Origin of the sequence: Cryobacterium zongtaii, from assembly GCF_002909375.1 — a bacterium.
GTDB lineage: Bacteria > Actinomycetota > Actinomycetes > Actinomycetales > Microbacteriaceae > Cryobacterium > Cryobacterium zongtaii.
In genome coordinates, this window is the sequence record NZ_PPXD01000001.1 from 112867 (window position 1) to 225892 (window position 113026).

109 protein-coding genes, 1 tRNA gene and 1 riboswitch (2 of these 111 running past the window's edge) are annotated in these 113026 nt (G+C 68.6%); of the genes, 76 read left to right on the plus strand and 34 right to left on the minus strand.

The annotated features are described in order from the left end of the window. The 7 genes from C3B61_RS00575 to rplQ all read left to right on the plus strand — a co-directional run. A protein-coding gene (locus tag C3B61_RS00575) for a mannitol-1-phosphate 5-dehydrogenase (RefSeq protein ID WP_103459163.1) crosses the window boundary here: on the plus strand, positions 1-371 show its end. Its footprint begins 778 nt before the window's first position; only the last 371 of its 1149 coding nucleotides appear in the window; the start codon falls outside the window, past its left edge; its stop codon occupies positions 369-371. A 128-nt stretch (positions 372-499) separates the two neighbouring features. Next, a complete protein-coding gene (gene infA / locus C3B61_RS00580; RefSeq protein WP_022883252.1) occupies positions 500-721 on the plus strand; it encodes a translation initiation factor IF-1 in 222 nt (73 codons plus the stop codon). A gap of 67 nt (positions 722-788) precedes the next feature. Beyond that, on the plus strand, positions 789-902 hold the full coding sequence (gene rpmJ / locus C3B61_RS00585; protein ID WP_035834639.1) for a 50S ribosomal protein L36: 114 nt from the start codon (positions 789-791) through the stop codon (positions 900-902). 160 nt (positions 903-1062) lie between these two features. Beyond that, a complete protein-coding gene (gene rpsM, locus C3B61_RS00590) occupies positions 1063-1437 on the plus strand; it encodes a 30S ribosomal protein S13 (RefSeq protein ID WP_066597575.1) in 375 nt (124 codons plus the stop codon). Positions 1438-1479: 42 nt separating this feature from the next. After that, positions 1480-1878: a 30S ribosomal protein S11 gene (rpsK, locus tag C3B61_RS00595; protein WP_055821293.1), complete on the plus strand. Its 399-nt coding sequence runs from the start codon at positions 1480-1482 to the stop codon at positions 1876-1878. Positions 1879-2045: 167 nt separating this feature from the next. Next, complete coding sequence (locus C3B61_RS00600) at positions 2046-3035, plus strand: DNA-directed RNA polymerase subunit alpha (protein WP_066597571.1); 990 nt, start codon at positions 2046-2048, stop codon at positions 3033-3035. A gap of 51 nt (positions 3036-3086) precedes the next feature. Next, entirely contained in the window at positions 3087-3605 is a 519-nt protein-coding gene (rplQ, locus tag C3B61_RS00605; RefSeq protein WP_088457156.1) for a 50S ribosomal protein L17, read from the plus strand. Between the two features lie 404 nt (positions 3606-4009). Here rplQ and C3B61_RS00610 read toward each other — a convergent pair whose 3' ends face one another. Further along, positions 4010-5980, minus strand: coding sequence for an acyltransferase family protein (locus tag C3B61_RS00610; RefSeq protein ID WP_103459164.1), 1971 nt, complete (start codon positions 5978-5980; stop codon positions 4010-4012). A gap of 153 nt (positions 5981-6133) precedes the next feature. Here C3B61_RS00610 and truA point away from each other — a divergent pair, with 153 nt between their 5' ends. From truA to glmM, 4 genes are all read left to right on the plus strand, one after another. Beyond that, a complete protein-coding gene (truA, locus tag C3B61_RS00615; protein WP_103459273.1) occupies positions 6134-7027 on the plus strand; it encodes a tRNA pseudouridine(38-40) synthase TruA in 894 nt (297 codons plus the stop codon). A gap of 190 nt (positions 7028-7217) precedes the next feature. Then, the gene (rplM, locus tag C3B61_RS00620) at positions 7218-7664 is read left to right on the plus strand and encodes a 50S ribosomal protein L13 (RefSeq protein WP_088457154.1); all 447 of its coding nucleotides are present in this window, start codon (positions 7218-7220) and stop codon (positions 7662-7664) included. Between the two features lie 49 nt (positions 7665-7713). Then, positions 7714-8199, plus strand: coding sequence for a 30S ribosomal protein S9 (gene rpsI / locus C3B61_RS00625; RefSeq protein ID WP_088457153.1), 486 nt, complete (start codon positions 7714-7716; stop codon positions 8197-8199). Positions 8200-8223: 24 nt separating this feature from the next. Then, entirely contained in the window at positions 8224-9600 is a 1377-nt protein-coding gene (gene glmM / locus C3B61_RS00630) for a phosphoglucosamine mutase (protein ID WP_088457152.1), read from the plus strand. Positions 9601-10009: 409 nt separating this feature from the next. Here glmM and C3B61_RS00635 read toward each other — a convergent pair whose 3' ends face one another. Further along, entirely contained in the window at positions 10010-10546 is a 537-nt protein-coding gene (locus C3B61_RS00635; protein ID WP_103459165.1) for a GNAT family N-acetyltransferase, read from the minus strand. 461 nt (positions 10547-11007) lie between these two features. Next, entirely contained in the window at positions 11008-11964 is a 957-nt protein-coding gene (gene coaA, locus C3B61_RS00640; protein WP_088457150.1) for a type I pantothenate kinase, read from the minus strand. A gap of 33 nt (positions 11965-11997) precedes the next feature. Here coaA and glmS point away from each other — a divergent pair, with 33 nt between their 5' ends. From glmS to C3B61_RS00690, 10 genes are all read left to right on the plus strand, one after another. After that, a complete protein-coding gene (glmS, locus tag C3B61_RS00645; RefSeq protein WP_103459166.1) occupies positions 11998-13848 on the plus strand; it encodes a glutamine--fructose-6-phosphate transaminase (isomerizing) in 1851 nt (616 codons plus the stop codon). A gap of 122 nt (positions 13849-13970) precedes the next feature. Further along, a complete protein-coding gene (locus C3B61_RS00650) occupies positions 13971-14327 on the plus strand; it encodes a holo-ACP synthase (RefSeq protein WP_088457148.1) in 357 nt (118 codons plus the stop codon). After that, positions 14324-15481, plus strand: coding sequence for an alanine racemase (alr, locus tag C3B61_RS00655; RefSeq protein WP_103459167.1), 1158 nt, complete (start codon positions 14324-14326; stop codon positions 15479-15481). The genes C3B61_RS00650 and alr overlap by 4 nt, the downstream gene beginning before the upstream one ends. A 4-nt stretch (positions 15482-15485) precedes the next feature. Then, complete coding sequence (gene tsaE / locus C3B61_RS00660) at positions 15486-16025, plus strand: tRNA (adenosine(37)-N6)-threonylcarbamoyltransferase complex ATPase subunit type 1 TsaE (RefSeq protein WP_103459168.1); 540 nt, start codon at positions 15486-15488, stop codon at positions 16023-16025. After that, positions 16022-16810 (plus strand): sulfite exporter TauE/SafE family protein, encoded by a 789-nt coding sequence (locus C3B61_RS00665; protein ID WP_088457145.1) that lies wholly within the window; start codon positions 16022-16024, stop codon positions 16808-16810. Before tsaE ends, C3B61_RS00665 begins: the two co-directional genes overlap by 4 nt. A gap of 150 nt (positions 16811-16960) precedes the next feature. Next, the gene (gene tsaB / locus C3B61_RS00670) at positions 16961-17596 is read left to right on the plus strand and encodes a tRNA (adenosine(37)-N6)-threonylcarbamoyltransferase complex dimerization subunit type 1 TsaB (RefSeq protein WP_088457144.1); all 636 of its coding nucleotides are present in this window, start codon (positions 16961-16963) and stop codon (positions 17594-17596) included. Next, positions 17596-19224, plus strand: coding sequence for a tRNA (adenosine(37)-N6)-threonylcarbamoyltransferase complex transferase subunit TsaD (gene tsaD, locus C3B61_RS00675; RefSeq protein WP_103459169.1), 1629 nt, complete (start codon positions 17596-17598; stop codon positions 19222-19224). Before tsaB ends, tsaD begins: the two co-directional genes overlap by 1 nt. Positions 19225-19389: 165 nt before the next feature. Then, positions 19390-19815: a DUF4190 domain-containing protein gene (locus tag C3B61_RS00680; RefSeq protein WP_103459170.1), complete on the plus strand. Its 426-nt coding sequence runs from the start codon at positions 19390-19392 to the stop codon at positions 19813-19815. 100 nt (positions 19816-19915) lie between these two features. After that, complete coding sequence (locus C3B61_RS00685; protein WP_133160203.1) at positions 19916-20584, plus strand: DUF4190 domain-containing protein; 669 nt, start codon at positions 19916-19918, stop codon at positions 20582-20584. 36 nt (positions 20585-20620) lie between these two features. After that, positions 20621-21121, plus strand: coding sequence for a hypothetical protein (locus C3B61_RS00690; protein ID WP_103459172.1), 501 nt, complete (start codon positions 20621-20623; stop codon positions 21119-21121). 28 nt (positions 21122-21149) lie between these two features. Here the strand turns inward: C3B61_RS00690 and C3B61_RS00695 are convergent, their stop codons facing one another. Then, positions 21150-22337: a class I SAM-dependent methyltransferase gene (locus C3B61_RS00695; protein ID WP_103459173.1), complete on the minus strand. Its 1188-nt coding sequence runs from the start codon at positions 22335-22337 to the stop codon at positions 21150-21152. A 144-nt stretch (positions 22338-22481) separates the two neighbouring features. Between C3B61_RS00695 and groES the strand changes: the two genes are divergently transcribed. From groES to C3B61_RS00710, 3 genes are all read left to right on the plus strand, one after another. Next, on the plus strand, positions 22482-22778 hold the full coding sequence (gene groES, locus C3B61_RS00700) for a co-chaperone GroES (protein WP_066597535.1): 297 nt from the start codon (positions 22482-22484) through the stop codon (positions 22776-22778). A gap of 144 nt (positions 22779-22922) precedes the next feature. After that, complete coding sequence (gene rarD, locus C3B61_RS00705) at positions 22923-23843, plus strand: EamA family transporter RarD (RefSeq protein WP_088457138.1); 921 nt, start codon at positions 22923-22925, stop codon at positions 23841-23843. A 170-nt stretch (positions 23844-24013) separates the two neighbouring features. Further along, entirely contained in the window at positions 24014-25309 is a 1296-nt protein-coding gene (locus C3B61_RS00710; protein ID WP_103432171.1) for an ABC transporter substrate-binding protein, read from the plus strand. A 410-nt stretch (positions 25310-25719) separates the two neighbouring features. Here the strand turns inward: C3B61_RS00710 and C3B61_RS00715 are convergent, their stop codons facing one another. From C3B61_RS00715 to C3B61_RS00730, 4 genes are read right to left on the minus strand one after another with little or no spacing between them, the layout of a single operon-like run. Next, positions 25720-26490: an ABC transporter ATP-binding protein gene (locus C3B61_RS00715; protein ID WP_103459174.1), complete on the minus strand. Its 771-nt coding sequence runs from the start codon at positions 26488-26490 to the stop codon at positions 25720-25722. Continuing rightward, a complete protein-coding gene (locus C3B61_RS00720; RefSeq protein ID WP_103459175.1) occupies positions 26477-27352 on the minus strand; it encodes an ABC transporter ATP-binding protein in 876 nt (291 codons plus the stop codon). The genes C3B61_RS00715 and C3B61_RS00720 overlap by 14 nt, the downstream gene beginning before the upstream one ends. 37 nt (positions 27353-27389) lie before the next feature. Continuing rightward, complete coding sequence (locus C3B61_RS00725; RefSeq protein WP_088458110.1) at positions 27390-28370, minus strand: branched-chain amino acid ABC transporter permease; 981 nt, start codon at positions 28368-28370, stop codon at positions 27390-27392. 12 nt (positions 28371-28382) lie between these two features. Next, the gene (locus tag C3B61_RS00730) at positions 28383-29651 is read right to left on the minus strand and encodes a branched-chain amino acid ABC transporter permease (RefSeq protein ID WP_208858751.1); all 1269 of its coding nucleotides are present in this window, start codon (positions 29649-29651) and stop codon (positions 28383-28385) included. Between the two features lie 274 nt (positions 29652-29925). Between C3B61_RS00730 and guaB the strand changes: the two genes are divergently transcribed. From guaB to C3B61_RS00745, 3 genes are all read left to right on the plus strand, one after another. Beyond that, entirely contained in the window at positions 29926-31428 is a 1503-nt protein-coding gene (gene guaB, locus C3B61_RS00735; RefSeq protein WP_103459177.1) for an IMP dehydrogenase, read from the plus strand. A gap of 125 nt (positions 31429-31553) precedes the next feature. Beyond that, a complete protein-coding gene (locus C3B61_RS00740) occupies positions 31554-32663 on the plus strand; it encodes a GuaB3 family IMP dehydrogenase-related protein (RefSeq protein ID WP_088457132.1) in 1110 nt (369 codons plus the stop codon). A gap of 49 nt (positions 32664-32712) precedes the next feature. Then, a complete protein-coding gene (locus C3B61_RS00745) occupies positions 32713-34437 on the plus strand; it encodes a glycerol-3-phosphate dehydrogenase/oxidase (protein ID WP_208858745.1) in 1725 nt (574 codons plus the stop codon). Here C3B61_RS00745 and C3B61_RS00750 read toward each other — a convergent pair. Next, positions 34340-35572: a hypothetical protein gene (locus C3B61_RS00750; RefSeq protein WP_103459178.1), complete on the minus strand. Its 1233-nt coding sequence runs from the start codon at positions 35570-35572 to the stop codon at positions 34340-34342. The two genes, C3B61_RS00745 and C3B61_RS00750, sit on opposite strands and share 98 nt — an antisense overlap. A 360-nt stretch (positions 35573-35932) precedes the next feature. Here C3B61_RS00750 and C3B61_RS00755 point away from each other — a divergent pair, with 360 nt between their 5' ends. Genes C3B61_RS00755 through guaA form a run of 5 tightly spaced genes read left to right on the plus strand, consistent with a single transcriptional unit; the run spans position 35933 to position 40790 of the window. Further along, entirely contained in the window at positions 35933-36460 is a 528-nt protein-coding gene (locus C3B61_RS00755) for a cation:proton antiporter regulatory subunit (protein WP_088457129.1), read from the plus strand. Positions 36461-36463: 3 nt separating this feature from the next. After that, complete coding sequence (locus tag C3B61_RS00760) at positions 36464-37822, plus strand: cation:proton antiporter (protein WP_088457128.1); 1359 nt, start codon at positions 36464-36466, stop codon at positions 37820-37822. 5 nt (positions 37823-37827) lie between these two features. Continuing rightward, positions 37828-38667, plus strand: a complete 840-nt coding sequence (locus tag C3B61_RS00765; protein ID WP_165791105.1) for an SURF1 family cytochrome oxidase biogenesis protein — start codon at positions 37828-37830, stop codon at positions 38665-38667. Between the two features lie 9 nt (positions 38668-38676). After that, entirely contained in the window at positions 38677-39114 is a 438-nt protein-coding gene (locus C3B61_RS00770) for a DUF3817 domain-containing protein (RefSeq protein ID WP_103432178.1), read from the plus strand. After that, on the plus strand, positions 39111-40790 hold the full coding sequence (gene guaA / locus C3B61_RS00775; RefSeq protein ID WP_279628262.1) for a glutamine-hydrolyzing GMP synthase: 1680 nt from the start codon (positions 39111-39113) through the stop codon (positions 40788-40790). The genes C3B61_RS00770 and guaA overlap by 4 nt, the downstream gene beginning before the upstream one ends. Positions 40791-41022: 232 nt before the next feature. On the opposite strand, the gene C3B61_RS00780 is transcribed toward guaA, so the two are convergent. Both C3B61_RS00780 and C3B61_RS00785 read right to left on the minus strand, forming a co-directional pair. Further along, the gene (locus C3B61_RS00780; protein ID WP_103459180.1) at positions 41023-41838 is read right to left on the minus strand and encodes a Bax inhibitor-1/YccA family protein; all 816 of its coding nucleotides are present in this window, start codon (positions 41836-41838) and stop codon (positions 41023-41025) included. A 102-nt stretch (positions 41839-41940) separates the two neighbouring features. Next, a complete protein-coding gene (locus tag C3B61_RS00785; protein WP_103459181.1) occupies positions 41941-42471 on the minus strand; it encodes a hypothetical protein in 531 nt (176 codons plus the stop codon). A gap of 38 nt (positions 42472-42509) precedes the next feature. Here C3B61_RS00785 and C3B61_RS00790 point away from each other — a divergent pair, with 38 nt between their 5' ends. The 4 genes from C3B61_RS00790 to C3B61_RS19375 all read left to right on the plus strand — a co-directional run bounded on the left by C3B61_RS00790 (position 42510) and on the right by C3B61_RS19375 (position 47532). Then, a complete protein-coding gene (locus tag C3B61_RS00790) occupies positions 42510-43547 on the plus strand; it encodes a glycerophosphodiester phosphodiesterase family protein (RefSeq protein WP_103459182.1) in 1038 nt (345 codons plus the stop codon). 54 nt (positions 43548-43601) lie between these two features. Continuing rightward, positions 43602-46067: an ATP-dependent helicase gene (locus C3B61_RS00795; protein ID WP_103459183.1), complete on the plus strand. Its 2466-nt coding sequence runs from the start codon at positions 43602-43604 to the stop codon at positions 46065-46067. Further along, positions 46064-47158, plus strand: coding sequence for an FUSC family protein (locus C3B61_RS00800; protein WP_244285796.1), 1095 nt, complete (start codon positions 46064-46066; stop codon positions 47156-47158). Before C3B61_RS00795 ends, C3B61_RS00800 begins: the two co-directional genes overlap by 4 nt. A gap of 149 nt (positions 47159-47307) precedes the next feature. Beyond that, positions 47308-47532, plus strand: a complete 225-nt coding sequence (locus C3B61_RS19375; protein ID WP_133160204.1) for a hypothetical protein — start codon at positions 47308-47310, stop codon at positions 47530-47532. 131 nt (positions 47533-47663) lie between these two features. Here C3B61_RS19375 and C3B61_RS00810 read toward each other — a convergent pair whose 3' ends face one another. Both C3B61_RS00810 and C3B61_RS00815 read right to left on the minus strand, forming a co-directional pair. Further along, complete coding sequence (locus tag C3B61_RS00810; RefSeq protein ID WP_103459185.1) at positions 47664-48986, minus strand: DUF1254 domain-containing protein; 1323 nt, start codon at positions 48984-48986, stop codon at positions 47664-47666. 180 nt (positions 48987-49166) lie between these two features. Further along, positions 49167-49577 carry a DUF3054 domain-containing protein gene (locus C3B61_RS00815; protein ID WP_103459186.1) on the minus strand — a complete coding sequence of 137 codons (411 nt, stop codon included), beginning with the start codon at positions 49575-49577 and terminating at the stop codon, positions 49167-49169. A gap of 162 nt (positions 49578-49739) precedes the next feature. Between C3B61_RS00815 and sucC the strand changes: the two genes are divergently transcribed. The 7 genes from sucC (at position 49740) to C3B61_RS00850 (ending at position 58498) form a co-directional block, all read left to right on the plus strand. Then, complete coding sequence (sucC, locus tag C3B61_RS00820; RefSeq protein WP_103432187.1) at positions 49740-50909, plus strand: ADP-forming succinate--CoA ligase subunit beta; 1170 nt, start codon at positions 49740-49742, stop codon at positions 50907-50909. A 9-nt stretch (positions 50910-50918) separates the two neighbouring features. Next, the gene (gene sucD, locus C3B61_RS00825) at positions 50919-51806 is read left to right on the plus strand and encodes a succinate--CoA ligase subunit alpha (protein WP_088457117.1); all 888 of its coding nucleotides are present in this window, start codon (positions 50919-50921) and stop codon (positions 51804-51806) included. A gap of 124 nt (positions 51807-51930) precedes the next feature. Next, a complete protein-coding gene (locus C3B61_RS00830; protein ID WP_103459187.1) occupies positions 51931-53490 on the plus strand; it encodes an APC family permease in 1560 nt (519 codons plus the stop codon). Between the two features lie 82 nt (positions 53491-53572). Further along, positions 53573-54832 carry a cell division protein PerM gene (locus tag C3B61_RS00835; RefSeq protein WP_208858746.1) on the plus strand — a complete coding sequence of 420 codons (1260 nt, stop codon included), beginning with the start codon at positions 53573-53575 and terminating at the stop codon, positions 54830-54832. Between the two features lie 9 nt (positions 54833-54841). After that, positions 54842-55435 carry a phosphoribosylglycinamide formyltransferase gene (gene purN / locus C3B61_RS00840; RefSeq protein ID WP_103459277.1) on the plus strand — a complete coding sequence of 198 codons (594 nt, stop codon included), beginning with the start codon at positions 54842-54844 and terminating at the stop codon, positions 55433-55435. After that, the gene (gene purH / locus C3B61_RS00845) at positions 55432-57114 is read left to right on the plus strand and encodes a bifunctional phosphoribosylaminoimidazolecarboxamide formyltransferase/IMP cyclohydrolase (RefSeq protein WP_103459188.1); all 1683 of its coding nucleotides are present in this window, start codon (positions 55432-55434) and stop codon (positions 57112-57114) included. The genes purN and purH overlap by 4 nt, the downstream gene beginning before the upstream one ends. A 163-nt stretch (positions 57115-57277) precedes the next feature. Then, a complete protein-coding gene (locus C3B61_RS00850) occupies positions 57278-58498 on the plus strand; it encodes a mechanosensitive ion channel family protein (RefSeq protein ID WP_241990457.1) in 1221 nt (406 codons plus the stop codon). 207 nt (positions 58499-58705) lie between these two features. Here C3B61_RS00850 and C3B61_RS00855 read toward each other — a convergent pair whose 3' ends face one another. Further along, on the minus strand, positions 58706-59248 hold the full coding sequence (locus tag C3B61_RS00855; RefSeq protein ID WP_103459189.1) for a TetR/AcrR family transcriptional regulator: 543 nt from the start codon (positions 59246-59248) through the stop codon (positions 58706-58708). Between the two features lie 54 nt (positions 59249-59302). On the opposite strand from C3B61_RS00855, the gene C3B61_RS00860 reads away from it, so the two are divergent. The 5 genes from C3B61_RS00860 (at position 59303) to C3B61_RS00880 (ending at position 66797) form a co-directional block, all read left to right on the plus strand. After that, complete coding sequence (locus C3B61_RS00860; RefSeq protein ID WP_208858747.1) at positions 59303-60256, plus strand: alpha/beta fold hydrolase; 954 nt, start codon at positions 59303-59305, stop codon at positions 60254-60256. Positions 60257-60377: 121 nt separating this feature from the next. After that, positions 60378-61190, plus strand: coding sequence for a dimethylargininase (gene ddaH / locus C3B61_RS00865; protein ID WP_103459190.1), 813 nt, complete (start codon positions 60378-60380; stop codon positions 61188-61190). 440 nt (positions 61191-61630) lie between these two features. Beyond that, positions 61631-63481 (plus strand): ABC transporter ATP-binding protein, encoded by a 1851-nt coding sequence (locus C3B61_RS00870; RefSeq protein WP_103459191.1) that lies wholly within the window; start codon positions 61631-61633, stop codon positions 63479-63481. Continuing rightward, complete coding sequence (locus tag C3B61_RS00875) at positions 63478-65283, plus strand: ABC transporter ATP-binding protein (protein ID WP_103459192.1); 1806 nt, start codon at positions 63478-63480, stop codon at positions 65281-65283. The genes C3B61_RS00870 and C3B61_RS00875 overlap by 4 nt, the downstream gene beginning before the upstream one ends. Before the next feature lie 272 nt (positions 65284-65555). Next, complete coding sequence (locus tag C3B61_RS00880) at positions 65556-66797, plus strand: NAD(P)/FAD-dependent oxidoreductase (protein WP_208858748.1); 1242 nt, start codon at positions 65556-65558, stop codon at positions 66795-66797. Here C3B61_RS00880 and C3B61_RS00885 read toward each other — a convergent pair. Further along, complete coding sequence (locus C3B61_RS00885; RefSeq protein ID WP_103459193.1) at positions 66772-67092, minus strand: MGMT family protein; 321 nt, start codon at positions 67090-67092, stop codon at positions 66772-66774. The two genes, C3B61_RS00880 and C3B61_RS00885, sit on opposite strands and share 26 nt — an antisense overlap. 3 nt (positions 67093-67095) lie before the next feature. After that, positions 67096-67548 (minus strand): GNAT family N-acetyltransferase, encoded by a 453-nt coding sequence (locus C3B61_RS00890; RefSeq protein WP_088457109.1) that lies wholly within the window; start codon positions 67546-67548, stop codon positions 67096-67098. 164 nt (positions 67549-67712) lie between these two features. Between C3B61_RS00890 and C3B61_RS00895 the strand changes: the two genes are divergently transcribed. From C3B61_RS00895 to C3B61_RS00915, 5 genes are all read left to right on the plus strand, one after another. Next, complete coding sequence (locus C3B61_RS00895; protein ID WP_103432194.1) at positions 67713-68927, plus strand: NADP-dependent isocitrate dehydrogenase; 1215 nt, start codon at positions 67713-67715, stop codon at positions 68925-68927. 197 nt (positions 68928-69124) lie between these two features. Next, entirely contained in the window at positions 69125-71020 is a 1896-nt protein-coding gene (locus C3B61_RS00900) for a heavy metal translocating P-type ATPase (RefSeq protein WP_103459194.1), read from the plus strand. 44 nt (positions 71021-71064) lie between these two features. Continuing rightward, positions 71065-72324 (plus strand): MFS transporter, encoded by a 1260-nt coding sequence (locus C3B61_RS00905; RefSeq protein ID WP_103459195.1) that lies wholly within the window; start codon positions 71065-71067, stop codon positions 72322-72324. Positions 72325-72393: 69 nt separating this feature from the next. Further along, positions 72394-73269 (plus strand): helix-turn-helix domain-containing protein, encoded by an 876-nt coding sequence (locus C3B61_RS00910; RefSeq protein WP_103459196.1) that lies wholly within the window; start codon positions 72394-72396, stop codon positions 73267-73269. Positions 73270-73324: 55 nt separating this feature from the next. After that, on the plus strand, positions 73325-73717 hold the full coding sequence (locus C3B61_RS00915) for a DUF1761 domain-containing protein (protein WP_088457104.1): 393 nt from the start codon (positions 73325-73327) through the stop codon (positions 73715-73717). A gap of 3 nt (positions 73718-73720) precedes the next feature. Here C3B61_RS00915 and C3B61_RS00920 read toward each other — a convergent pair whose 3' ends face one another. After that, entirely contained in the window at positions 73721-74080 is a 360-nt protein-coding gene (locus tag C3B61_RS00920) for a YrdB family protein (RefSeq protein WP_103432199.1), read from the minus strand. Positions 74081-74101: 21 nt separating this feature from the next. Further along, positions 74102-74974 carry a formyltetrahydrofolate deformylase gene (gene purU, locus C3B61_RS00925; RefSeq protein WP_103459197.1) on the minus strand — a complete coding sequence of 291 codons (873 nt, stop codon included), beginning with the start codon at positions 74972-74974 and terminating at the stop codon, positions 74102-74104. A 235-nt stretch (positions 74975-75209) separates the two neighbouring features. Here purU and C3B61_RS00930 point away from each other — a divergent pair, with 235 nt between their 5' ends. Further along, positions 75210-76481: an MFS transporter gene (locus C3B61_RS00930; RefSeq protein ID WP_103459198.1), complete on the plus strand. Its 1272-nt coding sequence runs from the start codon at positions 75210-75212 to the stop codon at positions 76479-76481. A 92-nt stretch (positions 76482-76573) separates the two neighbouring features. On the opposite strand, the gene C3B61_RS00935 is transcribed toward C3B61_RS00930, so the two are convergent. Continuing rightward, on the minus strand, positions 76574-78010 hold the full coding sequence (locus tag C3B61_RS00935) for an amino acid permease (protein ID WP_240632507.1): 1437 nt from the start codon (positions 78008-78010) through the stop codon (positions 76574-76576). Between the two features lie 243 nt (positions 78011-78253). Here C3B61_RS00935 and C3B61_RS00940 point away from each other — a divergent pair, with 243 nt between their 5' ends. The 8 genes from C3B61_RS00940 to C3B61_RS00975 all read left to right on the plus strand — a co-directional run bounded on the left by C3B61_RS00940 (position 78254) and on the right by C3B61_RS00975 (position 87087). Next, positions 78254-81322, plus strand: a complete 3069-nt coding sequence (locus C3B61_RS00940) for a Na+/H+ antiporter subunit A (RefSeq protein WP_103459199.1) — start codon at positions 78254-78256, stop codon at positions 81320-81322. Next, entirely contained in the window at positions 81319-81819 is a 501-nt protein-coding gene (locus C3B61_RS00945) for a sodium:proton antiporter (protein WP_088457098.1), read from the plus strand. Before C3B61_RS00940 ends, C3B61_RS00945 begins: the two co-directional genes overlap by 4 nt. Continuing rightward, a complete protein-coding gene (locus C3B61_RS00950; RefSeq protein WP_103459200.1) occupies positions 81819-83378 on the plus strand; it encodes a Na+/H+ antiporter subunit D in 1560 nt (519 codons plus the stop codon). Before C3B61_RS00945 ends, C3B61_RS00950 begins: the two co-directional genes overlap by 1 nt. Then, positions 83375-84004 (plus strand): Na+/H+ antiporter subunit E, encoded by a 630-nt coding sequence (locus C3B61_RS00955; RefSeq protein WP_165787891.1) that lies wholly within the window; start codon positions 83375-83377, stop codon positions 84002-84004. Before C3B61_RS00950 ends, C3B61_RS00955 begins: the two co-directional genes overlap by 4 nt. After that, entirely contained in the window at positions 84001-84273 is a 273-nt protein-coding gene (locus tag C3B61_RS00960; RefSeq protein ID WP_088457095.1) for an MrpF/PhaF family protein, read from the plus strand. The genes C3B61_RS00955 and C3B61_RS00960 overlap by 4 nt, the downstream gene beginning before the upstream one ends. Then, positions 84270-84608 (plus strand): monovalent cation/H(+) antiporter subunit G, encoded by a 339-nt coding sequence (gene mnhG, locus C3B61_RS00965; RefSeq protein WP_103432207.1) that lies wholly within the window; start codon positions 84270-84272, stop codon positions 84606-84608. Before C3B61_RS00960 ends, mnhG begins: the two co-directional genes overlap by 4 nt. Positions 84609-84613: 5 nt before the next feature. Then, positions 84614-84703: riboswitch (ZMP/ZTP riboswitch) on the plus strand. A gap of 30 nt (positions 84704-84733) precedes the next feature. Beyond that, on the plus strand, positions 84734-86032 hold the full coding sequence (glyA, locus tag C3B61_RS00970) for a serine hydroxymethyltransferase (protein ID WP_279327050.1): 1299 nt from the start codon (positions 84734-84736) through the stop codon (positions 86030-86032). Between the two features lie 170 nt (positions 86033-86202). Beyond that, on the plus strand, positions 86203-87087 hold the full coding sequence (locus tag C3B61_RS00975) for a bifunctional methylenetetrahydrofolate dehydrogenase/methenyltetrahydrofolate cyclohydrolase (protein ID WP_103459202.1): 885 nt from the start codon (positions 86203-86205) through the stop codon (positions 87085-87087). A 54-nt stretch (positions 87088-87141) separates the two neighbouring features. On the opposite strand, the gene C3B61_RS00980 is transcribed toward C3B61_RS00975, so the two are convergent. Beyond that, positions 87142-87675, minus strand: coding sequence for a gamma carbonic anhydrase family protein (locus tag C3B61_RS00980; RefSeq protein ID WP_103459203.1), 534 nt, complete (start codon positions 87673-87675; stop codon positions 87142-87144). A gap of 151 nt (positions 87676-87826) precedes the next feature. Between C3B61_RS00980 and C3B61_RS00985 the strand changes: the two genes are divergently transcribed. Then, entirely contained in the window at positions 87827-88309 is a 483-nt protein-coding gene (locus C3B61_RS00985; RefSeq protein ID WP_103459204.1) for a YbaK/EbsC family protein, read from the plus strand. A 476-nt stretch (positions 88310-88785) separates the two neighbouring features. Here the strand turns inward: C3B61_RS00985 and galK are convergent, their stop codons facing one another. Continuing rightward, complete coding sequence (gene galK / locus C3B61_RS00990; RefSeq protein WP_103459205.1) at positions 88786-89943, minus strand: galactokinase; 1158 nt, start codon at positions 89941-89943, stop codon at positions 88786-88788. Continuing rightward, entirely contained in the window at positions 89940-91121 is a 1182-nt protein-coding gene (gene galT, locus C3B61_RS00995) for a galactose-1-phosphate uridylyltransferase (protein WP_103459206.1), read from the minus strand. Before galT ends, galK begins: the two co-directional genes overlap by 4 nt. Positions 91122-91206: 85 nt before the next feature. Here galT and C3B61_RS01000 point away from each other — a divergent pair, with 85 nt between their 5' ends. From C3B61_RS01000 to C3B61_RS01020, 5 genes are all read left to right on the plus strand, one after another. Further along, positions 91207-92034: a DeoR/GlpR family DNA-binding transcription regulator gene (locus C3B61_RS01000; protein WP_088457088.1), complete on the plus strand. Its 828-nt coding sequence runs from the start codon at positions 91207-91209 to the stop codon at positions 92032-92034. Between the two features lie 14 nt (positions 92035-92048). Then, on the plus strand, positions 92049-93014 hold the full coding sequence (locus tag C3B61_RS01005) for an aldose 1-epimerase family protein (RefSeq protein WP_103459207.1): 966 nt from the start codon (positions 92049-92051) through the stop codon (positions 93012-93014). A gap of 71 nt (positions 93015-93085) precedes the next feature. Then, a complete protein-coding gene (locus C3B61_RS01010) occupies positions 93086-94402 on the plus strand; it encodes a DUF445 domain-containing protein (protein ID WP_103459208.1) in 1317 nt (438 codons plus the stop codon). Positions 94403-94466: 64 nt separating this feature from the next. After that, positions 94467-95078, plus strand: a complete 612-nt coding sequence (locus C3B61_RS01015) for a hypothetical protein (RefSeq protein WP_133159733.1) — start codon at positions 94467-94469, stop codon at positions 95076-95078. An 84-nt stretch (positions 95079-95162) separates the two neighbouring features. Beyond that, the gene (locus C3B61_RS01020; RefSeq protein ID WP_103459210.1) at positions 95163-96170 is read left to right on the plus strand and encodes a serine hydrolase domain-containing protein; all 1008 of its coding nucleotides are present in this window, start codon (positions 95163-95165) and stop codon (positions 96168-96170) included. Positions 96171-96233: 63 nt separating this feature from the next. Here the strand turns inward: C3B61_RS01020 and C3B61_RS01025 are convergent, their stop codons facing one another. Continuing rightward, positions 96234-96479, minus strand: a complete 246-nt coding sequence (locus tag C3B61_RS01025; protein ID WP_103459211.1) for a hypothetical protein — start codon at positions 96477-96479, stop codon at positions 96234-96236. An 87-nt stretch (positions 96480-96566) separates the two neighbouring features. Here C3B61_RS01025 and C3B61_RS01030 point away from each other — a divergent pair, with 87 nt between their 5' ends. After that, positions 96567-97007 carry a MarR family winged helix-turn-helix transcriptional regulator gene (locus C3B61_RS01030; RefSeq protein ID WP_103459212.1) on the plus strand — a complete coding sequence of 147 codons (441 nt, stop codon included), beginning with the start codon at positions 96567-96569 and terminating at the stop codon, positions 97005-97007. A gap of 33 nt (positions 97008-97040) precedes the next feature. After that, positions 97041-97373 (plus strand): cupin domain-containing protein, encoded by a 333-nt coding sequence (locus C3B61_RS01035; protein WP_088457082.1) that lies wholly within the window; start codon positions 97041-97043, stop codon positions 97371-97373. Positions 97374-97461: 88 nt separating this feature from the next. Here C3B61_RS01035 and C3B61_RS19845 read toward each other — a convergent pair whose 3' ends face one another. Both C3B61_RS19845 and C3B61_RS01045 read right to left on the minus strand, forming a co-directional pair. After that, complete coding sequence (locus C3B61_RS19845; RefSeq protein WP_088457081.1) at positions 97462-97737, minus strand: DUF6457 domain-containing protein; 276 nt, start codon at positions 97735-97737, stop codon at positions 97462-97464. A gap of 4 nt (positions 97738-97741) precedes the next feature. Beyond that, positions 97742-98575: a HesA/MoeB/ThiF family protein gene (locus C3B61_RS01045; RefSeq protein ID WP_165791106.1), complete on the minus strand. Its 834-nt coding sequence runs from the start codon at positions 98573-98575 to the stop codon at positions 97742-97744. Between the two features lie 255 nt (positions 98576-98830). On the opposite strand from C3B61_RS01045, the gene fdhD reads away from it, so the two are divergent. Continuing rightward, the gene (gene fdhD / locus C3B61_RS01050; RefSeq protein WP_103459214.1) at positions 98831-99679 is read left to right on the plus strand and encodes a formate dehydrogenase accessory sulfurtransferase FdhD; all 849 of its coding nucleotides are present in this window, start codon (positions 98831-98833) and stop codon (positions 99677-99679) included. Positions 99680-99716: 37 nt separating this feature from the next. On the opposite strand, the gene C3B61_RS01055 is transcribed toward fdhD, so the two are convergent. Both C3B61_RS01055 and C3B61_RS01060 read right to left on the minus strand, forming a co-directional pair. Further along, positions 99717-102029, minus strand: coding sequence for an FdhF/YdeP family oxidoreductase (locus C3B61_RS01055; RefSeq protein WP_103459215.1), 2313 nt, complete (start codon positions 102027-102029; stop codon positions 99717-99719). Between the two features lie 82 nt (positions 102030-102111). Next, positions 102112-102534: a hypothetical protein gene (locus C3B61_RS01060; RefSeq protein WP_165787893.1), complete on the minus strand. Its 423-nt coding sequence runs from the start codon at positions 102532-102534 to the stop codon at positions 102112-102114. A gap of 196 nt (positions 102535-102730) precedes the next feature. On the opposite strand from C3B61_RS01060, the gene C3B61_RS01065 reads away from it, so the two are divergent. Next, entirely contained in the window at positions 102731-103132 is a 402-nt protein-coding gene (locus tag C3B61_RS01065) for a VOC family protein (protein WP_103459216.1), read from the plus strand. Between the two features lie 68 nt (positions 103133-103200). Here the strand turns inward: C3B61_RS01065 and C3B61_RS01070 are convergent. Next, positions 103201-103273, minus strand: a tRNA-Lys gene (locus tag C3B61_RS01070). A gap of 139 nt (positions 103274-103412) precedes the next feature. Here C3B61_RS01070 and C3B61_RS01075 point away from each other — a divergent pair. The 4 genes from C3B61_RS01075 to C3B61_RS01090 all read left to right on the plus strand — a co-directional run bounded on the left by C3B61_RS01075 (position 103413) and on the right by C3B61_RS01090 (position 107100). Continuing rightward, complete coding sequence (locus C3B61_RS01075; RefSeq protein ID WP_088457075.1) at positions 103413-104042, plus strand: DNA-directed RNA polymerase subunit beta; 630 nt, start codon at positions 103413-103415, stop codon at positions 104040-104042. A 237-nt stretch (positions 104043-104279) separates the two neighbouring features. Further along, positions 104280-104873 carry a sigma-70 family RNA polymerase sigma factor gene (locus tag C3B61_RS01080; RefSeq protein ID WP_103459217.1) on the plus strand — a complete coding sequence of 198 codons (594 nt, stop codon included), beginning with the start codon at positions 104280-104282 and terminating at the stop codon, positions 104871-104873. Next, positions 104870-105820, plus strand: a complete 951-nt coding sequence (locus tag C3B61_RS01085; protein WP_103459218.1) for an anti-sigma factor — start codon at positions 104870-104872, stop codon at positions 105818-105820. The genes C3B61_RS01080 and C3B61_RS01085 overlap by 4 nt, the downstream gene beginning before the upstream one ends. A 389-nt stretch (positions 105821-106209) precedes the next feature. Continuing rightward, the gene (locus C3B61_RS01090; RefSeq protein ID WP_103459219.1) at positions 106210-107100 is read left to right on the plus strand and encodes an aminodeoxychorismate lyase; all 891 of its coding nucleotides are present in this window, start codon (positions 106210-106212) and stop codon (positions 107098-107100) included. Positions 107101-107346: 246 nt separating this feature from the next. Here C3B61_RS01090 and pstB read toward each other — a convergent pair whose 3' ends face one another. From pstB to C3B61_RS01120, 6 genes are all read right to left on the minus strand, one after another. Further along, positions 107347-108126 carry a phosphate ABC transporter ATP-binding protein PstB gene (gene pstB, locus C3B61_RS01095; protein ID WP_088457071.1) on the minus strand — a complete coding sequence of 260 codons (780 nt, stop codon included), beginning with the start codon at positions 108124-108126 and terminating at the stop codon, positions 107347-107349. Between the two features lie 46 nt (positions 108127-108172). Continuing rightward, positions 108173-109264, minus strand: coding sequence for a phosphate ABC transporter permease PstA (gene pstA / locus C3B61_RS01100; protein ID WP_103432227.1), 1092 nt, complete (start codon positions 109262-109264; stop codon positions 108173-108175). Continuing rightward, positions 109264-110208, minus strand: coding sequence for a phosphate ABC transporter permease subunit PstC (pstC, locus tag C3B61_RS01105; protein WP_088457069.1), 945 nt, complete (start codon positions 110206-110208; stop codon positions 109264-109266). Before pstC ends, pstA begins: the two co-directional genes overlap by 1 nt. Before the next feature lie 153 nt (positions 110209-110361). Beyond that, positions 110362-111456 (minus strand): phosphate ABC transporter substrate-binding protein PstS, encoded by a 1095-nt coding sequence (pstS, locus tag C3B61_RS01110; RefSeq protein ID WP_370028165.1) that lies wholly within the window; start codon positions 111454-111456, stop codon positions 110362-110364. A 227-nt stretch (positions 111457-111683) separates the two neighbouring features. Next, positions 111684-112625 carry an NUDIX hydrolase gene (locus C3B61_RS01115; protein ID WP_088457067.1) on the minus strand — a complete coding sequence of 314 codons (942 nt, stop codon included), beginning with the start codon at positions 112623-112625 and terminating at the stop codon, positions 111684-111686. Beyond that, positions 112622-113026 carry the final stretch of an RNA degradosome polyphosphate kinase gene (locus C3B61_RS01120; protein WP_103432229.1) on the minus strand. It continues 1770 nt past the right edge of the window, so the window shows 405 of its 2175 coding nt (coding positions 1771-2175); its start codon lies off the right edge, out of view; the stop codon is at positions 112622-112624. Before C3B61_RS01120 ends, C3B61_RS01115 begins: the two co-directional genes overlap by 4 nt.

Consider the following 113026-nt stretch of genomic DNA (forward strand, 5'->3'; position numbering starts at 1 on the left):
AGCACGGCCTCGACGAGGCCACCCAGCGCGCCTACCGCCAGAAGATCCTCGGCCGGTTCGCGAACCCGTCGCTGCCGGACACCGTCGAACGAGTCGGCCGTCAGCCGCTGCGCAAGCTCAGCCGGCACGAGCGTTTCATCGGCCCGGCCGCCGAGATCGCCGAACGGGGCACCCGTCCCGTGGCGCTGCTGGAGGCGATTGCCGCGGCCCTCCGCTTCGACGTCGCAGACGACGAGCAGAGTGTTGAGCTGCAGCGGATGCTCGCCACCGACTCCGCCGAGACCATCGTGGCGAACGTGTGCGGGCTTGAGGCCACGCATCCGCTCTACGCCGATGTGCTCGCGGTCGTGGCAGCGGCGACCAGATTATAGGGATGAATTGCCAAAGGGCAATCGCATAGCATAGGATAAATCCTTGGTGTCTAGCACTGCCTTTACTGGCGTGTCTGGAGGCCACAATCCCGCAAGACCAGCAACCAATACTTTAGCGATAGTGAGTTATGGCCAAAAAAGACGGTGTCATCGAGATCGAGGGCGCAGTAGTCGAAGCTCTTCCCAACGCGATGTTTCGCGTTGAGTTGACCAACGGCCACAAAGTTCTTGCCCACATTTCGGGCAAGATGCGTCAGCACTACATCCGCATCCTTCCTGAGGACCGTGTGATCGTGGAACTGAGCCCTTACGACCTGACCCGCGGTCGGATCGTATACCGCTACAAGTAAGCGTTGCTGTAAGTAACGGCCTGCGGCATTCCGTGGGTACGAAGACAGCGATTACAAGGACACACCCATGAAGGTCAAGCCCAGCGTCAAGAAGATCTGTGACAAGTGCAAGGTCATCCGCCGTAACGGCAACGTGATGGTCATCTGCGAGAACCCGCGTCACAAGCAGCGTCAGGGCTAGGTCTCGACACGCTCGACCAGCGATGGTCGTTCTCGAGATCCACGCACGACACAACTAAATACATAGCAGTGCCGGGAACCCTTCGGGGGGACACCATCGGTTGGAGGCCGATGCACAGGTGCTGCTACAGACCTCCACTCATCCCACAGGAGAAGCCACAATGGCACGTCTAGCCGGCGTAGACATTCCGCGCGATAAGCGCGTGGAAGTTGCACTTACTTACATTTTCGGTGTTGGCCGTACGAGGGCACTCAAGACCCTCGCCGACGTCGAGATCGATGGAAACATTCGCGTCAAGGACCTGACTGACGAGCAGCTCGTCCAGCTCCGCGACTACATCGAAGGAACCTTCAAGATCGAGGGTGACCTTCGCCGTGAGATCGCCGCTGACATCCGCCGCAAGGTCGAGATCGGTAGCTACGAAGGTATTCGTCACCGCAAGGGCCTGCCCGTTCGCGGCCAGCGCACCAAGACCAACGCTCGTACCCGCAAGGGCCCGAAGCGCACCGTAGCCGGCAAGAAGAAGGCGCGCTAGGCCTCGCCTAGCCCGTCACGCCTCTAGGATTCAGGAGAAATCATGGCAGCACCAAAGTCGGCCGTACGGAAGCCGCGTAAGAAAGAAAAGAAGAACATTGCTGTGGGCCAGGCCCACATCAAGAGCACCTTCAACAACACCATCGTCTCGATCACCGACACCACCGGTGCGGTCATCAGCTGGGCGTCCTCAGGTGGAGTTGGCTTCAAGGGTTCGCGCAAGTCGACCCCGTTCGCCGCTCAGCTGGCTGCAGAGTCTGCAGCTCGCCAGGCCCAGGAGCACGGCATGAAGAAGGTTGACGTCTTCGTCAAGGGACCGGGTTCAGGCCGCGAAACGGCTATCCGTTCGCTGCAGGCCGCTGGCCTCGAAGTTGGCTCGATCAACGACGTGACGCCCCAGGCCCACAACGGTTGCCGTCCCCCGAAGCGCCGCCGCGTTTAATTCCTTTCAGTGACTGGCGATTGGGCTTGTCTGGGTCGAAAGATCCGGGCAGGCTCACTCGCCGTTCACCGCGACAGGGCCGCTTCTCGCGGGCCCGTCGAGACTCACAATTTCACAACTCGCCACTAAGTGTCATATAGCGGACACTTCGCCGAAAGGAATCAATAGTGCTTATTGCACAGCGCCCCACGCTCACCGAAGAGAACATCTCGGAGTTCCGGTCCCGGTTCGTCATCGAACCCCTCGAGCCCGGCTTCGGCTACACCCTCGGTAACTCGATGCGCCGCACCCTGCTTTCCTCGATTCCCGGCGCTGCTGTCACCAGCATCCGTATCGATGGAGTGCTTCACGAATTCAGCACCGTTCCCGGGGTCAAGGAAGATGTCACCGAGATCATCCTGAACATCAAGGGCCTGGTCATCTCCAGCGAGCACGACGAGCCGATCACCGCGTACCTGCGCAAGCAGGGCTCCGGCCAGGTCACGGCCGCCGACATCTCGGCTCCGGCCGGCGTCGAGGTTCACAACCCCGAGCTCGTCATCGCGACCCTGAACGACAAGGCCAAGTTCGAACTCGAACTGACCATCGAGCGTGGCCGTGGTTACGTGTCGGCTACCCAGAACCGCAACGAGTACTCCGAGGCCGGCCAGATTCCGGTCGACTCGATCTACTCGCCGGTTCTCAAGGTGACCTACCGTGTCGAGGCAACTCGTGCCGGTGAGCGCACTGACTTCGACCGCCTCGTCGTTGACGTGGAGACCAAGTCGGCTATCTCGCCCCGCGACGCCATCGCATCCGCCGGTCGCACGCTGACCGAGCTGTTCGGTCTGGCCCGCGAGCTGAACACCGCTGCTGAGGGCATTGAGATCGGCCCCGCGCCGGTCGACGCCGTCCTCTCCACCGAGCTGTCCGTGCCGATCGAAGACCTCGATCTGTCCGTGCGCTCGTACAACTGCCTCAAGCGCGAAGGCATCAACAACGTCAGCGAACTGGTCGCCCTCTCGGAGACCCAGCTGATGAACATCCGCAACTTCGGTCAGAAGTCGGTGGATGAGGTCAAGGACAAGCTCGTAGAGCTCGGCCTGTCGCTGAAGGATTCTGTGCCCGGCTTTGACGGTGCGCACTTCTACAGCGGTTACGACGAAGAAACCATCTAAGGCTCGTCGTTCCTCGACGCCTTTCGACTTTGATACTGGAGATTACCGATAATGCCTAAGCCCACTAAGGGAGCCCGTCTCGGTGGCGGACCGGCGCACGAGCGCCTCATGCTCGCGAACCTGGCTGCCGCCCTGTTCACCCACAAGTCCATCAAGACGACCGAGACGCGCGCCAAGCGCCTGCGTCCGGTTGCCGAGCGCCTGGTGACTTTCGCCAAGCGTGGCGACCTGCACGCTCGTCGTCGCGTTCTCGCGACGATCGGCGACAAGACCGTCGTGCACGAGCTCTTCACCGAGATCGCGCCCCAGGTTGCGCTGCGCGATGGCGGCTACACCCGCATCACGAAGCTCGGCTTCCGCAAGGGCGACAACGCCTCCATGGTGCAGATGGAGCTCGTTCTCGAGCCCGTTTCGCCCAAGGTGAAGTCGAACAAGGCCTCCGCAGCGAAGGCGTCCGCGCCCGTCGCCGAGGAGACCCCGGTTGAGGCTGAGACCGTTGAAGCTGAGACCGTTGAAGCCGAGACCGTTGAGGCCGACGCTGCTGACGCATCCGCTGAGGAAGCCAAGTAACACCAGCTTCACCCGCAGTACCTGAAAGGGCCCGACTTCGGTCGGGCCCTTTTTGTGTGCCCGAGGATGGTGCTGGAGGCGCCCGCTTCGGCTCGATGCACCCCCTGCGGCTGGATGCGCCCGCTATAGCGGGCGCGCTCGGCCACACGAGGTGCAGTGTGGGCGTGCCGGCGGGGCACGCAGAGGTCGATGGCGGTGTGGGTGGCTCCGCCGGCGGTACGCGGGTCAGGCGCCGCTATGCGCCTGGCGCGCCACCCGCATGGCGGCGCCTTGCCCGCATACCTCGAGAGGTCCCGCCCGCATGATTCGAGACCCCGCCCGCATGCCTCGAGGTGCGTCGCCCACATGCCTCGGATACCCGGTCGGCGCATCCGCCGCACGGCCCAACCGCCGCGGCGGGTGGGTCAGCGCACGCGGAAAGCCTGCAGAGTGTCGGCGCCGGGCGCGCGGCTCGGTGCGGCACCGGGCAGCCGTTCGAGGGCGACCGCCACCGAGTCGGCGTAGATCGCCCCGCCGGTGGGGCCGGGGTGGATGCCGTCATCGGCGAGCACGTCGACGTGCGGGGCGATCGCGGCGCTCCAGTCGGCGAGGACCACCTGGCTACGGCGCGCCGAGAACTCCGCCAGCTCCGTGTTGACCCCCGCGGTCCAGTCCCGGTCCGCGAACGCGTTCACCACGATCAGTTCGCGGGAGGGACCGATCACCCGCATGACGGCGGCGAGGTCGGCCTGGTCGACGGGACCGTTCGTGCCCAGGCCCAGCAGAACCACGGGGCGCAGGGTGCCCGCGGCACGTTGTGCGGCCAGGATTTCCGGGGCGGCGTCCATGCCGCGGGACACGGCGGCGTCGATCGTGATGCCGGGGAACTCGGCCTGCAACTCGGCCGCGGAGGCGAGCATCACGGAGTCCCCGACGGCGGTGATGTTGGACCCCCTGGTGGTTTCCGTGACCACACCTGCGGCCTGGGCGGCGGCATCCTTGGCGGCTTGTGCCTGTGCCGCCTGAGCGGCTTGGGCCAGCGCCTGCTGGCCGCGGAGCACCTCCGCCTGGGCCGTCGTGACGGTGGGCGCCGTGACCACGGATGCGCCGGTGCCCACCAGCAACATCAGCACGACGGCCGCGGCGAGAACGAGTGCCGCACGGGAGCGGTAGCGGCGACGGGTGCCCGGCGCAGACACCCGCATGACCTTGGCGCGCAGCTGTCCGACCGCGCCACGGAGGCCCTGGCAGCGGATCGGCATCTCGAGCCACCGGTACGAGGTCGCAGCGGCCGCCACGGCCAGCACCAGGGTGAGCAATCCGGTCGCCGCGACACTCGCCGGGCCGCGGCCGAACGGCGCCACGAGCTGCACCAGCACCAGCAGCGGCCAGTGCCAGAGGTACAGGCCGTACGAGCGTTCACCGAGGTAACGCAGCGGAGCGGTGTCGAGCATCCGCCCGAACCGGTCGCCGGCCACGCCCGCCCAGATCGCCACGGCGGTGAGCGCGCTCACCAGCAGGAGGCCGCCGCGGTAGGCGGCGGCGGCGTCTGCCGGTAGCCAGATCGCGGCGGCGATCAGGCCGGCCACCGCTGCCGCGCCCCACCAGGGCCGCATCATGGTGAGGGTCCGGCGCGCGGCCGGGGCCGCCACCGTGCCGCCCGCAGTCGCGGGCCCGAGCGGACGCAGCAGCAGGGACAGTCCGGCGCCGATCAGCAGGCCGAAACTGTGGGTGTCCGAGCCGTAGTACACCCGGGTGGGGTCGCTGCCCGGGGAGAAGCCGACGCCCATCCATACTGCCGACGCGAGGGCGAGCGCCACGACGAGGGCCAGGCGCAGGCCCGGCCGGCGGACCCTAAGCAGTAGGAGGAGCAGCAGCGGCCAGAGCAGGTAGAACTGTTCCTCCACGGCCAGCGACCAGAGGTTGCGGAGCAGCTCGGGCTGGCCGGAGCCGAAGTAGCTGGTGTTCGTGGCCATCGACACCCAGTTGTAGCTGAACGTCGCGGCGCCCAGCAGCTTCCAGCCCAGGCCAACGAGCACATCGCCGCCGAGCAGCCAGGCCGCCGTGCAGGCCACCAGCACCACCGGCACCAGCGCCGGCACCAGGCGCCGGGCCCGACGCAGCCAGAACCGCCGCGGCGAGAACCGGCCGGTGCGGTCGTGTTCGGCCACGATCAGGCCGGTGATCAGGAAACCGCTGATCACGAAGAAGATGTCGACGCCGATGAAACCGCCCTGCAGCACCGGCGGAAACAGGTGGTAGACAACGACGAGGATGACGGCGATGCCCCGGAGGCCGTCGAGGCCGCTGAGCCGGCGGCCGGCCGGAACGTCCGGGTGGCGAACGGCGACAGCTGTGGCGGGGGAGCGGGGCGCGGTGCGAAGGAGACTGGTCATAACTGTGCGGCCTGAGACGGGCCCGTCCAACGATAACCCGGCCCGGCCTCTACACTGACCTCTGTGAGTTTTCCCGAGCCCGTCGACGGCGCCCTTCCGCTGGTGCTGGCCGAGCTCAACCCGGATGGTGCCCTGGCGGCACCGTCCGATTCGATGCCACCAGCAGGCGCCAAACGCATCCGCCTCGACGTGGGCTACGACGGAACCGACTTCTTCGGCTGGGCCAGCCAGCCCGGGTACCGCACCGTGCAGGGCCAGATCGAGGAGGGCCTCGGCGCCATCCTCAAGCGCCACCAGCCCACCCCCACCCTCGTGGTCGCCGGGCGCACGGACTCCGGTGTGCACGCGCTGGGCCAGGTGGCCCACTTCGATCTCAACCCCGATCAGGTCAACGCCCTCGTGCGGGTCAAACGGGGCAAGGCCGCACCCACGTACCCCAACGAGCTGGCCACGATGGTGCAGCGTCGCCTCGGCGGCATCCTGGTCACCCAGCCCGAAATCGTGATCCACCGCGCCAGCCTGGCCCCGGCCGGTTTCGACGCCCGCTTCTCCGCACTGTGGCGCCGCTACGAGTACCGCATCTCCGACACCGGCGCTCTGCGCGACCCGTTGCAGCGGCTGCGCACCACCTGGCACGGCTTCGCGCTCGACCTCGCCTCGATGCAGGAGGCCGCGGCCACCCTGATCGGGCTGCACGACTTCGCGACCTATTGCAAACCGCGGCCCGGCGCCACCACCATCCGTACCCTGCAGTCCTTCGAGTGGCGGCGGGACCCCGACGGGGTGCTTGTGGCCACCCTGCAGGCGGATGCGTTCTGCCATTCGATGGTGCGCGCCCTGGTGGGCGCCTGCGTGTCGGTGGGGGAGGGCAAGCTGGTGGGAACTCGACTCGTGGACCTGCGCATCGAGCGGGCCCGCACCAGCGAGTTCAAGGTGATGCAGGCGCACGGCCTGACCCTGATGGAGGTGGGCTACCCCGAGGACGCGGGGATGGCCATCCGTGCCGCGCAGACCCGCGCCCGTCGCGAGCTGCCCGAAGACGAGTGAGCTAGCACGCCCGGTTTACCCGCCCGAGTTGTGCCGGGGCGTGTCGTGAACTAGTGTTGTTCCTTGGTGTCTTAGGCGTTGCAGCCAGGCACACGAACGTGAGCCCTCCATCGATCGTGTTCTCTTCGAGAACACACCCGGAGCGGGATTCACGAACACCTCCGTTCGAAAACAAGAAAGCAGCACAACAGTGACGCGCACTTACACCCCCAAGGCAAGCGAACTCCAGCACGACTGGGTCGTTATTGATGCCACCGACATCGTTCTGGGTCGGCTCGCCAGCCACGCCGCGATTCTTCTTCGCGGCAAGCACAAGGCGACCTTCTCCCCCCACATGGATGGTGGCGACTTCGTCATCATCATCAACGCCGAGAAGATTGCCCTGACCGGCAAGAAGCTCGACCTCAAGATGGCGTACCGCCACTCCGGTTACCCGGGCGGCCTCACGGCCACGAACTACTCGGAGATGCTCGAGAAGCACCCCACCCGTGCGGTAGAAAAGGCGATTCGCGGCATGCTGCCGAAGAACTCGCTCGGCCGTGCACAGCTGCTGAAGCTCAAGGTCTACGCAGGCCCCGAGCACCCGCACGCTGCGCAGCAGCCCAAGCCGTACACCCTCAGCCAGGTCGCTCAGTAGCGTCGGCCCCAGACTTCTCGATATCTAAGAAAAAAGGATTCACACCATCGTGGCGAAGATCGCAGACCAGATTGACGCAACTCCCGAGAGCTACTCCACCGAGACTCCCGCTGAAGTTGCAACCAAGGCGCCCCGCGCCGTCCTCAACGTTCCCGGCGCAGCCGTGGGCCGTCGCAAGCAGGCCATCGCCCGCGTGCGCATCGTCCCCGGCGCCGGCAAGATTGTCGTCAACGGGCGCGAGCTCGACGACTACTTCCCGAACAAGCTGCACCAGCAGCTGATCAACGACCCGTTCAAGGTCCTCGACCTCATCGGCAGCTACGACGTCATCGCCCGCATCACCGGTGGTGGCCCGTCCGGCCAGGCCGGCGCGCTGCGCCTCGGCATCGCCCGCTCGCTGAACCAGATCGACGAAGAGAACAACCGCGCCATCCTCAAGAAGGCCGGCTTCCTCAACCGTGACGCTCGCGTCAAGGAGCGCAAGAAGGCCGGACTCAAGAAGGCCCGTAAGGCGCCGCAGTTCTCGAAGCGCTAACCCGTTAGTCGAGTACACACTCATATGGCTCGACTTTTCGGCACGGACGGCGTCCGGGGCCTGGCTAACCGTGATCTCACGGCTGGCCTGGCCCTGGGCCTCGCCCAGGCGAGCGCCGTTGTGCTCACCAGCGGCCGCCGCGCAGAGGAACGACGTGCCCAAGGCCGTCGTCCCGTCGCCGTGGTCGCCCGAGACCCCCGCATTTCCGGTGAATTCATCACCTCCGCCGTTGCAGCAGGCTTGGCCAGCTCCGGCGTAGACGTGTTGGATGCCGGCGTCATCCCGACGCCCGCCGCCGCCTTCCTCATCGCCGACATCGGCGCAGACTTCGGCGTGATGATCTCCGCTTCGCACAACCCGGCGCCCGACAACGGCATCAAATTCTTCAACTTCGGCGGCACCAAGCTTCCCGATGACGTCGAAGACCGCATCGAAGCGGTGCTCGACGCGGGCGATCAGCTCCTCACCCCGATTGCCGGTGACGTCGGACGCATCCGTCGCTTCGCCGACGCCGAGGACCGTTACGTCGTGCACCTGCTCGGCACCCTGCCGCACCGGCTCGACGGCATTCACGTGGTGCTCGACTGCGCCCACGGCGCGGCCGCCGGCGTGTCCCCGCAGGTCTTCACGGATGCCGGTGCCCGGGTCACCGTGATCGGCGCCGACCCCGACGGCCTCAACATCAACGACGGCGTGGGCTCCACCCACCTGGACAACCTCGCCAGAGCGGTGCTCGAGCACGGCGCCGACGTGGGCATCGCCCACGATGGTGACGCCGACCGCTGCCTGGCCGTCGACCGCGACGGCAACATCGTCGACGGCGACCAGATCATGGCGATCCTGGCCGTGTCGATGGCCGAACGCGGCGTGCTCAAGGACCGCACCCTCGTGGCGACGGTCATGAGCAACCTGGGCCTGAAGAAGGCCATGGCCGCCAACGGCATCAACATGATCGAGTCCAAGGTGGGCGACCGGTACGTGCTCGAGGAGCTCGACGCGCACGGGCTGTCGCTCGGCGGCGAGCAGAGCGGTCACGTCATCATGACCAAGTTCGCCACCACCGGCGACGGCATCCTCACCGGTCTGCACATCGTGGCCGAAATGGCCCGCACCGGAAAAACCCTCGCCGAGCTGGCCAGCGTGATGAAGGTGTTCCCGCAGATCCTCGTGAACGTTCGCGGCGTCGACCACCACGCCCTCGCCGGCGACGAGGTCATCGCGCAGGCCGTGCGCGACGCGGAAACCGAACTCGGTGATACCGGCCGGGTGCTCCTGCGCCCCTCCGGCACCGAGCCGATGGTGCGGGTCATGGTGGAAGCCGCCGACCAGCCCACCGCCGACCGTCTGGCGCACGCCCTGGCCGACGTCGTGCAGTCCCGCCTGGCGCTGCAGCCCAGCTAGTACCGCCTGTCCCGACTCTCCCGGTCGGTATCCGCATTTCGCACCCACGGCCATCCGTCGTGGCCCGTCTTGCGTCTCGCGGCACGGGTCGTGTGTCGTGGCACGGGATAAAACACGTGCCGCGAACACTAGTGCGTGCCGTGAGAACTACCGCGTGCCGCGGCGAAGGTTCGAACAGGTACCACGAAGTACAAAGTTCGCCAGGAAGCGAACGAAGCGCGGCCCAGGTAGCCGGCCCTGGGCGGTGCCCGGCCGAGGCCCGGTGGCGCTCACCATGCTCCCGCCGCTCGGATCGGTCGCGTGGCTTCGGTCGTCCGTGCGTGGTCAACTGTTCCCCGTCCAGACAATTGCGTCCGGCACACCGGCCGCAATTGTCCGTTGCGGCAACAGTTCCTGCCGCATTCCGGGCCTAGCCGGGAGCGGCGATCAGGTAGCGCACGTGACGGAGCAGGGGCGAGTCCTCGGGTAGCCGCGGGTGATCGAACTCACCCGCGATGTGCATGCCGAGCCGTTCCATCACCTTGCGCGAACGGATGTTGATGCCCGCCGTGATCGAGTTCACCTCCGCCAGGCCGAGGGTCTCGAAGCCGAACTGCAGGGCGGCAGTCGCCGCCTCGGTCGCGAGACCCTGACCCCAGGCGGATCGGGCCAGCCGCCAGCCCACCTCCACGCCGCCGGAACCCGGGACGCCCTCGAGCATCGGCGCGAGGCCGGTGAAGCCGATGAACTCGCCGGTGTCCAGGCGTTCCAGCGTCCACAGCCCGTAGCCGTGCAGGTCGAACATCGCGTCCGCCCGGCCGGCGAGGGCATCACTTTCGGCACGTCTCAGTGGAGCGGGGAAGTAGCGCATCACCTCCGCATCCGCCGTGAGCCGGGCGAACGGCTCGAGGTCGGTCTCGCGCCAGCGCCGCAGTAGAAGCCGGTCGGTGCGCACGTCGAGGTCCATCGCTCCACCGTAGCCGTGCCGCTGCCGCCCGCCGCATCCCAGCCGCGCCGTAACTGTTGCCCATCCGGACTTCTGCGTCCGGCACGCGGGACGCACCTGTCCGCTGCGGCAACAGTTCGGGCGGATGCGTGCCGACCGGGCCCAACCCGGGCTCAAACCGGGGGAGGCGCGGGCTCGTGGACACCCCCACGGCCGCGCCTACGTCGCCGCCGCCGCGGCGCCCACGCGCCGACGCCGCCGCGAATGAGCGGTCAGCGGCCTCCCGGACACAACTGTTGCCGATGCGGACTTTCGCGCCGGGTGTGCCGGGACCATTTGTCCGGACGGGGCCCAGTTGCCGGTGGGGCCGGCTGCCGAGCGCGACGGGCGCGGGGCTACGGGCAGCCGAGCACAATCTGCGCGACGCTACGGGCGGCCGAGCGCATGGGCGACAACGCCCCATGGCCGCCCACCGCGACGGCTCAGACCTTGCGGAGCAGCACCTTGTCGACGGTGTGGTCGGAGTCCTTGCGCAGCACCAGGGTGGCGCGGGAGCGGGTGGGGCGGATGTTCTGCAACAGGTTGGGTTCGTTGATGCTGCCCCAGATGGTGCGGGCGCGGGCCCGGGCCTCGTCCTCGCTGAGGGAGGCGAACCTGTGGAAGAACGACTTGGGGTTCGTGAACGCGCCGCGCTGGAGCCGCAGGAACCGCTCCTCGTACCACCGGGAGATGTCGGAGGTGCGGGCATCCACGTAGATGGTGAAGTCGAATAGGTCGCTCACCGCGAGCCCGTGGCCCGGGGCGGGCGGCTGCAACACGTTCAAGCCCTCGACGATGAGGATGTCGGGCTGACGCACGACGACCTGCGCGTCGGGCACGATGTCGTAGTTCAGGTGCGAGTAGAACGGGGCGCGCACCTCGGCGGCGCCGCTCTTGATGGCGCTGACGAAACGCAGCAGTGTGCGCCGGTCGTACGACTCCGGGAAGCCCTTGCGTTCCATCAGGCCGCGACGTGCCAGTTCGGCGTTGGGGAAGAGGAACCCGTCAGTGGTGACCAGTTCCACCCGGGGAGTGTCTTCCCAGCGGGCCAGGAGCTCCCGCAGCAGCCGGGCGATGGTGGACTTGCCCACGGCGACGGACCCGGCCACGCCGATCACGAACGGGGTGCGCTGGGCGCGTTCCCCGAGGAAGTCGCTGGTGTCGCGGTGCAGCTTGCGGGCTCCCGCGGCGTAGAGGTTGAGCAGCCGGCTCAACGGCAGGTAGACATCCGACACCTCGTTGATGTCGAGCGGTTCGCCCAGGCCGCGCAGCTGCACGACCTCGGTTTCCCGCAACGGCAACCGGGTCGAGGGTGCGAGGGATGCCCACACAGCACGGTCGAGCTCCACAAAGGGGGTGCTGTGACCGTTATTACTGGGGCTCACCACCGGCTCGGACATCTAGGCAAGCATAGTGCGACTAAAATCAGGGCCATGTGCGGAATCGTAGGATATGTCGGAGACAACAAAAGCGTCGAGGTCCTCATGGGAGGTCTCCGTCGACTCGAGTACCGGGGGTATGACTCCGCGGGGATAGCGGTGATCGACGACGCGGGTGTGCTCAACACCGCGAAGCGCGCCGGCAAGCTCGCCGTGCTCGCCGCCGAGCTCGAGGCGCACCCGATCAACAACGGGCGCACCGGAATCGGGCACACCCGGTGGGCCACCCACGGTGGTCCGACCGACCAGAACGCGCACCCGCACCTGGGTGACGACGGCAAGCTCGCCCTCATCCACAACGGCATCATCGAGAACTTCTCGCCGCTCAAGGACGAACTCCTCGCCGAGGGTTACGTCTTCGAAAGCGAAACCGACACCGAGGTGGCCGCCGTGCTGCTCGGCCGCGAATACCGCCGCCTGGGTGACCTGGGCGAAGCGTTCCGCACCGTCGTCGCGCGCCTGGACGGCGCGTTCACGCTGCTGGCCGTGCACCAGGACCAGCCCGGCGTCGTGGTCGGCGCCCGCCGTAACTCGCCGCTGGTGATCGGCCTGGGCGACGGCGAGAACTTCCTCGGCTCCGACGTCGCGGCGTTCGTGGAGTACACCCGTCGTGCCGTCGCGATCGGCCAGGACCAGATCGTGACCATCACCCCCGACCTCGTCACCGTCACCGACTTCTTCGGCGCCCCCGTCGAGGTCGAAGAATTCGACATCGCCTGGGACGCCTCCGCCAGTGAAAAGGGCGGCTGGTCCAGCTTCATGGCCAAGGAGATCTCCGAGCAGCCGGATGCCGTCACCAACACCCTGCGCGGCCGCATCCACGACGGCCAGGCCGTGGTGCCCGAGCTCGAGGCCTTCGGCGATGACGTGCTCGCCGGCATCCGCCGCATCGTGATTGTGGCCTGCGGCACGGCCGCGTACGCCGGCCAGACCGCCAAGTACGCCATCGAGAAGTGGGCGCAGGTGCCGGTGGATGTCGAACTCAGCCACGAGTTCCGCTACCGCGACCCGGTGCTCACCTCGGACACCCTGGTGATCTCGATCAGCCAGTCCGGCGAGACCATGGACACCCTGATGGCCGTGAAGTACGCCCGCGAGGCCGGCGCCAAGGCCATCTCGATCTGCAACACCCAGGGCGCCACGATTCCCCGCGAATCCGACGCCGTGATCTACACGCACGCCGGACCCGAGGTCGCCGTCGCGTCGACGAAGGGGTTCACCGGCCAGATCGCCGCGCTGTACCTCTTCGCGCTGCACCTGGCCCGGGTGCGCAACACCATGTCCCTGGAGGAGCTGGCCGCGCAGGTCGTCGAGCTGCAGGCCATCCCGGAGAAGATCGCCACCACCCTGTTGCAGGAAGACGCCGTGCGTCAGCTCGCCGTGTGGATGACCGACTCGCGCGCCGTGCTCTTCCTCGGTCGCCACGTGGGCTTCCCGATCGCGCTCGAGGGTGCGCTCAAGCTCAAGGAGCTCGCCTACATCCACGCCGAGGGCTTCGCCGCCGGTGAGCTCAAGCACGGCCCGATCGCGCTGATCGAGCCCGGCCAGCCGGTCTTCGTCGTGGTGCCGAGCCCCCGCGGGTCCGCGCACCTGCACCCCAAGGTGGTCTCCAACATCCAGGAGATCCGCGCTCGCGGCGCCCGGATCATCGCGATCGCCGAGCAGGGTGACGCCGCGGTGCTGCCGTTCGCCGACACCGTGTTCCACATCCCGCTCGCCGGCCCGCTGTTCGAGCCGCTGCTCGCCGTGGTGCCGCTGCAGATGTTCGCCATCGAGCTGGCCACCGCCAAGGGCCTCGACGTCGACCAGCCGCGCAACCTGGCGAAGTCGGTCACGGTCGAATAAGGCCGGTCGAGCAAGCCGGCCGAATAGGCCACGGATGCCCAGGGCTCGCCGCGTCATCGCCTCGCGATGGCACCGGGTCCTGGGCATTTCGCTGAGAACAGCACACGAGGATTGAGCAGAGCATGATCAAGGGCATCGGCGTCGACATCGTCGACCTGGCACGCTTCGACCGGCAGGTGGCCCGCACGCCCGGGCTGGTGCCGAGGCTGTTCGCGCCGGCCGAGCGCACCCTGCCGACACACTCGCTGGCCGCCCGGTTCGCCGCCAAGGAAGCTCTGATCAAGGCCCTCGGCGACAGTGTGGGCGCCAGCTGGCAGGAGATGGAAGTGGTCTCCGACCCGCACGGCAACCCGTCCTTCGCGCTGACCGGAGCGGTGCAGGCCGCCTTCACCGCCCGCGGCATCACGAGCGCGCACCTGAGCCTGACCCACGACGCCGGGGTGGCCTGCGCGTTCGTGGTCCTGGAGGGGAACTCATGACCGACTTCCGTGAGGCCGTCATCGATCTCGGTGCCGTGCAGGCCAACGTGGAACACCTGCGCAGCCTGATCGGCACCCGGCACACCATGGCCGTGGTCAAGGCCAACGGCTACGGTCACGGCGCCGTGCCGGTGGCCCGCGCCGCGCTCGCCGGCGGCGCCGACTGGCTCGGTGTCGCCGATATCGACGAGGCCCTCGCCCTCCGCGCCGCCGGCATCGACGCCCCGCTGCTGGCCTGGCTGCACGGCCCGGATGCCGACTTCGCCGCCGCCATCGCCGCGGACATCGACCTCGGACTGTCGTCGGCGCGGCAGGTGCGCGAGGTCGCGGCGGCCGCCAACGCACTGGGCCGGCCCGCATCCGTGCAGATCAAACTCGAGACCGGCCTCAACCGCAACGGCGTCGACGAATCGGACTGGGCCGAGGTGCTGGGCCTCGCTGCCGCGTTCGAGCGCGTCGACCGGCTGCGGGTGCGCGGCCTGTTCAGCCACCTGGCCAACACCTCACCCGACGACGACCTCGCCGCCATCGCCAGCTTCGGCCGCGGGCTGGAGGCCGCTACCGCCGCCGGACTCACCATCGACCTCGCCCATCTGGCGTCCACGGCCGCCGCCCTGCGCCTGCCCGCCGCCCGCTACTCGATGGTGCGGTTGGGCATCGGTATTTACGGGCAGTCGCCCTTCGCCGACGCGGATGCCGCCGACCTCGGCCTGACCGCGGCCATGACTCTGCGCGGCCGGGTCGCCGCCGTGCGCCGGGTCGCCGCCGGCGCGGGCGTCTCCTACGACTACCTGTGGCGCGCCACCGCCGACACCACCCTCGCCCTGGTGCCGCTGGGTTACGCCGACGGGGTACCCCGGCAGGCCATGAACGCCGCCAGGGTGGCCATCAACGGAACCCAGTACCCCGTGGTGGGCCGCGTCGCGATGGACCAGTTCCTTGTAGACGTGGGCACCGACCCTGTCGCCGTCGGCGACGTGGTGGTGCTGTTCGGCGACGCTGCGGCCGGGGTGCCCACCGCCGCCGAGTGGGGCGCCGCCGCGGGAACCATCAACTACGACATCGTCACCCGGGTGGGTGCCCGGGTGCCGCGTCGGTATGTGGGATCTGGGTCCCTGACCGACGCCGACAGCACCGAAACCACGAGGTCGTAGCCCGATGCGCCGCACGATCGCCGACCCCGAAACCATGCACGCCTTCGGCCTGGAAATGGCCGGGCTGCTGCGCGCCGGTGATCTGATGGTGCTCACCGGCCCGCTCGGCGCCGGTAAGACCACCTTCACCCGCGGCCTCGGCGAGGGCTTGCGCGTGCGCGGCGCGGTCACCAGCCCCACCTTCGTTCTCGCCCGCACGCATCCGAGCACGATCGGCGGACCGCCGCTGGTGCACGTGGATGCCTACAGGTTGAGCAGCGCGATGGAGCTGGACGACCTCGACATCGACTTCGCCCGCTCGATCGTGGTGGTGGAGTGGGGCCGCGGCCTGCTCGAGGGGATCACCGAATCGTGGCTGGACATGGAGATCGAGCGTCCGCTCGGCGCCTCGCAGGCCGACCCGGACGCCGACATCGACGATGCCGTCGCCCTGGACCTGCCCGAACCGCGCACCGTCACGGTGACCGGCCACGGACCGCGCTGGCAGGACGGCCTCGGCTTCCGCTCCGACCCGGCCGGCCCGGATGAGCCGGTGCACGCATGACCGCCGCCCGGCCGACCGGCGCCTGGTACTGGAGCGCCCTCGTCCTCACCGGCGTCATCGGTGGACTGCTCTCCGGACTGTTCGGTGTCGGCGGCGGCATCGTGATGGTGCCCCTGCTCATCTCGCTGGTGCGCATGGACCAGCGCCGGGCGGCCACCACGTCGCTGGCCGCGATCGTGCCCACTTCCATCGTGGGGTCGCTCACCTACCTGGCCAACGGCCACATCGACCTGATCGCCGGCGCGATCATCGCCGCCGGCGCCGTGGTCGGCGCCCTGATCGGCAGCAACCTGCTGCAGCGCATCCCGCTGTTCTGGCTGCGCTGGCTCTTCATCGCGCTGCTCATCGTGGTGGCCGCGCGCATGCTTGTCGTGGAGCCGGAACGCGGAGCCGCCCTCGAGCTGAGCTGGGTCGTGGTGCTGGGCTACCTCGCTCTGGGGCTGACGATGGGCATCGCATCCGGTCTGTTCGGCATCGGCGGGGGAGTGATCGCGGTGCCGGCCCTCGTGGCGGTGTTCGGCGTGAGCGACCTCATCGCCAAGGGCACCTCGTTGCTGGTGTTGGTGCCCACGAGCCTCGTCGGCACCATCGCCAACCTGCGCGCCGGGCTCGTCGATCTGCCCGCCGGCCTCGTGGTCGGCGCCGCTGCCACCGTCGCGGCGGTGCCCGGGGTGGCCCTGGCCGTGCTGATCCCGCCGCGCCTGTCGAGCATCCTGTTCGCCGTGCTGCTGATTCTCGCCGCCGGGCAGCTCACGGTGAAGGCCCTCCGCACCAAGCGCGCCTGACGCCCACCCGCCCCGCACCCAACTGTTACCCGTGCGGACGAATGGTCCCGGTGTGCCGGACGCAAATGTCCGATTCGGCAACAGTTGCCCGGGAACGAGCCGGCGAGGCACCCGGCGGGCGGAGGCGCCCGGGCCGCATAGGCTGGACGGGTGCTCCTCGCCATCGATACCTCCGCCGGCACCAGCGTCGCCGTCGTCGACCTGACCCAAGGCGTGATCGCCGAACGCGGTGTCCCCGACACCATGCGGCACGCCGAGGTGGTCGGCCGCCTCATCCAGGAGTGCCTCACCGAGGCCGCCATCCCCGTCTCGGCGCTCTCCGGCGTCGTCGGCGGCATGGGCCCCGGACCGTTCACCGGCCTCCGCGTCGGCATCGCCGCCGCCCGGGTCTTCGCGCTGGGCATCGGGCGCCCTCTCGTTCCCGTGGTCAGCCACGACGCCATCGCCTACGGCCACTACCGCACCGGCCACACCGGCCCGCTGCTCGTGGTCACCGACGCCCGGCGCCGCGAGGTCTACTGGTCCGCGTACAGCGGGGCGGATGCCGAGCACCTCCCGGTGCGTCTCGGCGCCCCGGCCCTGGCCAAACCGGCCGAGCTGCTCGAGGCCGACTTCGTGCACGCCGGCCTGCCCCGCCTCGACGCCGCCACCATCTCGGCCGGCGACCTCGGGATGGTCGCCGAACTCGCCTTCGCGGCCGGCCGACCGTTTGCCGCCGACGAGGCGCTCTACCTGCGCTCACCCGACGTGACGGTGTCCAAAAACGGTCCCAAGCGGGTGAGCTGATGACCTGGCAGCTGCGCCGCGCCCAGCCCGCCGACGTCGAGGCGATCATGGCCCTGGAGACGCACATCTTCGAAAACGACGCCTGGTCCACCGAGATGATGGCCCGGGATGTCGCCGACCCGGGCTGCTACTACCTGGTCGCCTTCCCGCCGGACTCGCCGGAGCACATCGTCGCGTACGCCGGACTGCAGGCGGCGTTGCGCTCGCCGGAGAGCGACATCCAGACCATCGCCGTGGCCGAAGAGGCCCGCGGCCGCGGGCTCGGCCGGGTTCTCATGCTCAGCCTGATCACCGAGGCCCGCAAGCGCGGAGCCCGCGAGACCTTCCTCGAGGTGCGCGCCGACAACCCCGGCGCCCAGCACCTGTACCGCTCGCTCGGCTTCGAAGACCTCGGCGTTCGCCGGGGCTACTACCAACCAGACAACGTGGATGCGATCGTGATGCGCCTGCCCATTCCGCCCGCCGAGATGCAGTTCACGGATGCCGCCGCCGCGCGGCCCGCCGCCGACCCGGCCGCACCCGCCGCCGCCCCTGCAGCATCAGCCGCCCCGGCCCGCCCGCTCAACCGCACCAACCCGCTGGTGCTCGGCATCGAAACCTCCTGCGACGAGACCGGCATCGGCATTGTGCGCGGCACCACCTTGCTCTCCAACACCATCGCCTCGTCGATGGACGAGCATGCCCGCTACGGCGGCGTCGTGCCGGAGGTTGCCGCTCGCGCCCACCTCGAAGAGATGGTGCCCGCCATCCACGCGGCCGTCGCTGAAGCCGGCATCCGGCTCGACGAGATCGACGCCATCGCCGTCACCAGCGGACCCGGCCTCGCCGGTGCACTCATGGTCGGTGTCGGCGCTGCCAAATCGCTCGCGGTGGCGCTGGACGTGCCGATCTACGCCGTCAACCACCTCGTCGGCCACGTGGGCGCCGACCTGCTGCGCGGCGAGGGCGTCGACACAGATGCGCCGCTGGAGTACCCCACCATCGCCCTGCTGGTCTCCGGGGGGCACACCTCGCTGCTGCTGGTGCGCGACCTGGTTTCCGACGTGGAGCTGCTCGGCGAGACCATCGACGATGCCGCCGGCGAGGCCTTCGACAAGGTCGCCAGGGTGCTCGGCCTGCCCTACCCCGGCGGGCCGCAGATCGACAGGGTCGCGGCCACCGGCGACCCTGCCGCCATCCGTTTCCCGCGCGGCCTCAGCCACCAGAAGGATGTCGCCAAGCATCGCTATGACTTCTCCTTCTCCGGCCTGAAGACCTCGGTGGCCCGGTGGGTGGAACAGAAGCGTGACGCCGGCGAAACCGTGCCGATCAATGACGTTGCGGCGAGCTTCCGCGAGGCCGTCGTCGACGTGCTGCTCACCAAAGCCGTCGCGGCCTGCACCGACCTCGGGGTGCCCAGGCTGCTGCTCGGCGGCGGGGTGATCGCCAATGCGCGGTTGCGCCAGGTGGCCCAGGAGCGCACGGATGCGGCCGGTATCGCGCTGCGCATCCCGCCCCTGTCGCTCTGCACCGACAACGGCGCCATGATCGCGGCGCTCGGCGCGCAGCTGATCATGGCCGGGCACGCGCCCTCCAACCTCGATTTCGGGGCGGACTCCACCCTCCCGGTGGGCCTCATCCAGGCCTGAAACCGCATCTCACCAAGAGTTTCTCGCGCGGACGCGATACTGTCATGGTGGGGGTTTTACGCAGAGCCAGCACGTTGACACCCCCACGGCGCGGGTGCCACTATGGCACCCATCGCACCCAGTGCCCTTGCATTCCCTACGCTGCACCACGTGAAGGAGTCACCCATGACCGACCCGAACCAGCCCCCCGTGAACAAGCCGGACTCGAACGAGCCCACTCCGCCGCCGGCGTACGCCCCGCCCGCGCCGCCGGCCTACGGTGCAACCCCGGCCGCCCCGGCCTACGGCGCCGCACCCGCCGCCCCGCAGGCCTACGCACCGCAGGGCTACGGGCAGCCGGCCGCCGGCGATAAGTGGAACGTTCTCGCGATCATCTCCCTGGTCAGCGCGTTCTTCGTGTCCCTCGCCGCCGTGATCTGCGGCCACATTGCGCTCAGCCAGATCAAGCGCACCGGCGAAAAGGGTCGGGGCCTCGCCATCGCCGGCCTCGTGCTCGGCTACGTCGGCCTGATCAGCGGACTCATCTTCCTCATCGTCACGATCGGCGTGATCATGGCGGGCATCAGCGAAGGCTCGTACACCACCTACTAGAAGGCTCGGCAGACCGCGCTCGCCGGCCACCCCGGCCGCCCGATCGGGCGGCCGGGCGGCCTGGATCAGACCAGGCGTTCACAGGAAAGGAATGACGATCATGACCGATCCGAACACACCACATCCCGAGGTTCCCCAGGTTCCCAGCGTGCCGCAGGTCCCCGACGTGCCGCAGGTGCCCGACTTCCCGCAGGACAGCGCGGCCGGCGACCCGCCGGATCGCCGGAGCGACCCCGCCGGCGATGCCGAATCCACCCCGTCGGGCGCCCAGCAGCCGCCGCCGGTTCCGCCGGTGAGTCCGACCGGCCAGCCGACGCCGCCGCCCGCCTACGGCCCGCCCGCCCCGAGCGAGGGCACCCCGCCGCCGCCCTACGGTTCGCCGCCGCCGGGCTACACCCCGCCGGGCTCCGGTTACGGCACCCCGCCGCCCTCTGGTGGCCCCGCCGCCGGCTACTACGCCGGCCAGCCCGGGATGCCGTCGGCCACCAAGCAGCCGATCCTGAGCATCCTGTCGATGATCGCCGGTGTCATCGGCATCCTCGGGTCCCCGGTCGCGTTCTTCCCGATTTTCGGTGGCATCCTCGCCATCATCTTGCCGGCCGCCGGCGTGGTACTGGGTTTCATCGCCCGCAACAAGGAACCGAACGGCAAGGGCTTCTGGCTGACCGGGATCATCACAGGCTTCGTGGGTATCGCCCTGGCGCTGCTGAGCATTCTGCTCTGGGCGCTGGTGTTCGCGACCGTGCCGATGAACAATTACAACTACTAGCCGCACAGCGAGTAGTCGAGAATCGAGTCCACACGCATGTCGCAGTCCGGGCAGCCCAAAACCCGGGCGGAGCGGGAGCAGTCAGTTCCGCCCGCCGGGACGCCGGCGTTGTCGCGCGCACAGGCGCGGGCTGCCGAGGCCAGGGCCGCTGAGCTGCGGGCACCCGCCGGGCGTTCGCCCGACCTGACCCGGCCGCCGGTCGCCGGCGAGCTCGCCTACGAGTCCACCATCACCGCGCCCACCGAGTGGGTGCCCTACGTGTACACCACCGCCGAGATCCAGACCCATGCGGCCCGCCGTGGTCTCAGCGTCGCTGCCGCGGTCTGCGGGGTGCTCGGGGTACTGGCCGGCATATTCGTGATCTGGGGGGCGCCCCTGAGCATCGCCGCGGTCGTGCTCGCTCTGGTGGCCAGGTACGTGGAGCGCCGCTCCGGCGGCCTCTGGCTCCTCGGCCTGCTCAGCGGTCTGCTGGGCATCCTGATGGCGGTGCTGTGGTTCGTCGTGATCACCCGGATGCTGCCCGCCTACTTCGGCTGAGCCGAACCCGCGAGCCGGCTGACGCCGGTCAGACCCGTTCCACCAGCAGCGCCACCTTGTGCCCGGCCGCGCGGGTCACCACCAGGGTGGCCGACTCCGGACCCTTGAGCTTCAACCGGGTGCGCAGGGTCGCCGGATCCACATCCACGCCGCGCTTCTTGATCTCCAGGGTGCCGATCTTCCGTTCAGCCAGCGCCAGCCGCAGCTTCTTCTCGTCGGTGGGCAGCACCTCGAGCACCCGGAACGCCGTGGCGAACGGGGTGCGGGTCAGCGTCGGGCTGGTCAGGTAGGCCAAGCCCTCGCTGAGCATCGACGCCTCCATCGATCTGGCGAGGTCACCGATCAGCCGGGCGCGGATGATGGCGCCGTCGGGTTCGTACACGTAGTCGCCGAGCTCGCCGACAGCCACATCCTCGCTGTCGGCAGCCGCGGTCAGCTCCGCGACTCCGTCCTTGCTGAGCAGCAGCGCCGACCGGCGGATGCCCGGTCGCGCGAGCGCACCGAACCACAGACCCATCTCCACCAGCTTGCCGTCCACCGACACCCACTGGGCCTCCGCGGTCTCGGGGATCTGGTCGCGGTCGTGGCCGGGACCGAGCTTGACGCCGACGGGCATCCGTTTGCTCAGCGCGTAGACGTCATCGAGGTTGGGGGAGTAGTCCTCTGACCGGGTGAGCCGGCTGGTGTTGCCGTGCCCGGCCGTGCGGCGGGCCGGGTCGAACCAGAGCGCGTCGAACTCGGTGGGGTCGATGTCGGCCGCGTCGGCGCAGCGCACTGAAGAGGTCGGGAAGGGGGCGAGGTTGAAGCTGGCGACCGTGGCGGTGACCTCGTCGACGTCGATCGCGGTCACCGTCAGCTCCATCGCGGCCATCGCCATGGCGTCGCCGCCGATGCCGCAGCCCACGTCGGCGACCCGGGTGAGGCCGGCCTCCACGAACCGGCCGGCGTGCAGGGCGGCGACCCGCAACCGGGTGGCCTGCTCCAGGCCGGCCTCGGTGAACAGCATCCGGCTGGCAAAGTCGCCGAACTTGCCCGTCGCCTTCGCCCGCAGCCGGGACTGGTAGAGCACCGCGTTGACCAGGGCGGGGGAGTGCCCGGCCTTGCGTAGGGCACTGACCGTGCGCACGACGTCGGCACCGGCCTCGTAGACGGGCAGGGAGTCCAGCAGGCGCAGGCCTTCGGGTGAGAGCAGCTCAACGAGCTCGGCGCGTTCCATCCCGCAAACCTATCAAGCCAAACCGGGCCGCACCCCGAGCACTCTGGCACTCACGTTGCGTGAGTGCCAGTTGCGCCCTAAACTCGACTTAGCACTCTCGCTGTGAGTCTGCTAACTACGTCTTAGCTAAGAAAGAGGTCAACCGTGTCGGTCTCCATCAAGCCGCTCGAAGATCGCATCGTCATCAAGCAGGTGGATGCAGAACAGACCACCGCTTCCGGACTTGTGATCCCGGACACCGCCAAAGAGAAGCCCCAGGAAGGCGAAGTTGTCGCCGTCGGCCCCGGCCGCATTGACGACAACGGCAACCGCATCCCGCTCGACGTCGCCGTCGGCGACAAGGTGATCTACTCCAAGTACGGTGGAACCGAAGTCAAGTTCGGTGGCGAGGACCTCCTCGTTCTGTCGGCTCGCGACGTTCTCGCGGTCGTCGTTCGCTAGTCACACCGCATATCGTTGAATCCCGGATGGCCTCGGCCATCCGGGATTTTTCGCGTCCAGAGGGGTAACAACGTGCACGAGAATCCGACAGATCCCACCGGGGCCGCCGAGCCGACCGAGCCGGTGGATGCCGCCCGGAGCGGGATGCGCCCGGTCCGCAGTTCCGCGAGCACGGGCCTGATCTTCGCGATCTGCGCCTACGGCATGTGGGGATTCCTGCCGCTGTATTTCCTTTTCCTGGCCCCGACCGGAGCGTTCGAGATCGTGGCCTGGCGGGTGCTGTTCTCGCTGGTGTTCTGCGCGGTCCTGATCCTGGCCACCCGGGCCTGGCGGCCGCTCGTGGCCGCACTGCGTTCGCCGCGCATCGTGTGGACGATGGGGCTGGCCGGGGTGCTGATCTTCATCAACTGGCAGACCTTCATCCTCGGCACCCTGAGCGGCCGCGTCGTCGAAACGGCGCTGGGCTATTTCATCAACCCGATCATCACGGTGCTGCTGGGCGTCCTGGTGCTGCACGAGAAGCTGCGCAGGGCCCAGTGGGCTGCCGTGGTGATCAGCTTCATCGCCGTGATCGTGCTCAGCGTCGGCTACGGCACCGTGCCCTGGATCTCCCTGATCCTGGCGTTCTCCTTCGGCTTCTACGGCCTGATCAAGAAGCGGGTCGGCGGTCACATCGACGCGCTCTCCGGGCTGACCCTGGAAACTCTCTGGCTCACGCCGATCGCGATCATCCAACTGGTCGTGGTTTCGCTGATCTCCGGCCTCACCTTCGGCACCGTCTCGACGGTGCACACCATCGCGCTGATCGGCACCGGTGTGCTCACCGCGGTGCCGCTGCTCTTCTTCGCGGCCGCGTCCCGGCGCCTGCCGTTGACCACGATGGGACTCGTGCAGTACCTCGCACCGGTGCTGCAATTCATCGCCGGCGTGGTCATCCTGCACGAGCCGATGCCGCCGGAACGGTGGCTCGGATTCGGGTTGGTCTGGCTCGCGCTGATCGTGCTGACCGTCGATATGGTGCGCGCGGGGCGGGCGCAGCGCCGGCCGGTTATCGACCCGATTTAGGGGCTCAGAGCCAAGCATCCTGATCAGGGGGCCGTTCGTAACGATTTGGTCGCGTTACACGGCTGTAACACGACCGCCTTGTTTGATGTCGTTCGGGTGAATACCTTTGCAGCACGGCAACGATCGTTTGCCGTGCTCTAACCTTCGATTCCCCTTACCCTAGGAGCAACATGAGCGTATTCGCGAAGGCCTCGGCCTCCCGCTCGGCCCGCGCCGTCGTCACCGGCGTCGCCATCTTCGGCGTCAGCGCCCTTCTGCTCACCGGATGCAGCACCGACGCAGCCGAGCCGGCCGCTTCGGACGCACCCGCGGCGGAAAGCACTGTCGCTGAGATCACCGCCGGCGACCGCGCCCTGGACCTGAAGGTCGGCACGATCCTCCCCCAGAGTGGTGGACTCGCCTTCCTCGGCCCGCCCGAAGAAGCCGGTGTTCAGCTCGCCGTCGAGGAGATCAACGCTGCCGGCCTGGGCATCGACATCGAAGCCATCCTCCGCGACTCGGGCGACACCACGACCGATACCGCCACCGTCTCCGTGACCGACCTGCTCTCGCAGGATGTCTCGGCGATCGTCGGTGCGGCGTCCTCGGGTGTCTCCAAGACCGTCATCGACCAGATCACCGGCGCCGGCGTCGTGCAGTTCTCGCCGGCCAACACCTCGGCCGACTTCACGGACTACGACGACAAGGGGCTCTTCTGGCGCACCGCTCCGTCCGACATCCTGCAGGGTGAAGTCCTGGGCAACCTGATCGCCGAAGACGGCAACAGCACCCTGGGCCTGATCGTGCTCAACGACGCCTACGGAACCGGCCTGGCCGAGTTCACCACCACGGCCTTCGAGGCTGCCGGCGGAGAGGTCGTCGCCAGCGCGAGCTTCAACGAAGGCGACGCCAACTTCTCGGCCCAGATCGCCGAAGTCACCGCGGCCAACCCCGACGCGATCGCTCTGATCACGTTCGACCAGGCCAAGGTCATCACCCCGGACCTCGTGGCGAGCGGCTTCCCCGGTGACAAGCTGTACTTCGTCGACGGCAACCTGGCCGACTACAGCGAGGACTTCGCTGCCGGCCTGATCGAGGGCTCGAAGGGCACGCTGCCCGGCCTGGACACCGCGACCCTCGGTGACTTCACCGGCCGTCTGCTCGAGATCGACCCGGCCCTGACGGACTTCAGCTACGCGGCTGAATCCTACGACGCCGTCATCCTGATCGCCCTGGCTGCGTTCGCAGCCAACGACGTGTCGGGTGAGTCGATCGCCAAGTACCTCCAGCAGGTATCCGGTGGCTCCGGTGAGGGCGAGAAGGTCACCGACTTCGCGTCGGGCGCCGCGCTCCTCGCCGAGGGCAAGCAGATCGACTACGACGGTTACTCCGGCACGATCACGTTCGACGAGAACGGCGACCCGACCGACGCAACCATCGGCATCTTCGAATTCGGTGCAGACAACAAGTACAGCCGCATCAACTAGTCACCCCCGCTGACTCGCGGTACACCACAGCAGACGTACCGCGACACGCACAGAAGGGCCCCGGCTTCGGCCGGGGCCCTTTCGCGTGCCCGGTGGCCGGTCACCGCCGAGTGACGGGGCGCCGGCTGCCGGCCAGGGGGAGCGGCAGCCGTGGGCGGCGGCAGGGCGGCGGCAGTGGACGGCGGCGAGGAGATGGGCGCAGTGTGGATGGCGGCCGCCACGGGCCCGCTGCTGGTCTTTAGACGGCGGAGGCGCGGAAGCTGCGCGGCTGGGGCGGCCAACGGCGTCAGAACGGCTCCTGGCGCCGCCGGTGAAACGCGAAATGCCCCGCTGCGGACCAGTTGCCCCGGTAGACCGGGGTAACTCGTCCGCAACGGGGCAAGTCGGTGGTGCGGATGCTGCGGGGAGGGCTAGTCGTCCTGACCCAGGGTGCCCAGGTACAGGCCGATCACCTTGGGGTCGTTCAGCAGCTCCCGCCCGGTGCCGGTGTAGGCATCCCGCCCCTGATCGAGCACGTAGCCTCGGTCGCAGATCTGCAGGCAGCGGCGGGCGTTCTGCTCCACCATGATCGTGGTCACGCCGGCCTTGTTGATCTCCTTCACCCGCAGGAACGCCTCGTCCTGACGCACCGGGGACAAACCGGCCGAAGGCTCGTCGAGCAGCAGCACGTGCGGGCCCATCATCAGCGCCCGCGACATCGCCACCATCTGGCGCTCGCCGCCGGATAGCGACCCGGCCCGCTGGCCGAGGCGCTTGCGCAGCTCCGGGAAGATCTCGGTGACGAACTCGAGCCGCTCGGCCAGGCCCTTGGGCCTCTGGTACATGCCCATCTCCAGGTTCTCCTGGATCGTCAGCGTCGGGAAGACGTTGTTGGTCTGCGGCACGAAGCCCACGCCCTTGGCGACCAGCTTGTTGGCCTTGAGGTTCGTGATGTCGTCACCGCGCAACCGGATCTCGCCCTCGCGCACCTTGACCAGGCCGAAAATCGACTTGAGCAGGGTCGACTTGCCGGCCCCGTTCGGGCCGATGATGCCGATCAGTTCGCCGTCGTAGGCGGTGAGCGAGCATTCGTTGAGGATGTTGACGCCGGGCACGTACCCGGCCGTCACGTTCTTGACCTCGACGACCGCCTTCCGCACCGGGGCCGGGGTGGCGTCGATCAGCGGGCTAGAGTTCGTCATCGAGCAGCTCCTTAATGGCTCCGACATGTTCCTTCTCGGCGTCGGGATCCTCGCCGAGGTCCTCGTCGTGGTGCTGGCCCAGGTACGCGTCGATGACAGCCTGGTTGCGCATCACCTCGTGCGGGTCGCCCTCGGCGACCACCTTGCCCTCGGCCATCACGATCACCCAGTCGGCGATGTGCCGCACCATGTGCATGTCGTGCTCAACGAAGAGCACGCTCATGCCTTCGGCCTTGAGGTTGAGGATGTGGTCGAGCAGCGACTGGGTCAACGCCGGGTTGACCCCGGCCATGGGCTCGTCGAGCATCACCAGGGTCGGGTCGCTCATCAGCGCCCGCGCCATTTCGAGGAGCTTGCGCTGCCCGCCGGAGAGGCTGGCCGCGTAGTCGTCCTTCTTGGTGTCGAGCTTGAACCGGGTGAGCAGGTCCAGCGCCTTGACCTTGTTGTCGGCCTCCTGCTGACGCCAGAGGAACGGCAGGATGGCGCGGAACAGGTTCTCGCCGACCTGTGCCTTCGCGCCGAGCAGCATGTTGTCCATCACCGTGAGCAGGCCGAGGGCCTTGGTGAGCTGGAACGTGCGGACCTGTCCCATTCTGGCGACCTTGAAAGCGGCCATGCCGCCGATGGGGGTGCCCTCGAAGGTCCACGAGCCGGTGTCGGGCTTGTCGAACCCGGTGAGCAGGTTGAACAGGGTGGTCTTGCCGGCCCCGTTCGGCCCGATCAGAGCGGTGATGGCGCCGCGGGGAATCTCGAGGTGCTCGACATCCACCGCCTTGAGGCCGCCGAAGGTGCGGCTGACGTCGTCGACCACGAGGATCGGGTCCTTCTTCTTGCAGCCGGGGACGGCCTCGCCGATGTGCATGTCAACTGTCTTGACGGGCTTGCCGGTGGGAACACTGTTACTTGACAAAAGCCAGCTCCTTCTTGTTTCCGAAGATGCCCTGGGGTCTGTAGATCACAATGAGCATGATCGCGACGCCCACCAGGATGAAACGCAGCTGTCCGGCCTGGATGCTCGTCAGGAACGGGATCCAGCCGGCCTCCACGGCCCGGGCGATGAACCCGGAGAAGAACGACAGCAGCACCCAGAAGACCATCGAGCCGATGACCGGACCGAGGATGGTCGCCGCTCCACCGAGCAGCAGGATGGCGTAGACGAAGAACGTCAGCGAGGTCTGGTAGTTCGACGGCACCACGGCACGCGGCAGCACGAAGATCATGCCCGCGATGGTGCCGAAGACGCCACCGAGGATCAGTGACTGCATCTTGTAGAAGTACACGTTCTTGCCTAGGGCGCGAACGGCGTCTTCGTCCTCGCGGATGCCCTTGATCACGCGGCCCCACGGGCTGCGCATGATCTGCCAGGTGAACAGGCAGGCGAGGATCACGATGGTCCAGGCCACGATGCGCAGCCACCAGTCGTAGGCGTTGTACTCGAACGGACCGAACCCGTAGGTGCCGTCGGGGATCGGGTTGAGGGCAGCGAATCCGCCCTTGTACCCGCTGAGCCCGTTGGCCGAACCGGTGATCGGTTCGAAGGTGTTGGTCGTGAACAGCAGGCGCACGATCTCCGCGGCCGCGATGGTGACGATGGCCAGGTAGTCCGCCCGCAACCGCAGGGTCGGGATACCCAGAACCAACGCGAAGATCACGGATGCGCCGATCCCGACGAGCACCGCCGCCCAGACCGGGAAGCCGAAGCTGAGGGTCGAGATGGCGTACCCATAGGCGCCGAGGGCCATGAAGCCGGCCTGGCCGAAGTTGAGCAGGCCGGTATAGCCGAAGTGAATTGCCAGTCCCAACGCCGCGAGGGCGTAGGCGGCGGTGGTCGGGCTGATCAGCTCGACGGCCGCGTTGCTAAAGATTGCTCCCCAGTCGATCATCGTCAGCCCCTAGCCAATTCTCTCTTTGCGACCCAAGATGCCTTGCGGCCGAAGCAGCAGCACCAGGATCAAAACGACAAGTGCACCGACGTATTTCAGGTCGGACGGAATCCACAGCGTCGACAGCTCGACGAACAGGCCCACGATGATCGATCCCACGAGGGCGCCGAACGCCGTTCCGAGACCGCCGAGGGTGGTGGCAGCGAAGACCAGCAGCAGGATCTGGAAGCCCATGTCCCAACTGACCCCCGGCCGGAAGTAGGCCCAGAGCACACCGGAGAGGCCGGCGAGCGACCCGCCGACGATCCAGACGATGCGGATGACACCATCCACGTCGATGCCGCTGGCGGAGGCGAGGCTGGGGTTGTCGGAAACGGCCCTGGTGGCCTTGCCGATCCGGGTGCGCAGCAGGAAGTAGGAGACCGCGAGAAGCACGACGATGCTGATACCCATGCTGGCGAGGTCGATCGGCGACAGCGAGATCGGGCCGAACTTGAGGTCGGTCATGCCGGAGCCGGGCAGCTGGCTGGTGCCGCCGCCGTAGAACAGCTGGAAGGTGTACCGCAGCGCCAGCGAGAGGCCGATGCTGACGATCATCAGCGGGATCAACCCGACGCCCTTCTTCCGCAGGGGTTTCCAGATGGTGGCGTCGAGCCCGAAGCCCAACAGGCCGCTGAGGGCGATCGCCAACAGGATCGCCAGCCAGATCGGCAGCCCGAGCGTCGTGCTGAGGGTGAGGGTGGCCAACGCGCCGAAGGTGATCATCTCCGCGTGCGCGAAGTTGCTCAGGCCCGTGGTGCCGAAGATCAGCGACATGCCGATCGCGGCCAAGGCCAGCAGCAAACCGAAGTTCAGGCCGTTGACGAAGCGGTTCACGAACTGGTCGAAGAAGCTGACCGTCGTGCGTTCGCCCTCGCCGAGGAAGAAGTTCACCGACTTCGACGCGGTGAGGCCGAACTCGGCTTCGATCTCGGCACCGCCCTTGGCGACGACCACACCTTTAGGGAGAGTGTCCTCGTCGAGGGTGACCGTGTAGGTCTCCTTCTCCGGAACGCCGATGCGCCACTTGCCCTCGGCATCCGTGACGACCTCGGCCTCGTAGCCGGAGCCTTCAACGGAGATGAGCACGTCTTCGATGGGTTCGCCACCGAATTGCACATTTCCCGAGAGCACATATTCGTACTGGTCAGTGTTGATCTCGTCGGCATGAGCCGCGCTCGCCGCGAACGTTGAAAACGTCAGGGCGGCCAGGAGTAGGCCGAAAAGCAGCACCATCATCCTGGGCGTGAATCTGCGGACAGCGTGTGTATTGCTCACTGCACCTCCATGGCGGCACCGTCGGTGCGTATTCGAACTGGCACGGACTTGCCTGCCAGCGACCTTGCTGACAGTACGTGCCGATTATGTCGCATATGTTTCGTACGCCGAATTTAGGGCAATCGATTTTGGATCGCGGAATGCGCCAAGCGCATCGTCGCTTAACATTGAGTACCGGTTGCATCCCAGGGATTTCCGGACTTTTTTCCATATCCGCGAATGCAAAAGGGGTTTCATGGATCAGCCAGATCCGTTCGGTTTCACCGGACTCACCTACGACGACGTCCTTCTCCTGCCGGGTCACACCGACGTAATTCCGAGCGAGGCCGAGACAAAGTCCCGGCTAACCCGCAGAATCAGCGTCGCGACCCCGCTGTTGTCCAGCGCGATGGACACCGTCACCGAGACCCGCATGGCCATCGCCATGGCTCGTGAAGGCGGCCTGGGCATCCTGCACCGCAACCTGTCGATCGCCGACCAGGCCGAGCAGGTGGACCTGGTCAAGCGCAGCGAATCCGGCATGATTACCAATCCGGTAACGACTTCGCCCGACGCCACCGTGGCCGAGGTGGATGCCCTCTGCGGGCAGTTCCGCATCAGCGGCCTGCCGGTCGTCGACAACGACGGTGTGCTCGTGGGCATCATCACCAACCGCGACATGCGCTTCGTCTCCGCCGTGGCCAAGCACACCACCCGGGTGCGCGAGGTCATGACCACGTCGCCGCTGATCACCGGCAAGGTGGGCATGGCCCCCATGGACGCCGTGGCCATCTTCGCCACCCACAAGATCGAGAAGCTGCCGCTCGTCGACGACGCCGGCCGGTTGACCGGCCTGATCACCGTCAAGGACTTCGACAAGAGCGAGGAATACCCCAACGCCACCAAGGACGACGCCGGGCGCCTGCGCGTCGGCGCGGCCATCGGCTTCTTCGGTGACGCCTGGCGCCGGGCATCCGCCCTGCTCGAGGCGGGCGTGGACGTTCTCGTGGTCGACACCGCCAACGGCGACAGTGCCGGCGTGCTCGAGATCATCCGCAAGCTGAAGTCCGACTCGGCCTTCGCCGACGTCGACGTCATCGGCGGCAACGTCGCCACCCGCTCCGGCGCGCAGGCGCTCATCGACGCGGGCGCGGATGCCATCAAGGTGGGCGTGGGCCCCGGCTCGATCTGCACCACCCGCATTGTCGCCGGCGTGGGCGTGCCTCAGATCACCGCGGTCTACCAGGCTTCCCTGGCCGCACGGGAGACCGGCGTGCCGGTCATCGCCGACGGCGGACTGCAGTACTCCGGTGACATCGCCAAGGCGCTCGTCGCCGGCGCCGACACAGTGATGCTCGGCTCCCTGCTGGCCGGCTGCGACGAAAGCCCCGGCGAGCTCGTCTTCGTCAACGGCAAGCAGTTCAAGACCTACCGCGGCATGGGATCGCTGGGCGCGCTGCAGACCCGTGGCAACAAGACCTCCTACTCCAAGGACCGTTACTTCCAGTCGGATGTGCCCAGCGACGACAAGCTCATCCCCGAGGGCATCGAGGGCCAGGTGCCCTACCGTGGCCCGGTGTCGAACGTGGCGTACCAGCTCATCGGCGGGCTGCGCCAGTCGATGTTCTACGTGGGTGCGCGCACCATTGACGAGCTCAAGCAGAAGGGCAAGTTCGTGCGCATCACCGCCGCGGGCCTGAAGGAGAGCCACCCCCACGACGTGCAGATCGTGGTTGAGGCGCCCAACTACCGCCGCTAACATCTCGCAACTGTTGCCCTAACGGACATGTGCGCCCGGTACGCCGGGCGCACATGTCCGTTTTGGCAACAGAAGGGTCGGGGGCGGGGCTGAGTGCGGGCTGCGACTAAACTGAGCGGGTGAGTATGGAAATCGAAATCGGCCGGTCCAAGCGCGCACGCCGCGTATACGCCTTCGACGACATCGCGGTGGTGCCCAGTCGGCGCACCCGTGACCCCGAGGATGTGTCGGTCGGCTGGTCCATCGACGCGTACCAGTTCGACATCCCGTTCCTTGCCGCCCCGATGGACTCCGTCGTCTCCCCGACGACGGCGATCATGATGGGCCAGCTGGGCGGCCTCGGTGTCCTGGACCTCGAGGGACTCTGGACCCGGTACGAGAACCCGGAGCCGCTGCTGGCCGAGATCCGTGAGCTGCCCGCCGACAAGACCACGGCGCGCATGCAGGAGATCTACGCCGAGCCGATCAAGCCGGCCCTGGTCACCGAGCGTCTCGCCGAGATCCGCGCCGCCGGCGTCACCGTCGCGGCCGCCCTGTCGCCGCAGCGCACCCAGGAGCTCTATGAGACCGTCGTCGCCGCCGGCGTCGACCTCTTCGTCATCCGCGGCACCACGGTCAGCGCCGAGCACGTCTCGCGCAACCAGGAGCCGCTGAATCTCAAGAAGTTCATCTACGACCTCGACGTGCCCGTCATCGTCGGCGGCGCCGCCACCTACACCGCGGCGCTGCACCTGATGCGCACCGGCGCGGCCGGCGTGCTCGTCGGCTTCGGCGGCGGCGCGGCGTCCACCACCCGCACCAGCCTCGGTATCCACGCCCCCATGGCCACCGCCGTGGCCGACGTCGCCGGCGCCCGACGCGACTACATGGACGAATCCGGCGGCCGCTACGTGCACGTCATCGCCGACGGCGGGCTGAGCACCTCCGGCGACATCGTCAAGGCCATCGCCTGCGGTGCGGATGCCGTGATGCTCGGTACCGCCCTGGCCCGCGCCACCGACGCCCCCGGCGGCGGTTTCCACTGGGGTGCCGAAGCGCACCACTCGCAGCTGCCCCGCGGCAAGCGCGTGGAGGTCGGCACCGTCGCCCCGCTCGAGGCGATCCTCTACGGACCGGCACCGGTCGCCGACGGCACCGCTAACCTGGTCGGCGCCCTGCGCCGCTCGATGGCGACCACCGGCTACAGCGGAATCAAGGAATTTCAGCGGGTTGAGGTAGTTGTCGCGCCGTACTGAGTGAACTAGCGTCGAAGCAAGCACCACCGATGGCGATGGGAGTTTGCAGATGACGCACGATAACTCGGTGACCAGGTCCACGAAGCTCGGACCTGAGGAACGCGCGGCGGCGATCGAACGCCTCAAATCCAAGGAACTCGACATTCTCGTGGTCGGCGGCGGCATCGTCGGCACCGGCAGCGCGCTGGATGCCGTCACCCGCGGGCTGAGCGTGGGCATGCTCGAGGCCAGAGACTGGGCGTCGGGTACCTCCAGCCGCTCGTCGAAGCTCGTGCACGGCGGCATCCGCTACCTGGAACAGCTCGACTTTCGGCTGGTGCGGGAGGCCCTCACCGAACGCGGTCTGCTGCTCAAGCGCATCGCCCCGCACCTGGTCAAGCCGGTGCGCTTTCTCTACCCGTTGCAGAAGCGGGTCGTCGAACGCGGCTATGTGGGCGCCGGGATGCTGCTCTACGACGTGCTCTCCTATATCGGCGGTCGGCCCGGCGTGCCGCACCACCGCCACCTCAGCCGCAGCCAGGTGGCGAAGCTGGTGCCCAGCCTCAGCCACGGCGCCCTCGTCGGCGGCATCACCTACTACGACGCTCAGGTCGATGACGCACTCTACGTGGCGTCGCTGGCGCGCACGGCATCGGCCTACGGCGCCCACGTGGCCAGCCGGGTGCGGGTGGAGGGTTTCCTCAAGGTGGGCGAACGGGTCGTCGGCGTGCAGGCGCACGACCTGCAGACCGGGGAGCGCTTCGAGGTGCGGGCCAAGCAGGTCGTCAACGCCACCGGCGTCTGGACCGACGACACCCAGCGGATGGTCGGCGAACGCGGCACCTTCAAGGTGCGCGCGTCCAAGGGCATCCACCTCGTCGTGCCGCGGGACAGGTTCCAGTCGTCGATGGGCCTGCTGCTGCGCACCGAGAAGAGCGTGCTCTTCGTGATCCCGTGGGGCCGGCACTGGCTGATCGGCACCACCGACACCGACTGGCACCTGGACAAGGCGCATCCGGCCGCCACGGCCGCGGACATCGACTACCTGCTCGAACACGTCAACGCCGTGCTGCAGGTGCCGCTGACCCGGGAAGACGTGGAGGGTGTCTACGCCGGCCTCCGGCCGCTGCTGGCGGGGGAGTCCGAGCAGACCTCCAAGCTCTCCCGCGAGCACCTCGTCGGGCACTCGGTGCCCGGCCTGGTCGTGATCGCCGGCGGCAAGTGGACCACCTACAGGGTGATGGCCAAGGACGCGATCGACGCCGCGGTGGATGCCCTCGACGGGCTGGTTCCGCCGTCCACGACCAAGGAGATCCCGCTGCTCGGCGCCGAGGGCTACCGGGCGGCGTGGAACAAGCGCGGCAAGATCGCCCATGCGTTCAACCTGCACACCGTGCGCATCGAGCACCTGCTCAACCGCTACGGCACCCTCACCGACGAACTACTCGACCTGATCAAGGAGAAGCCGGAGCTGGCCGACCCGTTGCCCGGCGCCGACGACTACATCCAGGCCGAGGTTGTGTACGCCGCCACCCACATGGGCGCGCTGCACCTCGAGGACGTGCTCGCCCGACGCACCCGCATCTCCATCGAGGCCTGGGACCGCGGGGTGTCCGCGGCACCCGTCGCCGCCCGGCTGTTGGCCGAGGTGCTCGGCTGGGACACCGAGCGTGAGGAGCGGGAGGTGTCGATCTACCTCAAGCGGGTCGCCGCCGAGCGGGCCTCGCAGACCCAGCCTGACGACGAATCCGCCGACCGGGTGCGGTTGGAGGCGCCGGACATCGTGACGAGCTGAGCCCGCGGCCGTGGATCGGGCGACGCGGACGCCGCGTTCGCCGCATCCGCTGCGGCGCGCCGCACCTCCTGTGGCCGGGCGCACCCGCTGTAGCGGGGGCGCCGCGCCACACGGGGTGCGGCGACGCCGTATTGGGCGCGCGGCGATGGGCTCGGGGGGCGCGGGGGGCGCGGGGGATCCCGTTGCGGGTGAGGAGGTCGCCCAAGGCCTCGAGGGATGTGGCGATCGGCCAGTCCCACCGGAACACGCCCAGGCCCAACGCGCGCAGTCGGTCTTCCCTGACCTTCTCGGCGATGACGATGTCGGCAGCGGTACGCCCGTGGGTGAACTCGTCGCGCAGATACTTGCCGTGGCCGTCGAATTCGCCGACCCTGCCGATGCCCCGCCAGAAGAAGTCGCTGAACCCGATCAGTCCGTCCCGATCCCAGTGCGGTGTCTGCAGCTCCGGGAGGAGAAAACCGAGCAGGAAGATGCCCGCGCGACTGATCGATTCGCCCGTTGAGCCGGAGAGCGGCGAGGCGAACTCCAGCGCGCGGCCCGCCGCGGCGCGGCCGGGAACACGGCCGAGTTGCGCGAACGCTCGGTCAAGGTCGTGTCTGGTGGCCAACGCGTCACCGTCGCGCGGTTCGTGGATAGCCTTGTCCATCACCGCCACTGCCTGGCCGAAGCGGAGCACCCTGGCCAGCGCGACCGCGGTGGTCGGAACGGAGGTGACACGCAGCCCCGCATGCTCGATGACCTCGAGGTTGTGCTCCTGAGGATGACGGACTATGCCGCGCCGGGACCGTCCGCCGGTCGCTGCCGGAGTGGCCAGGTGAATCTCCGTGGGCCGGGCCCCGACCACAGGCAAGCCCCAGATCGCGGCAGCGGAGTAGTGCGAGTAGACGGCCGGCGTCTCCGCGACGGCGGCGTGGGCATGGATCCGGCGGAGGTAGCGCTCATCCGCACCCAGGGCATCCCACTCTGCGGTGAGCACGTACACCCCTCGGCGGAGACGGATGACGGTGTGTCTGTCGAACTCCTGCCGGAGCTCCCGTTGAAGGCCGACTCGCGACGCGTCGCTCGCGAGGATCAGTCCGCTGTGGCTGGACAGCGCGGCCAGAATGTCCAGGGTGCCCGATGGCGTGGTGGTCATGCAGCCAGGCTCGTGGAGCGTGGTGCCCGCCTGTGTCGGAGGGCGACATCTGTGCACTTTTCCGGGTCATCCCGAGCTGTGCACTAGGCCTCCTCAGTGCGATCCCGCGCGCCATAGACGGTACGGGGTGCGCCGAATGGCCCGTCCCCTGGTCACCGCACCTCCTGTTGCCGCTCGCGCCCGCTACAGCGGGCGCGCCACGCCGCAGGGGGCGCGCTGACCGTGGGGAGGGCATCCGCCGGGCGCGGCGCCGAACCCAGCCACGAGCCGAGCGGATGCGCCGTTGCCGCGGCCCGCCCGACCGGCGAACACGCTCCGGTAGAATGACTAGACCGCCCTCAAGCCTTCAGGAGTCGCACCATGGTTGACGTTCGACGGGTCAAGCTCCCCGGTGTGGGTGTACTGCACACCTTCATCACCGACGACGGCGGCAAGGTCGGTGTCATCGCGCACCGCTCCGGTCACAGCGATCTGATCACCTTCGCCGACGACGAGGGTGGCCCCGACGCCAGCAAGGTGTCGCTGCGCCTGAGCGAGGACGAGGCGCACACCCTCGCCGAACTGCTCGGCGGCACCCAGATCACCGAGTCGCTCACCGCGCTCGACCAGATCCCCGGGCTCAGCATCGACTGGTTCACCGTGGACTACGAAGACCACATCGCCGGCCAGCCGCTGGGCAACCCCGCCGAGCGCGGCATCGCCGGGCTCACGGTGGTGGCCGTGGTGCGCGGCGAATCCGCCAACCCGGCGCCCGCGCCCGACTTCAAGGTCTTCCCCGGCGACACCCTCGTCGTGGCCGGCTCTCCCGAGAAGGTGGCGAAGGCCTTCGCCTTCTTCCGCACCGGTGCGATCACGTCCAAGCCCGTCGACGCGCCGCCAGGAGGGTAGCCGATGCACCTCGGTGAAGATCTCCTCACCCTGGGCATCCTGCTCGTGGTGGCCTACGTGCTCGGCCGGTTGGGCAAACTGATCGGCCTGCCGTCGATCCCGATCTACATGATCGTGGGCCTGCTGGCCAGCCCGTACACCGGATGGTTCCCGCTGGACTTCAATTCGGCCGACATCGAACTGATCGCGGTCTTCGGGCTCATCCTGCTCCTGTTCAGCCTGGGGCTCGAGTTCGACCAGGAGGCCTTCTTCGGCGACGCCGGAAAACTGCTGATCTCCGGCGGCTCGTGGATCCTGATCAACATGGGCGCCGGGTTCGCGTTCGGCCTGATGACAGGCTGGGGGGCCAGGGAAGCCCTGGTCATCGCGGGCATGACCGGCACCTCGTCCAGTGCGATCATCACCAAACTGCTCATCGAACTGCGACGGCTGGCCAACAAGGAAACCCCGATGATCCTCGGGGTGACCGTCGTCGGTGACATCTTCATCGCCGTGTACCTGGCCATCGTGTCCGTGGTGCTCAGCGGCAAGACCGAGATCTGGCCGATCGTGCTGCAACTGGGCATCGCGTTCCTGTTCCTCGTGGTGATGTTCTCCGTCGCCCGGTGGGGCGGCCGGGTCGTGTCCAGACTGATGCGCACCAAGGACGACGAACTCTTCACCATCCTGTTCTTCGGCCTGGCCGTGCTCTTCGCCGGCATCGGCGAGATCATCGGCGTCACCGACGCCATCGGCGCATTCCTCATCGGCGTGGTCCTGGGCGCGAGCACCTACCGGGGCCGCATCGAACGGGTGGCGGTGCCGCTGCGTGACGTCTTCGGGGCGTTCTTCTTCCTCAACTTCGGCCTGGCGCTGAACGTGGCCGAATTCGGCTCGGTCATCGTCCTGGTGGGCATCGCCATCGTGATGACCTTCGCGCTCAGCCTGGCCTCGGGCGCGCTGCTGGCCCGGATGCACCAGATGGGGCTGCGCGAAGGACTGAACACCGCCGCGATCTTCGTCAACCGCGGCGAGTTCACCCTGATCCTGGCAACCCTGTCGGTCAGCGCCGGCCTTGACCCGCGGCTGCAACCCTTCGCGGGCCTCTACGTGCTGACCATGGCGATCCTCGGCCCCCTGTTCACCGCCAACTCGGAGAAGATCGGCGCCGCCCTCAGCCGGCGCTCCCGAGCGGCGCATCCGCCCACCCGCACCCCGGAGCGAGACGCCATGCGCGCCGAAGAGATCGCTCTGGTTGAGGCGGTCACCCACGACCAGAAATCCGGCGACCCGATGGTGGACTTCATCTCCGACACGTACCCGACCCCCAAGAAAAAGACCGACCAGGCCGGCCAGGACGACCAGACGGGTGATTACTCATGATTCGCATGATGGTGCGTCCCCGGTGGATCGCCGCGCTGCTGCTGGCGTTGGCCATCGCCGGCGCCTTCGCTGCCCTCGGCCAGTGGCAGCTGGCCCGCGCCATCTCGTCCGGCGAGGTCATCGAGCGCACCACCGAGACCGTGCAACCTCTCAAAGACACGGTGTCACCGGATGGGCCGCCCGCGAAGGTCGCGGAGGGCCAGATGATCGAGACGATCGGCTCGTTCGTGGCCGGTGACGAGCAGATCATCAGCGGCCGACACAACGGCGGCGAATCCGGTTTCTGGATAGTCAGCCACTTCGTCACCGATGAGGGTGCCAGCATCGCGGTGGCCCGCGGCTGGACCGCCGACGCCGACCAAGCGGCCGCGGTCCGCGAACGGCTCGCCACACAGATGTCGATCCTGTCCCTGCAGCCGCTCACCGGCCGGTTCCTCTCGTCCGAGGCGCCCGCGCTGCCCGACGAAGACGCCGACCCGCACACGATGACCACGGTGTCCACCGCGGCGCTGATCAACCTCTGGGCCAACTGGTCCGACCAGTCCGTCTACCAGGGCTACATCGTCGACACCGTCGCCCCCGACGGTCTGACGGTCATCGATTCCCCGGAGCCCGAAGTGGAGGTTCCGCTGAACTGGCTGAACATCTTCTACGCCCTCGAGTGGGTCGTCTTCGCCGGCTTCGCCGTGTTCCTCTGGTACCGCCTGGTGCGGGATGCCTGGGAGCGCGAAACCGAGGAGGCCGAGGTCGCCGCTGCCGATGCGGCCGAGGACGCCGCCGGTACGCCGGACGAGGCAGCCGGCCCGGCCGCTGGCACCGACCGGTCGCACGCCAACGCCCCGTAGAATTAGCCCATGCCACTTGAACCCAAGCCCGCCGACCTGCCCAGAATCCCCGGTGCGCTTCGGCTGTACCAGGTCTCGTCGATCATCACCGGTGTTCTGCTGCTACTGCTCTGCGCCGAGGTGATCGCCAAGTACCTCTTCGGCACCGAGCTTGAAGCCGGCGGCCCGAACGGTTTCCTGGCCCTGGTGCCGGATGGCACCGTGACGGCCGTCAATCTGAGCACCGGACTGCTGATGGTGCACGGCTGGTTCTACGTTCTGTATCTGTTCGCCGATTTCCGCATCTGGAGCATCATGCGCTGGCCTTTCCCCACCTTCCTACTCATCGCACTCGGAGGCATCATCCCATTCCTGTCCTTCTTCCTCGAAGCTAAGGTCGGCCAGCGGGTCAAGGCATATCTCGCCGCGCACCCCGTCGCCGCCGTCGAAAGCGGGGTCCGCGCATGAGCGCCGTGAACCCGATGGACGTCGTGGGCGCCGACGGCGCCGAGGGCGCTGAGGGCCTGGAGAACCTGATCGGAACCGAGGAAGGCGCCGCTTCCGTTGCCACCTCCGGCATCAGCCGCCCGGTGCTCGTGGTGGACTTCGGCGCGCAGTACGCGCAGTTGATCGCCCGGCGCGTGCGCGAGGCATCCGTGTACTCGGAGATCGTGGCGCACTCGATCACCGCCGCGGAGGTCGCCGAGAAGAACCCGATCGGCATCGTGCTCTCCGGCGGACCGTCCAGCGTCTACGCCGAGGGTGCCCCCGCCTTCGACCCGGCGATCTTCGACCTCGGCATCCCGGTGCTGGGCATCTGCTACGGCTTCCAGGTGATGGCCACCGCCCTCGGCGGCGAGGTCTCGCACACCGGCCAGCGCGAATACGGTTCCACCCCGGTGGTTGTCTCCGACAGCACCAACGCGCTGCTCGCCGACCAGCCCGCCGAGCAGACCGTGTGGATGAGCCACGGCGACTCGGTGTCCAAGGCCCCCGACGGCTTCACGGTGCTCGCCTCCACGGTGTCGACCCCTGTGGCCGCGTTCGCCAATGACGAACGCCAGCTCTACGGCGTGCAGTGGCACCCCGAGGTCAAGCACTCCGCGCACGGCCAGCACGTGCTGGAGAACTTCCTGCACCGCGCCGCCGGCATCCCCGCCGACTGGAACAGCGGCAACGTCATCGCGGAGCAGGTCGCGCTGATTCAGGCTCAGGTGGGCACGGGCAAGGTCATCTGCGGTCTCTCCGGCGGGGTCGATTCCGCCGTCGCCGCCGCCCTGGTGCACAAGGCCATCGGCGACCAGCTGGTTTGTGTGTTCGTGGACCACGGCCTGCTGCGCGAGGATGAGCGCCGCCAGGTCGAAGAAGACTACGTCAAGGCCACCGGCATCCGCCTGGTCACGGTGGATGTGCGCGAGCAGTTCATCAACGCGCTGGCCGGCGTCAGCGACCCGGAGACCAAGCGCAAGATCATCGGCCGCGAGTTCATCCGCACCTTCGAGCAGGCTCAGGCCGAGCTCATCAAGGAGGCCGCGGAGATCGACGGCGACCCGATCCGCTTCCTCGTGCAGGGCACCCTGTACCCCGACGTCGTCGAGTCCGGCGGCGGCAGCGGCACCGCCAACATCAAGAGTCACCACAACGTGGGCGGCCTGCCAGAGGACCTGCAGTTCGAGCTGGTCGAGCCGCTGCGCGCCCTGTTCAAGGACGAGGTGCGGGCCATCGGCGCCGAGCTGGGTCTGCCCGCCGAGATCGTGCAACGCCAGCCGTTCCCCGGACCCGGCCTGGGCATCCGCATCGTCGGCGAGGTAACCCAGGAGCGTCTGGACCTGCTGCGCCAGGCCGATGCGATCGTGCGCGCCGAACTGACCGCCGCGGGCCTTGACCGGGAGATCTGGCAGTGCCCCGTGGTGCTGCTCGCCGACGTGCGTTCGGTGGGCGTGCAGGGCGACGGTCGCACCTACGGTCACCCGATCGTGCTGCGCCCGGTGTCCTCCGAGGACGCCATGACGGCCGACTGGACCCGCCTGCCGTACGACCTGCTCGCGAAGATCTCCAACCGCATCACCAACGAGGTCGACGGGGTCAACCGCGTGGTTCTCGACGTCACGTCGAAGCCGCCGGGGACCATCGAATGGGAGTAGGCGTTCCGCCGCTCCCGTAGTTGTGCCGGAAGCACCCTCGCCTTGCGCGAGGGTGCTTCCGTCGTTAGGGGGCCACGGGCGCGGTATGCGGGTCAGGCGCCGCTCTGCGGGTGGCGCGCCACCCGCATAACGGTGCCTTGCCCGCTTGGCCCAAACTGGGCGCTGGCGCCTGCGAGACGACGAAAGGGCCGGCCCGAGGTGGGCCGGCCCTTTCGGGGTGTGCGGGGGAGTACTACTCGCGGGCGATCATGAAGATGCGCAGCAGCTCGATGTAGAGCCAGACGACCGTGACCATGATGCCGAACGCGCCACTCCAGCCGTACTTGCGGGGAGCGCGGTTGTTGACGCCCTTCTGGATGAAGTCGAAGTCGAGCACGAGGGAGTACGCCGCCATCAGCACGGCCAGCACACCGATGAGCAGGCCCAGCTTGATCTCGAAACCGGCGATCGCGATGGTGCCGCTGCGCATGCCGAACGCACCGTCGACGGCGCCGAACATCATCATGCCGAAGTTGACCAGGGAGAAGACCGCGTAGCCGACCATCGCGACGAGGAACACCTTGGTGGCCCGCTTCGAGGCGCGGATCTTGCCGCTGGAGAACAGCGCCAGGGTGACACCGACAACCACGAGGGTGGCGATGACGGCCTGCACGACGACCCCGGGGGCGATCTGCTCGAAGATGCGGGAGATGCCACCGACGAACAGTCCCTCAAGCGCGGCGTAGGCGAGGATCAGGGGCGGCGACGGCTCTTTCTTGAAGGCGTTGACCAGGCCGAGCACGAGCCCGCCGATCCCACCGAGGATGACCAGGAACGGCATCACCGGGGTGAGCACCCACGCTGTCGCCGCGGCGGCCAGCAGGATCGCGAAGGCCAGGACGGTCTTCCCGATGGTGTCCTCGTAGGTCATCCGGTCGGTGTCCTGCGAACCGGCGGAGGGCGAGTTGTAGAGCGCCTGCAGGTCGTTGTCGGAGAGCACCTTGGACGTAGCAACGGCGCCGGGAGCGCCGAACGCGGCGTTTCTAAATGCGGGGTTGGAGGTAGCCATGGTTTCCTGCCTAACAATCAGCTGGTGAGGGGTGCGCGCCGGTGTCCGACGCGCGAGTCTGTGCCACAAATCTACCGGATCAACCCGTAGTTTGCTGAGAGTCTACTCAGCCTTGACCGGGTCGTGAACGGTGGCTGCGGCGGGCCCGGCGGCCATCTCGCGTTGACGCCAGAGCGCCAGCGCCCAGCCCAACCAGGCGCAGGCCACACTGGCCAGAGAACCGCTCAGCAGCCCGATCCAGTGCTGGCTGTACTCGTTAAGGGCGCCCTTGAGCACGAAGCTCAGGACGATCACCGGGATCAGGGCCAGATAGCTGCGCCCCGGCCGGTGCCGGGCGAACAGCCATCCGGCCAGCAACACCGCGAATGCTCCCGCAAAATCCGGGCCGGCGATGAGCACGAGCGCGGCCAGCAGGCACGGCAGGATCACGACCAGCCGGCGCCAGAGGGCACCGGGCAGGATCAGCCAGCCGAGCAGCTGCGCGCAGGGCCCGACCAGGACGAACCACAGACTGTAGGTGCTGACCATGTTGGTCAGGGCCGCGCCGAGCAGGATCATCAGGAGGCCCACCGCATACCGCCATCGGGGGTCGCCCCAGCGCACGCGGGGTGTCGGGTCGATCCAGGTGGTCACAACACAAGATTCTGGCAGGCCTTGGCTAACCTTGGGACATGCCACCCCTCGTGATCGCTCACCGCGGTGCCAGCGGCTACCGCCCGGAGCACACCGAAGCCGCCTACAGGCTCGCGTTCGCCCTGGGCGCCGACGCCGTCGAGCCCGACATCGTCGCCACCAAGGACGGCGTGCTGGTAGTGCGGCACGAGAACGAGATCTCCGGCACGACGGATGTGGCCTCCCACCCCGAATTCGCCGGCCGCCGCACGGAGAAGGTGATCGACGGTGTCGCCATGACCGGCTGGTTCACCGAGGACTTCACCTGGGCGGAGCTGCGCACCCTGCGCGCCCGCGAGCGGCTGCCCGCCCTGCGCGGCCTGAGCGCCAGCTTCGACGGACTCTTCCCGATCCTGCGGCTGCGCGACGTGTTCCGTCTGGTCGATCGGGTGGAGGCGCCGTTGGATCGGGAGCTCGGCGTTGTCGCCGAGATCAAGCACGCCAGCTACTTCGAGTCCATCGGGCTGCCGCTGGACGAACTGTTCGCCGCCGAGGTCAACGAGGCCGGCTGGAACACCGGGGAGGGCCGGCTCACCATCGAGAGCTTCGAACGCACGGTGCTGGCCCAGGTGCAGGCGCGCGGCGTCTTCGGCCGTCGGGTGTTCCTGCTCGAGGCCAGCGGAGCACCCGCCGATCTCGTTGCCAGGTTCGGCGACCGGGCCACCACCTACGCGGATTACCTCACCGACCTGGCGCTGTACCAGCTCGGCCACCAGCTCGACGGCATCAGCGTGCCCAAATCCCTCATCCTGCACACCGGCGCCGACGGCAACATCGACGGCGCCTCAGACCTGGTGGACGCCGCCCACGCCGCCGGCCTGGCGATCTACACCTGGACGCTGCGACCGGAGAACCGGTTCCTGGCCCCCAGCTTCAGGGTCGGCACCCGCAAGGCCGACTTCGGCAACTGGCAGGCCGAGTTCCGCACCATCATGGACACCGGCATCGACGGGGTCTTCGCCGACCAGCCCGACCTGGCGGTACACGTGCGCGACGGGCTGCCCGCCGGGCTGCCGCATCCGCTCTCACCCGCCTGATCCCCTACCCGCCGCGGGGCGGATGTCGGCGGCTGCGCTTAGAATTGGCTGGCCATGACTTTGTCTCCAGACCTGCCCAACGCCCCCGCGACCAGGTCGTCCGCGACCCCGATCATCCTCGACGGACGAGCGGGCCCCGACGCCGGTTCCGAGCAGCAGAGCCCGCTCTTCGACGGCCTCAACCCGCAGCAGCTCGAGGCCGTCAAGTACCGCGGCCCGGCCCTGCTGATCGTCGCGGGCGCCGGCTCGGGCAAGACCAGCGTGCTCACCCGCCGGGTCGCCGGCCTGATCGAGACCCGCGAGGCGTGGCCCAGCCAGATCCTGGCGATCACGTTCACCAACAAGGCCGCCGCCGAGATGCGCGAACGAGTGAAGGCCCTGCTCGGTCAGGCATCCGACGGCATGTGGATCAGCACCTTCCACTCCTCCTGCGTGCGCATCCTGCGCCGCGAGGCCGAGAGCGCGGGGCTGTCGGCGAACTTCAGCATCTACGATTCGGCCGACTCCAAGGTCACCATCAAGCGCATCATCAAACAGCTCGACGCGGACACCCTCGGCTTCACACCCGGCAACGTGGCGTCCAAGATCTCCAAGCTCAAGAACGAGCTGGCGGATGTCGATTCCTACGCCCGCAACGCGAACATGAGCGACCCGCAGGAGGTCATGTTCGTCGAGATCTTCCGCCAGTACACGCGGCGGCTGCGCGCGGCCAGCGCCCTCGACTTCGACGACCTGATCGGCGAGACCGTGTTCCTGTTCCGGGCCTTCCCCAAGGTCGCGGCACTGTACCGGCGCCGGTTCCGGCACATCCTGGTCGACGAATACCAGGACACCAACCACGCCCAGTACGCGCTGGTGCGTGAGCTCACCCGCCCTGTCGACGCCGAACTGGCCGACGACATGGAGGATGCGGGCCTGCACGTCAAGAACCTGCAGGACGCCTCCGGCCAGATCCCCGGTGCGTCGCTGACCGTCGTCGGCGACTCCGACCAGTCCATCTACGCGTTCCGCGGCGCCTCCAGCCGCAACATCACCGAGTTCGAACGGGACTTTCCCGGCACCAAGGTGATCCTGCTCGAGCAGAACTACCGCTCCACCCAGAACATCCTCTCGGCCGCGAACGCCGTGATCGGCAACAACTTCGACCGCCGCGAGAAGCGGCTCTGGAGCGCCGGCGGCGACGGCGAGAAGATCGTGGGCTACACCGCGTACAACGGGCACGACGAGGCCCAGTTCGTGGCCGACGAGATCGAGGTGCTGCACCGCGCCGGTATGGCCTACCGCGACATGGCGGTGTTCTACCGCACCAACGCGCAGACCCGTGCGCTGGAAGAAATCCTGGTGCGCGCCGCAGTGCCGTACCGCGTCGTCGGCGGCACCAAGTTCTACGAACGCGCCGAGATCAAGGATGCGCTGGCCTACCTCGTCGCCGTCGCCAACCCGCTGGACGAACTGGCGCTCCGCCGCATCCTGAACACCCCCAAGCGCGGCATCGGCCCGGCCACCGAAACCCAGCTGGCCAGCTTCGCCGAGACCAACGGCATCTCCTTCCGCCAGGCCATGCGCGACTCCGGCGGGCTGGGCCTGGGGCCCAAGGTGACCGGCGCGATTCTGCAGCTGGCAACCCTGCTCGATTCGGCCGCCCTCATGATGGACCCGGAGAACCCGGCCGGAGCCGCCAACGTCAGCGACCTGCTCACCTTCCTGCTCGACGGCAGCGGTCTGCTCGCCGTGCTGCGCGCCAGCCGCGATGCGCAGGACGAGGTGCGGGCGGAGAACATCGAGGAGCTCGTCGCCCAGACCAAGGACTTCAACCGGGCGAACCCCGACGCCGGCCTGGTCGACTTCCTCACCCAGGTGTCCCTCGTCGCGGCCGCCGACGACCTCGACGACGCCTCCGGTACCGTGTCGCTGATGACGCTGCACACCGCCAAGGGCCTCGAATACGAGGCCGTGTTCCTCACCGGCGTCGAGGAGGGGCTGCTGCCGCACCAGATGTCGGCCGGTGAACCCGGCGGGCCCGCCGAGGAACGGCGTCTCTTCTACGTGGGCATCACCCGGGCCCGGCAGCGGCTCTACCTGTCGCTGGCGATGACCCGCGCCCAGTTCGGCGAGGTCAACGTGGCCATGCCCAGCCGCTACCTGCAGGAGATCCCGGCCACGCTGATCGACTGGAAACAGTCGCCCGGCATGGCCAATTCCCGCGGCGGCACCCAGCCCCGGGCGCTCAACGCGCGCCGCGACGGCGGCGGCTTCGGCAGCCGCAGCGGCACCCCGGGCCAGCTGCCGCCGGCACCAAAGCCGAAGACCGAGTGGGCCAACCGGGTTACCGCGCAGGTGCGCGACAACGGTGACCTCAGCCTGAACGCGGGAGACCGCATCCGTCACGTCGACTTCGGTGACGGCAAGGTCAACCAGGTCACCGGCGAAGGCACCAAACGCATCGCGCACGTGCAGTTCGACACCAGCGGGGCGAAGAAGCTCTTGATCAAGATCGCCCCGATCGAGAAGATCGAGTGACGGCGCCACACCACGACGATTCAGCGGGTGCCCGCTCCCGGCCCGAGACACTGAGGCAGTGGGCGCGGTCCCTGCGCGCCCTCGACCTGGAGGTCGCCACCCGGGCGACGCTGGCTATGGTGATTCCGCTCATCGTGCTGGTGCTCGCCGGGCGCATCGACTGGGCCGTGTACGCCTCGTTCGGCGGCATGACGGCCCTGTTCGGACGCAGCGAACCGTACCGGCTGCGGGCCAGGTCGGTGAGCGTGGCGGCCGTGGGGATGGTCGGCAGCATCGGTTTCGGGTTGCTGTTGGCGGCGCTCGGGGCGCCGCTCGGCCTGCTGACGCTGGGCCTGATCGTGGTGTTGGTTCTCGGAGTGCTGCTGGTCAACACGATGGGACTGTTCCCCGGCACACCGCTGTTCTTCGTGTTCGCCTACACGGTGTGCGCCCAGGTGCCCACCGAGCCCGACCAGGTGCTGACCCGGCTGCTCGTTGGCGTGGCCGGTGCCGCCTTCGCTTGGCTGGTGACGATGTCGGGCGCTCTGCTGCGCAGGGCCGCGCCGGAGCGGTCGGCCCCGCTGTTCAAGCAGCTGCCGAGGCAGCCCCGCCTCAACCCGACCGCGTACCGTGACGGCCGGGTCTGGCTGTCGATCGGGCAGATGGTGGTGGGCAGCCTGGTCGCCGGTGGCCTGGCCATTCTCGTGGGCGTCGGTCATCCGTACTGGGCCGTGGTGAGCGTGGTCGCAGTCTTGCCGCCGCCCGGCGCCAGGCACTCCACCTCCCGCGCGTTCCACCGTATTTTCGGCACCGCGCTCGGGGTCCTGGTGACGGGGTTGGTGCTGTTGCCGGGTCCGCCCGTCTGGGTGCTGATCCTGGTGATCGCGATCGGCCAGTTCGGCGCCGAGATCCTGGTGGGCAAACACTACGGTGCCGCGCTGCTGTTCATCACCCCGCTGGCGCTGACGGTGGCCCACCTGGGCAGCCCGGTGCCGGTGTCGGACCTTCTGGTCGACAGGGTCGTGGAAACGGTTCTGGGCGGCGCCGTCGCCCTGGTGATCGTGGTCGCCACCCGCGCGGGCCTGGCCCGGCGCGCCGGCGCGCCACTCTGACCCGTGCCGTGTGGGCGGCCACCGACGCCTTGTCGCCGACCACCGACGACGGTACGGTGTCCTGCACCGGGACCCGCGCGCTGCAGCCGTCCCGGTCACCCGATACCCGCAACGTTCAGCGTCGGCGCGCGTCCGAAGGAGGTTCGATCATGACCCAGGATTCCGACGGCCTGTGGCCGCACGACCCCGAGGCGCTCGACGATAACCGCGTCGTCGACGACCTTGAGATCCCCGCGGACGAAGAGCTGCTTCCCGACGCCGAGGACATCGCGCCGACCGACGTGGAGACCACCGACGAGTGGGGCGACGACGCCGACAACCGGCTCGTCGACCTCGGCGACGACATTGACGATGACGAGTCCGTGGACCGCTGACCCTGGTGGGACGGTTCGGCAGCGTCGCGCCTGGGCGACTTGCTCGTGCGGGGCCTCGTGCGGCTGACGGCCGTTTATCAGGACATCCGTCTAAAAAAAGGGATGCTGCGTCCGATCCCGTCCTGGTAAAGTCACCTTTTCCTTACCTCAAGCCGGGTGACCGCCGGGGGCACCCAGGCGCCGTCGAGCACCTCGCGGCGAGGGCCGTACAGGCGCATCGTCACCCCGAGCGGCCCCAGCGGCGCCGGCAGCCAGTTGGCGATCAAGTCATCCGCCGGTCGCTCGTGCTGCAGGATCAGGTCGAGGGACCCGTCGGCGTTGTAGTGCAGCGCATCCCTGTCGCCGATCGCGTACCTGTCGATCGGGTTGGCGGCCGGGAAACCGTCCGCGTCGTACATGGTCAGGGACCAGAACGCGTCGACGGGCGGCAGCTCGTGCCTCTCGAAATGCAGCCGATAGCGGTTCCCGCCGTCGAGGGGCCGGCCGTCGGCATCCGTCATGAGGATCGGGTAGACCGCGTCCTCCGGCGGGTTCGCGCCGAGGCCCACCAGCGCGACCACGGCGCGCTTGAGGTAGTCGTTGCCGTAGTTGCCCATGGTCTCCACGTTGAGCAACCAGCCGTTCACGCGCCGGCCCAGCAGCGGCAGGGTGGCCAGCATGGTCGCCCTGGCCTCGGCCACCCCGTCCTCCAACAACGCGGTGTCCGCCGCATCCAGCCGCGCGCTGTCGAAGGACAGACCCGGCACGATGCCGAGGTGCCGGATCCGGGCCAGGACCGAGAAGTCGGTCCCGTGCACCGGCACGGTCCGCAACGCCGAGGCGGCGCGGCGGAAGAACTCCACGCCGCTCAGCTGGGCCACCGTGCGCAACGGCGGAGTGGTTGAGTCCACCGTCGGGTCGAGCGGAAACTCCACGTATTCCGGCGGCAGGGTGAGCGACAGCTGGTCTTGCAGCGCCCGCACCACCGGGTAGTCGTCGACACCGTTGGTCTGGAACCGGCCCACGACCCAGACGTGCGGGGTGGGCGCCTGGATGAGCGCGTGGCCGTCCGGCGGCTCGCCCGACCAGCCGGGCGGCACCACGAGGATGTCCAGCGCCGCGGTCCCCGTGGTGCGCTTGCCCGGGTTGGCGAAGACCTCGGTCCACATGTCGATCAGGGGCAACAGGTAGTAGCGGTCGGCTGTGTCGGGCAGGTGGATCACGACAGGGCCCGCGCCGAGCTCGAGCCAGGCGATCGAATACAGGGTGTCGAAGTTGGGCCGCACGACGTCGCGGAACTCGGCCGCCGGGAAGCTGCGGGTATGCACGAAGGTGTTCTCGGGACCCCGGCCGAAGATCCGTCCCGGCGCCGTGTTGATGCTCTGCTGCCGGGTGACCTCCATCAACACCAGCGGGTACAGGTAGAGGTAGGCCTCCTCGGCCAGGGTCTTCGGGTCGATCGACAGGGTGCTCATGAGTGATCCTCCTGCGGGGTCGGGCCACCCGGGGATGCCCGGGCGAGCGAACCGTTCGCAGATATTGTGGCCCAGCCCGGCGGCCGGGCACAGGGCATCGGCGGGGTCGGGGCGCGCGAGCGGGCCGGGTATCGCAGGCACGTCACCGGGTTTCGACAAGCTCAACCCGCGAGGGCAGGCTCAACCGGCGACGCGGGAGCCCTCTACGGATGCGCCGCGGCGGCGCTGGCGTTGCACCAGCAGCGCGATGGCGCGCCAACCGAGCAGGAACACCCCGAGGACGAGGAAGGTCACAATCACAAAGCTGAGCTGCACGCCCTGACCGCTGACGACTCGTAGCAGCATCGCCACGACTACGGTGATCAGCCACACGCCCACCCCGGTCCAGACGATCCGCAGCGGTGTGCGCCGGGCCGTCAGAACCAGCCAGGCAACGACCAGACCGGCCAGGAACGGCCACAAGGTGCCCAGCACGCCCCAGAGGCCCTCACCGTGGCTGGCCCGACCGATCACCACGAAGAGCAGCAGCATGGCCGCATCCAGACCTGCCGCAAGCGAAACGAGGGCGAGGCTGGCATTGCGATACGGCATGGGCCCAGAATACCGGCGCTCGACCAGCGGGCACGGCCGCTCATCTGAGAAGGTAGAGTTTGAGATGGTCAGTATCTCTCGACGTCGAGCTAGTTTCGCGCCGGGAGCCAGACCACACCTACCCCATGCACGGAACGCTATGACGCGGATTGGAAGAGCAGCGTGGATCTTTACGAATACCAGGCCAGAGACCTGTTTGAGCAGTATGGAGTCCCGGTTCTGCCGGGCATCATCGCAGACACGCCCGAGGAGGTGCGCGCCGCAGCCGAGAAGCTCGGCGGTGTCGTCGTCGTCAAGGCGCAGGTCAAGGTCGGCGGCCGCGGCAAGGCCGGCGGCGTGAAGGTCGCCAAGACCCCGGATGAAGCCGAAGCCGCCGGGCGCGCCATCCTGGGCCTGGACATCAAGGGGCACACCGTGCACCGGGTGATGGTCGCCGGGGGAGCCCGCATCAAGCAGGAGTTCTACTTCTCCGTGCTGCTGGACCGCTCCAACCGCTCCTACCTCTCGCTCGCCAGCTACGAAGGCGGCGTGGAGATCGAGGTTCTCGCGGTGGAGAAGCCCGAGGCTCTCGCCTACGTGGCCATCGACCCCACCGCCGGCATCGACCTGGCCAAGGCCAAGGAAATCGCCGTCCAGGCGAAGTTCCCGGCCGAGCTGGTTGACAAGGTCGCCCCGGTCTTCGTGCAGCTGTACAGCGTGTTCGCGGGCGAAGACGCCACCCTCGTCGAGGTCAACCCGCTGGTGCTCACCGAAGAGGGCGACATCATCGCCCTGGACGGCAAGGTCACCATCGACGAGAACGCCGGCTTCCGCCACCCGGGCCACGCCGCGCTCGAGGACAAGGCCGCCGCCGACCCGCTCGAGGCCAAGGCCAAGCAGAACGACCTCAACTACGTGAAGCTCGACGGCGAGGTCGGCATCATCGGCAACGGCGCCGGGCTGGTCATGTCCACCCTCGACGTTGTCGCCTACGCCGGCGAGGAGCACGGCGGCGTCAAGCCGGCCAACTTCCTCGACATCGGCGGCGGAGCATCGGCTGCCGTCATGGCCGCCGGCCTCGACGTGATTCTCGGTGACCCGCAGGTCAAGAGCGTCTTCGTCAACGTCTTCGGCGGCATCACCGCCTGCGACGCCGTGGCCCACGGCATCGTCGGCGCGCTCGCCACCCTCGGCGACGCCGCGAACAAGCCCCTCGTGGTGCGCCTCGACGGCAACAACGTCGAAGAAGGCCGCCGCATCCTCAACGAGGCCAACCACCCGCTGGTCACCCTGGCCGCCACCATGGACGAGGGCGCCGCCAAGGCCGCCGAACTCGCCAACGCCGCGAAGTAAGGGAACAGAATGTCAATCTTCCTCAACAAGGACTCCAAGGTCATCGTTCAGGGCATCACCGGCGGCGAGGGCACCAAGCACACCGCCCTGATGCTCAAGGCCGGTACCCAGATCGTCGGCGGCGTCAACGCCCGCAAGGCCGGCACCACCGTCACCCACGGCGACGTCGAACTGCCCGTCTTCGGCACGGTTGCCGAAGCCATGGAGAAGACCGGCGCGGATGTCTCCATCGCGTTCGTGCCGCCGGCCTTCACCAAGGACGCTGTTCTCGAAGCGATCGACGCCGAAATCGGCCTGCTCGTGATCATCACCGAGGGCGTGCCCGTGCAGGACTCCGCCGAGTTCTGGGCCTACGCCCAGGAGAAGGGCAACAAGACCCGGATCATCGGGCCGAACTGCCCCGGCATCATCACGCCCGGTGAGGCGCTCGTGGGCATCACGCCGGCGAACATCACCGGCAAGGGACCGGTCGGCCTGGTCTCCAAGTCGGGCACCCTGACCTACCAGATGATGTACGAGCTGCGCGACCTGGGCTTCTCCACCGCCATCGGCATCGGCGGCGACCCGATCATCGGCACCACCCACATCGACGCGCTCGCCGCGTTCGAGGCCGACCCGGAGACCCTCGCGATCGTCATGATCGGCGAGATCGGCGGCGACGCCGAGGAGAAGGCCGCCGAGTACATCAAGGCACACGTCACCAAGCCCGTCGTGGGCTACGTGGCCGGCTTCACCGCACCGGAGGGCAAGACCATGGGCCACGCCGGCGCCATCGTCTCCGACGGGGCAGGAACCGCGCAGGGAAAGAAGGAGGCCCTCGAGGCCGCCGGGGTCAAGGTCGGCAAGACGCCGAGCGAGACCGCGACCCTGCTGCGCGAGGTCCTCGCCGCGCTGTAGACCGCACCGAACGACAAAGGGCCCGCCGATCCGGCGGGCCCTTTGTCGCGCGCGGGGCGGCGAGTACTATGCACGCACGCGTGTACCCGCACAAGCGGATGCCGCGGCCTTCGATCGGAGGACCATGTCCCGCAACGACGCCACGGCCCCGGTCCGGCCCGAGCCCGCCCCCGCCTCGGGCAAGGGCCTGGCCGCCGGAACACTGGGCCTATTCGGCTCCACGGTCATCGGGCTCGCCTCGACGGCCCCGGTGTACTCCCTGGCCGCCACGCTGGGTTTTGTGGTGCTCGCCGTGGGTGCGCAGGCCCCCGTGGTGTTCGTCATCGCGTTCATCCCGATGCTGCTGGTGGCGTTCGCCTACCGGGAGCTGAACCGGGACATCCCCGACTGCGGCACGACGTTCACCTGGGCGACCAAGGCGTTCGGCCCGTGGGTGGGCTGGATGGGCGGCTGGGGTGTGGCGGTGGCCGGCATCGTGGTGCTCGGCAACCTCGCCCAGATCGGCGGCATCTACTTCTGGTTGCTGGTGGCGCCGGACCTGGCCGAGAACGCGCTTCTCGTGACCCTCACCGGCGTAGTGTTCATCGCGCTGATGGTGTGGGTGAGCTACCGGGGCATCGAGATCGGCGAAAAGCTGCAGAACGTGCTGCTGGGCTTCCAGTACCTGGCGCTGATCCTCTTCACGGTGTTCACCCTGTGGGCGGTGTTCGACGGCTCTGCCCCGGCCGGCTCGACCACCCCGCAGGCGGAGTGGTTCAACCCGTTCGCCCTCACCTCGTTCTCCGGCCTTGTCGAGGGCGTGCTGCTGGCCCTGTTCATCTACTGGGGCTGGGACACCTGCCTGTCGCTGAACGAGGAGACCAAGGATCCCAAACGGATCCCGGGCCAGGCGGCGGTGCTGACCACGATCATCCTGCTGGTCACCTACGTGGGCGTCGCCGTCGCGGCGATGGCCTACGCCGGCCTCGGCACCGAGGGATTCGGCCTCGGCAACGAGGGCAACGCCGATGACGTCTTCTTTGCTCTCAAGGACGCCGTGTTCGGGCCGTGGGCCTGGCTGCTCGTGGCCGCCGTGATGATCTCGGCGATCTCGTCGACCCAGACCACCATCCTGCCCACCGCCCGGGGAACCCTCGCGATGGCCGTCTACAAGGCCCTGCCGAGCCGGTTCACCCAGGTGCACCCGCGCTTCCACACCCCGTCGTTCTCCACCCTGATCATGGGCATCGTGGCGGTGGCCTTCTACGTGGGAATGACCCTGGTCAGCTCCAACATCCTCAACGACATCATCCTCTCCCTGGGCCTGGCGATCGCGTTCTACTACGCCATCACCGGCTACGCCTGCGTCTGGTACTTCCGGCACGACCTGTTCACCAGCTGGCGCAACGCCTGGATGCGCTTCGTTTTCCCGCTGCTCGGGTCGCTGCTGCTCACCGCGGCGTTCGGGTTCTCGGTGTGGGACATGCTCGACCCCGACTACGGTTACACGGTCCTGTTCGGCGTCGGCGGTGTCTTCGTGGTCGGCGTCGGGTCGCTGTTGTTCGGGGTGCTGCTGATGGTCGTCTGGTCGTTCTTCGCCGGCGCCAAGCCGTTCTTCCGCGGCGAGTCGCTCAACCGGGACACCGCGGTGCTGGTGCCCGACGAGGATCTGCCGGTGATCCGGTCGGTGGACGGCGGGATCTAAGGCGGATTCGCCTTGGATTCGGCCCGAGCCCGGCGGGGTACGTCGAACCCGAAGCCGCGCCAGGATAAGCTCCCTCTCGGATATGAACCGTATAACGACTGCCCTGCTCGCCGCGCTCGAGGCGCTCATTATCGTCGCCATCGGAGTGGGCATCGCCCTGGTACCGCTCACGATCCTGTGGGGCACCCACTACGGTCTGGGCATCGACTGGTTCGTCTTCTGGCGTGCCGCCGTGGACGTCTGGCTGCTCGGCAACGGCGTCGACCTCGCGGTGCAGCTGCCCGTCGACGTCTCGGCCTCGCTGGGCCTGGCCGGCGCAGAACTGCCGTTCACCCTGAGCATCGCGCTGCTCGGTTTCGCCCTGCTCGCGGTGCTGTTGGGTGTGCGCACCGGCCGCCGCGCCGCCGGCACCGAGTACAGCCTCACCGCGGCAGGTGTGGCCGTGCTCAGTTATGGGCTGCTCGCCGCGCTGCTCACCTTCTCCGCCGGAACCGCCGTCGTCACACCGGTGCCGGTGCAGGGCATCCTGCTGCCCACCCTGGTCTTCGCCACCGGTGTGCTGATCGGCCTGGCCGGCGCGAACCGCACGGCCGGGACGGTGCTGCCGGACCGGGTGAGACGACCGGTCGCCAACCAGCTGGCCCGGATCCCCGCCGAACTGCGCAGCCAGCTCGGCACCGCGCTCCGCGGTGGCACCGCCGTCGTCGCCGGCATCATGGTCGTCTCCGCCGTGGCCGTGTGCGTGTCGGTGCTGGCCAATTTCGCCACCGTGATCGGGCTCTACGAGACTCTGCAGGCCGGGGTGATGGGCGGCATCACCCTCACGATCGGGCAGCTCGCTTTCATCCCGAACGTCGTCGTCTGGGCGGCCAGCTGGTTCGTCGGCCCCGGGATCGCCCTCGGCACCGGCAACAGCGTCTCCCCGCTCGGCACGACGCTCGGCTCCGTGCCCGGCCTGCCGCTGTTCGGCGCGCTGCCGAACGGCACCCTGGAGTTCGGTTTCCTGGGCCTGCTCGTTCCGGTGCTGATCGGCTTCGTGGTGGCGGTGCTCGTGCGGCAAAGCGTCGACAAGCGCGCCAACGCCCCGCACGGCACGGCGCGGATGCTCGGCACCGGTGCCCTGATGGGCATTGTCGCCGGCATCCTGCTTGGCCTGCTCGCCTGGTGGTCGGCCGGGGCGATGGGACCGGGGCGGCTCGCCGAAGTCGGTCCCAACCCGCTGCTCGTCGGGGCGTTGACCGCCCTGGAGGTGGGCATCGCCGCCGCACTCGGTATGCTCGTCGGTGGCCGACGGGCACGGAGCACGGACTCCGGTGCCGAGGAACTCTCAACGAAACGGTAGGCTCGGATGGTGCTGTCACTGGTCGTATTGATCTCCGGCGGAGGCTCGAACCTGCGCGCGCTTCTCGAGGCGTCCGCCGATGCGGAGTTCCCCGCCCGGGTGATCGCCATCGGTGCAGACCGCGACGCCGAGGGGCTCGCTCTCGGCGAGGAATTCGGCATCCCGACCTTCACGGTGCCGTTCGCCTCCTACGCCGACCGTGACGCGTGGGGCGACGCGCTGCTCGAGCAGATCCAGCAATGGGAGCCCGACCTCACCGTGCTCAGCGGCTTCATGCGGCTGCTGCCGCCGCGGGTCGTCGGCGCACTGTCGCCGCACCTGATCAACACCCATCCCGCCTACCTGCCCGAGTTCCCCGGCGCCCACGGGGTGCGCGACGCGCTCGCCGCCGGGGCGACCCAGACGGGCGCCAGCATCATTGTTGTCGACAACGGCGTGGACGACGGACCGATCGTGAGCCAGGAAAGGGTGCCGGTGTTGACCGACGACACCCAGGACTCGCTGCACGACCGCATCAAACTCGTCGAACGCCGCCTGCTCGTGCAGGCCGTGCTCGACATCGCCAACGGACACGTCGATCTCAAGGAGCATTCCCCCATATGAGCGGTCACACCAACGCCCGGAGCCTCTACCGCGACCGGGACGTCATTCCCGTGCAGCGCGCGCTGATCTCGGTTTCAGACAAGACCGGCCTGGTCGAACTGGCCAACTCCCTGGCCGCCGCCGGGGTCGAGATGGTCTCCACCGGTTCCACCGCCGCCACCATCCGTGACGCCGGCCACGACGTGACGGATGTCGCCGCCGTCACCGGGTTCCCGGAGTCGCTCGACGGCCGGGTGAAGACCCTGCACCCGAGCGTGCACGCCGGCATCCTCGCCGACCTGCGCCTCGAGGCGCACGAGAACCAGCTCGCCGACCTGTCGATCGCCCCGTTCCAGCTCGTGGTGGTGAACCTGTACCCGTTCGTCGAAACCGTCGAGTCCGGTGCGGAACCCGCCGACGTGATCGAGCAGATCGACATCGGCGGACCGGCGCTGGTGCGTGCCTCCGCCAAGAACCACCCCAACGTGGCCATCGTCGTGGACCCGGAGAACTACCCGGAGATCATCACGGCCGTCGGCGCCGGCGGCAGCACCCTTCGGCTGCGGCAGAAGCTGGCCTCGCTCGCGTTCGAACACACCGCCAACTACGACCTGAGTGTGTCGGCCTGGTTCACCGAGAACGTCTACGACCAGTGGCAGGACGACGCGGAGTCGCTCGGCGAGGAGATCCTCGAGGCGTTCGACTCCATCGTCGGCGCCGACAGCGACGACCCCACCGACCTGCTGTTCCCGGAGACCCTCGCGATCGAAGCCAGCCGCGGCGCCGTGCTGCGCTACGGCGAGAACTCACACCAGGCCGCAGCTCTCTACCTCGGCGAGGGCGGCCAGGGCATCGCCCAGGCCGTGCAGCTGCACGGTAAGGAAATGTCCTACAACAACTACGTCGACGCGGATGCCGCCGTGCGCGCCGCGTTCGACTTCAGCGAACCGGCCGTGGCGATCATCAAGCACGCCAACCCGTGCGGCATCGCCGTGGCGAACCCCAAGGCCCCCGACGCCATCGCGTCTGCGCACCACCGTGCGCACGATTGCGACCCGGTCTCCGCGTTCGGCGGGGTCATCGCCGCCAACCGCGTCGTCACGCTGGGCATGGCCGAGACGGTCAGCCAGATTTTCACCGAGGTGCTCGTTGCTCCCGGCTTCGAGCCGGCCGCGTTCGAGCTGCTCAGCGCGAAGAAGAACATCCGTCTGCTCGAGCTGCCGGCCGACTACCGTCGTTCGTCGCTGGAGCTGCGCCAGATCTCCGGCGGCCTGCTCGTGCAGGAGACCGACACCTTCGACACCCTGGACACCTCCGAGTGGCGCCTGGTGTCGGGCCCCGAGGTCGACGACGCCACGCGCGCCGACCTCGAGTTCGCCTGGAAGGCCTGCCGTGCGGTGAAGTCCAACGCGATCCTGCTCGCGCACGCCGGCGCATCCGTGGGTGTGGGCATGGGCCAGGTCAACCGGGTCGATTCGTGCCACCTGGCCGTGAGCCGGGCGGGGGAACGGGCCGAAGGCGCCGTGGCCGCGTCCGACGCGTTCTTCCCGTTCGCCGACGGCCTCGAGGTGCTGCTGGAGGCCGGCGTGACCGCGGTCGTGCAGCCCGGCGGTTCGGTGCGCGACGAGGAGGTCATCGCCGCGGCGACGGCCGCCGGTGTGTCGATGTACTTCACCGGGGAGCGCCACTTCTTCCACTGACCGTGAGGCAGTGACCTGACGCCGGGCGCGGCATCCGTATCTCTCGGATGTCGCCCCGGCCTTCGTCGTTGTGTGGCTCTTCTCAGTCTGGGCTGACATGATGGGAGGTCCACGTGACACCGCCGTTGCAGTCCTCCTCAGACCTGACACGGAAAGGTCCCTTGTGATCGAAGTTTTCGGGCTGTCCCTGCCCGCTTTCCCGGTTGCCGTTGTCGCGGCGATCGTTCTCGCCCTCGCGATCACCGCGATCGCCGCCTTCTCCTTCCGCATGGTCGGCAAGCGCAGGTCCTGGGCGCGGGTGCTCGTGAAGCTGATCCGGGTGCCGTTCCGCATGACCGTGCTGATCGGCGCGCTGTGGCTGGCCGTCGCCGGCTACCTCGATGTGCCCGAAGCTTGGGAGGCCACGGTGGGCTTCGTCTTCCGGGCCCTGTTCATCGGCAGCGCCACCTGGCTGCTGTGCGCGCTGCTGTATTACGCCGAGGAAATCACCGCCAACAAGTACCGCATCGACGTGCGCGACAACCGGGTGGCCCGCCGGGTACGCACCCAGTTGCGGATGCTGCGCCGCATCGGCGTTGTGATCATCATCATCTGCGCCATCGGCACGGTGTTGCTGAGCATTCCCGGCGCCGCGACCGTGGGTGCGAGCCTGTTCGCCTCCGCCGGCCTGCTCAGTGTCGTGGCAGGCCTGGCCGCCCAGTCCACCCTGGCGAACATCTTCGCCGGCATGCAGCTGGCGTTCAACAACGCGCTGCGGGTCGACGATGTCGTGATCGTCGAGAGCGAGTGGGGCAAGATCGAGGAAATCACCCTCACCTACATCGTCGTGCACATCTGGGACGACCGGCGGATGGTGCTGCCGTCCACCTACTTCACCACCACCCCGTTCCAGAACTGGACCCGGCACAACAGCGAACTGCTGGGCCAGATTGACTTCGACCTGGACTGGCGTGTCAACCCCGCCGCGATGCGCGACGAGCTCAACCGGGTCGTCGCCCAGACCGACCTGTGGGACGGCCGGGCTGTCGTTCTTCAGGTGACGGACGCCGTGGGCGGCTTCGTGCGCGTGCGGGTGCTCGTGACGGCGCAGGACGCACCCACCCTGTTCGACCTGCGCTGCTTCGTGCGGGAGAACCTGATCGACTGGGTCAACGCAGAGAACCCCGATGCCCTGCCGCTGAACCGCGTCGAGGTGCGCCAGCAGCCGGAGACCCCGCCGGTGCGCCCGTCGAGCCACTCGCGCAAGCCCGCGCGCCCGGTGATCGAGGCGCCGGGACTGTTCTCCGGCGACGAGGGTGGCAAGGAACGCGCCCAGCACTTCACTGAGTCCATCACCGTGCAGGACTGGGAAGACGCCCCCGAGACCCTGCCCGCGCCGCGCTAGTCTCGCGCCCTCCGTCGGGCGGCCGATGTGCCGCATCCTGCCTCGTCGCGGCGCGTTTAGGCGAGGTTTGCGGCAACTGACAGAGGTGGCGTTCGCCGACTCGCGGCATCCGGCCCCTTCGCGCCGCACGAAAGGGCACTTTGCGGCAACTCGGGAGCGGCCGCGTCGGCGGTGCGGGGCGGCGCCGAGGCTGGGCAAGGGTGCGGGTCAGGCGAGCGCGCCCATCACGACGGTCTCGAAGATCGGCCGGGGATCGGTGCTGTCGTGCCGGGCGATGCGGTGCAGGAGGAGGCCCTCGAAACAGGCGGCAATGGCCTCCGTCGCGGCCTGCGGATCACGGGCGCCCATCTCGGCGAGAGCGGACACGATGCCCTCGCCCAGGGCCGCCCGGCCCCGGGACAGCGCCTCTCGAAGCTCGGCGTTGTGGTTGGCTTCCATGAACAGCACAAGCCTCGCCGTGGTCAGGTCCCTGTTCTCGTGGGTCGTCACCTCGAGCAGGGTGCACATCGCGTCGATGAGCTCGGCCGGCGAACGCGGCGAGAACGCCACTCGCACTGGACGAAGCTCCTGCTCCACGATCCACTCGGAGACGCCGATCAGCAGGGCGGCCCGGGTGCGGAAGTAGTTGGAGGTGGACCCCTTCGGCAGGTCGGCGCGTTCGTCGATACGAACGTGGGTGAGCGCACGCAACCCGCCCGTCGCGAGGAGGTCGATCGCGGCTTCCAGGACGCGCACTCGAATCGGGGTCATCCTTTCACTATAGACATAGTGGACGAGGCACTATGTCCGTAGTATGATGGCGGCATGAGTGCGATGAAGCCCTCGGGCAAATTCAGTCATGGAACAAGCCGCCTCGATGGCACGGGCTCGTGGCCGGAGTTGGCCGGGGTCCGACATCGGTTCCTCGATCTTCCGGGGCTGCGGATGCACGTGGCCGAGGCCGGTAGCGGCCCGCCGCTCGTGCTGCTGCACGGGTTCCCGCAGCACTGGTGGGCCTGGCGCAAGGTCATCCCGGCCCTCGCCGCGAACTACCGGGTGATCTGCCCGGACCTGCGCGGTGCCGGCTGGACCGAGGCCCCGCCCGACGGATACACGAGCGAGCAGCTGGTAGCGGATGTCGTTGCGCTGCTCGACGCGTTGCACCTCGACAAGGTGAATATTCTCGGCTACGACTGGGGCGGCATCGTCGGGTTTCGGGTGTGCCTGGCTCATCCCGAGAGAGTCGAGAGATTCGTCGCACTTGCCACCCCGCACCCGTACCCCGAATTCCACCCCCGGGCGCTGTTGTACGTCTGGCGGATCTGGTCGATGTTCGCCATCGCAATACCGGGTCTGGGACCCTGGCTCCTCCGCACCGGACGACAACGGCTGCCGCGCCGGCTGATGACCGGTGACACGAGCGACCCGTCGGTCTTCGCACCCGAAGACATCGACGCCTTTGTGTCCCGGCTAAAGGACCCGGCGCGAGCGGATGCCGGATCGGCACTGTACCGGCACTTCATTCTGAGCGAGGCCAAACGCAGCAGCACAGGCGCCTACCGCGGCACACGTCTGACCACTCCGACTCTGTCGCTCTACGGGACCGTCCTCTACGGCAACAACGACCCGAACCGGGAGCACCCGGAGATACTCGGCGGCTACGAAGGGGACGCCGACGACTTCACGCTCGAGCACGTTCCGGGCACCGGCTACTACATCGCCGAGGAACAACCCGAGGTCGTCGTCGCGCGTACCCTCGAGTTCCTGTCCGCCCAATAGCTTCGCTCGCCGACTTGCCGCATCCTCCCCTTTCGGGGCGTGTGAGAGGTTGCTTTGCGGCAAGTGGCGGATGTGGCGTTGTCCGCACGGGGAACAATTCGTCTGCGATTAGGCTGTGCGCATGACAATCTCCGGCGACTCGGCCCTCCCTGGCGATGTGACTCTGCCGGGCACCGCTCGGCGCGTGCTGGTCCGCCGGCCCGTCGACATCCTCGCCGAGGGCGAGATCACCCACATCGATCGTGTGCCGATCGACCTCGGGCTGGCCCGGGCGCAGTGGGACGGCTACGTGGCGGCGCTGCAGTCGGAGGGCTGGGCCATCACCGAGGTGGATCCGGCACCCGACCAGCCGGACTCCGTCTTCATCGAGGATGCCGTGATCCTCTTCGGCGACACTGCCGTGCTCGCCAGCCCTGGTGCGCCCAGCCGACGCGGCGAGACGGCCGGTGCCGAGGCGGCCGTGCGCGCCCTGGGACTCACGGTGCGTCGGATCGACCTGCCCGGCACCCTTGACGGCGGTGACGTGCTCAAGGTGGGCGCCACCGTTTACGTGGGGCAGAGCCTGCGCACCAACGCTGAGGGTGCGGCGCAGCTTGCCGCCATCGTCGAACCCCTCGGCTACACCGTGGTCCCGGTTCCGGTGACCCGCGCCCTGCACCTCAAGACCGCTATCACCGCTCTGCCGGACGGCACCATCATCGGCTACCCGCCGCTCGTGGACGACCCGGGACTGTTCGAGAGGTTCGTGCCGGTACCCGAAGCGGAGGGTACCGCCGTGGTTGTGCTCGACGCGCACACCCTGCTGATGTCGGCCGCCGCGCCGCGCACCACCGAGCTGCTCACCGGGCTCGGCTATCGGGCCGTGACCGTGGACATCACCGAGTTCGAGAAGCTCGAGGGCTGTGTCACCTGCCTGAGCGTGCGCGTTCGCTGAGCGAAAATTCTGCTTGCGCCGGAGTCGTCCGTGGCCCTATCCTGAAAGGCTGCCTGAACAAGGGGGGCACAAGACGATGACACGAAACGCTCAGGAGGCCGACATGACCAAGACAGCTCGCACCAGGTACGCATCGATTGCGACCGGCGCTGCCTTCGTCCCGGCGCTCCGACTCGCCTCGGTCTAAGGTCCCGGCCAGAGAACTCCACCCGCCCGCGTCTGCGCGGGCCGCACATTTCAGCGGGCGTCACCGCCCGCTTCCTCTTCCGGACGTGGTCATTCCGCGCCGGCACCGGGCACCACCGCACGCCGCCAGGAGCACCGTCGGTACCGCCGCCAGCACCAACGGCTTCGTCGCGGCTCCCGCACCCACCCAGCCCCGCATCATCCAGCCCACCGGCGCTTCAGCGCCGGAGCCGGCCCAGCCAGGAACCTCTCTCATGACCACCACCGCTCCACAGCATCCGCCGCACACTGCGCCCACGCCCGCTGCGCGCTCCAACACCTTCCGCACCCTGCTGCGGCTCTATCCCTATGCCAAGCCCGCGCTGCCACGGCTGGGCCTGGGCATGCTCGCGGCACTGCTGGCCTCGCTGGTGGCCCTGGCCATCCCGCAGGTGCTGCAGCAACTCGTCGACGGCGCCCTCAGCCAGGGAGACACTGCACCGATCTGGCCCGCCGTACTCATCGTGCTCGGCCTCGGCGTGCTCGAGGCCGGCATGATCGCGCTGCGCCGCTGGTTCGTGCTCGTTCCCGGTACCCACATCGAATCCCGGATGCGCAACGCCCTGTATGCCCGGCTGCAGGACCTGCCCGTGACCTTCCACGACCGCTGGCCGAGCGGGCAGCTGCTCTCGCGCGCCGTCAGTGACCTCAACATGATCCGCCGTTGGATCTCGTTCGGTCTGGTGCTGCTCGTGGTGAACTTCCTCACCATCATCGCCGGCGTGGTGATCCTCCTGTCGATGAACTGGATCCTCGGCGTGATCTTCCTGGTCTGCTCGATCCCGATCTGGATCTACGGCTACGTCTTCGAGGAGAAGTACTCCGTGATCGCGAGGCGCAGCCAGGACCAGTCCGGCGACCTGGCGACCGCCGTCGAGGAGTCGGTGCACGGCATCCGAGTGCTCAAGGCGTTCGGCCGTGGCAGCTTCGCGCTCAAGAGCTTCGCCAGCCAGGCGGAGGAGCTGCGCGGCACCGAGATCGAGAAGGCCCGCGCCATCGCCGGGATCTGGCTCTGGCTGCTGCTGGTGCCCGACGTCGCGTTCGCGCTCTGTCTGGTCTCCGGCGTCTGGCTGACCAGCCAGGGCCAGCTCAGCGTCGGCGAGCTGGTGGCGTTCTTCGCCACCGCCACCGTGCTGCGCTTCCCGGTGGAGTCGATCGGCTTCCTGCTGTCGATGACCTTTGACACCCGCACCGCCACCGACAGGTTCTTCGACATCCTGGACACGCCAAACACCATCACCGACCCGCCCCGCCCGGTCACGATCACCAGCCCGCGCGGCCGGCTCGCGTTCGAGAACGTGCACTTCCGCTACGCGGACTCACCCGAACGGTTTCCCGACCTGCTCGACGGGGTGAACCTGGTGCTCGAACCCGGCGAGACCATGGCGCTGGTCGGTCTCACCGGCTCCGGCAAGTCCACCCTGACGGCGCTCACCACCCGGCTGTACGACGTGACGGATGGCTCGGTGACCCTCGACGGGGTCGATGTGCGGGCCCTCCGCCGCGACGAGCTGCGCCGGCACATCGCCATGGCGTTCGAGGACGCAACCCTGTTCTCGGCATCCGTGCGTGACAACGTGCTGCTGGGCCGCCCGGAGTTCGCCGAGCGCAGCCCGGAGGCCGACGCGGCCCTGGCCGAGGCGCTGCAGATCGCGCAGGCGGCGTTTGTGCACGACCTGCCCAACGGTGTCGACACCCTCGTCGGCGAGGAGGGCATGAGCCTTTCCGGCGGGCAGCGACAGCGCGTGGCACTTGCCCGCGCCGTGGCCGCGGCACCCGCCGTCCTGGTGCTCGACGACCCGCTCTCCGCGCTGGACGTGAACACCGAGTCGCTGGTCGAGGCCGCCCTGCGCCGGGTGCTCGCGTCCACGACCGCGCTGATCGTGGCGCATCGCCCGTCCACGGTGATGCTCGCCGACCGGGTGGCGCTGCTCGAGGCGGGCAAGATCACCGCCGTCGGCACGCACTCCGAGCTGCTGGCCTCGAGCCCGCACTACAAGTTCGTCATCTCCAGCCTGGAGGACGAAGAACGACGAGAGTCCGAGCGAGCGGGAGAAGCACTGTGAGTGTCATCGGTGTCGAAGGCGAAGAACGCCTCGACTACACCAAGGCCGAAAGCGCGCAGATCCGGCGCCGGTCGTTGCGCCTGCTCGGCTCGCTGTTGTTCCCGGTGCGCTGGTCGGTGGTCATGGCGATGCTCGTCGTCGTCGTGTCCACCGCCGCGCAGGTCGCCGGCCCGGCCCTGATCGCGTTCGGCATCGACAAGGGCCTGCCCGCCCTGCTCGAACAGGACTGGGTGCCGCTGGCGGCGACCGGGGCGATCTACCTGATCACCGGCATCACCGGGGCGCTACTGATCGCCTGGTACACCGTGCTCTCCGCCCGGATCAGCCAGGCCGTGCTCATCGACCTGCGGAAGCGCGTGTTCCTGCAGACCCAACGGCTGAGCCTTGAATTCCACGAGTCGTACACCTCCGGACGCATCATTTCCCGGCAGACCAGCGACCTGGATGCGATCAGGGAGCTGCTGGACTCCGGCATCAACCAGCTCGTGCAGGGCCTGCTCTACATGGCCTTCACCGGCATCGCCCTCTTCGCCCTCGACGGGGTCAGCGGGCTGGTGCTGCTCGTTGCACTCGTGCCACTGCTCGCGCTGACCCGCTGGTTCCAGGTGCGCTCGCAGCACCTGTTCCGCCAGTCCCGCACCGCGTCCGCGAGCCTGATCGTGCAGTTCGTCGAGACCATGACCGGCATCCGCGCGGTCAAGGCGTTCCGCACCGAGAAGCGCAACGAGGGTGTCTTCGGCAAGCTCGTCGAGTCGTACCGGCTGGTCAACGCCCGGGTTATCCAACTGTTCGGCGTGTTCGATCCCGGGCTGATCCTGATCGGCAACGTCACCGTCGCCGCGGTGCTGCTGGTCGGCGGCTTCCGCGTGGCCGACGGGCAGCTGGCCATCGGTGCGCTGCTCGCCGCGCTGCTGTACACCCGCCGGTTCTTCGACCCGATGGAGGAGATGGCGATGTTCTACAACTCCTACCAGTCGGCCGCAGCCGCGCTGGAGAAGATCTCCGGGGTGCTCGAGGAGCAGCCCGGTGTGCCCGACCCCGTCACGCCGGTGGACCTGTGGACCTCGAAGGGTGCCGTGCACTTCGACAACGTACAGTTCGAGTACCAGGCCGACCGGGTCATCCTGCCGCACTTCAGCCTCACCCTGGAACCCGGGCAGACCATCGCCCTGGTCGGCTCGACGGGCGCCGGCAAATCGACCCTGGCGAAGCTGATCTCCAGGTTCTATGACCCGTCGCACGGCCGGGTGCTGCTGGACGGCGTCGACCTGCGCGACCTGCACCCCAAGGACCTGCGCCGGGCCATCGTGATGGTGACTCAGGAGGCGTACCTGTTCAGTGGCAGCGTCGCCGACAACATCGCGATCGGCAAACCGGATGCGACGCGGTCGGAGATCGAGGCGGCCGCGCGGGCCGTCGGCGCGCACGACTTCATCGTGGGCCTGCCCGGCGGGTACGACACCGACGTTAACAAGCGCGGCGGCAGGGTCTCCGCCGGCCAGCGCCAGCTGATCTCGTTCGCGCGGGCCTTCCTGGCCGACCCGGCGGTGCTGATTCTCGACGAGGCCACCAGCTCGCTGGACATCCCCAGCGAACGGCTGGTGCAGGAGGCTTTGCAGACGCTGCTCAGCGACCGCACCGCGGTGATCATCGCGCACCGCCTGTCGACCGTGGCGATCGCCGACCGGGTGCTGGTGATGGAGAACGGCGTCATCGTCGAGGACGGCACCCCCGACATGCTCATCTCGGGAACCGGCCGGTTCTCCCGGCTGCACGCCGCCTGGTGCGAGTCCCTCGTCTGACCACTCGCGAACTGTCAGCCAAGCACCCGAAACTTGAGGCTTTCGGTGCTTGGGTCGCGGTTCGCGGGTGGTTTGAGTCGGGGGTGTTTCGGGGATGTTGAGGGTCGGGAACCACTTGCCGGGAACCGGCCCGACGCGCTTGACACTCCCTGGGCTGGCAGCGAATCTGGTGCCAGAGAACACAACCGCCGTGAACGAGCAGCCTCGTTCCCGAGCCGGCGCCGCGCGGTCATCCGTTGGTGTCGGCCTGACTGATCGGGGGATCACCCAGCATGGACTCAGTCACCATCGTGGGTGCGGGAGTGGTGGGCCACGCCAGTGCCGTCGCCCTCCGCGCCCACGGCTACACCGGCCGCATCACCGTGCTCGGCAGCGAACGCCACCGGCCCTACGACCGGCCGCCGCTCGGCCGCGGCTTCCTCACCGGGCAGACCACGATCGATGAACTGGCGCTCGAGGCCCCTCACGACGACCTCGACGCCGACTGGCGCCTGGGGGTCGCGGCCGTCGCGCTCGACGCGGCCACGCACCGGGTGACGCTGGCCAACGGCCGCACCGTCGACTCCGACGCCGTGGTGATCGCCACCGGCTCCGCCGCCCGCCGCATGTCGACCATGCCCCGCGGGGTGCACACGCTGCGCACCGTGGAGGACGCCCTGGCGCTCCGCGAAGAACTGCTGCCCGGCGCCCACCTGGTCGTGGTCGGCTCCGGGGTCGTCGGCCTCGAAGTGGCGTCGACCGCCCGTGACCTGGGTCTGCGGGTGACGGTGCTCGGCAGTAGCACGGATGCGCTCCACACGGCCTTCGGCGCCACCGTCGCCGGCGCCGTGTTCGGGCTGCACGAGCGCCGGGGCATCACCGTGCGCACCGACCTGCGGGTGACCGAGCTGATCGGCCCCGGCTGGGTGTCCGGGGTGCGGCTGAGCAGCGGGGAAGAGATCGGAGCCGACCTGGTGCTGCTGGACATCGGCGCGGTGCCGCTGGTCGGCTGGCTCGGCGGCTCCGCACTCGACCCGGGTGGCCGGGACCTGCACGGCGGGGTGGTCGCCGACTCGGCTGGCGCCACCGGCGTGCCCGGGATCGTCGCGGTCGGCGATTGTGCGGCCTGGCTTGACCCGGCAACCGGGGCGCACCGCCGCATCGCGCACTTCAGCGACACCCGCAACCGACCGTCGATCGCCATGGCCGCGCTGCTCGGGGTCGACCCGGGCGCGGCGGCGGCGCCCGCCACGCTGACCTCGGAGCAGGCCGGCGCCCTGGTGCAGTTCGCCGGCCGGTTACACGGTGGCGAGTCGATGACGATCGAGGCGGGCGGGGTCGACACCGGCGACCTGCTGGCCGTCTACCGCCGTGGCGAGACGCCGGTGGCGGTGCTGGGCATCGACCAGCCCGGGCGGGTCGAGGAGTGGCGGACCCGGTTGCTCGAGCTCAGCCTGAGCCCCACCGACACCGACGCCCACGTTGACACTGCCGGGCCGGCCGGCCCTGTCAGGGACGCCAGCGCGCTCGGCTGAGGTCCACCCTGTAGCCGGACTCCGGCCCGGGACCGGGCAGCAACGGTGTCTGCTCGGCCCGGTAGTGCACCAGCGCCCGGCTCTCGTGGCCGATCGGCGGATGCCCACCGGCGCGGATCACCCGCCACCACGGCGCATCCGACCCGAATTGCGCCATCGTCTGGCCGACCACCCGGGCGGCGCGGGAGCCGAGGGCGGCGGCGACGTCGCCATAGGTCATCACCCGGCCGGGTGGGATCGCATCGACGATGTCGAGCACGGCCTCCACGAACGGGCTGGCCGGGTTGAGGCGCACCGGCTAGAGGGTGAGCGCGCCGATGACCTCACCGAACTCGGTTTCGCCGATGTCGACGAAGCCGATGCGGTGGAAGAAGGCCTCAGGGCCGTCCTCGCCGGGCTCCCAGATCACCGTGATGCGGTCGAAACCGCGGTGACGGGCCTCTTCGGCGAGGGCATCGGCGGCGAACTTGCCCACACCCATGCCCTGGGCCTCGGCGTCGACGTTGATCCGCCAGATGCAGGCGCGGAATTCCTCCTGGGCGGATTCGGGGTCGAAATTACCGTGGATGAACCCGGCGACCTCGCCGTCGAGCAATACGACACGCTGCCAGGCGGTGGCCGGGTTGATCACGGATGCGGCGACCGAATACGAGACCGGCGCGATGAATTGCTCCTGACCAGGCTTGAGGCTCAGGTTATTGGCCGCGACGATGTTGCGCGCGGACAGTTCTTCAAGTCGGAGTTCAGGCATACACCCAAGGCTATCGCCCGGCCACGGCGGCAGGTAGTCGGGTTTGTGGGGGACTCGGCGACCGTCACCGAGACGCCGGCCAACTGTCTCGATGTCGAGACAGTTACCGCCCTCGGCTAGGATTGTTGACGGCCACCACGCCCCGACTCACTGAGGAGAATCCATTGTCGAAGATCAAGGTTGCAGGTACTGTCGTCGAGCTTGACGGGGACGAGATGACCCGCATCATCTGGCAGGCCATCAAGGACTCCCTGATTCACCCGTACCTCGACATCGACCTCGAGTACTACGACCTCTCGATCCAGAAGCGTGACGAGACCGACGACCAGATCACCGTCGACGCGGCTCACGCCATCCAGAAGCACGGCGTCGGCGTCAAGTGCGCCACCATCACCCCGGACGAGGCCCGGGTCGAAGAATTCGGCCTGAAGAAGATGTGGGCGTCGCCCAACGGCACCATCCGCAACATCCTCGGCGGCACCATCTTCCGTGAGCCGATCATCATCTCCAACATCCCGCGCCTGGTGCCGGGCTGGAACAAGCCGATCATCATCGGCCGCCACGCGTTCGGCGACCAGTACCGCGCCACCAACTTCCGTTTCGAGGGCGAAGGCACCCTCACCATGACCTTCACCCCGAAGGACGGCGGCGACCCGCAGCAGTTCGAGGTCTTCCAGGCGCCGGGCAGCGGTGTGGCCATGGGCATGTACAACCTCGACAAGTCGATCATCGACTTCGCCCGCGCCTCGCTCAACTACGGCCTGGAGCGCAACTACCCGGTCTACCTGTCGACCAAGAACACCATCCTCAAGGCGTACGACGGCCGGTTCAAGGACATCTTCCAGGAGATCTTCGACACCGAGTTCAAGGACCGCTTCGAGGCCGCCGGCCTCACCTATGAGCACCGCCTGATCGACGACATGGTCGCATCGGCGATGAAGTGGGAGGGCGGTTACGTCTGGGCCTGCAAGAACTACGACGGCGACGTGCAGTCCGACACCGTCGCGCAGGGCTTCGGCTCGCTCGGCCTGATGACCAGTGTGCTCTCCACCCCCGACGGCAGCGTCGTCGAGGCCGAGGCCGCGCACGGCACCGTGACCCGGCACTACCGCCAGCACCAGCAGGGCAAGCCCACCTCGACCAACCCGATCGCGTCGATCTACGCCTGGACCCGCGGCCTGTCGCACCGCGCCAAGCTCGACGGCAACCCGGCGCTCGCCGAGTTCGCGCACACCCTCGAGGACGTGGTCGTGAAGACCGTCGAGAGCGGCAAGATGACCAAGGACCTTGCGCTGTTGGTCGGCCCGGACCAGGGCTACCTCACCACCGAGGAGTTCCTGGCCGCGATCGCCGAGAACCTGCAGACACGCCTGGCCTAGCCCGCCCGCCCGCACCCGAAAAGGCCCCGTCGATCCGGCGGGGCCTTTTCTGCGCCCAACTGTGGCCGAAACGGACAAATGTGCCCGGTGCGCCGGGCGCAATTGTCCGCACCGGGAACAGTTCGCCCGACGGGTACGGCGACAAGCGGAGGCTCTCTTTGCTGGTGCCTACGGGCATCCGAGGTGACAATGGAGCCATGTCCACGCTCACGGGAGCATTCCGCCGGTATCCGGTTGTGGCGGCAACCATCCTCATCGGCCTGCTCGGACTGCTGCTGTGGGCCGCCGGGCTGACGGTCGCCGTGCAGTGGCTGTTCTCCGCCCTCGGCCTGGTCGTGGTCGGCATCCAGGGCGTCGGCATGATCAAACGGATGCGCCAGGGCTCGTTTGGCGTGGACCTGCTGGCGATCATGGCCATCATCGCGACCATCCTGGTGGGCGAGTACGTGGCCACCCTGCTGATCGTGCTGATGCTCTCCGGCGGCGCCGCGCTCGAGGACTACGCCGCGGGGCGGGCCCAGCGGGAGCTGAACGCCCTGCTCGACCGGGTGCCGCAGATCGCGCACCTGCTGCGGGGCGGTTCCTCCGACGTTGACGACGTGCCCGCCACCCTGGTGCAGATCGGCGACCTGCTGCTGGTGCGGCCCGCCGAGATCGTACCCGTGGACGCCGACCTGGTCTCCGCCTCGGCCGCGTTCGACGAGTCCTCGCTGACCGGCGAGAGCCTGCCCGTTGAGCGGCACGCGGGCGACCCTGTGCTCAGCGGTTCCATCAACGGGCAGGCCGCAGCGACAGTGCGCGCCACCGCCCTGGCCGCCGACAGCCAGTACCAGCAGATCGTGGCGCTGGTGGCGGAGGCCGCCGCGAGCAAGGCCCCGGTCGTGCGCCTCGCCGACAGGTACGCGGTGCCGTTCACCGCGGGGGCGCTGCTGATCGCCGGCCTGGCCTGGTTCGTCTCCGGTGACCCGGTGCGTTTCGCCGAGGTGCTCGTGGTCGCCACCCCGTGCCCGCTGCTGCTCGCCGCCCCGGTGGCGTTCATGGGCGGGATGAGCCGGGCGGCCCGCAACGGCATCATCGTCAAGGGCGGGGGAGTGCTCGAGAAACTCGCCCGCGCCAAGACCGTGGTGTTCGACAAAACCGGCACCCTCACCTACGGCACGCCGGCCATCGCCCGGGTCTGCCCGGAGGACCCGTTCAGCGAGGACGAGCTGCTCAGCCTGGCCGCGTCGGCCGAGCAGTACTCGTCGCACGTGCTCGCCGCATCCGTCATCACCGCCGCCGAAACGCGCGGCCTCGTGATGCAGCGCACCGAGTCGGCCGTGGAGGTGCCCGCGCACGGCGTCACGGCCCGGTTCGGCGACCAGGAGGTGGTCGTAGGAAAGCTGTCGTTTGTGGCCGAGCACGCCCCGGATGCCTACCCGGCCGACCTGTCCGGCGGCGAACTGGCCATCTACCTGGCCGTGGACGGCCGGTACGCGGGCTGCATCGTCGCCAGCGACCAGGTGCGCGACAACGCCCGCGCCACCATCGCGGCGCTCGAACGGCTGGGCGTGCGCGAATCGGTGATGCTCACCGGCGACACCCGGCCGACCGCGAACCACATTGCCCGGCTGGTGGGCATCACCAGGGTACGGGCGGACTGCCTGCCGGCCGACAAGGTCGACGCCGTGCGGGCCATCCGGGAGCGGCCGGTGATCATGGTCGGCGACGGCGTCAACGACGCGCCCGTGCTCGCCGTGGCCGACGTGGGCATCGCGATGGGCGCCAAAGGGTCCACCGCGGCCAGCGAATCGGCGGATGCCGTGATCCTGCTCGACGACCTGTCCCGCGCCGCCCGGGCCGTCGCGATCGGCCGGGACACCGTGCGGATCGCCCTGCAGTGCATCTGGCTCGGCATCGCACTCAGCATCGGCCTGATGATCGCCGCCGCGTTCGGGCTGATCCCCGCCACCGTGGGCGCGTTGCTGCAGGAGCTGGTGGACCTGGCCACCATCCTCAACGCGCTGCGGGCCATCGGCGGGCGCCGCGACGTGCGCGCCCGCGGGGTGGCCGCCCGAATTCCCGCGGCCACACAGCCGGTGCCCACCCGCTGACCCTGGCGATCTTCCAGGGGCCCGCGAGCGCCTAATCTGGAGGGATGCGACGCATCCGTTTGCCGTTCGGGCCCACCACCAGCCGAACGGCTAACGAACCCCGCCTCGGCCGGGATGTCTACGTGCTCGGTGTGATCGCGTTCTTCGTCATGGTGGGCTTCGGCGTCGTGGTGCCGGTACTGCCGGTGTACGTGAAGAGCTTCGGCGTGGGCAACCTCGAGATCGGCGCGGTGGTGTCGGCGTTCGCCCTGATGCGCTTCGTCGCCAGCCCGGTCTGCGGCAAGCTCATCGACTGGGCCGGCGAACGCACCATCCTCGCCGTGGGCATCGGCATCGTGGCGATCTCCAGCGGCCTGGTCGGCATCGCCGGCAGCTACCCGCAACTGCTGCTGCTGCGGGGCGTGGGCGGCATCGGCTCGGCGATGTTCACCGTCGCGGCGATGACCCTGCTGCTGCGCACCACCGCGCCGGGCATCCGCGGCCGCGCCGTGGGTTTCTACCAGGGCGGCTTCCTCATCGGCGGAATGGCCGGGCCGGCGCTCGGCGGCCTGCTCGCCACCATCTCGCTGACCGCGCCGTTCTTCTTCTACGCCGGCACCCTCGCCGTGGCCGGGGTGATCGGGCTGGTTCTGTTGCAGCCGGCCACGCGCGCCGGCGCCGGCTTGACGGGCGCTCCGACACCGATGATGCCGCTCCGCAGCGTGCTCCGCGACCCCCGGTTCCGCGCCGCCTGCCTGGCCAACTTCTCCCAGGGCTGGTCGTCGTTCGGGGTGCGCGGCGCCCTGGTGCCGGTGCTCGTCGTCGAGGTACTCAAAGGACCGAGCGCCTGGACCGGAATCGCGTTCGCCGTCGCCGCGGTCGCGCAGACCCTTGCTCTGGCGCCCGCGTCCAGGTTCGTCGACACCGTCGGACGGAAACCTGCCATCATCGGCGCTTTCCTGGTGGCGGCCGTGACGATCACGGCGATCCCATTCGCCCCGAACATTTGGCTGCTCACCGCGCTGCTCTGTGTCTACGGCGTCGCCGCGGCATTCATGGGCACCGCGCCGGCGGCATCCGTCGGCGACGCGGCCGGCACCGCGGGCGGCCGCCCGGTGGCGATCTTCTCGATGTTCTCCGACTTCGGCGCCATCGTCGGCCCCCTCGTGGCGGGCCTGCTCGCCGACACCGTCTCGTACCCGGCCGCGTTCCTGCTCGGCGGGCTGCTCTTCGTCGCCACCTCCCTCTACGCCCTGCGGATGCCCGCCGGCCTGCCCGCGCACCCCGCCGCCGAGCCGCCGGTCACCGACGCCGTCGACCGCTGAGCCGCACAACTCCTGCAGACCCTGCCCGGTCGAGTAGCCAGCGGCAGCCGTCGGTCCTACGGTGGGGGCATGGCCTACCTCGAGGTGCCCGTGCCGGCCGATCTGGCCCCGGACGTGTTGCGGCTGTGGTACCTCGAGCAGCCCGCGGAGCAACGCTACGAGCGCATCTTCCCGCAGCCCGCCCTGCACCTGATCCTTAACCTGTCCGACCCGTATCGGGTATTCGACCTGGAGACCGGCGCGGCGCGCACGCTCGGGGCGGGCTTCCTGTCCGGGCTGCAGCCACGGTTCCTGATGACCCAGAGCCCGTCGGCGATCCGGCACGTCGCCGCCGAGCTGGCGCCGTTCGCCGCCGCCAGGTTCCTCGACCTGCCCGCCGACGAGCTGACCGGCACCGTGCGGGAGAGCCAGGGGTTGCTCGGTGACACCGACGCGCTGCGGCAGACCGCGCGGCGGGCCCCCGACCCGGCGGCGGCGGTGGCGCTGCTGATCGACCACCTGCGCGCCCGGCGACGGCCAGGCTCGGCGCCGCCGGCGGTGCTGCGGGCCTGGGCCGGCATCCACCAGAACCCGGATGCGCCGGTGCCGGAGATCGCGGCGGCCGCCGGGCTCAGCCACCACCGCCTGATCGACGACTTCAAGTCCTGGTGCGGGGTCACCCCCAAGGCCTACGCGGACATCGTCCGGTTCCGCCAGTTCATCCAGGCACTCCCGTTGCAGGGGCCGATGCCCAGCTGGGCCGATCTGGTGGCCACGTCCGGGTACTACGACCAGCCCCATTTCATCAGGGTCTTCCGGGCGTTCACGGGCTTCTCGCCCAGCCGGTACCTCGACATCGTCACCCGCTTCGGTGTCGACTACGCCGCCTTCGTGCCGCTGGATGAGCCGGAGGGTGTGCCGTCGCCGACGGTGCCGGAATTTTCTACAAGACGCACCGCGCCCTGATGGTTAGCGTGACAGTGTCCCGGAGTGGCCGGGACCAGGTATCCCGGGAGTAGACATGGACGTGTCATTCAACTGGCTGGCGGTCGCGCTGGCCGCACTCTCGTCGTTCGTGATCGGCGGGCTCTGGTACTCGGTGGTGTTCGCCCGCCCGTGGCAGCGCGCGGCGGGCGTCACCGACGAACAGCTGAAGCACGGCACCGCGCGGGTCTTCATCGGTTCGGCGATCCTGGCGATCGTCATGGCGATCAGCTTGGCCGCGTTCATCGGCTCGAACGGGCCGGGCTTCGGCACGTTCGCCGGATTCGCCACCGGCTCGACGTTCGTGGCCGCAGCCTTCGGCGTGAACTATCTGTTCGAACGGAGAAGCCTCGTGCTGTTCGCGATCAACGGGTCGTACAACGTGGTGTCCTTCACCGTGATGGGCGCCATCATCGGTCTGCTGCAGTAATGCTCAGGCGCCGAGCTCCTTGCGGCCGGAGAGCACACCGCTGACGGTGGCCACCACCGCGAAGACGCCGGCAACAATCGGCTGGCCCAGGTCCCACCAGGCCAACGCCGCGGCGCCGAACACGAAGATCTCCACGATCGCCTTGCCGAACGGGTCGAGCCGGAACACGGCCTTGGGCGAGCGGAACAGCGCCCAGACCAGGATCGCGAAGGCCGGCGCGAGGATGCCCACCAGGATGCCCGGCCACGGCAGCGGCCAGGCCAGGAACCCCCAGAGCGCCAGGCTCACGAAGGCGAACAGTTCAAGCACAAAACGCAGGATGTCGTTGGCGCCGATGGTCGGGGTGGGGCGGGTGTCGTTCACCCGCCAATCCTACCGACCGGGCTACTTGAAGATGATGGTGCGTGCTCCGTCGAGCAGCACCCGGTTCTCGGCGAACCACTTCACCGCCTGGGTGAGGGTGCGGCTCTCCTCGTCCTGACCGATCGCGACGAGCTCGGCGGGGGTGCGGGAGTGATCCACGCGCACCACGTTCTGCTCGATGATCGGACCCTCGTCCAGGTCGCTGGTGACGAAGTGCGCCGTGGCGCCGATGAGCTTCACACCGCGGGCGTGGGCCTGCTTGTACGGGTTGGCCCCCTTGAAGCCGGGCAGGAACGAGTGGTGGATGTTGATCGCGCGGCCCTCGAGATACGCGCACAGCTCGGGGGAGAGGATCTGCATATACCGGGCCAGCACCACCAGTTCGATGTCGTTCGCCTCGACGGCGTCGACCACGCGAGCCTCGAACGCGGCCTTGCTGGCCGCATCCGTGATCGGCAGCGATTCGAACGGCACGCCATAGAACCCGACCAGGTCGCGCAGGGTGCCGTGGTTGCTGAGCACCAGCGGCACCTCGACGGCCAGCTGGCCACCGCGCTGGCGGAAGAGCAGGTCGTTGACGCAGTGCCCGGCGGTGGAGGCCAGCACCAGGGTGCGCAGCGGCCGCCCGACAACGTCGATGACGGACGCCATGGCGTACCGCTCGATGATCGGCGCGAGCGCGGCCTGCAGTTCGTCGCGGTTCGCGGGGGACTCCACCTGCAGACGGATGAAGAACCGGCCGGTGTCGGCGCTGGAGAACTGCTGGCTCTCGGTGATGTTGCCACGGGCCTGAACGATCGCGCCGCTGACGGCGTGCACGATACCGGGCTGGTCGGGGCAGACGAGGGTGACGACCAGGTGGTGGTGCACGGGAGCCGGAAGACTGGTGTTCATCGAACCAGATTACCGGGACTGCCGGTGCACACCGGCATCAGCGGCCGGCCGGCCGGTTACGCCGGGCGACCCTGTCGCTTGCGGGCTCACTCGGCTAAGCTAGTCCGTGGTCGGCGGAATCTCACCGGCCCCGGGCGCGCACGTCGGCGCGCACCGCTTGAAGAACCCCGCGCAGCCAGCCGTGACAGCCGCTGGCCTCGGGCAAGCGGCATCCTGTCTGTGAGCCACAGCACCCATGTCATTCACCGCGCCCATCACGCTGCCATCGACCGGCGTTCCCGGTCCGAACGAAAAAGCCCCCACCGGACCGTTCCCCTGGATCGGCCTGATCGCCCTCTCCGCCGCTGTGTTCCTCTCGGTCACCTCGGAGATGCTGCCCACCGGCCTGCTGCCGGAAATGAGCAGCTCGCTGGGCGTGAGCCAGTCCCAGGTCGGGCTGCTCGTGTCCTGGTTCGCCTTCACCGTCGTGATCACCAGCACACCGCTGGCGTTGCTGACCCGCCGGATGCCCAGGCACGGGCTGATCCTGATGGTCCTGGTCGTGTTCGCGCTGAGCAACGTGCTCACCGCGATCGCCCCCGACTACACCTTCGTGGTGATCTCCCGGGTGATCGGCGGGCTGGCGCACGGCCTGTTCTGGGGCGTGGTCGGCGCGTACTCCGCGCACCTCGTGCCCAGGGACCAGATCGCCCGCGCGGTTTCGATCACCATCGCCGGCGGCACACTGGCGTTCGTCTTCGGGGTGCCGCTGGGCACCTTCCTCGGCCACCTGCTCGGCTGGCGGCTCTCGTTCGTGGTGCTCGCCGGGCTGATGCTCGTGGGCGCCGTGGTGATCTGGAGGTTCCTGCCCAAGGTCGACCACTACAACGCCAAGCCGGCACAGCCCGTGACGACGGCCACCGGCACGGTCACGCTGCCCGCGAAGCTGCCGCGGGATGCCACGATCGGCGCCGTCGCGCTGGTCTGCGTGATCACGGCGCTGACCATGATCGGGCACTACACCTTCTACACCTACATCGCCCCGTTCCTCAGCGACACCCTCGGCGTGGGCAGCGACGCCGTGGCACCCCTGCTCTTCGCCTACGGCATCGCCGGGGCGATCGGCCTGTTCATCAGCGGGGTGGTGTTCAGCAAGCGCCCGCAGCTGGGCCTGGTGCTCGGCCTGGCGGTCACCGCCGTCAGCGTGAGCGTGCTGGCACTGTCCACCGAGGTGCTGCCCGTGGCGATCATCGCGTTCCTGGTCTGGGGCCTGGCGTTCGGCTCATTCCCGCCGCTGCTGCAGACCCGGCTGCTGCACACCGCGTCGGTGCGCATCCGCGACACCGCCAGCGCCGTGTACACCACGGCGTTCAACATCGGCATCGGCCTGGGCGCGTTCGTGGGAGCGTTCCTGCTGGACCGGGTGGGGCTCGGCACGGTGCCGTTCGTGTACGTGGCCATCATCCTGCTGTCCCTGGCCCTGGTGCTGTTCAGCGACATCGTCATCCGCCGACGCCGCGCCGTCTGAGCCCAGCCGCAACTGGTGCCGAAACGGACAAGTGCGCCCGGCGTACCGGGTGCACTTGTCCGCACGGGCAACAGTTGGCGGGGCAGACCGGCCTAGCGTTTGGCGGTGGGCAGCGGCGGCCGAGCTGCCGCGATCTCGAGGATCCGGCCACGGCAGGCGAACCAGCCCAGGATCAGCGCCGGGATGATCAGGCCGAGCGAGCTGATGGTGAGGGTGCCGACCGGCCAGTCGAACGCCATCAGCACGAGCACCGTCGCGAGGAAGGCCAGCGTGAGGTACCCGGTGAACGGGGCTCCGGGCATCCGGAACGCCGGCCGGGTGAGGATGCCCGCCTTCGCCCACGCCTGCAACCGCAGCTGGCAGAGCACGATCATGCCCCAGGCGCTGATGATGCCGATCGCGGCCATGTTCAGCACGATCTCGAACGCCTCGTCGGGAACAAGCGCGTTCAGGGCCACGCCGAGCAGGGTGACGACACCGGTGAGCAGGATGCCGCCGAACGGCACCCCATTGCGGCTCACCTTGTCGGCGAACCGGGGGGCCGACCCGGCCAGGGACATCGACCGGAGGATGCGTCCGGTGGAATACAGGCCGGCATTCAGCGAGGACAGCGCTGCGGTGAGGACAACGAGGTTCATGATCACGTCGACGCCCTCGACACCGATCGAACCGAAGAACGTTACGAAGGGGCTCACGCCGGCCTCGTATGCCGTGTACGGCAACAACAGCGAGAGCAACAGGACCGACCCGACGTAGAAGACCGCGATGCGCACGATCACCGTGTTGATGGCCTTGGGCATCACCTTCTCCGGGTTCTCGGTCTCGCCGGCGGCCGTGCCGATCAGTTCGATCGAGGCGTAGGCGAAGACCACGCCCTGCACCACGAGCACCGACGCGAGCAGGCCGTTGGGCAGCCAGCCGCCGTTGTCGGCGATCAGGGAGAAGCCCACCGTCGCGCCCTCCACCGGGGTGCCGAAGATGACCATCCAGGTGCCCACGATCAGGAACACCACGATGGCGACGACCTTGATCAGGGCGAACCAGAACTCCAGCTCACCGAACACCTTCACCGAGAGCAGGTTGAGGCCCAGCACCACGGCGAGGGCCAGCAGCGCGAACAGCCACTGCGGCACGTCGCCGAACGGGGCCCAGTACTTGCCGAAGAAGTTCATGTACAGCGCCACCGCGGTCACGTCCACAATCGCGGTCATCACCCAGTTCAGCCAGTACAGCCAGCCGGTCACGAACGCGGTCTTCTCCCCGAAGAACTCCCGCGCATACGACACGAAGGAGCCGGAGGTCGGCCGGTGCAGCACCAGCTCGCCGAGCGCCCGCAGGATCAGGAACGCAAAAAAGCCGCAGATCGCGTACACGAACACCAGGGCGGGACCGGCGATGGCCAGCCGGCCGCCCGCGCCGAGGAACAGGCCGGTGCCGATGGCGCCACCGATCGCGATCATCTGCACGTGCCTGGCCTTGAGGCCCTTGTGCAGGCCCTGGTCCTCGTGCACGCTCAGGGCGTCATCGATGTGCTCGAGCGGGGTTTCCTCGTGGCCGGAGCGGTGCGGGGTGGCGCTGGTGCGTGCGGGCGAGTTCTCGGGGCGGTCTGGCCCTGTGGTGCGAGTGGTCACGTGGAGCATCCGATCTGGGGTTTGCGGCAACACTAGTCGACGGATGCTCACCGGTCAGGGTCGAAAGACCCCTCCTGTAGACTGGGCAGCGACACTCTGACCGTAGAGACGACACTCTTTTACAGAGAGCCGGGAGGCCCCATGGCGACAATCCTCCTGGTCTTCCTGCTCGTTTCCGTTCTCACTCCCACGCTCACCCGCCTGATCGGGTTGCGCGTTTTTTATGTCGTGGCCATCCTGCCCACTGTGGCGTTCGGCTACACCCTCACCCAGACGGGCGTGATCACCGCCGGCGGCGCCGTCACCCAGAGCCTGCCGTGGATCCCGCAGCTGGGCATCAGTCTGTCCTTCCGGGTGGATGCACTCGCCTGGCTGCTGGCCCTCGTCGTCACCGGTGTCGGTGCGCTGGTGCTCATCTACTGCGCTCGCTACTTCGACGCCGACGAGCCCAGTCTGGGCCGGTTCGCCGCGCTGCTGCTCGCCTTCGCCGGAACCATGTACGGTCTGGTCACCGCTGACGACATCCTGGTGATGTTCATGTTCTGGGAGATCACCAGCGTGCTTTCCTACCTGCTGATCGGGCACTACACGACCAAACGGGAGAGCCGCGGTGCCGCCCTACAGGCCCTGCTGGTGACCACCTTCGGCGGCCTGGTGATGCTCATCGGCGTTGTGATGATCTCCGTCGACGCCGGCACCACCTCGCTGGCCGCGATCGTCGCCGAACCCAGGGGGAGCCCGATCGCGATCTGGGCGGTGCTGCTGATCCTGGTCGGTGCGCTGTCGAAGTCGGCTCTGATCCCGTTCCACTTCTGGCTTCCCGCCGCGATGGCCGCGCCCACCCCGGTGAGCGCCTACCTGCACGCCGCCGCGATGGTTAAGGCCGGCATCTACCTCACCGCCCGGTTCGCGCCCGGCTACGCGGACTCGCCGGGCTGGTTGCCGGTGCTGGTCACCATCGGCATCTGGACCATGCTCGTCGGCGCCTGGCGGTCGCTGCGCCAACACGACATCAAGCTGATGCTCGCCTACGGCACCGTCAGCCAGCTCGGCTTCCTCATGGTCGTCGTCGGCTTCGGCACCCGCGACGCTGCCCTCGCCGGGGCGGCGCTGCTGCTCGCCCACGCGTTGTACAAGGCCACCCTGTTCCTCGTGGTCGGCATCATCGACCACCGCGCCGGTACCCGCGACTGGCGCAAGCTCTCGGGGATCGGCCGCCGCGAACCGGCGCTCGCCGCCATCGCCCTCATCGCCGTCGCGTCGATGGCCGGCCTTCCGCCGCTCCTGGGTTTCGTCGCCAAGGAGTCGGTGTTCACCGCGTTCCTCGAGGCCGGCCTGGCCGGCGACGGCTGGGGCTGGATCGCCCTGGCCGGTACCGCGCTCGGTTCGGTGCTCACCGTCGCCTACAGCGCCAAGTTCTTCTGGGGCGCGTTCGGCACCCGCCCGGTGATCAGCGACACCCCCCTGCACGCCAGTCGGTGGGACTTCGCTCTGGCCCCCGGCATCCTCTCGGTCGCCACCGTGCTGCTGGGCCCATTCGTGATGCTGCTCGACCCGATGCTGGCCGCGTACGCCGACACCGTGCCCGGCGGCGGCGATTACCACCTGGCGCTCTGGCACGGGTTCGAACCGGCCCTGTTGCTCAGCACGATCGTGGTGCTGCTGGGCCTGGTCATTTTCGCCCAGCGCAAGAGGGTGGCCCGCTGGCAGGCCGCCGTGCCCGCCTGGGTGGACGCCGGCCACGGCTATGGCCACACCGTGCGATTCATCGACAGGATCGCCGCCCGGACCACCCACCTCGCCCAGCGAGGCGGTCTGCCGCAGTACCTGTCCACCATCCTCGTGGTGTTCGTGCTCGCGCTGGGCGCGGCGTCCTTCGTCAACCGCACCTGGCCCGACGCCATCGTGCTCTGGGACTACCCGGGGCAGGTGATCATCGGCCTGGTCATGATCATCGCCACCGTGATGGCCGCCAGGGTCGGGCAGCGGATGACCGCGGTGCTGCTGGCCGGCGTCACCGGCTACGGCCTGGTCGCCCTGTTCGCCTTCCACGGCGCCCCCGACCTGGCGCTCACCCAGGCGCTCGTCGAATCGATCACCCTCGTGGTCTTCGTGCTCGTGCTCCGCCGGCTGCCCAGCCGCATCGCCGAGCACAACCGCCCGATGCACCGTCGCCGGCGGGCGATCATCGGCGCCCTCGTTGGCATCGTGATGGGCACCATCGCGGTCATCTCTCTCGGCGCCCGCCAGGCGCAGAGCATCGCCGCGGAACTGCCCAGGCTGGCCGTCGAAGAGGGCCACGGCAACAACATCGTCAACGTGATGCTCGTCGACATCCGGGCCTGGGACACCATGGGCGAGATCTCAGTGCTCATCGTGGTGGCCACCGGCGTCGCCAGCCTGCTGTTCGTGTCCGGTCGCAGCACAGAAATGCCCAGGCTCCGCGAGTCCCGCAAACGCCGCGAGCCGAAGAACCGCCGCCGCGTCGTGGCCGACCCGCACGCCAGCTCCGCCGGCCACGCCGTGACCCGCCAGTCCTGGCTGCTCGGCGGTCGCACCCAGTCGGCCGAGAACCGGTCGATCATCATCGAGGTGCTGGTGCGGCTGCTGTTCCACCCGGCCATCATCGTGTCGATCTACCTGCTCTTCGCCGGCCACAACCTGCCCGGCGGCGGCTTCGCCGGCGGCCTGCTGGCGGGCTTGGCCCTGGTGGCCAGGTACCTGGCCGGCGGCCGGTACGAATTGGGCGAAGCCGCCCCGATCGACCCGGGCAAAATCCTGGGACTCGGCGTGGTGCTCGCCGTCGGCACGGCCGTGGGATCGCTGTTCGTCACCGGGATCCCGCTGGAGTCGGCGTACTTCGAGGCGGACCTGCCGGTGCTCGGCCACCTCTCCTTCGGCACCTCCAGCATCTTCGACATCGGCGTGTACCTCGTGGTCATCGGCCTGGTCCTCGACATCCTCCGCAGCCTCGGCAGCGAGATCGACCGGCAGAGCGAACTCGACGAACCCGGCGACGACGGAGAAGACCACTCCACCGTGCCGCCGATCGGCAACGCCTCCAGCGACGCCGGCGACGCTCTCGGCTTCGACGCGTCGTCGGAGTGGACCCCCGCCGAGGCGCCCGCGCCCGGCACCGGACCTGACACGGCCCCGATCACTCAGCCGGCCGGCGAGAGCCGTAACGCACCGGAAGGAGACCCGCGATGAGCGCCTCCCTGACCCTGGTGATCGTCATGGCGGTGATGTACGCCGCGGGCATCTACATCATGCTCGAGCGCAGCCTCACCCGGGTGCTGATCGGGTTCCTGCTCGTGGGCAACGCCACCAACCTGCTCATCTTCATCATGAGCGGCCGGCCCGGCAGCTCACCGATCGTCACCGGCACGTCCCTGGACGACACCATGGCAGACCCGGTGCCGCAGGTGCTGATGCTCACCGCGATCGTGATCAACTTCGGCATCACCGCACTGCTGCTCGCGTTGATCTACCGGTCCTGGTGGCTGGCCCAGCTCGGGGACGAGGGCGACACCCTCACCGACGAGCACGCCGCGGAGACCTCCGGGGATTCCGAGGTCACCTTCCGCTCCTCCACCGACGACGAGGCCGCCGTGCAGGCGTCGCTCGACGCCAGCGAGGACGGCAGCGACGACGACAGCAGCGGAGCCGACAACACCGGCAACAGCGACCGGGAGGCCGGCACCTGATGAACATACTCGTGCCCCTCGTGGTCGCCATCCCGCTGCTCGGCGCCGCGCTCACCCTTGCCCTCGGCCGCCGCTCGCGCTACCAGGTGGCGGTGAGCGTGCTCTCGCTGGCGGCCGTCGTGGTGATCAGCGCCATCCTGCTGGTGCTCGTCGACCAGCAGGGCCCCGCCGTGGTGCACGTGGGCGACTGGCAGGCGCCGTGGGGCATCGTGCTCGTCGTCGACAGGTTGTCGGCGATCATGCTGATAGTCTCGGCGCTGATGCTGCTGGGCGTGCTGCTCTTCGCCGTCGGCCAGGGCATCGTGGAGGGCGACCAAGAGACCCCGGTGTCGATCTTCCACCCCACCTACCTGGTCCTGGCGGCGGGGCTGTTCAACGCGTTCATCGCCGGTGACCTGTTCAACATGTACGTGGGCTTCGAAATGCTGCTCTCGGCCAGCTACGTGCTGCTCACCCTCGGCGGCACCGGTGCACGCATCCGCGCCGGCGTGACCTACATCGTCGTCAGCCTGGTCTCCTCGATCCTGTTCCTCTCCGCCATCGCCCTGATCTACGGCGCCACCGGCACCGTCACGCTGGCGCTGCTGGCCGAACGCATCCCGGAGCTGCCCGGCGACGTGCAGCTGATCCTCGGGCTGATGCTGCTCATCGCCTTCAGCGTCAAGGCGGCGGTGTTCCCGCTCTCGTTCTGGTTGCCGGACTCCTACCCGACGGCGCCGGCCCCGGTCACGGCGGTGTTCGCCGGACTGCTCACCAAGGTGGGTGTCTACGCGATCCTGCGCACCCAGACTCTGCTCTTCCCCGACAACCGGCTGCAGGTGCCGCTGATGATCGTGGCCCTGCTCACCATGGTCATCGGCATCCTCGGCGCTCTGGCCCAGGCCGATATCAAACGACTGCTCTCGTTCACCCTGGTCAGCCACATCGGCTACATGATCTTCGGCATCGCCATCGGCACCGAGGCGGCGATCGCGGCCACCATCTATTACGTCGTGCACCACATCATGATCCAGACGACACTGTTCCTGTGCGCCGGGCTCGTCGAGCGCATCGGCGGCACCACCTCGCTGGCCAGACTCGGCGGGATGCTCAAGGCCGCCCCGTTCGTCGCCATCCTCTTCTTCATCGGGGCACTGAACCTGGGCGGCATTCCGCCCTTCTCCGGGTTCCTCGGCAAGGTCGCCCTGTTCGACGCCGGCGTGCAGGTCGGCGGGGGACTGAACTACCTGCTGCTGGCCGGCGGTGCGGCCACATCGCTGCTGACCCTGTACGCGCTGGCCCGCGCCTGGAACATGGCGTTCTGGCGGCCGCGTCGCGACGTGGAGAACTACGACTCCGCCATGCTCAACGCCCTGCAGGACGACCCGCACGACGAGGGCACCGTGTTGACCAAGACCACATCACCGCTGATGACCGCGGCCACCGCCACCATGCTGGCGCTCACGGTGTGCCTCACCGTCTTCGCCGGCCCCGCCTTCGACCTCGCCGCCCGCGCCGCCGCGAACATCGAAGAGCCGTCGACCTACATCGACGCCGTCTTCCCCGGCGGTGCCCCGTGAGCGCGCGCCGGGAGCGCCTCGCCGCCGCCCTGAACCAATTGCCGCTGTTCCTCGGCCTGGTGCTGCTCTGGGCGCTGCTATGGGGCAAATTCTCCTGGCTGAACCTGCTCACCGGGGTGATCTTCGCCGCTGTCGTGTCCATCGTCTTCTACCTGCCGGCCGTGCAATTGAGCGGCAGAATCAACCTCTGGCGCAGCGCCTGGCTGTTCGGCAAGCTGCTCTTCGACATCGTGCGCGCCTCCGTCGACGTGTCCTGGCTCGCCCTGGGCCCCAGCTACACCCCGAGCAACGCCATCGTCGCGGTGCACCTGCGCACCCGCAGCGACCTCATCCTCACCTGGACCGCCGTGGCCACCTCCATCGTGCCCGGCTCCATCGTGGTCGACATCGAACGGCTCGACTCCACCCTGTACCTGCACGTGATCAATATGCACGACGTGGCGGCGACCCAGAAGTTCCGGGCGCGGGTGCTGGCCACCGAGCGACGCATCGTGCTGGCGTTCGGCTCCGCCGAGGACGTCGAGCGGGTCTCCAGGGTGCGCGCCGAAGAAGACCTGCGCCACGGCCTCGACCGGTCGGCCGGGCCGCACACCCCCACAGACCCCCAGAACGGAGCCCAGGCATGACCCCCATGGATATCGTCGCGATCGTCGCCGGCCTCATGTTCGGCGCCGGCGCCCTCGCCGCCGTCTACCGCATCATCCGCGGACCATCGGTGCTGGACAGGGTGATCGCCTCCGACGTGCTCGTCGCCACCATCATCTGCGCGCTGGGCGCCGAGATGGCGTTCAACCGGCACACCGACAATCTGCCGGTGCTGCTGGTGCTGGCCCTGTTCGCCGTGCTCGGCTCGCTCAGCGTCGCCCGTTTCCTGCCCGGCCGGAACCGCGCATGAACGCCCTCTGGAGCGACGTGGTCACCGCGGTCCTGGTGCTTCTCGCCGCCCTGATGTGCCTCGCGGCCGGCGTCGGCCTGTTGCGCTTCCCCGATGTGCTCACGCGGCTGCACTCCGCAACCAAGCCGCAGATCCTCGGCCTCATGGCGGTCACCCTGGACATCGCGGTGACCAATTTCAGTGTCGGCACCGTGACCCTGGTGGTCGCGATCGTGCTCTTCCAGGCGCTCACCGCTCCGATGGCCGCGCACCTCGTGGCCCGCGCCTCCTACCAGACCGACCACCTGCGGCCCGATCTGCTCGTGATCGACGAGCTTCGCAACGCACGCGGCTGATAGTATTGCCGGGTCGCGACTGGCGTAGCACGAAAGATGGGTCACCATCGGGGAGCGACTGACACGGTTAGTGACCGCACGCCTGGGCCACGACACATCCATCGATAGTCTCAAGGAGTTTTCCCGTGTCCGACAGTGTGCTTACCAGTTCCGTACCCTCCACCTTCAACGAGCCCCTCGAGGTCGTCGACCCCGAGATCGCCGCGATCCTCGAGCAGGAGCTCGGTCGCCAACGCGACTACCTCGAGATGATCGCCAGCGAGAACTTCGTGCCCCGCGCCATCCTGCAGTCGCAGGGTTCGGTGCTCACCAACAAGTACGCCGAGGGCTACCCCGGCCGTCGCTACTACGGCGGCTGCGAGTACGTCGACGTGGCCGAGCAGCTCGCCATCGACCGGGCCAAGAGCCTGTTCGGCGCCGAATACGCGAACGTGCAGCCGCACTCCGGTGCCACCGCCAACGCCGCGGTGCTCTCCGCGATCGCCACCCCCGGCGACACCATCCTGGGTCTGGAGCTGGCGCACGGCGGCCACCTCACCCACGGCATGAAGCTCAACTTCTCCGGCAAGCTCTACAACCCGGTCGCCTACGGCGTCGACCCGGAGACCTTCCGAGTGGACATGGACGTCGTGCGCGACAAGGCGCTCGAGCACAAGCCGCAGGTCATCATCGCCGGCTGGTCGGCCTACCCCCGCCAGCTCGACTTCGCCGCGTTCCGCGCCATCGCCGACGAGGTGGGCGCCAAGCTCTGGGTCGACATGGCCCACTTCGCCGGACTCGTCGCCGCCGGACTCCACCCGTCGCCGGTGCCGTACGCCGACGTCGTCTCCAGCACCGTGCACAAGACCCTCGCCGGTCCGCGCTCGGGCTTCATCCTCTCCCGCGACACCGCGCTGGCGAAGAAGCTCAACTCCAACGTGTTCCCCGGCCAGCAGGGCGGCCCGCTCATGCACGTGATCGCCGCTAAGGCCACCGCGTTCAAGCTCGCCGCGCTGCCCGAGTTCAAGGAACGCCAGGAGCGCACCCTCCGCGGCGCCCGCATCCTGGCCGACCGGCTCACCGCCGACGACTCCCGCGCGGCGGGCATCGACGTGCTCACCGGCGGCACCGACGTGCACCTGGTGCTCGCCGATCTCCGCAACTCAGAGATCAACGGTCAGCAGGCCGAAGACGCCCTGCACGAGGTGGGCATCACCGTCAACCGCAACTCGGTGCCCTTCGACCCGCGCCCGCCGATGGTGACCTCGGGCCTGCGCATCGGCACGCCGGCCCTGGCCACGCGTGGTTTCGGCGACGCCGAGTTCACGGTCGTGTCCGACGTCATCGCCGAAGCGCTCAAGCCCGGCGCCGACATCCCCGCGCTCCGCGCTCGGGTGAAGGGCCTCACCGACGCGTTCCCGCTCTACCCCGGCCTGTCCCAGTAGGTCCGTCGGGTCGTGACGGATGCGGCCACTAGCGTCAGCGCATCCGTCACCGCCCGCACCCGGCAGCACTTGGCCGCCCCCGCGTCGGGGGCCGGCAGGGCCGCTGCCCGATTGGCGCGTGGCTCCAGGCTGGGGCCGGCGCGCAGTACTACCAACAGATCGGATGTCGCATGACCGCACTCACCCTCGACGGCGTCGCCACCGCGACCCAGGTCAAGCTTGAACTCACAGAGCGCGTACGCGCGTTGGCCGCGCTGGGCATCGTGCCCGGCCTCGGCACCCTGCTCGTCGGCGACGACCCTGGCTCGCGCTCCTACGTGGCCGGCAAGCACCGGGACTGCGCCGAGGTGGGCATCGAGTCGATCCGCGTCGACCTGCCCGGCTCCGCCACGTCGGCGGATGTGCGCGCCGCGATTGCCGACCTCAACGCCGCCCGTGAGGTCACCGGCTACATCATCCAGCTGCCGCTTCCGGTGGGCCACAACGAGAACGCCATGCTCGAGCTGATGGACCCGGCCAAGGACGCCGACGGCCTGCACCCCACCAACCTCGGACGTCTGGTACTCGGCATCGAGGGGGAGCTCAGCTCGCCGCTGCCCTGCACCCCGGCCGGCATCGTGGAGCTGCTGCGCCGCTATGACGTACCGATCGCGGGCAAGAACGTGGTCGTCATCGGCCGCGGCCTCACCGTGGGTCGCCCGCTGGGCCTGCTGTTCACCCGCAAGGGCCTGGACGCCACCGTCACCCTCACCCACTCCCGCACCGTCGATCTGGCCGCCGAGGTGCGCCGCGCCGACATCGTCGTGGCAGCCGTGGGTGTGCCGCACCTGGTGCAGGCCGACTGGATCAAGCCCGGAGCGGCGGTGCTCGACGTGGGCATCACCAGGGTGGAGAACCCGGAGACCGGGAAGGGCATCCTCACCGGAGACGTGCACCCCGACGTCGCGTCAGTCGCCGGTTACCTCTCGCCGAACCCCCGTGGCGTGGGTCCGATGACCCGCGCGATGCTGCTGGCCAACGTGGTCAAGGCGTCCGAGCGCCTGCTCAAGCCCTAGTTTCGTTCCGCGAACCGTGAGGTAGGCCCCAGAATCCCGCCGATTCTGGGGCTCTCAGTTCGCGAGGCGATGCAGCGCAGCGTGGCCCAGGTAGGCCACGGCGTTGTGCCGGATGCCCTCGATTTCCTCTGGCGTGAGGGTGCGGCGCACCTTGGCCGGCACGCCGGCCACGAGGGAGCCCGGCGGGACGATGGTGCCCTCGAGCACCACGGCGCCCGCGGCCACGAGCGAGCCGGCGCCGATCACGGCACCGTTGAGCACCGTGGCGGCCATGCCGATCAGGGCGCCGTCCTCCACAGTGCAGCCGTGCAGCACGGCACCGTGGCCCACCGAGACGTCGCGGCCCACGGTCAGCGGGAACCCGCCGTCGACGTGGCAGGAGACGTTGTCCTGCAGGTTCGAGCGTGCGCCGATGCTGATGGGCTCGGCCTCGGCGCGCAGGACCGCGTTGTACCAGACGCTCGCGTGCTCCGCCAGGCTCACGGTGCCCACCAGCACGGCGCCGGCGGCGACGAATGCGCTCTCGGCCACCCGGGGCCCCGGACGGTCGGGCAGAGTGATGAGGCGGGCGGCACTGTCGGCGGTCATGGCTCCACCCTAGTAATCCGACGCCATGTCGCGCCGAACCTAGGCAAAAGTGAGTTTATGAGGACGGGATTGCCCAGAGCATCCTATTTATCGGCCTATGTCCTTCTACCCGTTCGACCAGGTGGGCGGAGGGGGGCTCTAGGATGCAGGAATGGTGAACACCGCGCATCCCGCCGTCGACAGAGTGCGCCTGGCGCTGAACGCCCAGGGTCTCGACCCCGAGATCCGTTGGTTCGACGACGCCGCCACAACCGCTGTCGCGGCAGCCGCCGCGCTGGGCATCGAAGTGGGCGCCATCGCGAACTCACTGGTCTTCACCCTCGACGGCGCCCCGCTGCTGGTGCTCACCTCCGGCGCGCACCGGGTGGACACGGCCTGGCTGGGGGAGCGGCTTGACGGCACCATCGGCCGGGCGTCGAAAGACCTGGTGAAAGAGGCCACCGGGCAGGTCATCGGCGGGGTCGCGCCCGTCGGGCATCCGTCGCCGATTCGCACCATGGTTGACGAGGACCTGGCCGATTACCCCGTGGTCTGGGCCGCGGCGGGGCACGCGCACACGGTCTTCCCCACCACGTTCGCCGAGCTGCTCCGCCTCACCGGCGGCGAGGCGACCCCCGTCGTTCCGGCGAAATAGGCGTCCGCCACCCGCCTTCGGCACACTGGAACCGTCCGCGGCCGCTCGGGCAGGTCGTCGAGGCGGATCTCCGGAGCCTCACTCACTCGAAGCTGGGGTGGATCGTCGACTGCCTGCCCTCGATCTCGGGGCCGGTCGACGATGGGTGATCCGTGACGCGGCCGATCACGCGCTCCATGTGCTCGCGGTCCTGCACGGACATCTTGGCCAAGACTCTCTCGGCCGCCTGCGCGCGGCGCGCAGGTCCTGTTCGACCTGCTGCACGCGGCGGCGCCTGATGCCCGTGCTCTCGTCGAAGGCGCCGCCAAAGACGGTGTGGATGACGTCGTGGATGGTGGGGGTCGGCTCGTTCATGTGGACAGCGTGAGCCGAGCCACCGACACTCGGGCCGCCCTGAGACTCAATTGCGGACTTCCCGCCTTTCGCTGGTGAAACGGAGGCGGGAAGTCCGCAATTCGATCGCGGACGGTGTCTCGTTAGGCGAGGCGGGCGGCCCCGGCCGCGGCGCGCACCACGAACATGTCGGGCGCGGTGAAGCCCGCGGCGGCGAACGCAGAAGACACGGCCTGCTGCACCGCGGGGATCAGTGCGTGCGGGGTGAGCGCGATGGCCGAGCCGCCGAAGCCGCCGCCGGTCATGCGGGCCCCGAGGGCGCCGGCGGTGCGGGCGGTCTCCACGGCGAGGTCGAGCTCGGCGACCGAGATCTCGAAGTCGTCGCGCATGGAGGCGTGCGACGCATCCAGCAATGCACCGATGGCGCTGGGACCCTCTTCGCGCAGCACCCGCACGGTGTCGAGCACCCGCTGGTTCTCGGTGAGGATGTGCCGCACCCGGCGGTATGTCTCCTCGTCGAGAACCGACGCGGCCCGCGGCAGGTCGTACACGGTGAGGTCGCGCAGCGATCCGACGCCCATCAGAGCCGCGCCCTTTTCGCAGGAGGCACGTCGGTCGGCGTAGCCGCCGGTGGCGTGCGCGTGGCTGACCTTGGTGTCGATCACCAGCAGCTCGAGGCCCGCGGCGTCGAAGCCGAGCGGGATGACCTCGGACTCGAAGCTGCGGCAGTCCAGGAACACGGCGGCATCCGTCTGGCCCAGTAGCGACGCCGACTGATCCAGGATGCCGGTGGGCGCGCCAACGACCCGGTTCTCGGCCAGCTGCCCCACCCGCACGAGCACGCGCTTGTCGAAGCCGAGGTTCCAGACCTCGTCGAGGGCCACGGCGGTGGCGCACTCGATTGCCGCGGAAGACGACAGCCCGGCGCCGATCGGCACGTCGGAGTCGATGTAGGCGTCAAACCCGGTCACCGCTTCGAGGTCCGCGCCGTGTTCGCCGAGGGCCCAGGCCACGCCGAGCGGATACGCCGACCAGCCCGACACCGTCTCGGGGGAGAGATCATCGAGCGAGATCTCGACGACCTCGTCGGTGAAGGAGCTGGCGACCCGCAGCATCCGGTCGTCTCGCACCGCGAGGGCCACGACGGCGCGGCGGTTGATCGCGAACGGAAAGACGAAGCCGTCGTTGTAGTCGGTGTGCTCGCCGATCAGGTTGACCCGGCCGGGGCCGAACCACAGGCCGTCGGCGTCGCGGCCGAACCGGCCCTGGAAGCCGCTGAGAATGCTCTGGTGGTCGCTCACGAGTGGGCCTTTCCGGTGGTGCTGTCGGTGGCTGCGGCATCGGCGGCGTCCGACCGCGCGATCGCTGCACGGATGTTGTCGGCCGCCTGCTCGGGCGTCACGTCGCCGATCCAGGCGCCCATGGCGGCCTCGGAGCCGGCCAGGAACTTCAGTTTGTCCTCGGCGCGGCGCGGGCTGGTGAGCTGCAGCATCAGCCGGATGTCGTCCCGGTGCACGTTCACCGGCGCCTGGTGCCAGGCACCGATGTACGGGGTGGGCGTGGAGTAGAGCTGGTCGATGCCGCGCAGCAGCCGGCGGTACAGCACCGCGAGCTCGTCGCGCTCGGCCAGGGTGGTGCCGGCGAAGTCGGCCACCTGCCGGTGCGGCAGCATGTGCACCTCGACGGGCCAGCGGGCGGCGAACGGCACGAAGGCCGTCCAGTGCTCGCCCTGCAGGATGACCCGCTCGCCGGCTTGTTCGCTTTCCAGGATGTCGGCGAACAGGGTGGGGCCGTAGCTCTCGATCGAGTCGATCAGCCGCTGGGTGCGCGGGGTCACGTACGGGTAGGAGTAGATCTGGCCGTGCGGGTGGTGCAGCGTGACACCGATGGCCTCGCCACGGTTCTCGAACGGGAACACCTGCTCGATGCCGGGCATCTGGGAGAGCGCGTGGGTGCGCTCGGCCCAGGCTTCGATCACCGTGCGGGCGCGGGTGACTGAGAGGCTGCCGAACGAGCCTTCGGTGGCGGGGCTGAAGCAGACGACCTCGCAGCGGCCGACCGAGGTGCGGATGCGCCCCAGCCCGATCGTGCGCAGATCGTCCAGGCCGGTGGGCGCGTCGTCGTCGGTGAGCAGCGGGCCGAACGAGGGCGACTTGTTCTCGAACACGGCCACGTCGTAGTTGCTGGGCACCTCTGAGGGGTTCTCCGGGGTGGACGGCGCGAGCGGGTCCAGGTGCGCCGGCGGCAGGAACACCCGGTTCTGCCGGGCCGCGGCGATGGATACCCATTCGCCGCTGAGCGGGTCCTGGCGCATGCGCGCGTTCGCCGGACGCGGACCGAGGTCGCGCAGGTCGGGCGCCCGGTCGGGCGACAGGGTGGTGTCGGGGTCATCGAAGTAGATGAGCTCGCGGCCGTCGGCCAGGGTGTGCGCCTGGCGTGCGATGGCGGTGTCTGCGACGAATTCTGGGGTGGGAGTCATGATGGCATCAACGCTAGCCGATTTGCGCAATCGAAACCACTACTTGCGTATTGAAAAGCGACACAAAATAAGTGAAGATTGCGGTATGGCCTCAGCGGAACATCCGACCGACCGGGATTTGTTGCCCGCCCACCAGCGCCGGGAACAGATCCAGCGGCTTGTCGACGAACGCGGCTTCGTGCGCGTCAGTGAGCTCAGCGACACCTTCGGCGTCTCCGGCGTCACCGCCCGCGCCGATCTCGACCAGTTGGAGAGCGCCGGCACGCTCACCCGCATCCACGGCGGCGCGGTGCCCGCCGGGATCGCCACCACGAGCCGTCCCGATCGGGAGTTCTCCTTCGAGGAAGCGCTCGTCTCTTCCGTGATCCCCAAGCAGCAGATCGGCGAGCTCGCCGCATCGCTGGTGGCCAGCGGCCAGAGCGTGATCCTCGACGTGGGCACCACGACTCTCGCGATCGCCCGGGCCCTCGTGGCCCGCACCGACCTCACCGACATCGTCGTGATCACCAACGGACTGAGCATCGCCCTGGCCCTGGAAAGCGCCATCCCACGGTTCACCGTGATCGTCACCGGCGGGTCGCTGCGCCCGCTGCAGCACTCGCTGGTCGACCCGCTCGCCGCGACCGTGCTCAGCCAGGTGCACGCCGACCTCGCCTTCATCGGCTGCAACGGCGTCGACGCCGACGGCGGCGTCACCAACATCAACCTGCCGGAGGCCGGCGTGAAGACCCTGATGCTCGCCGCTGCGGCGCGCGCGATCATCGTCGCCGACGGTGCCAAACTAGGGCAGGTGCACCTGGGCCGGATCGGCCCGCTTGCCGCCTTCGACACCCTGGTGACGGATGCGGCCGCCGACCCGCTCACCCTGGCCCCGCTCCGCGAGGCCGGCCTCGCCGTGCTCCAACCGAGCTGATCCGAAAGTCCACCATGTCGTTTGCTGCCGCCACCGGAACCCAATACAGCCTCACCCTGCAGACCCCGCAGGGCCCGGCCACGGCGACCATCACCGAGGTCGCCGCCGGCATCCGTGAATATGCGCTCAACGGCACAGACCTGGTGGAGGGCTTCGCGGCGAGGTCCGTACCGCCGCTCGGCGCCGGGACCGTGCTGGTGCCCTGGCCCAACCGCATCCGCGACGCGATCTGGACCCAGCACGGCGTGCGGCACCTGCTGGCCATCACCGAGCCGACCCAGCTGAACGCCATCCACGGGCTGCTCGCCGTCACGGCTTATCGGCTGGTCGCCCAGAGCGACGCCGAGGTGACCCTTGCCGCCACGGTCTACCCGCAGGCCGGCTACCCGTACCAGCTGGACACCACCGTCAGCTATGCGCTCACGGCCGACGGCCTGGCCGTCACCCACACCATCCGCAACGTCGGCAGCGAGAGTGCCCCGGTCGCCCTGGGCACCCACCCCTACCTCAAGATCGGTGACGTGCCCACCGGCGACCTCGTGTTGCGCCTGAACGCGACCAGCCACATCGACGTTGACCACCGGCTCAACCCCATCGGCGTCAGCCCCGTCGACGGCACCGCGTTCGACCTGCGCGCAGGCGCCCGGGTGGACGACCTCGACCTTGACGACGGGTTCGGCGGTGTGATCGTTCGGGACGGACGCGGGGAGCACTCCCTCACCGCTCCGGACGGCCGCCGGGTCACGCTCTGGGGCGACGAGAACATGGCCTACGTGCAGGCGTTCACACCGCGCAACTTCCCGGTGCGCACCGGCACCGCGGACGGCGGCGACACCACCGAGCTCGGCCAGGCCGTGGCGATCGAGCCGATGACCGCACCGGCGGATGCCTTCAACTCCGGCCACGGCCTCCGCTGGCTGGCTCCCGGCGAGGACTGGGTCGTTCGCTGGGGAATCACCCCGACGGGTTTCGCAGCCTGAGCAACCCGGCCTAGGGTGGCGGGAGCGCTGCGCACACCGCGCTCCCGGACCGACGAGGAACGACCAGACCCATGGCAACACCCTCCCTGAGTACATCCGCCCCCACCGCTCCCGGCGGCCGAGCCCCACTCAGCGCCTCCGACGAGGCCCGCCGGGTCGCACTCGTGGGCATGAAGCGGCTGGCCCTGGGTCTGCTCGTGGCCATGGCCGTGGTCTTCGCGGTGTCGTTCGCGCTGCAGGACCGCTACCCGTGGCTCGAGTACGTGCGTGCCGCCGCCGAGGGCGGCATGGTGGGCGCGATCGCCGACTGGTTCGCCGTCACCGCGCTGTTCCGCTACCCGCTGGGGCTGCGCATCCCGCACACCAACATCATCGCCAACCGCAAGGACGAGATCGGCGAGAGCCTCGGCGAATTCGTGGAGTCGAACTTCCTCTCCGATGCCGTGGTGCGCGGCAAGCTCGAGTCCATCGGCATCTCCCGCCGCCTCGGCGCCTGGCTGGTGCAGCCCGCCAACGCCGAACGGCTCACCGACGAACTCGCGCACGCCGGCACCGGGCTGCTCGACCTGCTCAGCGACGACGACATCAAGGACCTGCTCGAGGGCGTCGCCCGCGAGCACCTGCTCGAACCATCGTGGGCGCCGAGCCTGGGCCGGTTGGGCGAGAACCTGGTGGTCTCCGGCCGGCACCACGCCGCGGTGGACCTGCTGGTGGACAAGGCCCAGAGCTGGCTGCAGACCCACCCCGAGGCCTTCGGCACCTCGGTGTCGACCCGGCTGCCCCGCTGGGTGCCCGGTTTCGTCGGCGAAATGGTCGACGACAAGGCCTATCGCGAGGTGCTCGGTTTTGTGGCAACGGTGCAGGCCGACCCTGAGCATCCGCTGCGCGCAGCCATCGACCGCTACCTGGCCGAGCTGATGGACGACTTGCAGCACGATGACACCATGATCGAGAGGGTCGAGCTGCTCAAGCTCGAGTTGGTCGACAACGCCAAGCTGCGCGAGTTCGCCGGCGACGCGTGGGAGTCCGTCAAGCAGTCGCTGCTGAGCGCCCTGGCCGATCCGGCCAGCGCCGTGCGCACCGGCATCACCTCGACGGTGCTGGATGTGGGCGGCCGGCTGGTGCGCGACGCATCGCTGGGCGCCCGCATCGACCGCTGGCTGGCGGATGCGGCCGGCTACCTGCTGCAGAAGTACCGGCACGAGATCGCCGGCGTGATCACCGAAACCGTGGAGCGTTGGGACCCGGCCGAGACCACCGAGAAGATCGAGTTGCAGGTGGGCAAGGACCTGCAGTTCATCCGCATCAACGGAACCGTCGTCGGTGCGCTGGCCGGCCTCGTGATCTTCTCGCTCGCCCAGGGGGCGGTGCTCGTGTTCGGCCTGTGACCGTCTGGCACCTGGCGGATCCGGCCGATGCGGATACCCGGACACTCTGACGGCGCCCACCGCGGTGAGCCATACTGAAACGGTGGAGAACGGTTCGCACAACACCCAGGGCAGCGCCGCCCCGGGCCCGGCCACGCCCTCCACCGGCAGGATCGTCGACGAGGGCATGCTCATCGCCCTCGCCGCCGTGCGGATGGCCCTGAAGAACCGCATCATCGTCGGCGCCCTCCGCGACCACAGCGACTATGACCCTGCACAGTATGCCGCGCTCGCCAGGCAGGAACTGCTCGAGGTGGCCCGGCAGAACGACGAGGACTCCACCCGCGTCGAACGCCTCGGCGCCCACCTCTCGCGCACCACCGGTGCGGGCAAGAGCCGGGAGTTGGAGAACAAGCGCAGGGACGTCGTGCGGCTGGGTCGGCGACGCACCCTGCACGACCACGTCGCCGAACGGTTGCGGGAGATTGCCGACGACGACGAACAGGTCGCCGCTCTCGTGCAGAAGGCCCGAGCGGATGCGCTCCAGGAGATCAACGACGCGCTCGCGGCCCGTCTCCTGGCCCAGCGCGTCGACCCGAACCAGCCCGGCTACGAGGCCGCCCGCGCCGCCAGTATGCGGGCCGTCGGCAAGATCGACCTCGCCGCCCTGGCCAAGAAGTCCCGGCACCGCGGCTGATCGCCGAGCGCCGGGGCGGGCGGGGCGGCCGGCACCGGCCCAGCCGTCGGCACGAAAGCCGTCGCCGTTCGCTACGCTCGAAGGGTGGATACCCAGGCAATACAGACTTTTCTCGATGACAGCGATTTCTCCGGCGTGGTGTTGGTGCGTGACGGCGACCGCACCATTTTTGAGGCGGCCCGCGGGTTCGCCACCCCGCGTTGGCAGGTGCCCAACACCCTGGACACGCGCTTCGACACGGCGTCGATCACCAAGCTCTTCACCAGTGTGGCCGTGCTGCAGCAAGTGGATGCCGGCCGGCTCGACCTCGAGACGTCGATCCACGAGTACGTGGACCTGGGTGGCAGCGCGATCGGCACCGACGTCACCCTGCTGCACCTGCTCACCCACACCAGCGGCATCGCCGATGACGTCGACGAGGAGGCCGGCGAGGACTACGACGAGTACTGGGCTGTGACCCCCAACTACTCGCTGATCGAAACGATCGACTTCCTGCCGTTGTTCGCCGACAAGCCGCGCTTGGCCCCGCCTGGGGTGCAGGTCGAGGACTGCAACGTCGGCTATATCCTCGCCGGGCTGGCCGTGGAGAGGGCCTCCGGCCTGTCCTACCGCGACTATGTGCGCGAAGAGGTCTTTGCCCGCTCGGGCATGGCCGACTCCGGTTTCTTCGACCGCCGCGACGCTGTGGAGCGGGTCGCCGAGGGCTGGGACCGCCGCGAGGACGGCAGCTGGGTCTCGAACATCTACAGCTCCCCGGCGATCGGCTCGCCCGATAGCGGCGCCCACACCACCGCCGGTGACCTGATGAACTTCCTCAACGCCGTCCGCGGCGGCCAGCTGCTCTCCAAGGAGTACACCGACGAGTTCTTCACCCCGCAGGTGGACTACGACGACGACGTGAAGTACGGCTTCGGCCTCGAGTTCGACCTCGACGACAACGGCAAGGTGCGCTCGTACTACAAGGACGGCGTCAACGCCGGCGCCAGCGGCATCCTGAGGCACTACCCCAAGAGCGGTCTCGACGTGGTCGTGCTCAGCAACGCCGAAGAGGGCGCTTGGGACCTCGTGGTGGAGATCGACGCCCAGTTCTAGGCGGATGGCGGCGTACGCACACCTAACCGCGTGCGCTCCGGCGACGGGTTGCTGCGCAGAGTACTACTCGGCGGCCGTGGGCTGCGGGCAGCGCAGCTGGGTGCGCTCGCCGCTCCGGTCGATGTCGTGCGCGGTCATCGGCTCCCCGCAGAGCGGGCACCGGGCCACCGGGCGCTCTTGCGCGGGCACCTCGTCGTCGTACGGGCCCAGCGGCGGCGGGCCGATGAAGGGCAACAATCGACCGTTCAACCACGCCGTGAAGCCGCCGGCCTCCTTGATGGTCGGTTTGCGTTTCTTGGCAGAGGTCATAATAGTTAGTGTACTAACTAAATGGAGGGGTGGCCACGGGTGCCAGACGACGGATGCCCGGCCCCGGATGCCCGCTCAGGAGACGCGATGACCGAACCGAACGTGCTCGCCCTGGAGAACCAGGTCTGCTTCGCCCTCACCGTGGCGGCACGCACGACTGTGGCCCTGTACAAGCCGATCCTGGAGCCGCTGGGCCTCACCCATCCGCAGTACCTGGTGATGCTGGCGCTGTGGGAGCAGCATCCGCGCACCCTTCGCAGCCTGGCCGAGGTGCTGCGGTTGGAGCCGGCCACCCTGTCACCGTTGCTCAAGCGGCTGGAGGCGACCGGCCACATCCGCCGGGAGCGGTCGGCGACCGATGAGCGTGCGCTGCAGGTGACGTTGACCGAGCACGGCCGCGAGCTGCGCCACATCGCCGAGACCATCCCGGAACGGGTGGCCGGCACCCTGGAGATGTCGCCCGAGACCCTGATCGCCCTGCGGGACACCCTTAACGAGGTCATTCGCGCCACCAGCGCGACCCGGTAACCCGAACCGGCGGCGGAGTCGTACGCTGGCGGCATGCAGAAGATCTCGATCGACGCCCTCGCCCGCCAGCAACTCGCCGCGGCCACCACCGCCAGCAGCGGCCGGGCGGCCGACACCGTGTACGGCGGCCACGAGAAGGTGCTGCGCCAGACCGTCATCGGCATGGTCAAGGGCACCGTCCTGGCCGAGCACGAGAACCCGGGCGACGCGACCGTCTTCGTGGTGAGCGGGCGGGTGCGCCTGATCGTGGGGGAGGACTCCTGGCAGGCGCGCACCGGCGACCTGCTCATCGTGCCCGACGCCAGGCACAGCCTCGAGGCCGAAGAGGATGCGGCGATCCTGCTGACCGTCGCGAAGCGGCCGTAGGGAACGCCGAGGTGCCCTGTTCCGGACGAGATGCCCCGGTGTGCCGGGGCAACTCGTTTGCGCGGGGGCTACTTCGGTGGGAGAGCCGTTACTCGGGCGGGGCGGGCCAGCCCAGAGCGAGCTCGGTCGCAGCGGCGCTCGCCGCGGTGATGTCCTCGGCGCTGCCGCCGTTCTGCGCGGCAGCCAGCCCCACCAGGAACAGGCTCAGCGGCGCCGCCGGCCGGGCCACATTGTGCGCCACGTCCCGGGCCACGTCCAGAAGCAGTCCGGTGGGGACCACGTCGGCGTCGAGGCCGAGCCGGGTCGCGAGGGCGGCCAGCCACTCGTCGAGGGCTTCGGGAGGGAGCGGGATGTTAGTGCTCATGGTGTCACTCCTCGGTGGCGGTGGCGGTGGCGGTAATGGTGGCACCGGGCGCGGATTCCGCGCCGTCGGTCTCGATCCTGGCACCGGAGGCGGCAGGCTGAGCCACCGGCAGCTGAGCGGCGTCGAACCGGCCGGACTCGGCATCGATGGTGAGCACCCGGCCGATCAGCGGCTCGCCGGTGCCGGTGATCAGGCGGACGGCCTCCGCCGCCAGGATCGCGCCGGCCTGGCCGCGCAACGCACCGAGCACGCCGGGGTCGGCGGGGGCAGCGGCCGCGCCGGTCGCATCCGTGCCGAAGAAGTCGCGCAACCGGGTCGAGCGCTGGCCGCTGCGTCGTGGTGGGCTCGACCAGAACACCGACACCTCGGCGTTGCCGCGCGCCACGGAGCCCCACACCAGCGGCAGGCCGAGGCTGGCGCAGGTGTCGCCAACGAGGAACGGCTGCGGGGTGAGGTCGCTGCCGTCGATCACCAGGTCGTAGCCGCCGAGGATGCGGGTAGCCGACTCGGCCGTGAGGTCCTCGTCGTGCGCCGTCACGGCGGTGTCGGGGGAGAGGGTCAGGATGGTGGTGGTGGCGAGCACCAGGGCGTCGACGTCGAGCGGGCCCACGTCGGCCAGCCCAATGGTGCCCACCCCGGCCGCGGCGAGGGAACGCACGGCGGGCGCGCTGAGGCCCGTGGTGCCCAGCACCAGCACGCGGGCGGCCGCGAGGCGGCGGTGCCCGAGGTCATCGATCGGGGGCAGTCGCAGCTGGGGCAGGTTGCGCACCTGCTGCAGACGCGCGGTTTCGGTGGGGCTGAGCGGGCCGGTGGGCTCGACGAGAGGGGGAAGTGCCATGACACCACGGTACGCGGCAATCGTCCCCGGCATGCCCACGCCGCCCCGACCATCGAAGCAGCCACGGTCCCGCTCTCGCGTGTCGTCCCTTCCGCGAGAGCGGCCGGATGGCTACTTCGCGGCGCTCCAAGCAGCCATAAGAACGCTTTCGCGAACGGCCCGGTCCCTCCCACCATTCGAATCCGAGGATTAGGCTCGAAGGAGGTTCCGGTGATCCCGCACGGCACACCTGACGCACTCCCGAGGAGGGCACCCATGAGTAGAGTCACGGCACGGCGCAAGATCACCCGGCTTACGGTGGGCCAGCCGCCGATCCGCCGGGAGGACGTGCTCGCGGTCGAGGAGCCGCTCGAGATGCGGGTCAACGGCCGTTCCCTGGCCGTGACCATGCGCACCCCCGGCCACGACGTTGATCTGGCCGCCGGTTTCCTGGTCTCCGAGGGCATCCTCACCCGGGCGGAGCACCTCGCCACCGCCCGGTACTGCGCCGGCGCCACCGCGGAGGGCGTGAACACCTACAACGTGCTCGACCTGCGCCTGGCGCCCGGCGTCGCCGGGCCCACCCCCGGCATGGAGCGGAACTTCCTCACCACCAGTTCCTGCGGGCTGTGCGGCAAGGAAAGCATCGACGCCGTGCGCACCAAGTCCACCTGGGACGTGCGGGCGGATGCCGTCCGCGTCGACGCCGGATTGCTCACGACGTTCCCCGACACGTTGCGCCAGGCGCAGGCGGTGTTCGAGAAGACCGGGGGCCTGCACGCGGCCGCCCTGTTCGACGGGGCCACGGGCGAGATGCTGGTGCTGCGGGAAGACGTGGGCCGGCACAACGCCGTCGACAAGGTGATCGGCTGGGCGGTCAAAGAGAACCTGCTCCCTTTGCGCGGGACCGTGCTGATGGTCTCCAGCCGGGCCAGCTTCGAACTCGCCCAGAAGGCGCTGATGGCCGGCATCCCGGTGCTCGCCGCGGTGTCGGCGCCGTCGTCGCTCTCCGCCGAGTTCGCGCACGAGGTGGGCCTGACGTTGGTCGGCTTCCTCCGCGGCGACTCGATGGTGATCTACGCCGGCGAGGAGCGCATCGTGCAGGGCGCGCTCGCCGCGGTCTGACCCGGCCGCAACAGCTGCCCGCCTCAGCGGCCCGGCGTCAGCTCAGAACCGGCAGCCCGGCCTCGTGCGGGATGAACCGCACGCACATGGCCTTGTAGCCGGGGGTGTTCGATTCCCGGGCCACCAACTCCCGGTGCATCAGCTGGTTCGCCTCGGGGAAGTACGCCGCCGCGCAGCCGCGCGGGGTGGGGTACACCACGAGCCTGAACTTGTCGGCCCGGCGTTCCTGCCCGCCGAAGGTGCTGATCACGTCGACCAGATCGCGGTCCGCAAAGCCCAGCTCGGTGACGTCGTCAGCGTGGATGAGGATCACCCGGCGGCCGTCCTTGATGCCGCGATAGCGGTCATCCAGCCCGTAGAAGGTGGTGTTGTACTGGTCGTGGCTGCGCATGGTCTGCAGAATCAGGTGCCCGGGCGGTGGGGTGAGGTACTCCAGCGGGCTCACCGTGAACCGGGCACGGCCGATGTCGGTGGCGAAGCTGCGGGTGTCGCGCGGCGGGTTGGGCAGCACAAAGCCGTTCTTGTCGCGCAGCCGCTTATTGAAGTCCTCAAAACCCGGCAGCACCCGGGCGATGTGGTCGCGGATGACGTCGTAGTCCTCCGCCATCGCCTTCCAGTCCACCGGGTGGTCGTCGCCGAGCGTGGCCCTGGCCATCCGCGCCACGATCACCGGTTCGGCCAGCAGGTGCTCGGAGACCGGGGCGAGCCTGCCCTGGGTGGAGTGCACCATCGACATCGAGTCCTCTACCGACAGAACCTGCCGGCCCGACGGATGCTTGTCATCGGTGTCGGTGCGGCCCAGCGTCGGCAGAATGAGCGAGGTGACCCCGTGCATCACATGCGACCGGTTCGGCTTGGTGGAGATGTGCACGGTCAGGCCCACCCGCTGCATCGCGGCCTCGAGCAGGTCGGTGTCGCTGCAGGCGAGCGCGAAGTTGCCGCCCATCGACACGAAAACGTCGACGTCGTCGTTCTCGAACGCCTCGACGGTGTTCACCGAATCGAGGCCGTGCTCGCGGGGTGAGACGATGCCGAACTCGGCGTCGAGCGCGGCGAGCATGGCCTCCTTGGGCTTCTCCCACACCCCCATGGTGCGGTCGCCCTGCACGTTGGAATGCCCGCGTACCGGGCAGGCGCCGGCGCCGGGCTTGCCGAAGTTACCCTGCAGCAACAGCAGGTTGATGATCTCCTTGAGAGTGTTCACCGAGTGCGGCTGCTGGGTCAGGCCCAGCGCCCAGCAGATGATGGTGGCCTTCGACGCGGCGAGCATCTTCGCGACCACGCTGATCTCCAGACGCGACAGGCCGGTGGCCTTCTCGGTTTCGACCCAGTCGATCTCGGTGCGGGCGGCCCGGTAGGCCTCGATGCCGTCGGTGTTCAGGTCGATGAACTCCTGGTCCACCACGGAACCGGGTACCCGGGCCTCCTCCTCGAGCAGCAGGTGGCCGAGCGCCTGGAACAGGGCCAGGTCACCGCCGACCTTGATCTGCAGGTACTCGTCGGCCAACGGCACCCCGTGGCCCACCAGACCGGTGGGGGTCTGCGGGTCCTTGAAGTTGAACAGCCCGGCCTCGGGCAGCGGGTTCACGGCGACGACCTTGCCGCCGTTGGCCTTGCAGTCGGCCAGGGCGGACAGCATCCGTGGGTGGTTGGTGCCCGGGTTCTGGCCCACCACCAGAATCAGTTCGGCCACGTGGATGTCCTCCAGCGAGACGGTGCCCTTGCCGATGCCGATCGTGGGGTTCAGCGCCGACCCGGAGGATTCGTGGCACATGTTCGAGCAGTCCGGCAGGTTGTTGGTGCCGATCGACCGGGCGAACAGTTGGTACAGGAACGCGGTCTCGTTGGCGGTGCGGCCCGAGGTGTAAAACACGGTGCGGTCCGCGGTGGTGGCGCGGATCTTCTCGCCGATCAGCGCGAAGGCGTCTTCCCAGGCGATGGGGGAGTAGTGGGTGTCGCCGGGGCGCACCACCACGGGCTGCGAGATACGGCCCTGGTTGCCCAGCCAGTACTCGGTCTTGTCGGCCAGGTCGGCGAGCGAGTGCTCGGCCCAGAATCCCGGTCCGACGGTGCGGAGGGTGTTCTCCTCGGCCACGGCCTTGGCGCCGTTCTCGCAGAACTCGGCGGTTTTGCGATGCCCGGTCGACTCCGGCCAGGCGCAGCCCGGGCAGTCGGTGCCGTTTCGCTGGTTGAGCCGCAGCAGCGCCCGGGCGGTGCGACCGACCCCGGCCTGCGCGATGCCGCGGTCCAGCGCCACCACCACCGCCTCGAGGCCGGCGGCGGCCTTCTTGGGGGTGCCGATAACGAGGTCGTCTTCGTTGATGTCCTTGACCGGTGCGCGACGTGTCATGACCCCATCCTGCTCCTGTCGGAGCCGGATGCGTGCACCGGGTGCTCGCGGGTTTTGCGCTTTTACCGGGCCAAACGGATGCTCACGCGGCCAGCCCGTGTGAGCGGCGACCGTCCGCGCCCACGTTGCCCGCGGCCACGTCGGTGCCGTCGGGCACCCGGGTGTCCCGGTCCAGGCGTACACCGGCGGCGATCCGCACGTTGCGGCCGATGCGCACATGGCTGCCCAGGTGGGCACCGCCCGAGACGAGGCTGCCCTCGCCGATGTGCACGTTTTGGCCGACGAACACCTTGTCGCCGATGACGACGTCGTGGTCGATCCAGCTGCCCGGCCCGACCCACGACTCCCGGCCCACCTGCGCGCCTGACTCGATGTAGGCGGACTCGGAGATGAACGCGCTCGGTTGCACGGTCGACTTGCCGGACACCCACCCATTGCCGTTGGGGTGTCGGCGGTACTTCTCGATCACGCCGGTCTCCACCTCGACGTCGATGTTCTTGCGCACTGGGCTCCTCTCCTGACGCGCGGTATGTGCGCCGTCCTGCGCCGAAGCGCCGATTACGCGCCCGCGGCCGGACTACAGCACACCAGAATGCGCGTCTACGGAGGGGGAAACACTGAAGACTCGCAGGACATTCCGTGCGCGTGCCCAGTCTCGGCCGGCCGTTGTGGGATTGCGGTGACGATCCTAGGGTGGGGCCATGGCCAGAGGTGAGCTGTTCCCGGTCGTCAATTGTGTCGATCTCGCGACCACCTGGAGATGGTACGCGAGAGTGCTGTCCGGCGTTGTCGACTACCGGTTTCCCGAGCGCGGTGAGCCGGACTACCTCACCCTGCGCATCGGTGCCGGTCAGGTCGCCCTCGGTCGGGGCACGGCGCCGGCCCTCTACGGCGAGACCCCCCGCCCGGCGACCGGGCACGCCGTGGACCTGTGTCTGTACGTGCCCGATCTGGCGGCCGTGGTCGAGGCCGCGGCCGACGCTGTCGTGGTGCCGCCGGCCGACATGCCGTGGGGTGAACGGGTCGCGTACCTGCTCGATCCCGAGGGCATCATGCTCCTGGTGATCCAGGATGCCGACAGCAACGAATCGGGGCCGTCGTGAGCAGCCAGGCGCGGCACGATCGACCGGCCGGGTCCCGGCACCCGAGAACACCCCCGGCGTTAAGAAAGTGGGCCCCGTCGGGCTCGAACCGACGACCCAAGGATTAAAAGTCCTTTGCTCTACCAACTGAGCTAGAGGCCCGCGGTTAATAACTTAGCGTGGATTGGCGGACGGTTTTTGTGACTAGCGTGGATGCATCCGCCACAGACGTCGGCCGGCAACACCCACACCATCCGGCGACGTACCCGACTACGCTGCCCTGAAAGCCAGGAGGAGAGCGATGGCCGACGATTTCCACAAGCCCACCCAGTTCTCGGGCGCCAAGTTCGAATCGATGATGGGCGGCGAAGATCCCGCGCAGATCAGCCGGGTCGCCCACGAGACCGCCCAGGCGTTGATCGCCAGGGTGCGTGACAGCCCCGACCCCGAGGTCGTGGAGCGCCTGGTGGCGTACACCGACGAGCACGGCATCGACGCGGTGGCGGAGCTGTGGTCGCGGGCCACGCCGCGCAGCCTGCCGGGCGCGCTCTGGCGCATCTACCTGGTGCGGCTGCTGATCCGGCAGGATGCCGATGGCACGGCGTTCCTTTACCAGCGCGGTATCGACGTGGCCGTCACCATCGACCCCCTCGTCGCCGGTGCGGCGGTGCCGACCGGTCCGGCCGAGATCATCCTGCTCGCCGACGAGATCCTCCGGGGTGTGTTCACCGGCGACTTCGCCGTCGCCCTGGACCGGGCAGCCGCCTTCTGCCGGGTGATCGGAGCCGGCTGCGCGAGTGTCGCCGACGACCTGGACAGCACCGAACCTGGCCGGTCCTCGGAGCTGACCACCCGGGCCCTGCGGTTCTCCACCACCGCGCAGGAGTTCACCTCCTGCGCCCGGCTGTGGCGCAGCGACTCCCTCGAATAATTTCCCGGGCATCCCGGAATGAACTCTCAGCCGATGTCGTTTACACTTGATGCTGGCCGGACCGTAGTAACCCCGGGCTCCAATATTCGCCGTCTAGAACGGCCTCACGCCGAGAGGCGTTCTGCGGTCCGGCCTTCACTTTGCCCGGCGGCCACCCGGGCGGATCTTTTTCGCTCCAGACCAATCCAGCAGGGACTCGGTACCGAACCCTAAGCATGGGAGGGGACTGGACCTGACATGCTGGATCTCATGACTGCTGAGTTCGACCTCGACGCCTCGTCGACAGCGCCTTCGAAAGAAGAGCTGCTCGCTCGGGTAGCCGAAGGCGACCAATCGGCTTTCGGTGAGCTTTACGACCAGATCGCTCCACGGGTGCTTGGCCTTGTCAAGCGCGTACTGATCGATCACGCACAGTCGGAGGAAGTGACACAGGAGATTTTCTTGGAGATCTGGCAGACGGCATCGCGGTACGAGTCGCAGCGTGGCGGGGCCTCGACCTGGATCATGACCATGGCGCACCGACGTGCGATCGACCGGATTCGGTCGTCGCAGGCCGGCCGCGACCGGGACACCAAAATCGGAATCCGCGACCTCGCGGTTCCCTATGACCACGTCGCCGAAACCGTCGAGGTCAAAATCGAGCATGAAAGGGTGGAGAAGGCGATGTCCAGACTGACCGAACTGCAACGCCAGGCCGTGAGCCTGTCGTACTTCAGCGGTTTCAGTCACCGTGAGGTCGCCGACCACCTGCACATCCCGCTCGGCACCGTGAAAACCCGGCTGCGCGACGGGTTAATTCGTCTGCGAGATGAACTGGGGGTGGGCGCATGAGCGACACCGACAAGCCCGACACCGATCTGACCGGCAACGGTCCCACCAACAACCCGGCCGACCTGGCCGGCGCATACGCCCTGCACGCCCTCAGCGCCGACGAGGCCGCCGAATACGAGCGGTACCTGGCTCAGTCGGAGCAGGCCCGCATCGAGGCCGCCGAACTCAGCGACACCGCCGTGGCCCTCGGCCTGTCGGTAGCGCCCGTGCAGCCCTCCAGCGCGCTCAAGGCCGGCCTGATGGCACAGCTGGCCTCCACCCCGCAGCTCTCCCCGCTCCCGCCCGCAGCCGACTCGGTGACTCCTGACGAACCCACCGCCACGACGGATGCGCCGCCCGCGGCCATCCCGATCGGTTCCGGGTCCGCTCGTGCCGTTCCCGGCGCCGCCTCGACTTCGGCGTCCTCGGCCGACAAGTTCGCCGCCGGCAAGGGATCCGCCGCCGCCCCGGGCTCTGCCGCCGAACGAGCCCAGCGCCGCTGGTTCCAGCGTCCCGCCGGGTACCTCGTCGCGGCAGCGGCCGCCGCCGCCCTCTTCGTCGGCGGCACGTTCGCCGGCCAAGCCCTCTACGGCGATCCCAGCCAGGACTTCGCCCAAGAGCAGGCCGCCAGCCTCGCCGAGATCAACGCGGCCTCCGACAGCCAGCGGGCGTCGACCAAGACCGCCGACGGCCAGGATGCCACGCTGGTGTGGTCCGGAGAGCTCGGCCTGTCCGCGATCATCGTCGACGACCTGCCCGCCCTCGGCGACGACCAGGACTACCAGCTCTGGTACATCGGAACCGCAGGGCCCGTCCCGGCCGGCACCTTCGACTCCGACGGCTCCGGCACCGCCTGGCGGGTGCTCGACGGCACCATGTCCGCCGGTGACGCCGTCGGTGTCACGGTGGAACCCTCGGGTGGATCCGAGCAGCCCACCAGCGACCCGATCGTCGCCATCCAGAGCTAGCTCGCTCGCCAACGGCCCCGCGCCCGGTGCCGGCACCTGCCGGTCCGGACCGGGCCGGCCCGTACCTGCCCGTGCCGGTCGGCGCCGGCCCGCGTGGCGCGAGGCCAGCATCCCGACGATCCCGACTTGCCGCAAAGTTCCCCGTCCGGGGCCCTGAAGCGGTACCTTGACCGAAGTCACTGGCCGGCAGCATCCTTACTGCCGCAAAGTCCCCCGCCGAGACGCCGGAGGGGTTCTCTTCCGCAGCGCCAAGAGCCACGCGACAATGAGTTGCCGGTTCAGGCCCCTTCACGGAGCCGGAAGGGGCGCCACATGGCAACTCGCTGGCGCAGGCTCGCTGTGGGCCCCAGAGCTGGAAGCCAGCCGCGCCTGGTGGGTAGGCTCGAGACATGACCCTGCCTTTCACGCTGCTCATCGACCCGGAGCCGGCCGACTCCACCCGCACCGACTTCGTGGACACGTTCCACGAGATCGACTCCGGCGCCCCGGCACTGCGGGTCGCCGAGCTGAGCACCCAACGCGGCGACGGCATCTTCGAGACCCTCAGCGTGGTCAACGGGCATCCGCAAGAGGTTGAGCCGCACATCAGCCGGCTCATCAACTCCGCCCAGATCTGCGACCTGCCGGTGCCCAACCCCGCCCAGTGGCGCGCCGCGATCGCCTATGCAGTGGCCCGGATCCCCGGCGAGGGCGAACTGGCGCTCAAGTTCGTGCTCAGCCGCGGCGTCGAGCACGGACCCGCGCCCACCGCCTGGCTGCACGCCACCCGCGCCGCCGACTTCACCGCGGTGCGCGAGAACGGCATCAGGGTGATCACCCTCGACCGCGGCTACCCGCGCGGGGTCGCCGAGCAGGCACCCTGGCTGCTGATGGGCGCCAAGACCCTCAGCTACGCCATCAATATGGCTGCCCTGCGCGAGGCCAAGCGCCGTGGCGCCGATGACACCATCTTCCTCACCCACGACGGCTATGTCATGGAGGGCCCCACGTCGAGCGTGATTCTGCGCATCGACGGCCGCTACGTCACTCCGGCGCCGAGCGGCGCCATCCTGCACGGCACCACCCAGCAGAGCGTGTTCGAATACCTCACCGCGCACGGGGAGAGCGTCGAGTACCGCGATGTCACCGTCGATGAGCTGCGGGCGGCGGATGCGGCATGGCTGGTCTCCAGCGTGCGTCTTGCGGTCGCTGTGTCCGCCCTGGACGGCGTGGAGTTCCCCCACGACACCGAGCTCACCCGCGCCCTAAACGCGTCCCTGCTGGCCCGCACCGGGGCCTAGCGCAGCCACCCGTCGCGCGAGAGCGGCCGCGTGGCTGCTTCGCGGGTGACGAGGTGACCGTTTGGCCGCTCTCGCGACACGATGGTTCCGCGAGAGCGGCCGCGTGGCTGCTTCGCGGGGCACGAGGTGACCGTTTGGCCGCTCTCGCGACACGACGGTGGTACACGGGGAACACGCACGGCGGGAACGAAAAACCGCCCGGGCGACCTTGGGGTCGACCGGGCGGCTGGAGCAACGGGTGCGTGGTTAGCCGAAGCGGCCGGAGACGTAGTCCTCGGTGGCCTGCACGGTGGGGTTGGAGAAGATCGTGGTGGTGTCGTCGTACTCGATGAGCTTGCCCGGCTTGCCGGTGCCCGCGATGTTGAAGAACGCGGTGCGGTCCGAAACCCGCGAGGCCTGCTGCATGTTGTGCGTCACGATGACGATCGTGTAGTCGGTCTTCATCTCTTCGATGAGGTCCTCGATCGCGAGGGTGGAGATCGGGTCGAGCGCGGAGCAGGGCTCGTCCATCAGGATCACGTCGGGCTGCACGGCGATGGCGCGGGCGATGCAGAGACGCTGCTGCTGGCCGCCGGAGAGGCTCGAGCCGGGCTTGTCCAGGCGGTCCTTCACCTCGTTCCAAAGGTTCGCGCCGCTCAGCGAGCGTTCGATCAGCGCGTCGGCGTCGCTCTTGGCCATCCGACGGTTGTTCAGCTTGACGCCGGCCAGAACGTTGTCACCGATCGACATGGTGGGGAACGGGTTGGGCCGCTGGAACACCATGCCGACCTGACGGCGCACGAGCACCGGGTCGACGCCGGGGCCGTAGAGGTTGTTGCCGTCGATGAGCACTTCACCGTCGACGTGAGCGCCGGGGATGACCTCGTGCATGCGGTTGAGGGTGCGCAGGAACGTGGACTTGCCGCAGCCGGAGGGGCCGATCAGCGCGGTCACCGTGCGCGGTTCAATGGTCAGCGACACGCCCTCCACGGCGAGGAATTTGCTGTAGTAGACGTCGAGGTCGTTGACTTCAATGCGCTTGGACATGTGTTCCTTCGAATCTGTTGAAGCTGGAGTCTGGGCGGCGGCTGCGTCAGCGGCCGAGTTTGGGGGAGAAGGTGCGCGCGACCAGCCGGGCCACGAGGTTGAGCAGCATGACGATCACGATCAGGGTGAGCGCACCGGCCCAGGCCCGGTCGATGTAGGCCTGCGAATCGGCGCCCTGGCTGGCGTACTGGTTGTACACGAACACCGGCAGGGTCATCATCCGCTCGTTGAACAGGTCGTAGTTCATGCTGGCGGTGAAGCCGGCGACGATCAGCAACGGCGCGGTCTCGCCGATCACGCGGGAGATCGAGATCATGATGCCCGTGACGATGCCGGCCAGTGACGTCGGCAGCACCACCTTCACGATGGTCAGCCACTTGGGCACACCGAGTGCGTAGGCGGCCTCGCGCAGCTCGTTGGGCACCAGCTTGAGCATCTCTTCGCTGGAGCGCACCACCACCGGGATCATCAGCACCGACAGAGCCACCGAGCCGCCGAAGCCGAACCGGATGCCGGGGTCGTTGAACAGCAGCGAGAACAGGGCGTAGGCGAACAGGCCGGCCACGATCGAGGGGATGCCGGTCATCACGTCGACGAAGAAGGTGATGCCGCGGGCGAGCCGGCCGCGACCGTATTCGGTGAGGTAGATGGCCGTGAGCAGCCCGATCGGCACCGAGATGAGGGTGGCCAACCCGGTGACGAAGAGGGTTCCGACGATGGCGTGCAGGGCCCCGCCGCCGGCGCCCACGACGTTCCGCTGGGACTCGGTGAAGAAGGTGGGGGTCATGAAGGCGGGCAGCCCGTTGACGATGGTCGTGCCGACCAGGGAGATCAACGGGATCAGCGCCACCACGAACGCGATGGTGACCAGGGCGGTGACCAGGCGGTCTTTGGCCCGGCGGGTGCCCTCGACGAAGTAGGAGAACAGGAACAGGGCGATGCAGTACAGGACGGTTCCGAAGAACAGCGTGCCGGCCCAGTTGAAGCTCTCGGTCGCGCCGGAGAGGAAGATCACCGCGAAGATGGCGCCCACGACCAGCCAGCTGGCGGCGAGCACCATCATGGGGGCGTTCTTGGGCAGTTTGCCGGCGGTGAGGGAGTTCGTCACGGGAGAGGAGGCGGTCATGGTGATGCTCATCAATTCGCTCCTGAGAAGGCCTTGCGGCGGTTGATGATCACGCGGGCGATCATGTTCACGATCAGCGTGATGACAAAGAGTACGAGGCCGGTGGCCAGCAGGATGTTGACCCCCACGCCGTGTGCCTCGGGGAAGTTCAGCGCGATGTTGGCCGCGATGGTGTTGGAGTTCTGCGAGGTGAGCAGCTGGAAGATCACCTCGGGGTTGGGGGAGAGCACCATGGCCACGGCCATGGTCTCGCCGAGCGCGCGGCCCAGGCCCAGCATGGCGGCGGAGATGATGCCGGCGCGGCCGAAGGGCAGCACGGCCATGGTGATCATTTCCCAGCGGGTGGCGCCGAGGGCCAGCGAGGCTTCCTCGTAGAGCACCGGGGTCTGCAGGAAGATCTCCCGGCAGATGGCGGTGATGATCGGCAGCACCATCACGGCGAGCACGATGGCCACGGTGAGGATCGTGCGGCCGGTGCCGGACACGGGGCCGGCGAACAGCGGGAACCAGCCGAACCAGTCGACGAGGTTGGCGTAGAACGGCTGCACCATCGGGGCCAGTACTCCGATGCCCCAGAGGCCGAAGACCACGGAGGGAACGGCGGCGAGGAGGTCGATGAGGTAGCCCAGGCCCTGCGCGAGTTTGCGCGGGGCGTAGTGCGAGATGAAGAGGGCCACGGCGATGGCGACGGGCACGGCCATCAGCAGGGCCAGGAAGGCCGACCAGACCGTACCGAAGGCCAGCGGGGCCACGTAGGACCAGAAGTTGCTGAAGTCGCCCTTGAAGGCGTCAGCCGGCGCCACGAAGGCGGGGATGCTCTGCACGAAGAGGAACAGGGCCACGGCGGCCAACATGGCCAGGATCAGGCTGCCTGCTACCACCGTTGCGGTGGAGAAGATGCGGTCGCCCGGTCGTTCCTTGGCCTTGATCGCAATACGGTCAACTGCGGTCGTCATTCCGAGCGTCTCCCTGGAGGGGTGAGGTGTTACCGGTAAGGGTGGATCTTGAGCCGGACCCCAAGCCTCAGTGTGCCCGACAGGGCGACCGCGTGCAACGCGATCGCCCTGCCGGGCGGTGTAACTGAAGCCGGAAGCTCAGCGGATGTTGAGTTACTTGACGGTCTCGAGGACAGCGGCAACCTTGGCCTGCAGGTCAGCGGACAGCGGTGCGGCGCCGGCGGATGCCGCAGCCTCAGCCTGGCCGTCCTCGCTGGCCATGTAGCTGACGTACTCCTTGACGAGGGCGCCCTGTTCGGCGTCCGCGTACTCGGTGCAGACCAGCGCGTAGCTCACCAGAACGAGCGGGTAGTGCGTCGCGTCGGTGGTGAGGCGGTCCAGCTTGACGGCCAGATCGTTGTCGGCGCGGCCTTCGACGAGCGGCGAACCGTCGACGACTGCTGCGGCGGCCTCGGCCGTGTACTCGACGAACTCGTCGCCGACCTTGATCTTGGCGACACCGAGGTCACCGGCGCGGGAAGCGTCGGCGTAGCCGATGGTGCCGGTGCCGTTGGTGACGGCGTCGACGACACCGGAGGTGCCCTGGGCGCCCTCACCGGTGGCGTACGGGAACGGGTCGGCCGGCTTTTCGGTCCACACGTCGGGTGCGGCCTGGAAGAGGTAGTCCGCGAAGTTCTTGGTGGTACCCGAGTCGTCCGAGCGGTGCACGGCGGTGATCGCGGTGGCCGGCAGGTCGGCGTCGGCGTTCAGCGCGACGATGGCCGGGTCGTTCCAGGTGGTGATGGCGCCGGTGAAGATCTTGGCGAGCGTGTCAGCATCCAGGTTGAGGTCGGTGACGCCCTCAACGTTGAAGATGACGGCGATCGGGGAGATGTAGACCGGCAGGTCGACGGCGAGGGTGTCGGGGGCGCAAGCGGCGAACGTGCCGGCCAGCTCCTCGTCGCTCAGGTAGGAGTCAGAACCGGCGAAGTCGGTGCCGCCGGCGATGAAGGTCTCGCGGCCGGCGCCGGAGCCCGACGGGTCGTAGTTGATGGTGACGTCCGGGTTGGCCGTCTGGAAAGCGGAGATCCACGCTTCCTGGGCCGAGCCCTGCGAGGAGGCGCCCGCGGCGTTGATCGTGCCGGTGAGGGTGCTGTCCGCGGCGTCGTCGGTAGCCGTGCTGCCGGCTTCGTTCGAGGCGCAGGAGGAAAGAACGAGGGCTGCGGCAATAGCAATGACCGCGGGGCGGCCAAAACGCATGAGATTCACAAGGATCCTTTTCAGGTTGACTACAGGGAATGCGATCACAGGAGAATCCTGCGAACTTCGGGCCGGTGCTGGCCCTCGGTAGACGCTAATCCGTGTGGTTAACGACACTCCCCCTCCTTGGTGAACGGGAGGTAAACGACATCCGTCGAGTGGACCTCGTGCCACCTGCACTGCGCACATCAGCGCCCGCAGTCCCGGTCGGATCTGTGAGCGCTGGGAGAACCTTGTTAGAGGCGCGGCGGGTGGGTCTCGATGGCGAGGATGCCCGCGCTCGGGTTGTCGCTGGAGAGGTGCACGACCGAGAACCCGCTGGGCGACAACGCCGCGGCGTTGCCCAGCTGCTGGGTCATCGGGGAGCCCGTCGCCAGGGCGATCTCGCGCAGGATGTCTGGCAGGACCGGGCCGTGGCTGCAGAGCACCGCGGTCTTGCGGGCGCGGATGCGCTTGCCTACGTTGTGGCGCACATCGGAGGTGCCCTGCTCCCAAGCATCCTGGCTGATCAGGTCGGTGCGCTTGAACGGCACCCCTGTCGCGGCCGACAGCGGTGCCACGGTGGTCACGCAGCGGGTGGCGGTGCTGGTGAAGATACGCTGCGGCTGCCAGGCGCTCACCGTGGGGACCAGGGCGGCGGCCTGGGTCACTCCGCGTTCGCTGAGCGGGCGGGTGGCGTCCGGGCCCGACCAGTCGTGCGGCGCGGTGGCCTTGGCGTGGCGCAGCGCGATGATCGCGAAGGTGCTCGTGATGCCCTGGGCCACCAGGCGGGCGAACGCGTCGATGATCTCCACGTCCGGGGCGTAGCTGAGGTAGGTCCTGGCCTTCTTGATGGTCACCCATTCCAGGGCGGCGACCTCACCGTTGGGCACAAAGGTGGAGCGCAGAATGTGCTCCGGCAGCACCTCGGCGGCCCAGTAGTGCACGATCTTGGCCTTGCCGTTGGGCATCGGGTACTCCGACACGCCCAGCGGGACGCCCAGGGCGATGGCCAGCCCGGTCTCTTCCTCGATCTCCCGCACGGCTGTGACCGGCAGCGTCTCGCCGGGGTCGACCTTGCCCTTGGGGATGGTGATGTCGCCGTGCACGGTGCGGTGGATCAGCAGCACGTGCATCCGGCCGTCTATGAGGCGCCAGCAGACGGCTCCGGCCGCGAACACGGGGGCGAGGTCGCTCATCGGCGGCTCACGGGTCGCTTGCGCTGGCCGATCTGCTGCATCAACCGGTTCTGCATGTCGTCCAGCGGCTTCCCGTCGGCGTCCTGGTGGTGCCGGGTCCACTCACCGTTCTCGTCGAGCCACCACGACGAGGTGCGCTCGTCCATCGCCCGGGTGAACAGGGCATCCACCTCGCCCAGGTGCCGCGGGTCGACCAGGCGCACCAGCGCCTCCACCCGACGGTCGAGGTTGCGGTGCATCATGTCCGCGCTGCCGATGTAGACCTGGGTCTCGCCCAGGGTGTGGAAGGAGAAGATCCGCGAGTGCTCGAGGTAGCGGCCCAGGATCGACCGCACCCGGATGTTCTCGCTCATGCCGGGCACGCCGGGCTTGAGGCTGCAGATGCCGCGTACCCACACGTC

Excerpts from the sequence above, each read along its gene's own strand:
- infA (WP_022883252.1), top strand. The coding sequence starts at position 500 with ATGGCCAAAAAAGACGGTGTCATCGAGATCGAGGGCGCAGTAGTCGAA.
- rpmJ (WP_035834639.1), top strand. The coding sequence starts at position 789 with ATGAAGGTCAAGCCCAGCGTCAAGAAGATCTGTGACAAGTGCAAGGTC.
- rpsM (WP_066597575.1), top strand. The coding sequence starts at position 1,063 with ATGGCACGTCTAGCCGGCGTAGACATTCCGCGCGATAAGCGCGTGGAA.
- rpsK (WP_055821293.1), top strand. The coding sequence starts at position 1,480 with ATGGCAGCACCAAAGTCGGCCGTACGGAAGCCGCGTAAGAAAGAAAAG.
- rplQ (WP_088457156.1), top strand. The coding sequence starts at position 3,087 with ATGCCTAAGCCCACTAAGGGAGCCCGTCTCGGTGGCGGACCGGCGCAC.
- C3B61_RS00610 (WP_103459164.1), bottom strand. The coding sequence starts at position 5,980 with ATGACCAGTCTCCTTCGCACCGCGCCCCGCTCCCCCGCCACAGCTGTC.
- truA (WP_103459273.1), top strand. The coding sequence starts at position 6,134 with ATGCCACCAGCAGGCGCCAAACGCATCCGCCTCGACGTGGGCTACGAC.
- glmM (WP_088457152.1), top strand. The coding sequence starts at position 8,224 with ATGGCTCGACTTTTCGGCACGGACGGCGTCCGGGGCCTGGCTAACCGT.
- C3B61_RS00635 (WP_103459165.1), bottom strand. The coding sequence starts at position 10,546 with ATGGACCTCGACGTGCGCACCGACCGGCTTCTACTGCGGCGCTGGCGC.
- coaA (WP_088457150.1), bottom strand. The coding sequence starts at position 11,964 with ATGTCCGAGCCGGTGGTGAGCCCCAGTAATAACGGTCACAGCACCCCC.
- glmS (WP_103459166.1), top strand. The coding sequence starts at position 11,998 with ATGTGCGGAATCGTAGGATATGTCGGAGACAACAAAAGCGTCGAGGTC.
- C3B61_RS00650 (WP_088457148.1), top strand. The coding sequence starts at position 13,971 with ATGATCAAGGGCATCGGCGTCGACATCGTCGACCTGGCACGCTTCGAC.
- alr (WP_103459167.1), top strand. The coding sequence starts at position 14,324 with ATGACCGACTTCCGTGAGGCCGTCATCGATCTCGGTGCCGTGCAGGCC.
- tsaE (WP_103459168.1), top strand. The coding sequence starts at position 15,486 with ATGCGCCGCACGATCGCCGACCCCGAAACCATGCACGCCTTCGGCCTG.
- C3B61_RS00665 (WP_088457145.1), top strand. The coding sequence starts at position 16,022 with ATGACCGCCGCCCGGCCGACCGGCGCCTGGTACTGGAGCGCCCTCGTC.
- tsaD (WP_103459169.1), top strand. The coding sequence starts at position 17,596 with ATGACCTGGCAGCTGCGCCGCGCCCAGCCCGCCGACGTCGAGGCGATC.
- C3B61_RS00680 (WP_103459170.1), top strand. The coding sequence starts at position 19,390 with ATGACCGACCCGAACCAGCCCCCCGTGAACAAGCCGGACTCGAACGAG.
- C3B61_RS00685 (WP_133160203.1), top strand. The coding sequence starts at position 19,916 with ATGACCGATCCGAACACACCACATCCCGAGGTTCCCCAGGTTCCCAGC.
- C3B61_RS00690 (WP_103459172.1), top strand. The coding sequence starts at position 20,621 with ATGTCGCAGTCCGGGCAGCCCAAAACCCGGGCGGAGCGGGAGCAGTCA.
- C3B61_RS00695 (WP_103459173.1), bottom strand. The coding sequence starts at position 22,337 with ATGGAACGCGCCGAGCTCGTTGAGCTGCTCTCACCCGAAGGCCTGCGC.
- rarD (WP_088457138.1), top strand. The coding sequence starts at position 22,923 with ATGCGCCCGGTCCGCAGTTCCGCGAGCACGGGCCTGATCTTCGCGATC.
- C3B61_RS00710 (WP_103432171.1), top strand. The coding sequence starts at position 24,014 with ATGAGCGTATTCGCGAAGGCCTCGGCCTCCCGCTCGGCCCGCGCCGTC.
- C3B61_RS00715 (WP_103459174.1), bottom strand. The coding sequence starts at position 26,490 with ATGACGAACTCTAGCCCGCTGATCGACGCCACCCCGGCCCCGGTGCGG.
- C3B61_RS00720 (WP_103459175.1), bottom strand. The coding sequence starts at position 27,352 with ATGCACATCGGCGAGGCCGTCCCCGGCTGCAAGAAGAAGGACCCGATC.
- C3B61_RS00730 (WP_208858751.1), bottom strand. The coding sequence starts at position 29,651 with ATGATGGTGCTGCTTTTCGGCCTACTCCTGGCCGCCCTGACGTTTTCA.
- guaB (WP_103459177.1), top strand. The coding sequence starts at position 29,926 with ATGGATCAGCCAGATCCGTTCGGTTTCACCGGACTCACCTACGACGAC.
- C3B61_RS00740 (WP_088457132.1), top strand. The coding sequence starts at position 31,554 with ATGGAAATCGAAATCGGCCGGTCCAAGCGCGCACGCCGCGTATACGCC.
- C3B61_RS00745 (WP_208858745.1), top strand. The coding sequence starts at position 32,713 with ATGACGCACGATAACTCGGTGACCAGGTCCACGAAGCTCGGACCTGAG.
- C3B61_RS00750 (WP_103459178.1), bottom strand. The coding sequence starts at position 35,572 with ATGACCACCACGCCATCGGGCACCCTGGACATTCTGGCCGCGCTGTCC.
- C3B61_RS00755 (WP_088457129.1), top strand. The coding sequence starts at position 35,933 with ATGGTTGACGTTCGACGGGTCAAGCTCCCCGGTGTGGGTGTACTGCAC.
- C3B61_RS00760 (WP_088457128.1), top strand. The coding sequence starts at position 36,464 with ATGCACCTCGGTGAAGATCTCCTCACCCTGGGCATCCTGCTCGTGGTG.
- C3B61_RS00765 (WP_165791105.1), top strand. The coding sequence starts at position 37,828 with ATGATGGTGCGTCCCCGGTGGATCGCCGCGCTGCTGCTGGCGTTGGCC.
- C3B61_RS00770 (WP_103432178.1), top strand. The coding sequence starts at position 38,677 with ATGCCACTTGAACCCAAGCCCGCCGACCTGCCCAGAATCCCCGGTGCG.
- guaA (WP_279628262.1), top strand. The coding sequence starts at position 39,111 with ATGAGCGCCGTGAACCCGATGGACGTCGTGGGCGCCGACGGCGCCGAG.
- C3B61_RS00780 (WP_103459180.1), bottom strand. The coding sequence starts at position 41,838 with ATGGCTACCTCCAACCCCGCATTTAGAAACGCCGCGTTCGGCGCTCCC.
- C3B61_RS00790 (WP_103459182.1), top strand. The coding sequence starts at position 42,510 with ATGCCACCCCTCGTGATCGCTCACCGCGGTGCCAGCGGCTACCGCCCG.
- C3B61_RS00795 (WP_103459183.1), top strand. The coding sequence starts at position 43,602 with ATGACTTTGTCTCCAGACCTGCCCAACGCCCCCGCGACCAGGTCGTCC.
- C3B61_RS19375 (WP_133160204.1), top strand. The coding sequence starts at position 47,308 with ATGACCCAGGATTCCGACGGCCTGTGGCCGCACGACCCCGAGGCGCTC.
- C3B61_RS00810 (WP_103459185.1), bottom strand. The coding sequence starts at position 48,986 with ATGAGCACCCTGTCGATCGACCCGAAGACCCTGGCCGAGGAGGCCTAC.
- C3B61_RS00815 (WP_103459186.1), bottom strand. The coding sequence starts at position 49,577 with ATGCCGTATCGCAATGCCAGCCTCGCCCTCGTTTCGCTTGCGGCAGGT.
- sucD (WP_088457117.1), top strand. The coding sequence starts at position 50,919 with ATGTCAATCTTCCTCAACAAGGACTCCAAGGTCATCGTTCAGGGCATC.
- C3B61_RS00830 (WP_103459187.1), top strand. The coding sequence starts at position 51,931 with ATGTCCCGCAACGACGCCACGGCCCCGGTCCGGCCCGAGCCCGCCCCC.
- C3B61_RS00835 (WP_208858746.1), top strand. The coding sequence starts at position 53,573 with ATGAACCGTATAACGACTGCCCTGCTCGCCGCGCTCGAGGCGCTCATT.
- purH (WP_103459188.1), top strand. The coding sequence starts at position 55,432 with ATGAGCGGTCACACCAACGCCCGGAGCCTCTACCGCGACCGGGACGTC.
- C3B61_RS00855 (WP_103459189.1), bottom strand. The coding sequence starts at position 59,248 with ATGACCCCGATTCGAGTGCGCGTCCTGGAAGCCGCGATCGACCTCCTC.
- C3B61_RS00860 (WP_208858747.1), top strand. The coding sequence starts at position 59,303 with ATGAGTGCGATGAAGCCCTCGGGCAAATTCAGTCATGGAACAAGCCGC.
- ddaH (WP_103459190.1), top strand. The coding sequence starts at position 60,378 with ATGACAATCTCCGGCGACTCGGCCCTCCCTGGCGATGTGACTCTGCCG.
- C3B61_RS00870 (WP_103459191.1), top strand. The coding sequence starts at position 61,631 with ATGACCACCACCGCTCCACAGCATCCGCCGCACACTGCGCCCACGCCC.
- C3B61_RS00880 (WP_208858748.1), top strand. The coding sequence starts at position 65,556 with ATGGACTCAGTCACCATCGTGGGTGCGGGAGTGGTGGGCCACGCCAGT.
- C3B61_RS00890 (WP_088457109.1), bottom strand. The coding sequence starts at position 67,548 with ATGCCTGAACTCCGACTTGAAGAACTGTCCGCGCGCAACATCGTCGCG.
- C3B61_RS00900 (WP_103459194.1), top strand. The coding sequence starts at position 69,125 with ATGTCCACGCTCACGGGAGCATTCCGCCGGTATCCGGTTGTGGCGGCA.
- C3B61_RS00905 (WP_103459195.1), top strand. The coding sequence starts at position 71,065 with ATGCGACGCATCCGTTTGCCGTTCGGGCCCACCACCAGCCGAACGGCT.
- C3B61_RS00910 (WP_103459196.1), top strand. The coding sequence starts at position 72,394 with ATGGCCTACCTCGAGGTGCCCGTGCCGGCCGATCTGGCCCCGGACGTG.
- C3B61_RS00915 (WP_088457104.1), top strand. The coding sequence starts at position 73,325 with ATGGACGTGTCATTCAACTGGCTGGCGGTCGCGCTGGCCGCACTCTCG.
- purU (WP_103459197.1), bottom strand. The coding sequence starts at position 74,974 with ATGAACACCAGTCTTCCGGCTCCCGTGCACCACCACCTGGTCGTCACC.
- C3B61_RS00930 (WP_103459198.1), top strand. The coding sequence starts at position 75,210 with ATGTCATTCACCGCGCCCATCACGCTGCCATCGACCGGCGTTCCCGGT.
- C3B61_RS00940 (WP_103459199.1), top strand. The coding sequence starts at position 78,254 with ATGGCGACAATCCTCCTGGTCTTCCTGCTCGTTTCCGTTCTCACTCCC.
- C3B61_RS00945 (WP_088457098.1), top strand. The coding sequence starts at position 81,319 with ATGAGCGCCTCCCTGACCCTGGTGATCGTCATGGCGGTGATGTACGCC.
- C3B61_RS00950 (WP_103459200.1), top strand. The coding sequence starts at position 81,819 with ATGAACATACTCGTGCCCCTCGTGGTCGCCATCCCGCTGCTCGGCGCC.
- C3B61_RS00960 (WP_088457095.1), top strand. The coding sequence starts at position 84,001 with ATGACCCCCATGGATATCGTCGCGATCGTCGCCGGCCTCATGTTCGGC.
- mnhG (WP_103432207.1), top strand. The coding sequence starts at position 84,270 with ATGAACGCCCTCTGGAGCGACGTGGTCACCGCGGTCCTGGTGCTTCTC.
- C3B61_RS00975 (WP_103459202.1), top strand. The coding sequence starts at position 86,203 with ATGACCGCACTCACCCTCGACGGCGTCGCCACCGCGACCCAGGTCAAG.
- C3B61_RS00980 (WP_103459203.1), bottom strand. The coding sequence starts at position 87,675 with ATGACCGCCGACAGTGCCGCCCGCCTCATCACTCTGCCCGACCGTCCG.
- C3B61_RS00985 (WP_103459204.1), top strand. The coding sequence starts at position 87,827 with ATGGTGAACACCGCGCATCCCGCCGTCGACAGAGTGCGCCTGGCGCTG.
- galT (WP_103459206.1), bottom strand. The coding sequence starts at position 91,121 with ATGACTCCCACCCCAGAATTCGTCGCAGACACCGCCATCGCACGCCAG.
- C3B61_RS01000 (WP_088457088.1), top strand. The coding sequence starts at position 91,207 with ATGGCCTCAGCGGAACATCCGACCGACCGGGATTTGTTGCCCGCCCAC.
- C3B61_RS01005 (WP_103459207.1), top strand. The coding sequence starts at position 92,049 with ATGTCGTTTGCTGCCGCCACCGGAACCCAATACAGCCTCACCCTGCAG.
- C3B61_RS01010 (WP_103459208.1), top strand. The coding sequence starts at position 93,086 with ATGGCAACACCCTCCCTGAGTACATCCGCCCCCACCGCTCCCGGCGGC.
- C3B61_RS01025 (WP_103459211.1), bottom strand. The coding sequence starts at position 96,479 with ATGACCTCTGCCAAGAAACGCAAACCGACCATCAAGGAGGCCGGCGGC.
- C3B61_RS01030 (WP_103459212.1), top strand. The coding sequence starts at position 96,567 with ATGACCGAACCGAACGTGCTCGCCCTGGAGAACCAGGTCTGCTTCGCC.
- C3B61_RS01035 (WP_088457082.1), top strand. The coding sequence starts at position 97,041 with ATGCAGAAGATCTCGATCGACGCCCTCGCCCGCCAGCAACTCGCCGCG.
- C3B61_RS19845 (WP_088457081.1), bottom strand. The coding sequence starts at position 97,737 with ATGAGCACTAACATCCCGCTCCCTCCCGAAGCCCTCGACGAGTGGCTG.
- C3B61_RS01045 (WP_165791106.1), bottom strand. The coding sequence starts at position 98,575 with ATGGCACTTCCCCCTCTCGTCGAGCCCACCGGCCCGCTCAGCCCCACC.
- fdhD (WP_103459214.1), top strand. The coding sequence starts at position 98,831 with ATGAGTAGAGTCACGGCACGGCGCAAGATCACCCGGCTTACGGTGGGC.
- C3B61_RS01055 (WP_103459215.1), bottom strand. The coding sequence starts at position 102,029 with ATGACACGTCGCGCACCGGTCAAGGACATCAACGAAGACGACCTCGTT.
- C3B61_RS01065 (WP_103459216.1), top strand. The coding sequence starts at position 102,731 with ATGGCCAGAGGTGAGCTGTTCCCGGTCGTCAATTGTGTCGATCTCGCG.
- C3B61_RS01075 (WP_088457075.1), top strand. The coding sequence starts at position 103,413 with ATGGCCGACGATTTCCACAAGCCCACCCAGTTCTCGGGCGCCAAGTTC.
- C3B61_RS01080 (WP_103459217.1), top strand. The coding sequence starts at position 104,280 with ATGCTGGATCTCATGACTGCTGAGTTCGACCTCGACGCCTCGTCGACA.
- C3B61_RS01085 (WP_103459218.1), top strand. The coding sequence starts at position 104,870 with ATGAGCGACACCGACAAGCCCGACACCGATCTGACCGGCAACGGTCCC.
- C3B61_RS01090 (WP_103459219.1), top strand. The coding sequence starts at position 106,210 with ATGACCCTGCCTTTCACGCTGCTCATCGACCCGGAGCCGGCCGACTCC.
- pstB (WP_088457071.1), bottom strand. The coding sequence starts at position 108,126 with ATGTCCAAGCGCATTGAAGTCAACGACCTCGACGTCTACTACAGCAAA.
- pstA (WP_103432227.1), bottom strand. The coding sequence starts at position 109,264 with ATGAGCATCACCATGACCGCCTCCTCTCCCGTGACGAACTCCCTCACC.
- pstC (WP_088457069.1), bottom strand. The coding sequence starts at position 110,208 with ATGACGACCGCAGTTGACCGTATTGCGATCAAGGCCAAGGAACGACCG.
- C3B61_RS01115 (WP_088457067.1), bottom strand. The coding sequence starts at position 112,625 with ATGAGCGACCTCGCCCCCGTGTTCGCGGCCGGAGCCGTCTGCTGGCGC.